This window comes from Paraburkholderia tuberum STM678 (assembly GCF_902833905.1).
Lineage (GTDB): Bacteria > Pseudomonadota > Gammaproteobacteria > Burkholderiales > Burkholderiaceae > Paraburkholderia > Paraburkholderia tuberum.
Genome location: NZ_CADFGP010000015.1, coordinates 65,728 through 167,111, shown reverse-complemented (window position 1 = coordinate 167,111; position 101,384 = coordinate 65,728). Strand labels below are relative to the sequence as shown.

Here is a 101,384-nt window from a genome sequence, read left to right as displayed (position 1 = left end):
CATTCCGCATCAAGCGCCCACACTTATCGACTGTTAGTTTTTAAAGATCGGTCCGCCAAACCCGCCGCGCCTGAACCACCACTACCCGGCACCGCTTCGTTTGCGTCGCTGCGTCTGCAGCAGAGAAGCGGAATTATGGAGAACTTCCACCGGATCGTCAACAGGTTTTTATCACTCGCCTAACCTGCCCACGCCGCCGAAGCCCACGCCATCAAAGGCTTCCCGCTTCTCCGCACCCCGGCGTCCGGAGCACGAAAGACCGGAATTCTAGTCGCCGCAGCCCGAACTTGCAAGCGAAATCCTGGGGTTTTCCTTAGGGGATCTTTCCCATACGGCCCGGATCGTCTATCGATGGGGTTTTCACTTCGGGCGCCAGCGTCTGGGCGGCGGATGCGCCGATCGTCCAATCATGCAGCACGGTATAAGCGACCGCCAGCAACGTCGGGCCGATGAAAACACCAAGAAAACCAAACGCAAACGCGCCGCCGAGGATGCCGAGCATCACCAGAATCAACGGCATGTCACTGTTTTTGCCAATCAGGATCGGCTTGATGACGTTGTCGGCCATGCCGACTACCAGCAGGCCCCATATGACCACAAAAATCGCCCATCCAGTCGACCCGCCCTGATACAGCCAGATCGCTGCCGGCAACCAGACAATGACCGGACCGCCCGGCACCACCGACAGAAAAAACGTCACGAGCCCGAGCAACGCCGGCGCCGGTACGCCCGCCATCCAGAAACCGAATCCCGCGAGAACCGCCTGTACGAGGGCCGTACCAAGAATCCCGTAGACCACCCCCTTCACCGTGCTGCCCGCCAGCGCCAGCAGATACTCGGCGCGCTCACCGGCTACTCGACGCATGCCGGCGTTCAGCCAGGCGGCCGCCCCCTCGCCACCGGTATAAAAGAAAAACGCGAGCACGATGCTCAACGCCAGCAGCCCCAGCCCATGCGTCACCGCAAGCGCCGCCGCCAGAATCCACTTCCCAGCCGGCGCGGCGAGCGTGTGCAATTGCGCGATCAACTCGGAATTGCTGCTGGTCAAGCGCTCCCAAAAGGCCTCGATGCTCGAACCAACCAGCGGGATCCGCTGCACCCACGGCGGCAGATCGGGCAACCCCGACTCGAAAAGTCTTTGCACCAGCGCAACGATGTCGTGAACATGCGCGCCGAACGCGAAACCCGCATAGACGAACGGCCCGAGCACCACGACCAGAATAATCAGCACGATCAAGGTCGCGGCCAGCTTGCGCCGCCCGCCGACCACGCCAGTGAGTCGCCGGTAGAGTCCCCAGGAACTGTAGCTGAGGATGGCGCCCCACAGCAGCGCGGTCGTAAATGGCGCCAGCACCAGCAACGACCCACCCACGAGCACAATCAATGCGAATACCGCGGCAAGTCGCTCGATCAGTTGGTCAGATTTCACGATGAATCTCCTATTGCGCCAGACCGTGGCAATGACATGACACACGCCCGTCAGGCGCCCGCTGAACGCCGTCAGTATAGAAGCGAGTTGGGCGTCCGGGGTGTCTTATACCATCCCGCCAGGGTGTTGCGAGTCGCTTGCGACTGTGCCGGTGGCGACCGCATTTTTTGAGATGAAAGCGCCCAAATTGCCCGGAGATTGCTGGCCAATCCATATAGCTGCCTGGAAAAGACTAGAATATAAGGTTCCGTGCCCCCAATTTTTCTGGATTTATGCGCTCGCGAATCACCAAACGTCTCCCTCCCGACGCCGACAAGCTCGTCGGTCTCTCGCTCGCGCTTTTCGCCTCGGGCAGCCGTACCGAAGATCGCTTCTGGGAAGCGAAGCTCGACGCGCTGCTGGCCAAAGTCGTGCGCAACGCCAACCAGACTACGCTAGACGCCGCGCTCGACCATCTGCAGCAAAACCATCCGGATGCCTACGGCGCGCTGGCCGACATGGCGGAAACGCACAGCGAATCGTTCGTGATCGAATATGAAGGCGTGTCTTATGAAGCGCTGCTGATCGCCGCGCCTGTGCTCGCCTGGACCCGCTACGTGATTCCGTCCGGCCCGCTCAAGTCCGACGCCGCCGACGCCCTGCGCGCACACCTGCAAGCGCACGTGCTCGCCGCCAACACGCGCGTGGCAATGGCTCCGTTCCTGTTCAGCATCGACCAGTTGCCGCGCCATCACGTCGAAACGTGGCGCATCGCCCAGCAACTTGCGCAAGCCGCGGTCGGCGGCGGCAACTCGAAGCTCAATTTCGGCGAACTGCCGGAGACCTCGCCGATTCTGGCGGACCCGCGCTTTCTGCTCGCCGTAGTCGCCGCTCCCGTCGGCGACGCGACGTTCCGCTGGCAGGAAGAAGAGCACGGCGCTCGCATCGAGCGCGGCCAATGTCTCGAACAATGGGCCACCCAAGGCGGCGCGAATCTGTCGGTCGTGCTGCCGGGCTGCGAATTCGAATGTCTGCTGCCGGATGCGTACTACTCGGCGTGCCGCGACGCCGATGAAAGTGTGCGTCCGCACACCGTGCGTACCGCCGTGCGTTATCTTTTCGACACTATTGGCGCGGCGCCGCAGGATCTGCGCGCGGTGGTCGCCGGCTTCGGCGAACGGCGCATCGACGAGTACCGCGTCGGCTTCACGCGCAAGGGCAGCAACGACGTGATCTACGGTGTCGTGTGGCCACTCTACGGCCGCGAAAACGGCGAGGCGGGCATCGACGAGGAGCCGGAGGAAATCACCGGCTCGGACGAACCGCTCGACGAAATCGTCGCGCTGCTCAAGGAAACCGGCATCACGGATGTGCGCCGCCACGCGGGCCGCTTCGAGCCGGAATATTGCGACGACTGCGGCGTGCCACTGTATGCGGACCCGCTCGGCGAAATCGTCCACGCGGAAATGCCCGAAGACGCCGAGCCCGCGCAACCCCATTTCCATTGATTTCGAAGTCGACATCCCTGCCTTATCGCAAAAAAGCCCCGTATACACGGGGCTTTTTTGTTGATTGTCCGCATTTCTTATGCCTTTTGGACAGCCGTCAAAACGAAGGGAATTTGTCATCATAGGCACGGTGACGCATCGCCGTGATCGAGTCAGCTCCACGAGTCCCACAGATGCGTCGCGCCATTTCGCCCGATACATCTGGAGACATGCATGCGCTTCGCGATTCTCAATTCAAACGCAGAACGACGTGATGGACTCAAGGCCTTGCTGCGGCAGATCGACCGGCTGGCACGCTTCACAGAAGCCGATGAATGGCGTCTGCTCGAACGTCCGTTCAAGCGTTATCGGCCTGATCTCGTCGTGATCGACTGGGAGGACTGGATGTCGGTTGCGCAGGTGCGCGCGTTGCTCAGCCACTTTCCGGACCTGCGCATCAGCGTGCTCACCGACGGGACTTTGCCCGCGCTCGTGCGCGCGCTGATGGACGAAGGTGTGCTCGGCGTTGTTCCACGCGACACCGATCCCTGCCTGATCGTGCGCGCATTGGAAATGGTGCTGCTCGGCGGTCACTACGTGCCGCCCGGCGCGCTGGCGATCGATCCGCCGCTGCCGACCGACACCGCGATCCGTACGTTCGACGAAGAAAGTCCGCCGCCCCGCCGCAACAAACTCTCGGGCGGGCTGTCACCGCGGCAGGAGCAGATCATGCGCTGCGTGCACATGGGCAGCACCAACAAGATGATCGCGCGCACGCTCGGCATTAGCGAAGGTACGGTCAAGATCCACCTGACGAGCATATTCCAGCAACTTGGTGCGCCCAATCGCGCCGCCGCGGTCGCGCTTTACAACGGATGGCTCACGAATCATTTGCAAGTGCTGCGCAACAACGGCGAGCACAGCGCGCGGCCGGTCATCCGCGGGCAGCCTGGCCCAGTTCCGCTCCGGCGCCGCACACGTGCGCGCTTCCAGTATCCGTTGCCGGGCAGCGACACCAGCAGCGCGCTACCGATGGCCGCGGAGCCCGCCACGTCGTACGGTGAGGCCCCACCCGGCCGGCCCGCGCGGAAGTCGGTCGGGCCGGGTTCCGCATGACGCGGGGTGCGGGGCACGCCGCGCGCATGGGTTGGAACGTCCGCATGCGCGCAGCGTCGAGGGTGGGCTGGCATGGAATCCGCTCACACCTTTTGTCGTCCAACGAGTAATATGAGACACATGGGTTTCCTCTACACACCGCTTCCGTTTTGGGTCGCTGTCGGTGGCTGGATTGCCACTGCGATGGTGATCGCGCTCGCGCTGTGGAAAAAACCTTTCAAAAGACTTCAGGACGGCACGCTCCAGCATGTCTGGCTCGCGATAATCGTCGCGGTGTCGGTGCTGTGGTCGAGCAACGCCTGGCTCGACGACGGCACCGTGATGCACCTGCTCGGCGCCACGCTCGTCGTCACGCTGTTCGACTGGGGGCTCGCCCTGATCGCGATGGCGGTGGTCGCGGGTCTGGCCGCCGTCGTCTTCGATGCGCCGTGGCAGGGCATCGCGCTGACGTTCCTCGTGTACGGAGCCCTGCCCGTCGCCATCTCGACCTTGCTCCAGCGCATCTGCACCGCGTGGCTACCGCGCAATCTTTTCATGTTCATCTTCGGCCAGGGCTTCGTTTCGCCCGCCATTGCCGTGTCGTTGACGGCTGCGGCAGCGCTCGGCATCCATATCGCGGTGTCCGGCGGTTCGATGACCGTGGTGCCGATCGGCTACGCGCTCAGCGTGCTGCTGCTCGCCACCGGCGAAGCATGGTTCACTGGCATGGCGACCGCGCTGATCGCGGTCTACCGTCCCGCGTGGGTGACCACCTACGACGTGCGGCGCTATCGTCTGGGCGGCCCGCGCACCTGAGAATGCGCGCTTTGACGTCGCGTGCGGCGCATCTGTGATAATCAGCGCCTCGTCACTGGAGACTTTCCGGGCGTCCCCGCCAGGACAAGGCAGAATATTTGCAGCAACATTGAACTCAACCCTTACGCAGGGCATCTTATTTGCCTCATCTCCCATTTGCGTCTAAAGAACTAGATGGATCGCACCAATGTACCGAGCCGGTTGCTGCGGGTGATCGGCCGGTTGGCAGCCTGCGCAGCGAGTCTCTCGCTCATCTGCGCGGCTCCCGCACTCGCTGATCAGCTCGAACAGCACAACGACCTCGTCAAAAGATTTATCACCGAAATGCACGCGGATCCGCTCGTCGCGGACTGCGCCGCGCATGGCGACTTCGTCGCGAGCACGTCGACCGCTTTCGACCACGTCGAATTCCCGTCCAGTTCGTTCGACAGTGCGCACTCGTCGGTCACGCCATGGAACGACTCGTTCGACGAAGGCAAGCAGCGCGTCAAGGTGGACAGCATCGTCACCGTCGAGGGCGTCGGCGTGCGCCAGGACAACTCGGGCGAGCCGGCCGATCTGAAATTCCGCTGCGGCTACGTCGGCTCGCAAATGCTCGCGTTCAGCTGGAACGATCCGGTACCGCCAAACCGCGCGCCTAGCGCGGGATCGGGCAAGCACAAAGGCGGCAAAGGCAAGCACGCGGTCGGCGGCAAGACGTCGAAGAAGTCGTCGAAGACAGGCTCGGGCCAATCGTCGCGCACGACGTCGAGCAAATCGGCAAACAAGAGCTCGAAGAAGAAGAGCCAATGACATCTGGCGCTGATCGAGCCGCGCCACCGTCCGATCAGTCGCCCCAATAAAAAACGAGGCACGCACTTTTGCCGTGCGCGCCTCGTTTTTTGTGTCCATCCGTCCGCTTCTTCAGGCGAACGTCTCCACGTGTCGCAGGATCGCTTGCAACATTGCGGCGCCAAGCGATGCGCTGCGCTCGCCGTTCCAGCCGACCCGCTCGTCGGGCAGATTTGCGTTGTCCTTGAACGGCATTTCCAACGTCAACGACAGACAGCCGAATTCGTTGCCGATGTACTTCGACGCGAGCTTCAACGCATCCTCGCGATACTTGCTCGCCGCATAGCCATACTTGTCCTGAAAATCCGGACTCGCGTGCTTGAACGCCTCGATGAACGCCGTCTGCTCGCGGCCCTGCCGCTCGGTGAAGCCCGGCAACATTTCGGAGCCCGCGACGAACACATACGGCAATGCCTCGTCGCCATGAATATCGAAGAACAGGTCGCAGCCTATCGCATGAATCGCGTCGCGCACCACCAGTACCTCGGGACTGCGCGCGGCATCCGGCTCCATCCATTCGCGATTCAGGTTCGCGCCGGCCGCGTTGGTGCGCAGATTGCCGCGCACGCTGCCGTCCGGATTCATGTTCGGCACGATGTGAAACACCGCATGATCGTAGAGCTTGCGCGCGACCGGGTCGCCCGCCCAATCGCCCCAACCGGCGAGGCGCTTCACGAACCCCTCGATGAACCATTCGGCCATCGTCTCGCCCGGATGCTGCCGGGCAATCAGCCAGATGTTCTTTTTGGGCGCGGCGTTGGCGGCATCGTTGGCGGGCGGCGTGCCGAGCGTGAGCAGCGAAATCGGCCGGCCTTCGACCGTCTTGCCGAGTTCGGTCAGCGACGCGTGCGGCATCTGCTGCACGGCGCCGAGAAACTCGGCATGACGCTCCTCGCTGTACGGTTCGAAGTACGCGTAGTAGATGCTGTCGAAATCGGGCGTATGGTCGATCGTCAGCACGCGGCCGTCGTACGACGTCGGCACGCGAAACCAGTTCACGCGGTCGTAGCTCGCGACCGCCCGATAGTCGCGCCAGCCCTCCGCGAACGCGCACGCGGCGGCGTTCTCGAAGGTCATCACGCAGCGCTCGCCCGCCGCGCCCGACAGGCGGAAATAGAACCACTGCGCGAACTCGGCGTGGCTGTCGGGCCGTACGCGCAGGCGAATATTGCCGGCGTCCTCGCAGGACAACACATCAACTGCGCCTGCGTCGAAATTGCTCGTAATCGATAACGTCATCGGAGTCTTCCCTGCCTGAATTCACGCTGCCTTTTTAGCGCAGCGGCACGCTTATTCCGCAACGCGGCGGCGAAATACGAAAGTGGAGTCGTTCGAGGCTTCGGCACTGAACGCGTAGCCTTCGGTCTCGAAGTCCTTCAACTGCTCGGGACGATCGAGGCGATTTTCCACCGCGAAGCGCGCCATCAAGCCGCGCGCGCGTTTTGCATGGAAGCTGATGATCTTGTAGCGGCCGCCCTTCCAGTCTTCGAACACCGGCGTGACGACCGGCGCGTCGAGCAGCTTCGGCTTGACCGACTTGAAGTATTCGCCCGATGCGCAATTGACCAGCACGCGCGAGGTGGCCGCATTCTTCTTCAACTGCGCGTTCAACGCGTGCGTGATCCGCTCGCCCCAGAACGCGTACAGATCCTTGCCGCGCGGATTGACGAAGCGCGTGCCCATTTCGAGCCGGTACGGCTGCAGCAGATCGAGCGGACGCAGCAGGCCGTAGAGGCCCGACAGCACCCGCACGTGATTCTGCGCATAGTCGAGATCGGCCGACGACAACGTCTTCGCATCGAAACCTTCGTACACGTCGCCGTTGAAAGCGAGCACCGCCTGCTTGGCGTTGTGCATGCCGAATTGCGGCGACCAGTCCGCGTAACGCTGAAAATTGAGGTGCGCGAGCTGATCGGAAATGCTCATCAGCGAAGCGATCTGTTGCGGCGACAAACGGCGCAGGCCGCTGATCAGTTCGGCGGCGTCATCGACGAAATCGGGGATCGTGTGCTTTTTGACGTGCGGCGGGGTGTCGTAGTCGAGCGATTTCGCCGGCGACAGAACGATTATCATAGAGGCTTGCAGGCACGCCGTGCCTGGCGGTCAAAGACGAAAGCCCGATTGTAACGAATGCCCGGTTCCCTCGCCTCAAGCGGCGCGTTGCGCGTCGTACTCGATTCCAATGTCTGGATCGACATACTCGTATTCGACGACCCTCACACGCGGCCGATCGCCGCCGCGCTCGAAAGCGGCGCGCTCGCCGCGCTGATCGACGCGCGCTGCCTCGCCGAGCTCGCCTACGTGCTCGACTATCCGCAGTTCGCGCACCGCAGTGTCGACAAAGCCGCTGCGCTCGCGGTCGTCGCGCGGCTGGCGCAACTGGTCAAGCCGTGTGAGCCGACCGAGTCCGCCGCCGACGCGCGGCCGCTGCCCCAATGCAAGGATCGCGACGATCAGAAGTTTCTCGAGCTTGCGCATGCGGCGCAGGCCGACTGGCTCGTGTCGAAAGACCGTGCGGTGCTGAAGCTCGCGAAACGCGTCGCGCGCGACTTCGGCTTCAGGATCGCGCAACCGGCACCGTTCGTCGCGGCAATCGGCATCGCGCAGAATGCTGGGGGCGAGCCCGTCAACGCGTGAATCCGACCGTCCGTGCGGCGCGTTGAGCCGAGCGCATGTTGAAGGTTCATCGTCAGGCGGCTTCTGACGATCAACGTGACACCCGCGGCGCGCACAGCGTGTCGCGATTCCCTACAATCAGGCTTCGCCCTTCGCAACGACAGTTCGAGAACCGGCCCACCTTATCGCCCTGCTACCCACGACGCCATGAACGCACCGCACGACACGCCCACGAGCCCCACGTTTCCGTCTCGCCTGCCGAACGTCGGCACGACAATTTTCACCGTGATGAGCGCGCTCGCCGCGGAAAAAGGCGCGGTGAATCTGGGTCAGGGCTTTCCCGACTTCGCCTGCGATCCGCGCATCGTCGACGCGGTCGCGAACGCGATGCGCAACGGTCACAACCAGTATCCGCCGATGGCCGGTGTGCTGCCGCTGCGTCAGGCGATTTCGGACAAGATCGCGAATCTGTACGGCCGCCACTACGACGCCAATAGCGAAATCACCGTGACCGCGGGCGCCACACAGGCGTTGCTGACCGCGATTCTTTGCACTGTCCATCCCGGCGACGAAGTGATCGTGATCGAACCGACCTACGACAGCTATCTGCCGTCGATCGAACTCGCGGGCGGCAAGCCGGTCTTCGTCACGCTCGACGCACCCGACTACGCGATCCCGTTCGACAAGCTCGCCGCCGCGATCACGCCGAAGACGCGGCTCATCATGATCAATACGCCGCACAATCCGACCGGCACCGTGTGGCGCGAACAGGACATGCGCAAGCTCGAGGAGATCGTGCGCGGCACCAACCTGCTGATCCTGTCCGACGAGGTGTACGAGCACATGGTCTACGACGGCGCGCCGCATGAAAGCGTCGCGCGTTATCCGCAACTCGCGCAGCGCAGCTTCGTCGTGTCGAGCTTCGGCAAGACCTACCACGTAACGGGCTGGAAAGTCGGCTATGTGGCCGCGCCCGCCGCGCTGACCGCCGAGTTCCGCAAGGTGCACCAGTTCAACGTGTTCACCGTCAACACACCGATGCAGATCGGCCTCGCCGATTACATGAAAGACCCGGCGCCGTACGTGGAGCTACCGGCGTTCTATCAGCGCAAGCGCGATTTCTTCCACGCGGGCCTCGCGAATTCGCGCTTCAGGCTGCTACCGTGCACGGGCACGTATTTTCAGTGCGTCGACTATTCGGCGATCAGCGACCTGCCCGAAGCCGAATTCGCGCAATGGCTGACCGGCGAAATCGGCGTCGCGGCGATTCCGGTCTCGGCGTTCTATCACGAGGCGCACGAGTCGGGCGTGGTGCGCTTCTGCTTCGCCAAGCAGGAAGGCACGCTCGCTACCGCGCTCGAACGGCTCGCGCGGCTCTAGGATGCCTTGCGCGATGCCACGAACGAACCCACGTTACTTGCCATCGCGCTGCGCGGCACGGGTGTGCGCTTCGCACCCATGCGCGCTTCATGGCACTGCGCTCATTCCCTCAGGACGCACGCGATGCCGCGACACAGGCCTTGCGATCCTCCGTCACGCGCTGCGCAGCCGGCCGCGGGTTGATCGTCTTCACGTAGCGCTTCCAGTCGATCCCCGCTTCGAGCAGAAGATCGCGGCCGTAAATGGTCTGTGTCGCCATACCGACGAGCGGCAGGCTCACGTAGCCGGCGGTATCCGCCACGCTGAATTGCTCGCCGCACAGATACGGCGAGAACTTCGCGATCCGTTTGAAACCGGCGATGTGATGCGTGAGCAGCTTCTCGACGCGCCCTTTCGTCGCGTCGCTGACCGTGCCGCCGAAAAACGCTTCCTTGTACAGATTGCGCACTGTCAGCTCGAGATGTACATCGACGAAAAAGATCATTTCGCGTTCCTTGGCGGCCTGCCACGGATCGGCGCAGAAGATCCGCTTGTCGGGAAAACGCGCAGCCAGATATTCGACGATGCACTGCGACTCGCAGAGGTCGCCGTGCTCGGTCTGCAGATATGGCACCTTGCCGAGCGGCGAATGCTCGAGCAGCGCTTCTTCCTGACTCGGCTTCACGAACTGCTCCTCGAACTCGATGCCATGTTCGAGCAGCACGAACTTGACCTTGTTGTAGTAGTTGGACAGCGCAAAACCGCACAGTTTGATCATGGGGTGTCTCCTTGTGTCATGGTGTGTGAGACCGTGCGTCGAGGTTGAAGTAGCGGCTTTCCATCGAATCATCCAAGAAATTGCACGATCGTGCTATTCTAAAATAACCGTGGAGTCGGGCATCACAATGAACTCTCGCAATTTCAGCATCGAGACCATCGGCATCGTCGGCACCGGCGCGATGGGCCGCGGTATCGCGCAAATCGCGGCGCTCGCTGGCCTGCGCGTGCGGCTCTACGACACCCACGCGGCCGCCGTCGGCGCCGCGCGCGACTATCTCGCGGAGACTTTCGCCAAATTGACGGCCAAAGGCAAGCTGGAGCAGTCGCGCTCGCTCGCCGCGCTCGCCAACGTGAGCGGCGTGCAGGCGATCAGCGAACTGGTCGGCTGCGATCTCGTCGTCGAGGCGATCGTCGAAAAGCTCGAGGTGAAGCAGGCGCTGTTTCGCGAGCTCGAAACCGTGGTCAGCGGCCGCTGCATCCTCGCGTCGAATACGTCGTCGCTGTCGATCACCGCGATTGCCGCGGGCTGCACCGATCCGTCGCGCGTGGTCGGCTATCACTTCTTCAATCCGGTGCCACTGATGAAGGTCGTCGAAGTGATCGACGGCCTGCGCAGCGACCCCGAAGCCGGCGACGCGCTGATGGATCTCGCCCGCCGCATGGGCCACACGCCGGTGCGCGCGAAGGACATGCCGGGCTTCATCGTCAATCACGCGGGCCGCGGCATGAATACCGAGGGCTTGCGCGTGGCGGGCGAAGGCGTCGCGAGCTTTGCGGACATCGACCGCATCATGCGCGAGCAGGCCGGCTTTCGCCTCGGGCCGTTCGAGCTGCTGGACCTGACCGCGCTCGACGTGTCGCATCCGGTGATGGAGTCGATCTATCACCAGTTCTACGAAGAACCGCGTTACACGCCGTCGCCGATCACGGGCACGCGGCTATCGGGCGGACTGCTCGGCCGCAAGAGCGGCGAAGGTTTCTATCGCTACGTGGACGACAAGCAGCAGGTTGCCGCCGAAGCGCCCGCTCCGACCACGCTGCCGCAAAGCGTGTGGGTCAGCCAACGCTACCGCGACGCGTATGAGGCCGTCGTGCAACTGGTCGGCAAAGCGGGCGTAAAGCTCGACGAAGGCGCGACGCCCGCCGCCGGTTCGCTGATCGTCGTCACGCCGTTCGGCCACGACGCGACCACGGCCGCGGTCGACGAAGCGCTCGACGCGAGCCGCGTCGTCGCCGTCGATGCCCTGTTCCCGCTCGTCGGCGCGCAACGCCGCACGCTGATGACCACGCCGGCCACGACACGCGCCGCGCGCGATAGCGCGCATGCGCTGTTCGCCGCCGACGGCATCCCCGTCACCGTGATCCGCGATTCGACCGGCTTCGTCGCGCAGCGGGTGGTCGCGACGATCGTCAACATCGGCTGCGACATCGCGCAGAAGCAGATCGCGACGCCGGAGGACATCGACCTCGCCGTCATGCTCGGCCTCGGCTACCCGCGCGGACCGCTCGCGCTCGGCGACGCGCTCGGCGCCACCACCATTCTCACGATCCTGCGCAACATGCACAGCGTGCTCGGCGAACCGCGCTATCGTCCGTCGCCGTGGCTCGCAAGACGCGCGCAACTCGGCCTTGCGCTCACCCAGCGCGACGCCACCGACATCCCAACGGAGACCCAATCATGAGCGCCGCCCTGCTCGCTTCACGCCCGGCCAGCAGCGAATCCACGCTGGTCCTCACGCTGTCGAACCCCGGTGCGCGCAACGCGCTGCATCCGGACATGTACGCCGCGGGCATCGAGGCATTCGATACCGTCGAGCGCGATCCGTCGATTCGCGCCGTCGTGATCACCGGCGCCGATAACTTCTTTTGCGCGGGCGGCAACCTGAACCGCCTGCTCGAAAATCGCGCGAAAGATCCCTCCGTGCAAGCCGATAGCATCGACATGCTCGCTCAATGGATTTCGGCACTGCGGCTATCGTCGAAGCCGGTCATTGCCGCGGTGGAAGGCGCGGCGGCAGGCGCGGGATTTTCGCTCGCGCTCGCCTGCGATCTGATCGTCGCCGCGGACAACGCCAAATTCGCGATGTCCTACGCGCGCGTCGGTCTGACGCCCGACGGCGGCGGCTCGTGGTTTCTCGCCGAGGCGCTGCCGCGCCAGCTGGCCACCGAGGTACTGATCGAAGCCAAGCCGATCGGCGCCGCGCGTCTGCACGAACTCGGCGTCGTCAACCGGCTCACCAAAGCCGGCACCGCGCTCGATAACGCGCTCGCCTGGGCCGACGAGCTCGGCGCGATTTCGCCCAATTCGGTCGCGCGCATCAAGGGGCTGATCGCCGCGGCCGGTACGCAGCCGCTCGCTGATCATCTGGTCGCCGAGCGCGATAACTTCGTCGCGTCGCTGCATCATCGCGACGGTCTCGAAGGCATCACCGCGTTCCTCGAAAAACGCGCACCGATCTACAAATGAACGACGAGAGAGCCGCCCGACATGCCCGACTACCAACTGCCGAAACGGCGCCGCATCTTCCTGATGCGTCACGGCGACGTCACCTACTTCGACGACTCCGGCCGCGCGATCGATCCTGAAACCGTGCCGCTGAACGCGAACGGCCGCGAGCAGGCGAGCGCGGCGGGCCGCGTGTTCGCCGAACAGCAGGTGCGCTTTGACCGCGTGATCGTCAGCGGCTTGCCGCGCACGATAGAAACCGCGCGGTGCGTGCTTGCCGAAACGGGTCAGCAGATCGAGCCCGACATCGAGCCCGCGTGGCGAGAAATTCGCGGCGGACGGCTCGGCGGCATTCCGCCGAGCGATATCGAGGCGGCGTTTCTCGGCGTGTTCGACGGCATCGTGCCGGAGAGCATGCGCTTTCTCGACGGCGAAACGATCGGCGAGCTGTTCGATCGCGTTCTGCCGGCCGTCACGGCGCTGCGCGAAGACACGTCGTGGGACACCGCGTTGCTGGTGCTGCACGGCGGCGTCAATCGCGCGATCCTGTCGCACGCGCTGACGGCCGGCGGCCGCACGTTCTTCGGTCATCTGGCGCAGGCGACCGGCTGCATCAATGCGCTCGACGTCGGCGCCGCGCCGCGCGACTGGGTGCTGCGCATGCTCAACTATTCACCGCCGTCGCCGTTGCATCGCGACGTTCGCAACACCACGATGGAAATGCTCTACGCACAATTCATCCGATACCAGCGTAGCTGACACCGAACTGGAGGAGACACATGGCGCAAGCCACGCAGACCGGCGAACCCGCACGCAGACAGGACTACTCGGCTTTCGAGGGCACCCGCCCGGTCAACGAGCGGCAACGCTTCGACAACGACGCGCTCGCCGCGTGGCTGGCCGGACATGTCGACGGATTCGAGGGGCCGCTCACGCTCGAGCAATTCGCGGGCGGACAATCCAATCCCACGTTCAAGCTGATCACGCCGTCGCGCGCGTACGTGATGCGCGCGAAGCCCGGACCCGCGGCGAAGCTGCTGCCGTCCGCCCATGCGATCGAACGCGAATATCGCGTGATGCACGCGCTCGCCGACACCGACGTGCCGGTCGCGCACATGCTCGCGCTGTGCGAGGACGAAAGCGTGATCGGTCGCGCGTTCTACGTGATGGAGTTCGTGGAAGGTCGCGTGCTGTGGGATCAATCGCTGCCCGGCATGACGCCCACCGAGCGCGCGGCGATCTACGACGAAATGAATCGCGTGATCGCGGCGTTGCACAGTGTCGACGCCGCCGCCGCCGGCCTCGCCGACTACGGTAAGCCGGGCAATTACTTCGCGCGCCAGATCGGCCGCTGGAGCAAGCAGTATCTGGCGTCCGAGACCGAGCCGATCGACGCGATGCACCGGCTGATCGAATGGCTGCCGCAGCATATGCCGGCCGAAACGAACGAGCGCGTGTCGGTCGTGCATGGCGACTACCGGCTCGACAATCTGATTTTCGATCGCAACGAGCCGCGCGTGCTCGCGGTGCTCGACTGGGAACTGTCGACGCTCGGCGATCCGCTCGCCGACTTTGCTTACCACTGCATGGCGTGGCATGTCGACCCGACGCAGTTCCGCGGCATCGCGGGACTCGATTGGGCCGCGCTCGGCATTCCCGATGAAGCGCGGTACGTCGAGCGCTATTGCCAACGCACCGGTTTCGAGATTCGTGGCGACTGGAATTTCTATCTGGCCTACAACATGTTCCGCATCGCAGCGATTCTGCAAGGGATCATGAAGCGCGTCGTCGACGGTACCGCATCGAACCCGCAGGCGCTCGACGCCGGCCGGCGCGCGAAGCCGATGGCCGAACTCGCCTGGCACTATGCGCAGAAGGTTCTCTAGACACAAGGGCGCGCCCTGCTCCCCATCATTCGCAGTCCGTTACCCGCGAGGTCCAAGATGAATTTCGATTACACCCCGAAGGTCCAGGCGTTGCGCGAAAAGCTGCTCGCTTTTTTTGACGAGCACATTTACCCGAACGAACAGGCGTTCTATGCGGAGATCGCGCGCAACCGCCAGAACGGCAACGCATGGGTGCCGACCGAACTGGTCGAGCAACTCAAGCAGAAGGCGCGCGAGGCCGGTCTGTGGAATCTGTTCCTGCCGCAATCGGAGCGCGGCGCGGGCCTGACGAATCTCGAATACGCGCCGCTGTGCGAGATCATGGGCCGCGTGCCGTGGGCGCCGGAAGTGTTCAACTGCAACGCGCCGGACACCGGCAACATGGAGACGATCGAGCGCTACGGCAGCGAAGAGAACAAGCGCGAGTGGCTCGAACCGCTGCTGCAAGGGCAGATCCGTTCGGCGTTTCTGATGACGGAGCCGGAGGTCGCGTCGTCGGATGCGACGAACATCCAGACCAGCATCGTGCGCGAGGGCGACCATTACGTGATCAACGGTCACAAGTGGTGGTCGTCGGGCGCGGGCGATCCGCGCTGCAAGGTCTATATCGTGATGGGCAAGACCGATCCCGACGCGCCGCGCCATCAGCAGCAGTCGATGATCCTCGTGCCCGCCGACGCCACCGGCATCACCGTGCATCGCCCGCTCACGGTGTTCGGTTACGACGACGCGCCGCACGGCCACATGGAGATCACACTCGACAACGTGCGCGTGCCCGCTACCAGCATGCTGCTCGGCGAAGGCCGCGGCTTCGAGATCGCGCAAGGCCGTCTCGGCCCGGGACGCATCCACCACTGCATGCGCCTGATCGGTCTCGCCGAACGCGCGCTCGAATTGATGGCGAAGCGCTCGCTGCAGCGTGTCGCGTTCGGCAAGCCGGTGGCGTCGCAAGGGGTCACGCAGGAGCGTCTTGCCGAGGCGCGCTGCATGATCGAGCAGGCGCGTCTGCTCACGCTGAAGACCGCGTACATGATGGATACCGTCGGCAACAAGGGCGCGCGCGGCGAGATCGCGATGATCAAGGTGGTCGCGCCGAACATGGCGTGTCAGGTGATCGACTGGGCGATTCAGGCGCATGGCGGCGGCGGCGTCAGCGACGATTTTCCGCTCGCGTATGCCTATGCGTCGGCGCGCACGCTGCGTTTCGCCGACGGCCCCGACGAAGTGCATCGCAACGCGATCGCCAAGCTCGAACTTGCGCGCCATATGGATGCGGGCGCGGCCGCTCGCGTTGAGATGCCGGTCACACGCGTTTGAGTGCTTCGGCTCGGTGTGAGCGTGGGGACTGAGCCCGCGGCAAGCAGCGTCGCGCGATCTATGCTCTAATTTTCGGCAACGGCGGCGCCCTCTTTGCGGCGCCGCTTCGACGAACAAAGGAGCCAGGATGATCGACGTCTATAGCTGGGCGACCCCGAACGGTCACAAGATTCATATCATGCTCGAGGAAACGGGCCTACCCTACAACGTGCATGCCGTGAACATCGGTGCCGGCGACCAGTTCAAGCCGGAATTTCTCGCCATCAGTCCCAACAACAAGATTCCCGCGATCGTCGATTCCGAAGGTCCGAAAGGCGCCGACGGCCGGCCCTTCGCGCTATTCGAATCGGGCGCGATCCTGATTTATCTGGCCGAGAAAACCGGCAAGTTTCTACCGAGCGATCCGGCCGCGCGCTACGCGGCACTGCAATGGCTGATGTTCCAGATGGGCGGCCTCGGTCCGATGCTGGGGCAAACGCATCACTTCCGCGTGTATGCACCCGAGCAGATCGAATACGCGGTCAATCGCTACACCAATGAGGCGCGACGTCTGTACGGCGTGATGGACACGCAACTCGGCAAGACGCGTTACCTGGCCGGCAACGACTATACGATCGCGGACATCGCTGCGTTTCCGTGGACCCGTTCGTGGAAAAATCAGGGCATCGAGCTCGATACCTTGCCGAACGTGAAGCGCTGGCATGAAGAGATCGCTGCGCGGCCGGCGGTGGTGCGCGGCGTCGACGTGCTGGCGTCGGCGCGCGCGCCGCTGATGGACGACAAGGCGAAAGAGATCCTGTTTGGCGCGACGCAGTACGCGAAACACTAGTTTCGGCCGTCTCGCTGACGCGGCTCGACACAAACCGAAAGCGCGAGCGGCATGCCTGCCGGCTCGCGCTTTTTCATTTCGTCTGCGAAGGGAAAACGCTAGAAATAATGCCGCGTGATGAACTCCGCGACGCACACCGGTCGTTCGCTGCCCTGACGCTCCAGCGTCACGTTCCACGCGAGTTGCACGCCGCTGTTGTCGACGTCGGTCACCGACTCGACGGCAAACTTCCCGCGCAGCGACGACCCCACGAGTACCGGCGACACGAAACGCACGCGGTTCAAGCCATAGTTGACACCCATGCGCTGCTCGATCTTCACCGTTTTGCCGAGCAAAGCCGGAATCAGCGACAGCGTCAAAAACCCATGCGCGACCGGGCCGCCAAACGGCGATTCGCGTTTGGCCCGCTCGGGATCGATGTGAATCCACTGATGATCGCCGGTTGCCTCGGCGAAACGGTCGACCCTCTCCTGATCGACGCTCAGCCACTCGCTGACGAGCGGCTCGGCGCCGATGAGCGCGCGCAAAGCACCCGCATTGTCGAAAGCGACTGGCGTCGCCGCGCTCGCCGTCATGCCGCCGCTCCCGGATTGCGCAGGCCGAACATGCCGTTCGAGCGCACGGTGATCACCGTTTCGCCGTGCTGATTGATGCCCTCCCAGCGTGTCGACACGATGCCGCGATCCGGCTTGCTCTGCGACACGCGCTTGTCGACGATGACGTTCATCATCGTGATCGTGTCGCCGACTCGTACCGGCTTGAGCCAGCGGATCTCGTCGATCCCGGGCGAACCCATCGATGTCGAATCCGCCAGTACCTTGCGCACGAGCATGCCCATCATTACCGAGCAGGTGTGCCAACCACTCGCGACGAGGCCGCGGAACGGCGATTCGGCCGCGGCGGCTTCGTCGAGATGAAACGGTTGCGGATCGAACTTCTGCGCGAACTCGACAATCTCCTCGCGCGTGAACATGTGCTTGCCGATTTCGCGGCTCGAGCCCACTTCCATGTCTTCGAAACTGATTTTCATCGTGCACCTCCTTTGTCCGGTGGAACGGCCCGATCAGTCTTCGGCGACCGCAAATCCGGGCAGCGTGGCAAACCGCGCGAGATGATGATCGACGTCGCCAAGCGTGGTCTCGATGATCGCGAGGCGCTTGAACAGATGCGCGGCCGCCACTTCGTTCGTGACACCCATGCCGCCGTGCAACTGCACCGCCTGTTGACCAACGAAACGCGCGGCCTGGCCGACCCGAACTTTTGCCGCGGAGATCGCTCGACGGCGCTCGTTCGCGTCTTCACTCGCGTAGCGCATCGCAGCCAGATACGTGATCGAGCGCGCCTGCTCCGCGTGGATCAGCATCTCGACCATGCGATGCTGCAACGCCTGGAAACGCGCGATCGGCTGGCCGAACTGCTGGCGCGTTTTGGTGTACTCGACGGTGGCGTGATTGAGCGCGTCGAGCGCGCCGAGCGCTTCCGCGCACAGCAGCAGCGTGCCGTAGTCGGCGATCTGCTCGAGGGTTGCCGCCCCCGCGTGTTCGCCGGCGAGCCGGCGCGCGGGCGTGCCATTGAATTCGAGCGTCGCCGCGCGTTGACCGTCGATCGTGCGGTACTCGGTGAGCGTGACGCCGGCCGCGTCGCGCGCGACGACAAAGAGTGCGATTTCGCCATCGAGGCGCGCCGGCACGATCCAGTGGTCCGCCTGCGCGCCGTGCAGCACGACCGATTTGGTGCCGCTCAGCGTGTGCTGCGCACCCTGCCCGCTCGCGGTCGTCGCGACTTCGAACAGATCGTAGCGCGCATGCGGCTCGTGAAACGCCACGGCCAGCCTCGCTTCGCCCTGGGCCGCCCGTTCGAGCAGCGCGGCATCTTCGCCGTCGCCGGTGCCGGTGCCGGCAAGGCGCAGCGCTTCGATGCCGACCGCGGTCGCCCAAAACGGCTCGACGACGAGCGCGCGACCGAGTTCCTGCATGACCACGAGCATGTCGATCGGACCACCGTTGAAGCCGCCCTGCGTTTCGGGCACCGGCAACGCGGTCAGCCCCAGTTCGGTGAACGCGGCCCAGTGCACAGCCGATACGCCCGCCTCCGAGCGCACGATCTGCTGGCGCGCTTCGAAGCCGTAGCTCCTGTCGAGATAGCGGCGCAGCGCATCGGCAAATTGCTGTTGTTCGTCGTTGAAAGTGAAGTCCATGCGCCGCTCCTCAAAGTCCGAGAATCATCTGCGCGATGATGTTCTTTTGAATTTCGTTCGAGCCGCCGTAAATCGACGTCTTGCGGAAGTTGAAGTAGTACGCGGCAAGCGGCGCGGCATCGTCGTCGCCGGCAAGACTGTGCTCGCGTTCGCCTTCGAGGAACGGCACGTCGAACGGCGCGGCCAGCGGGCCGATTGCTTCGAACATCAGCTCGGTGAGCCCCTGTTGCACTTCCGTGCCCTTGATCTTCAGCATCGACGCTTCCGGGCCCGGGCCGCGACCGCCCGCCTCGTTGGCTACCACCCGTTGCACGGTGACTTCCAGCGCCATCAACTCAATTTCGAGACTCGCTACCTTCGCCGCAAACACCGGATCGTGCAGCAGCGGCTTGCCGTTCTTTTTCTGATTCAGCGCGACACGCTTCAGAAACGCCAGCTCACGCTTCGACGCTCCGACTCGCGCAATGCCGGTACGCTCGTGGCCGAGCAGATATTTCGCATACGTCCAGCCGCGATTTTCTTCGCCGACGAGATTGTCGACCGGCACTTTGACGTCCTCGAAGAACACCTCGTTGACTTCGTGATCTTCGTCGAGCGTGATGATGGGCCGCACCGTGATGCCCGGGGTTTTCATATCGATCAGCAGGAACGAGATGCCCTCCTGCTTTTTGGCGCCGCTGTCGGTGCGCACGAGGCAGAACATCATGTCGGCGTGCTGGCCGAGCGTGGTCCAGGTCTTCTGGCCGTTGACCACGTAATGATCACCGACGCGCTCCGCGCGGGTGCGCAGCGACGCAAGGTCGGAACCCGATCCCGGTTCCGAGTAGCCCTGACACCACCAGTCCGTGCCGTCGAGAATACGCGGCAGATAGTGGCGCTTCTGCGCCTCGTTACCGTACTTCATCAGCACCGGCGCAACCATCGACACACCGAAAGGCAGCACGGAAGGTGCGCCGATACGCGCGCACTCTTCTTCCCAGATATGTCGTTGCGTCGCGTCCCAGCCGGGGCCGCCGTATTCGCGCGGCCACGCGACTGCCGACCAGCCTCGCGTGCCGAGCAGCCTGTGCCAGCTTGCGAAGTCTTCGCGGGAAAGCCGTTTGTGATTGAGAACCTTGTCGCTCAGCTCGCGAGGCAGATTCGCTTCGAGCCAGGCGCGGATGTCGGCGCGGAACGCGTCTTCAGCGGGGGAATAGTCCAGATTCATGCGTAGTGTCTCCTGGCCGCCACCGCCCGGCCGCCTGGAGCCACCGCGCTATTGCAATGGTTCCTTCAGCGCAGCTGGGACCGGCAGCGGCATCACTTCGATGCCTTCCTCGACCAAGGCACGCGCATCCTCCGGTGTCGTGACACCGCGAATACTGCGCACAGGCGCTTCGTTGTAGTGAATGCGTCGTGCTTCCTCGGCGAAGCGGTCGCCCACGTTCTCCGTCTTCTCCAGTACCTCGCGCAGCGCGCGCATCATGTGCGCCTGCATTTGCTCCACGCCCGCCGGCACCTTGGAGTCGGTCGCGCCCGACAGATTCAGACGCGGTGCCGAAGGCAAACGGCTCACCTCGTTCGCACCGCAGATCGGACATTCGACGAGCTTGCGGGACTGCTGCGACTCGAAGTCATCGGTCGAAGCGAACCAGCCTTCGAACCGATGGCCATGCGGACACTGTAAATCGAGGACCTTCATATGGAATCAGGGCTTGCGTGCCAGTTTAGCGCAAAATGTAAATTTGTGAACGATCGTTCGCAAAACTTTAGAGCCGGCGTGCAACCGCCAGCGGCCGCAAGGGAATATGACGCGGGTGGGCGATTTTAACGCTTTACGGCAGGTGCTGCCGAAGGCGGCCCGGCTAGTAAGCGGTGCCACATCTGCTCCGCTCTACGGCCCGCTTGCGGCGCACTGCTACGCCACGAGATTGCTCAGTTGACGGCTCACACGCGGTTCAATCTGACGGGCCTCCTTCGTCAGATTGATCTGCTTCGCGAGTTTTGCGACATCCGCCACACCAACCTCAATCTCGTACCCGCCGCGCGCGGTCAGCCATTCGAGCACGTCCGCCAGATGCCAGACCGATGCACTGCCTTCGTGGATCGGTGACGGGAAGTCGATTGCGTTGTTCAGCATCAGCTTGCGCATGTTTTGCCGCGACACGCCGGCCACCTCGGCCACGTCGGTCAGCCCTACGAAGTCAGGTCCCGCCTCGATCAGCTGCGCGGACGGCACCGCACCTTTCACGTCCTTGAGCGCGCTGGTGACAGCCGCGAGCGCGCTCGCGCCTTCACGGGTGAAAAGCAGCCCGAGGCGGCCGGGTTGCCCGACGCCAATCGTGGCGTCGTCGCACCCCGCTTCGCCCAACCGCTCGACGATTGCGTCTGCATCGCATTCTTCCGCGGCGAGGCGATATTTCAACGTGAACACATATTCCATACGTTACTCCTGTCTTCGTTGAGCCCAGGTTGTTGCGATTCCTGCTTGATACCTGCTTGATACCTGCGTGATACCTACGAACCCACTAGCGCCGTGCCGTGCAGTTGCCGACGATGCGCCGCAAGTGCCTGGCGTGATTGCCGGCATTCTTCGGCGTACTCCAGACGCTCGATATACAGAACTCCCCGCAACGACATTCGGCGTCTCTGTACGGGCAATGGATTTTTCCCCACGCATGACCTCTTCCGCCGTCCTGAACGCGCCAGCCGTGCTGCTCCGCGTATGCCAACGCGGCCTCGATCTCTTTCTTCATGTGCCTTGCTCGAACCATCGAGACCTCCAATTTAGTCGCTCCAGCACAGGTTGTCAATTGACAACCTGTGCTGGAGCAGAAATGAGATCACTGCGATCTTTAACTTCAGTCATCCAAAACAGAATCGACGACGAATTCGGTGATCGAGAGGTTCATATTAGCCGGCCGCCGGCGCCACGACGAGCCAGCCAGATGGCATAGGAGACGGCTTATTTTTCGAGCCAGAAAGAAACCGCGAAGCCAATGAAAAGCCCCTGCCGGTCATCGACCAACAGGGGCTCCGTTCACCTGCAACGCGGATCAGCTACCGGGCAGACGCGAACTTATACCGTTTCGGGCGCCTCGGTCGGCCACGTACCCGACAGCACTTTCTCGAGCCAGAAGGTACCGATGATCGTCTTCACATCGGTGATCTTGCCCGTGCGCACCCACTCGGATACCTGCTCCACGGTCGCGGTGAAAAGTTCGAGAAACTCGCCTTCATCGAGGTTGCGCTCACCCGCGGTCAAGCCCCGCGCGAGATAGATATCAATGAATTCGGTCGAGTAAGAAATGATCGGGTGAATCCGAGTCAGGTACACGTACTCGCGCGCGGTATAGCCGGTTTCCTCGCGCAGTTCCCGGACCGCGCAGGCCAGCGCGCCCTCGTTCGGGTCGAGCTTGCCGGCCGGATATTCGACCATCACCTTGCCCATCGGATAGCGATACTGACTTTCGAGCAGCACGCGAGCGTCGTCGAACAAGGGGATCACCATGACGGCGCCCGGATGCTGAACGTATTCGCGCGTTGCCTGTTTGCCGTCGGGCAGTCGGACCGTATCGTACTTGACCGTCATGAACGGACCTTGATGGACCGTCTTGCTGTCGATACAAGTCTCGGTTAGCGCGGCGTCGTGATTGGGAAGCTCAGCCATGTGCGGACCTCAGAACAGTCAGGCGCGCGCGACGGCGAAACGCCGTCAGCGGCGTTTGACGAGATATTGGAAGGTAAAGCCGGGGAAAGCGAACACGACGAACAGCGCGAACGTGATCGCGTAGAACTGCCAGCCCTGCTCGAAGCGATTTCCCGCGCGCGCTTCGAGCAAAAAGCCCAGCGCGCCGACCACGAAATACAGCACGATCAATTCGGCAATCCGGAGCCAGGCGCTTTTCTTCGCCGCTTTCAACGGCACCGCGGCGAAGAGGCGCTGATTCAGGAACGGCAGGTTGGCGCCGACCAGCGCCAACAGCACGATAAACCAGCCCGCAGCGGACATCAGAGCAGCAGCGTGTGCTGGATCGCCTGCAAGCAGGCGCGCAACAGCGGATCCGGCACGATACCGAGCACCAGCACGGCGACGCCGTTCAACGCGAGCAACGCGCGCGTGCTCGTGTCCGCCAGGATCGGCGACTTGTCTTGCGGCTCGTCGAAGTACATCAGCTTGACGATACGCAGGTAGTAGAACGCGCCGAACAGCGACGTGATCACGGCGAGCACGGTGAGCCAGGTCAGGCCGGCGTTCATCGTCGCTTGCAGCACGGCGAGCTTCGCATAGAAGCCGACTGCCGGCGGAATACCCGCGAGCGAGAACATCATGATCATCATCACGAACGCAAATACCGCGCTGCGCTGATTGAGGCCCTTGAAGTCCTCCAGCGTGTCCGCTTCGAAGTCGCGGCGCGCGAGCAGCATGATGACGCCGAAGGTGCCGAGCGTCGTGATCAGGTAGACGATGCTGTAGAACATCGCCGAGCCGTACGCGTTCGCGGCGCCCGTGGTCTTCTGGTCGACCACGCCGGCGAGCAGGCCGAGCAGCACGAAGCCCATGTTCGAGATCGCCGAATACGCGAGCATCCGCTTGACGTTGCGCTGCACGATCCCGGTGATGTTGCCGACGATCAACGACAGCGCCGCCAGAATCACCAGCATCTGCTGCCATTCGACCGCCAGCGGCAGCAGGCCCATCACGAGGAAACGCAGACCCCACGCGAACGCCGCGACCTTCGGGCCGCCGCCGACGATGAGCGTCATCGCCGTCGGTGCGCCCTGGTACACGTCAGGCACCCACATATGGAACGGCACCGCACCCATCTTGAACGCCACGCCCGCCACGATGAAGATGACGCCGAACAGCAGCACGGTCGGATCGTAGTGGCTCGTGCTGATCGCCTTGAACACTTCGTTCAGGTCGAGCGAGCCGGTCGCGCCATACAGCATCGAAACACCGTATAGCAGGAAGCCGGAAGCCAGCGCGCCGAGCACGTAGTACTTCATCGCCGCTTCGTTCGACGACGCCACTTCGCGACGCAGCGCGATCACCGCGTACAGCGATAGCGACATCAGTTCCAGACCGAGATACAGCGTCAGGAAGTTATTGCCCGAGATCATCACGATCTGGCCGAGCAGCGAGAACATGCCGAGCAGGAAGAAGTCGCCGCGGAACAGGCTACGGTCTTCGAGGTAGCGACGCGAATAAACGATCGTCACCGCATAGCCGAGCGACACCACTGCCTTCATCACATTGGCGAACGGATCGACCACGTACATGTGATCGAAGAAGTAATGCACTTGCGGATCGAACGCATTGATCGCGAACCAGATCCCGGCGACGAGCGTCGAGAAGAACGCGATGAAATACGTGGTACGGCGACCCTCCTGGCCGACGAACGTGTCGTTGAGCCACGCGATGACAATGGCGGACATCACCAGTGCGTCGGGCAACAGAGCAGTCATAGGGGCGTTTTGCATGGTCTTAAATTCCTCCGCTCGTCGTTACTGAGGCAACGGCAGCTTCGATTGGGCAACGTGGGAGAGGAGGTTTTCCACGGATACGTGCATCACATCGGTAAAGGGCTTCGGGTACAGGCCCATGAACAGCGTCAGTGCGGCGAGCACAGCCAGCATGAAAAATTCGCGACGGTCGATGTCGAGCAGGTTCTTCACATGGTCGTTCGCGACCGCGCCGAAGTACACGCGCTTGTACATCCACAGCGTGTAGGCCGCGCCGAGAATCAGCGTGACTGCCGCGCCACTCGCGATCCAGAAGTTGTACTGGACGGAAGCCAGAATCACCATGAATTCGCCGACGAAACCGGAAGTGCCCGGCAAGCCGCAATTCGCCATCGCGAACAGCATCACGAACGCCGCGAACTTCGGCATCACGTTGACGACGCCGCCGTAATCGGCGATCTGACGCGAGTGCATGCGGTCGTACAGTACGCCGATACACAGGAACATCGCGCCCGACACGAAACCGTGCGAGATCATCTGCACGATCGCGCCTTCCGCGCCGAGCTGATTGAAGATAAAGAAGCCGAGCGTGACAAAGCCCATGTGCGCGATCGACGAATACGCGACCAGTTTCTTCATGTCGGCCTGCACCATCGCGACGAGACCGATGTAGATCACCGCGATCAGCGACAGCGTGATGACGACCGGTGCGAGGAAATGGCTCGCATCAGGCGTGATCGGCAGCGAGAAGCGCAGGAAACCGTACGCACCGAGCTTCAGCATGATCGCGGCCAGCACGACCGAGCCGCCGGTCGGCGCTTCCACGTGCGCGTCCGGCAACCACGTGTGCACCGGCCACATCGGCACCTTCACCGCGAAGGCCAGGAAAAACGCGATAAACAGTAGCACCTGCGGCGTCATCGCTATCTGCGCGTGCTGCCACGTGGCGATGTCGAACGAGCCGGTCTGGTTGTACAGATAGATCAGCGCAACCAGCATCAGCAGCGAGCCCGCCAGCGTGTACAGGAAGAACTTGAATGCCGCGTACACGCGGTTCGCCCCGCCCCACACGCCGATGATGATGTACATCGGGATCAGTGTCGCTTCGAAGAACACGTAGAACAACAGGCCGTCGGCCGCGCTGAACACGCCGACCATGATGCCCGACAGGATCAGGAAGGCCGCGAGGTACTGGCCGACGTTCTTCGTGATCACTTCCCACGCCGCGATCACGACGATCACCGTGATCAACGCGGTCAACGCAACGAACCACATCGAAATGCCGTCCACGCCGAGGTGATACGTGATGTGGAAGCGCTCGATCCAGTTCGCCTGCTCGACGAACTGCAACTCGGCGGTGCTCGAATCGAAGCTGGTGATCAGTGGCAGCGTGACGAGGAAGCTCAGAACCGAGCCGATCAGCGAAATCCAGCGCGCGGGGGCGGGGTTCTCGTCGTTGCCGATCGCGAGGACCAGCAGACCGAAGAAGATCGGCAACCAGATCGCGATGCTCAGAATCGGATAAGCGTGCATGGGTGTCCCTCGCCTTTATTTGCCGCCGAGCGTTACGAACAGGGTCAGGAGCCCCAGCATGCCGATGATCATGGCGAACGCGTAGTGGTAGATGTAGCCGGATTGGAGGAAGCGGATCACGCTCGCGAACCAGCCGATAAAGCGTGCGCTGCCGTTGACGATGCCGTCAATCACGACCACGTCGCCTTCCTTCCACAGACCCCGGCCAATGGCCACCGCGCCTCGCGCAAACACGACTTCGTTGATCTTGTCCATGTAGTACTTGTTATCGAGCAACGTGTAGATCGGGCCGAATGCGCGCTTGACGACAGCGGGCAGATCCGGACGGACCAGATACAGGAACCATGCGACCACCACGCCTGCGAGCGCGAGCCAAACAGGCAGGCCCGACACCGAGTGCAGACCCATCGACGCCCAGCCGTGGAATTCTTCGGTCATCTCATGCAGCGCCGGATGGTTCTCGCCGATGTAGATCACCTTGTCGAACGCGACGCCGTGCTGGAAGAAGTCGCCGAACAGCATCGGACCGACGCCGATCGCGCCGATCACGATCGACGGAATCGCCAGCAGCACGAGCGGCACCCACACGACCCACGGCGTTTCGTGCGGCTCGTGAGCGTGGTCGTCGTGACCATGACCATGGTCGTCGTGGCCGTGCGCGTCATGCCCATGCGACTCGGCCTCCGCGCCCATCGGCGATTCCGGGTGCTTCGGATTGCGGAAGCGCTCCTCACCGTGGAACACCATGAAATACATACGGAACGAATACAACGCGGTCACGAACACGCTTGCGACCACCGCGAAGTATGCGAAACCCGAGCCCGGCAGATGCGACAGTTTCACCGCGTCGATGATCGAGTCTTTCGAGTAGAAGCCCGAAAAGAACGGCGTGCCGATCAGCGCGAGCGAACCGATCAGCGACGTGATCCACGTAATCGGCATGTACTTGCGCAGGCCGCCCATGTTGCGCATGTCCTGATCGTGATGCATGCCGATGATCACCGAACCCGCGCCGAGGAACAGCAGCGCCTTGAAGAACGCGTGCGTCATCAGGTGAAACACGGCGACCGAATATGCCGACGCGCCGAGCGCGACCGTCATGTAACCGAGCTGCGACAGCGTGGAATAAGCGATCACACGCTTGATGTCGTTCTGGACGATCCCGAGGAAACCCATGAACAGCGCGGTAATCGCACCGATAACCATGACGAACGACAGCGCCGTATCCGACAGTTCGAAGAGCGGCGACATGCGCGTGACCATGAAGATACCGGCCGTCACCATGGTCGCCGCGTGAATCAGCGCGGAGATCGGCGTCGGGCCTTCCATCGAGTCCGGCAGCCACACGTGCAGCGGGAACTGAGCCGACTTACCCATCGCGCCGATGAACAGGCAGATGCAAGCCACCGTCAGCAGGCCCCAGTCGGTACCCGGGAAGTTCAGCGCCGCGAGTTCGGTACGCTTCGCGAAGACTTCGCCGTAGTTCATCGAGCCGGCGAACGCGAACAGCAAACCGATGCCGAGCAGGAAACCGAAGTCGCCGACGCGATTCACGATGAACGCCTTCATGTTCGCGTAGATCGCACTCTCACGCTTGAAGTAGAAGCCGATCAGCAGGTACGACATGAGACCCACCGCTTCCCAGCCGAAGAACAGCTGCAGGAAGTTGTTGCTCATCACGAGCATCAGCATCGAGAACGTGAACAGCGAGATGTACGAGAAGAAGCGCTGGTAGCCGTCGTCGTCGGCCATGTAGCCGATCGTGTAGATATGCACCATCAGCGACACGAAGTTCACCACGCAGATCATCATCGCGGTCAGCGAGTCGACCAGGAAACCGACTTCGAGCTGGGTCTTGCCGATTGACATCCATTGATAAATGGTCGCGTTGAAGCTCGCGCCGTCCATCACCTGGAAAAAGACCATGACCGACAGGATGAACGAAATCGCGACGCCGAGGATCGTGACCGAATGCGCACCCGCCCGCCCTATCGCCTTGCCGAACAGCCCCGCAATCAGGGAACCAGCGAGCGGTGCCAGCGGAATTGCCAACAGCAGGTTTTCATTGAGTATCGTGGACATAACCGCTTTTCCTGAAATTAACCTTTGAGCTGATCGAGATCCTCGACATTGATCGTGTCGAGACTACGGAACAGGGTCACCAGAATTGCGAGACCGATCGCCGCTTCGGCTGCCGCAACCGTCAGCACGAAGAAGACGAAAATCTGGCCATGCACGTCGCCCAGGTAGTGCGAGAACGCGATGAAATTGGTGTTCACCGAGAGCAGCATCAGTTCGATCGCCATCAGGATGATGATGACGTTGCGGCGGTTCAGGAAAATGCCGACGATGCTGATCGCAAACAGGATCGCGCCGAGGACAAGGTAATGGGCAAGGGTCAACATGATTTCTATCTCCTGTCCGCTCAGCTGTTCTTGGCCGGCGCCGAGTCGGCTGCTGCTGCAGCTGCCGCGGCAGCCGCTTGTTCCGCAGCGAGGGTCGCCGCGGTTTTCTCTGACGGCATCTTCACAACGCGCACGCGGTCCTGCACGCGCACCTTGACCTGTGCGCTGACGTTCTGACGCTTGCTGTCCTTCTTGTGGCTCGTGGTCAGCGCGATCGCCGCGATGATGGCAACTAGCAGGATCAGGCCGGCAATTTCGAACGCGAAGATGTAGTCGGTATAGATGACCTTGCCGATCAGGCGCGTGTTCGACCAGTCGCCCATGCCAGCGGCGGCCGCGGCCGTGTCGTGCAGCGCCGTGGTGGTCGCGCCGTAGCCGTGCCACAGGATCAGCGCGGTTTCGATCACGATGATCGCGCCCACCGCCGAGGCCATCGGCACGAAGCGTTTGAAGTCCTTGCGCAGCACGTCGAGATTGACGTCCAGCATCATCACGACGAACAGGAACAGCACCATCACCGCGCCGACGTAGACCAGCACCAGCAGGATCGCGAGGAACTCGGCCTCCAGCAGCATCCAGATCGCCGCTGCGTTGAAGAACGCCAGCACGAGAAACAGTGCGGACGACACCGGGTTGCGCGAGGTGATCACCTTCAGCCCTGAAACCACCAGGAGCAGCGCGAAGATGTAGAACAGTACGGTCGTGAATTCCATGATTACCGGTTCATCGTTAGGCCATCGTCAGGCATTGTTCTTTGGCACCCGTGGCTGGCAAAAGCGGACGAAACCGCCAGAACCGCCACACAGGTGCGCCGTGCCGCGGCGTTCAGGCCGCGGCGGTCGGCCCGACAGCAGGCCGTGTTACTGCTTTTACTGCCGCATTTGCTGCAAGCGGGAAAACGCTTCAACGATACGGTGCGTCGGCTGCCTTGTTGGCGGCGATTTCTGCTTCGTAACGATCGCCAACGGCCAGCAGCATTTCCTTCGTGAAGTAAAGGTCGCCGCGCTTCTCGCCGTGATACTCGAGAATGTGCGTCTCGACGATCGAATCGACCGGGCAGCTTTCTTCGCAGAAACCGCAGAAGATGCACTTGGTCAGGTCGATGTCGTAGCGCGTCGTGCGGCGCGTGTTGTCCGCGCGCGTTTCCGATTCGATTGTGATCGCGAGCGCCGGGCACACTGCTTCGCACAGCTTGCACGCGATGCAGCGCTCTTCGCCGTTTTCATAGCGGCGCAGCGCATGCAGACCGCGGAAACGCGGCGAGATCGGGGTCTTCTCTTCCGGGAACTGCACGGTGATCTTGCGCTGGAACGCGTAGCGTCCGGTCAGCGCGAGGCCTTTCAGCAGTTCCGTGAGGAAGAAAGTCTTGAAGAAGTTTTGGATTGCGGTCATAGGTTCGTCCGCCCTTTATTTCCAGATGTTCAACGGCGACATGATCCAGAAGCCGACCACCACGAGCCACACCACGCAGACCGGAATGAAAACCTTCCAGCCGAGACGCATGATCTGGTCATAGCGGTAGCGCGGGAACGTGGCACGCGCCCAGATGAACACCGACAACAGGAAGAAAACCTTGGCGACGAGCCAGACGATGCCCGGGATGAACGACAGGAACCCGAACGGGGCGCTCCAGCCGCCGAGGAACAGTGTTGCAGCCAATGCCGAGATCACGATCATGTTGATGTACTCGGCGAGGAAGAACAGCGCGAACGCCATACCCGAGTAATCGATCATGTGGCCCGCGACGATTTCCGATTCGCCCTCCACCACGTCGAACGGGTGGCGGTTCGTTTCGGCGATGCCCGAGATGAAGTACACGACGAACATCGGCAGCAGCGGCAGCCAGTTCCAGGACAGGAAGTTCAGGCCGTGCGAGGCGAAGAAGCCCTGCTCCTGCGAGCCGACGATGCCCGACAGGTTCAGCGTGCCGGCCGTCATCAGCACGACCACCAGCGCGAAGCCCATCGAGATTTCGTACGAGACCATCTGCGCGGCGGCGCGCATCGCGCCGAGGAACGCGTACTTCGAGTTCGACGCCCAGCCGGCCAGAATCACGCCATACACGCCGATCGACGAGATCGCCATCGCGTATAGCAGACCCGCGTTGATGTCACCGAGCACCGCGCCCGCCTGGAAAGGAATCACCGCCCAGACCGCGAAGGCCGGCACCACCACCATGATCGGCGCGATCATGTAGATCCAGCGGCTTGCCTGAGCGGGCTGGATCACTTCCTTCAGCAACAGTTTCAGCACGTCGGCGATCGGCTGCAAGAGCCCGGCGGGACCGACGCGGTTCGGACCGAGACGCACATGCATCCAGCCGATCAGCTTGCGCTCCCACAGGATCAGGTAAGCGACGCACAGCAGGATCGCGACGGCCACCACCAGGATGCGCACGAGCGCCCACACCGTGGGCCATGCCACACCGAGAAGTTGGGCGCCGCCCGAGTTGATCGTATCGAACAAGCTCATTTACGCCTTCTCCACCACCAGTTCACCGAACAGGCTGCCCAGCGCTGCACCAGCAGGCGTAGCCGCCGATACGCGGACGACTGTCTCCGCAAGATTCGCATCGCGCACGGCCGGCAACTGCACCGCTTGCTCGCCCTGACGAACGCGCACCGCGTCGCCCTCTTTCAAACCCAGTTTGTCGAACAGCGCAGCCGGCAGGCCGACCGAATTCGCCGTACGGGCCGCCGCGGTCAGATGCAGCGACTCCGCGCGACGCACGAGCGCATCGGCATGATAGATCGGCACGTTCGCGAGACGCTCGAACTTGCCTTCCGCCGCCTTCGCGGCCTGGCCGCGCGTCACCGCGACGCTGGTGCGGTTCGATAGACGCGACTTCAGCTCGCCGTCGCCGAGCGCGGCCGCGCGCACTTCTTCGACCGTGTCGTATTCGAAGCCCGACGCACCGAGCAGGCTGCCCAGCACGCGCAACACCTTCCAGGCCGGACGCGTGTCGCCGAGCGGACGCACGACGCCGTTGAACGCCTGCACCGTGCCTTCGGCATTGACGAACGTACCGCCCGATTCGGTGAACGGCGCGATCGGCAGCAGCACGTCGGCATAGTCGGCGCCGGTCTGGAACGGCGACATCACGACGACCATTTCGGCCTGCTTCAGCGCCGCAAGCGCCCGCGCCGGATTGGCCGTGTCGAATTCCGGCTCGAGATTCAACAGCAGATAGCCCTTGCGCGGCTGCTCGAACACTTCGCGCGCGTTCAGACCGCCTTCGCCCGGCAGCGCGTTCACGAGGTGCGCGCCGACCGTATTGGCCGCTTCGGTCAGGAAACCGAGCGTTGCACCGGTTGCCTCGGCAATCCATTGCGCCGCGGCGTGGATCGCCGCGAAGTCCGGATGACGGACCGCTTCGTTACCGAGCAGCACGACGCGGCGCTCGCCGGTAGTCAGCGATTTCGCTATCTGCTTGTGCGCGTCCGTCGGCTGCGTGCCCGCGAATGCTTCCGGCAGCGCGACGCCCTTCGCTTCGCCCACCGCGCCGGCGATGCCTGCCAACACCTCGAGCCATGCCGACGGCGCCGCGACCACGCGTTGCGCCTGAGGGATCATCGCGTCGTCGTTGGTGGCCTGGAGCAGCGTAAGTGCCGAACCGCCTCGTGCGACCTGGCGCAAACGCGCGGCGAACAGCGGATGGTCACGGCGCAGATCCGAACCGATCACGAGCGCCGCATCGACGTTCGACAGATCGGCGATCGTGCCGCCGAGCCACGGCGCGCCGGTAACGGGCGCCGAGAAATCAGACTGACGCAGACGGAAGTCGACGTTCGGCGTGCCGACCGCTTGCGCGATCTGCTTCAACAGGAACAGTTCTTCGACGGTGCTGTGCGCGCTCGACAGTGCGGCAAGCGCGTTCGCGCCGTGGTCACTCTTGATGCCCTTCAGACCCTTGACCACGTATTCGAGCGCGGTCTGCCAGTCGGTTTCGACCCACTGGCCGCCTTGCTTGAGCATCGGTTTGGTCAGACGCTCGGGGCTGTTCAGGCCTTCGTACGAGAAGCGGTCCTTGTCCGAGATCCAGCACTCGTTGATCGCTTCGTTTTCGAACGGCAGAACGCGCATCACGCGATTGTTCTTCACCTGCACGATGAGGTTCGCACCGACGGAATCGTGCGGGCTCACCGACTTGCGGCGTGACAGCTCCCACGTACGGGCGCTGTAGCGGAACGGCTTGCTCGTGAGCGCGCCGACCGGGCACAGGTCGATCATGTTGCCCGACAGCTCGGAGTCGACCGTCTTGCCGACGAACGATGTGATTTCCGCATGCTCGCCGCGGCCCAGCATGCCCAGTTCCATCACCCCGGCGATTTCCTGGCCGAAGCGAACGCAACGCGTGCAGTGAATGCAGCGCGACATCTCTTCCATCGAGATCAGCGGACCCACGTTCTTGTGGAACACCACGCGCTTTTCTTCGCTATAGCGTGACGACGACTTGCCGTAACCAACGGCCAGATCCTGCAACTGGCATTCGCCACCCTGATCGCAGATCGGGCAGTCGAGCGGATGGTTGATCAGCAGGAATTCCATCACGGCTTGCTGGCCCTTCACCGCCTTGTCCGACCTGGTGCGCACGATCATGCCGGCCGACACCGGGGTCGCGCACGCGGGCACGGCCTTCGGCATCTTCTCGACATCGACCAGACACATCCGGCAGTTGGCCGCAATCGACAGCTTCTTGTGATAGCAGAAGTGAGGAATGTAGGTGTCGACCTTATGCGCAGCCTGGATCACCATGCTGCCTTCAGGCACCTCGACTTTCTTGCCGTCTATTTCCAGTTCAACCATGATGGTCAATCTTCCTTAACCTGTTACCGCTCAATCGTTCGCGTGTTCATCGCCCGCTTCGGGCGATGAATCCTGCGGTTGAGGTGTTCGTCTGGTAGTTATCCGTCAGCCAAACCTGTCGGCCCGACTCAGGCAGCCACGGTTTCGGGCGCCGCCGCCATGCCGGCATGGCCGCCGACGAGGCAATGCTTGTGGGCGACGTGATATTCGAATTCGTCCCAGTAGTGCTTGAGCATGCCCCGAACCGGCATCGCGGCCGCGTCGCCGAGCGCGCAGATCGTGCGGCCCATGATGTTTTCCGCGACGGAGTTCAGCAGATCCAGATCTTCCTGGCGGCCGAGACCATGCTCGATACGATGAACGACGCGATACAGCCAGCCCGTGCCTTCACGGCAAGGCGTGCATTGACCGCACGACTCTTCGTAATAGAAGTACGACAGGCGCAGCAGCGAGCGCACCATGCAGCGCGTCTCGTCCATCACGATCACTGCGCCCGAGCCGAGCATCGAGCCGGCCTTCGCGATCGAGTCGTAATCCATGTCGGTCTGCATCATCATCTCGCCCGGAATCACCGGCGCCGACGAACCGCCAGGAATCACAGCCTTGATCTTCTTGCCGCCGCGCATGCCGCCGGCGAGTTCCATCAGCGTCGCGAACGGCGTGCCGAGCGGAATTTCGTAATTGCCCGGACGCTCGACGTCGCCCGACACCGAGAAAATCTTCGTGCCGCCGTTGTTCGGCTTGCCGATTTCAAGGTAATTCTGCGGGCCGATGGCGAGCAGGAACGGCACCGCCGCGAACGTTTCGGTGTTGTTGATCGTGGTCGGCTTGCCGTACACGCCAAAGCTCGCCGGGAACGGCGGCTTGAAGCGCGGCTGCCCCTTCTTGCCCTCGATCGATTCGAGCAGCGCGGTTTCTTCGCCACAGATGTACGCGCCGTAACCGTGATGCGCATGCAGCTCAAACGAAAAGCCAGAGCCCATGATGTTGTCGCCGAGGAACCCGGCGCGACGAGCTTCTTCCAACGCTTCTTCGAAGCGCTTATAGACTTCCCAGATTTCGCCGTGAATATAGTTGTAGCCGACCGTGATGCCCATCGCGTACGCGCCGATCGCCATACCTTCGATCAGCGAATGCGGATTGAAGCGCAGAATGTCGCGGTCCTTGAACGTACCCGGCTCGCCCTCGTCCGAATTACAGACGAGGTACTTCTGGCCCGGGAACTGACGCGGCATGAAGCTCCATTTCAGACCGGTCGGGAAGCCCGCGCCGCCGCGGCCGCGCAGACCCGACGCCTTGACGTCGGCGATCACCTGCTCGGGCGCGATCTTTTCTTCCAGGATGCGGCGCAGCTGGGCGTAACCGCCGCGCGCCACATAGTCTTCGAGATGCCAGTTGTCGCCGTTCAGGCCGGCGAGAATCAGCGGTTTGATGTGACGATCGTGTAAAGACGTCATTTCGAAAGTTCCTCGAGCAGCTGGTCGATCTTCTCGCGGCTCATGAAGCTGCACATGCGATGGTTGTTCACCAGCATCACCGGCGCGTCGCCGCACGAACCCATGCACTCACCTTCTTTCAGGGAGAATTTGCCATCGGGCGTGGTTTCGCCGAAGTCGATGCCGAGCTTCTGCTTCAGGTATTCAGCGGCGCTTTCGGAACCGCCGTCCGGGCCGAGCTGGCACGGCAGGTTCGTACAGAGCGTGATCTTGAACTTGCCGACCGGCGAGGTCTCATACATCGTGTAGAAGGTCGCTACCTCCTGCACGGCGATTGCCGGCATGCCGAGATAATCCGCGACGAACTGCATGAGTTCGGGCGACAGCCAACCATGCTCCGTTTGAGCAATGGCCAACGCCGACATCACGGCGGACTGTTTCTGATCCGCGGGGTACTTTGCGACCGCACGATCGATTTCTTTCAGGCCTTCAGCTGAGATCATTTTCAGACACGACTCTTTCAATTCCTACCGAACGAAAACCTGTCGCTCACGTCATACTGCGACAGACCCGGCGTTCCTTTGCTTGACCCGCGTGGCGGTGCGACGACCGCAGACGCGCGTCGATGAATACGTCCTAGCGATCCACTTCGCCGAACACGATGTCCTGCGTGCCGATGATCGTTACTGCGTCGGCGATCATGTGGCCGCGCGCCATTTCGTCGAGCGCGGACAGGTGCGCATAGCCCGGGGCGCGGATCTTCAAACGATACGGCTTGTTGGCGCCGTCCGAGATCAGATAGATGCCGAACTCGCCCTTCGGATGTTCGACTGCGGCATACGCCTCGCCTTCGGGCACATGGAAGCCTTCGGTGAAAAGCTTGAAGTGGTGGATCAGATCTTCCATGTTCGACTTCATGCCGACGCGCGACGGCGGCGCAACCTTGTGATTGTCCGTCATTACCGGGCCCGGATTTTTGCGCAGCCACTCAATGCACTGTTTCGCGATACGCGTGGACTGGCGCATTTCTTCGACGCGCACCAGATAGCGGTCATAGCAGTCGCCATTCACGCCGACCGGAATGTCGAAGTCGAGCTTGTCATAAACCTCATACGGCTGCTTCTTGCGCAGATCCCACTCGATGCCCGAGCCACGCAGCATCGCGCCGGTCATGCCGAGCTGCAGCGCGCGCTCCGGGCTGACCACGCCGATACCAACCAGACGCTGCTTCCAGATCCGGTTGTCGGTGAGCAGCGTTTCGTATTCGTCGACACACTTCGGGAAGCGCGTAAAGAAGTCGTCGATGAAGTCGAGCAGCGAACCCTGACGGTTTTCGTTCATCTTCGACAACGCCTTCGCATTGCGAATCTTCGACGCCTTGTATTGCGGCATTGCGTCAGGCAGATCGCGATAGACGCCGCCCGGGCGATAGTAGGCCGCGTGCATGCGCGCGCCCGACACCGCCTCGTACACGTCCATCAGGTCTTCGCGCTCGCGGAACGCATACAGGAACACCGCCATCGCACCGACGTCGAGCGCGTGCGAGCCAATCCACATCAGGTGATTCAACACGCGCGTGACTTCGTCGAACAGCACACGAATGTATTGCGCGCGCAGCGGCACGTCGATGCCGAGCAGCTTTTCAATGGCGAGCACGTAGCCGTGCTCGTTGGCCATCATCGACACGTAGTCGAGACGGTCCATGTACGGCACCGACTGGATGAACGTCTTGCTTTCGGCGAGCTTTTCAGTCGCGCGATGCAGCAGACCGATGTGCGGATCGGCGCGTTGGATCACTTCGCCGTCGAGTTCGAGCACGAGACGCAACACACCGTGCGCTGCCGGGTGCTGCGGACCAAAGTTGAGCGTGTAGTTCTTGATCTCTGCCATGACGTTCTCTTAGTGTTTCAGACCGCCATAGCGATCCTCGCGGATCACGCGCGGCGTGATTTCCCGCGGCTCGATCGTCACCGGCTGATAAACGACGCGCTTCTCTTCCGGGTCGTAACGCATCTCGACGTAGCCGGAGACCGGGAAATCCTTGCGGAACGGATGACCGATGAAACCGTAGTCGGTCAGAATGCGGCGCAGGTCCGGGTGACCTTCGAAGACGATGCCGTACAGGTCAAACGCTTCGCGCTCGTACCAGTTGACCGAATTCCAGATATCGACGACGGACGGCAGGATCGGCATGTCGTCGTCCGGCGCGAATACGCGCAGCCGCAGACGCCAGTTGTTTTGTACCGACAGCAGATGCAGCACTGCCGCAAAACGTGGGCCGTCGTAAGCGCCTTCGGCATAGGTCTGATAATCGACGCCGCACAGGTCGACACACTGCTCGAAACCGAGCGAGCGATCGTCGCGCAGACGCTTTGCCACGTTGAGGTAGTCGCCGGCCTTGACGACGATCGTCAATTCACCGACCGACTCGGTCACGCTCAACAGGAGGCCGCCAAAGGCCGCCTCGAGGTTCGCTTTCAGGGTCTCGAGTTTGCTTGCCATATTGTGGGGAGGCGTTGGCCTTATTGACGGGCGATGGTGTTAGTGCGGCGAATCTTGGCTTGCAGCTGGATCACGCCGTATACCAGCGCTTCCGCCGTGGGCGGACAACCCGGCACGTACACGTCGACCGGGACGATCCGGTCGCAGCCGCGCACCACCGAGTACGAGTAGTGGTAATAGCCACCGCCGTTCGCGCATGAGCCCATCGAGATCACCCACCGCGGCTCCGCCATCTGGTCGTAAACCTTGCGCAGAGCGGGCGCCATCTTGTTGCACAGCGTGCCGGCGACGATCATCACGTCCGACTGACGCGGACTCGGACGAAACACCACGCCGAAACGGTCGAGATCATAACGGGCAGCGCCCGCATGCATCATCTCGACCGCGCAGCACGCAAGACCGAACGTCATCGGCCACAGCGAGCCGGTGCGCGTCCAGTTGATCAGTTTGTCCGCCGTAGTGGTGACAAACCCTTCCTTCAAGACCCCTTCGATACTCATTTGCTTTCCACTCCAGACGGGGCGGCAAGCCTGGCCACCCACGCAAACCGGCGATTAATCCATCATTCCCAGTCGAGGCCGCCCTTCTTCCAGATGTAGGCAAAGCCAAGCAGGAACTCGAGCAGGAAAATCATCATTGCCGTGAACCCAGCCCAGCCGATGTCACGCAACGCCACGCCCCACGGGAACAGGAATGCGGTCTCAAGGTCGAAAATGATGAAGAGAATGGCGACGAGGTAGTAGCGCACGTCGAATTTCATGCGCGCATCTTCGAATGCTTCGAAGCCGCACTCGTACGGTGCGTTTTTCTCGGTGTCGGGCTTGTTGGGACCGAGGAGCTTGCCAATACTGACCAGTGCTACGCCTAAACCGGTGCCCACAATAAGGAACAGCAAAACGGGGAAATAGGCTGCGAGGTTCAAGGCAATCCTCAATCGGTTGGTTCTGAGTGCCGTCAGGAGCATAGCACCCCTGACGCGAAATCACTTCCTCAACGCGCATGACGTAAGCCGTACAGCGATACGCCAGAAGTGAAAATGCCAGCCGAAGCGAAGCAAACGGCTGGCATTTAGATAACATTTGGTGCCGACGGCGAGACTCGAACTCGCACAGCTTTCGCCACTACCCCCTCAAGATAGCGTGTCTACCAATTTCACCACGTCGGCACTATATGCAATCCGGGAAAACAACTTGCAAAACCCGCGAATCGCTTCAAGACTTCAATTGTAACTTGCTTAAGCAGATTGTTCAACGCACAAGACCACGTCCGCCGAAAATTTATTTCGGCACGCCCGTCGCCGGAACCGACGCAGGCGAAGCCGGTGCTGCCGCCACCGGGGCCGAGCCCGCAGCCGGCGAAGCCGCGACCGGCGCAGTAGCTGCCGCGCCCAGCACGCCTGCCGACGGCTTCACGTGATACGCACCAAGGTAAGTGAGTGCCAGTGTCGTGGCAAAGAACAGCGCTGCGAGCACTGCCGTGGTACGCGACAGGAAGTTCGCCGAACCCGTCGCACCGAACAGGCTACCCGACGCGCCGCTGCCGAAAGCCGCGCCCATATCGGCACCTTTGCCGTGCTGCAGCAACACAAGTCCGATGACCCCGAACGCCGACAACAACTGAACGACGATAATCAATGTTTTCAAATACAGCATCACACTCACCTGAGTCTTTATTTAACCGCGCCGCACACTGTGTGTTGCGCGAAATGGAGTCATCCTCGCCGAGACGCCCAGCTTAACCAGCCACGCTGGTCGCAGCGGCCGCCTTGCAGATCGCCAGGAAATCCTGATCTTTCAACGACGCGCCGCCGATCAGGCCGCCGTCGATATCGAGCTGACGGAACAGTTCTTCCGCGTTGTCCGGCTTAACGCTGCCGCCGTATAGCAACGGCACGTCCGCCGCACCCTTGGCCGCGAGACGTGCGCGCAGGAACCCATGCACGGCCTGCGCCTGTGCCGCCGATGCGCTCTTGCCGGTGCCAATTGCCCACACCGGCTCATACGCGACGACGAGGCGAGCCGCTTCCTGAGCCGACAGCTTCGCGAGCACCTCGTCGAGCTGACCGCCGACGACCTGCTCGGTGCAACCCGCTTCGCGTTCTTCGAGCGTTTCGCCGACGCACACGATCGGCGTCAAACCCGCCTCGAGCACACGCTGCGCTTTCACCGCGACCAGTTCGGCGCTTTCGCGGTGATACGCGCGGCGCTCCGAGTGCCCGACGATCGCAAACGTGGCGCCGAAGTCCGTCACCATCGGCGCAGCCACTTCGCCGGTATAGGCGCCATGCGTGAACGCGGACACGTCCTGCACGCCCCACACGACCGGGCTGCCTTCGAGCAGCGACTGAGTCTGCCCGAGATAGAGGCTCGGCACGCACACACCGACGCGCACGTCGGCCGGCAATTCACTGGCGCCCTGTGCCACTGCCTGCAGCAACGCGGCGTTGGCGGCGAGCCGCCCATGCATCTTCCAGTTACCGACTACCAGTTTGGCTCGTTGTTGATTCGACATCGTCTAGTATTGTCCTGTCTTGCCAGTCCGGCCTGCTGCCGGCGGACTTCGCTCGCGCCTCGCTGCAGTTTGTTCCTGCGCTCGCGGCCCGCCCGTCGGATTGATCCGGCGCGCGCAAAACGCGCAATTTTACTGCGTGGGGTGGATCGGGTCAAACCGATGACGTCAAGCCTCCTGACCCCACGTCAACACGATCTTGCCGACGTGCGTGCCGCTTTCCATCAGCGCATGCGCGTCGGCAGCCTGGGCGGCCGGAAACACGCGATGCACGACCGGCTTGATGCGCCCAGCTTCGAGATGCGGCCACACGCGCTCCTTCAGTTGCGCGGCGATCTGCGCCTTGAACTCGATCGGCCGTGGTCGCAGTGTGGAACCGGTAACCGTCAGACGGCGACGCAACACTTCGTTCAGGTTCAGCTCCGCCTTCGCGCCGCCGAGCAGCGCAATTAGTACGATACGGCCACCGTCGGCGAGAGCCGACAATTCGCGCGGCACGTAGCTGCCTGCCACCATGTCGAGGATCACGTCGACGCCACGATCGTTGGTCAGCGACTTGATGACTTCGACGAAATCTTCAGTCCTGTAGTTGATCGCGCGTTCGGCGCCGAGCGCTTCGCACGCGCGACACTTTTCGTCCGAACCCGCGGTCGCGAACACACGGAAGCCGAGCGCGTGCGCAATCTGGATCGCCGTCACGCCGATGCCGCTCGAACCACCCTGCACGAGCAGCGTTTCATTCGCACCGCCCTCGCCCTGGCCGAGCTGCGCGCGATTGAAGACGTTGCTCCACACCGTGAAAAAAGTCTCGGGCAGCGAAGCCGCTTCGATATCCGACAACCCCGTCGGCACCGGCAGGCATTGCAGCAGCGGCGCGGCCGCAAATTCCGCGTAGCCGCCGCCCGCGAGCAGCGCGCACACGCGATCGCCAATCTTCAGACCAAACGGGTTGCTCTTCGCGTCGATCGTGCCGCCGACGATCTCGCCCGCCACCTCCAGCCCCGGCAGATCCGACGCTCCCGGCGGCGGCGCATAGCCGCCCTTGCGCTGAAACACGTCCGGACGATTGATGCCGGATGCCGCCACCTTGATCAGCACCTCGCCAGCCTTGAGCTGCGGCGTCGGACGCTCCGCCAGCTTGAGGACTTCCGGCGCACCGAATTCAGTGATTTCGATCGCTTTCATCTGCGTCAACTCCAAGATTGGATTGCGTTACCTACCCGTTGCTGCCGTCTGCCGTAGCGCCGCGCTGCGATTCGAATGCGCAACGCAATCCATCCTGCATGAAAAACGGCCGGCGCGCATGACACGGCCGGCCGTTTGTCCGCTACCGCCTTACTGCGGCGTCGGCTCGCCTTGCGGCGCGTCGTTCAGCAATGCCTTCGCCGACAGACGCACACGACCCTTCTCGTCCGTCTGGATGACCTTGACCTTCACTTGCTGGCCATCCTTCAGATAGTCGTTGATGTCCTTGATGCGCTCGTTCGCGATCTCGGAGATATGCAGCAGACCATCCTTACCCGGCAGGATGTTCACGATCGCGCCGAAGTCGAGCAGCTTGAGCACGGTGCCTTCGTACACCTGGCCCACTTCGACTTCCATCGTGATCGCTTCGATACGACGCTTCGCTTCGGCCATGCCTTCGCTGTTCGTGCTCGCGATCGTGACGACGCCGTCATCCGAAATGTCGATCGTCGTGCCGGTTTCTTCGGTGAGCGCGCGGATCACCGAGCCGCCCTTGCCGATCACGTCGCGAATCTTTTCCGGGTTGATCTTGATCGTGATCATGCGCGGTGCGAACTCCGACAGTTGGGTGTTCGCGCCGGCCACGGCCGAGGTCATCTTGCCGAGGATGTGCATGCGGCCTTCCTTCGCCTGCGCGAGCGCGACCTGCATGATTTCCTTCGTGATGCCCTGAATCTTGATGTCCATCTGCAGCGCGGTCACGCCTTGTTCCGTACCCGCGACCTTGAAGTCCATGTCGCCGAGGTGATCTTCGTCACCGAGAATGTCGGTCAGCACCGCAAAGCGATTACCTTCGAGGATCAGGCCCATCGCGATACCGGCGACGTGCGCCTTCATCGGCACGCCGGCGTCCATCAGCGCGAGGCAGCCGCCGCACACCGAAGCCATCGACGACGATCCGTTCGACTCGGTGATTTCCGACACGACGCGGATCGAGTAGCCGAACTCGTCGGCGCTCGGCAGGCACGCGACGAGCGCGCGCTTGGCGAGACGGCCGTGACCGATTTCACGGCGCTTCGGCGAACCGACGCGGCCCGTTTCGCCCGTCGCGAACGGAGGCATGTTGTAGTGGAGCATGAAGCGTTCGCGGTACTCGCCTTCGAGCGCGTCGATGTTTTGCTCGTCGCCCTTCGTGCCGAGCGTCGCGACCACCATCGCCTGCGTCTCGCCGCGCGTGAACAGCGCCGAGCCGTGGGTACGCGGCAGCACGCCGGTGCGGATTTCGATCGGGCGCACGGTGCGCGTGTCGCGGCCGTCGATACGCGGCTCGCCGTTCAGGATCTGCGTACGGACGATCTTCGCTTCGATGTCGAACAGCACGTTGCCGACCGACGCCTTGTCGGCCGCCACGGTGCCCGCTGCCGCCGCTTCTTCCTCGAGCTTCGCCGAGGTCGCCGCGTAGACTTCCTTCAGCTTGGTCGAGCGAGCCTGCTTGTCGCGGATCTGGTAAGCGGCGAGCAGATCGGCCTGCGCGAGTTCGGTCACGCGTGCGATCAGCGCTTCGTTCTTTGCGGCGGGCTGCCAGTCCCACTCGGGCTTGCCGCCTTCGCGGACGAGTTCGTGGATCGCGTCGATCGCGGTCTGCATCTGCTCGTGACCGAACACGACGGCGCCGAGCATCACTTCTTCGCTCAATTGCTGCGCTTCCGATTCGACCATCAGCACCGCGCGTTCCGTGCCGGCGACGACGAGGTCGAGTGCCGATTCCTTCATCTGCGGACGCGTCGGGTTCAGCACGTATTCGTTGTTGATGTAGGCCACGCGCGCCGCGCCGACCGGGCCGTTGAACGGCAGACCGGACACCGCGAGCGCCGCCGAGGCGCCGATCAGCGCAGGGATGTCGGCGGGGATTTCCGGATTCAGCGACAGCACGTGAATCACGACCTGCACTTCGTTGTAGAAGCCTTCCGGGAAGAGCGGACGCAGCGGACGGTCGATCAGGCGCGAGATCAGCGTCTCGCCTTCCGACGGACGGCCTTCGCGACGGAAGAAGCCACCCGGGATCTTGCCGGCGGCGTAAGTCTTTTCGATGTAATCGACGGTGAGGGGGAAGAAGTCCTGGCCCGGCTTCGCGGTCTTCGCGCCGACCACGGTGGCGAGCACCACGGTATCTTCGACGTCGACGATCACCGCGCCGCCCGCCTGGCGAGCGATTTCACCGGTTTCGAGGCGAACGTTGTGCTGCCCCCACTTAAACTCTTTGACGATCTTATTGAACATAGTCATTGCTTTTCCTCATCGTAATGCCGCGCGGACCGGAGCGGCGCGGCAACGCCAGGCCGGCGCCGCATGGGAAGAGTCGTGCTATGCCATTCCAGAGAGTCACGTGCTGCGACTGCGCGCGAACCGCTGGAATGACACAAAACTCCGCCCTGAAGCCCGGCCTTGTTTCCTGTTACTTCTTCTACTGCTGTTCTGCTACTGCTACTGCGCTTGCCCATAGACGCCGCGCGAACCGGCATACGCCGCGGATCACAGGCGGTGCGCGTTACACGCAGCGCGCCGCGCAAAAACAAAATGCCTGTATCAGCGAAACTGACACAGGCATCTTGCTGAACGACTGGCCGATTACTTACGCAGACCCAGCTTCTCGATCAGGCTGCGGTAACGATCCGCGTCCTTACCCTTCAGGTAGTCGAGCAACTTGCGACGGCGGCTCACCATGCGCAGCAGACCGCGGCGGCTGTGGTGATCCTTCGTGTGCTCCTTGAAGTGGGAGGTCAGTTCGTTGATACGGGTCGTGAGCAGCGCGACCTGAACTTCGGGGGAGCCGGTGTCGTTGGCTGCGCGTGCGAATTGCGCGACGACTTCGGACTTCTTGCTTGCTTCAACTGCGGACATGTCAATTTCCTTGATAACTGGACAGGCGGTCACGGAAGAAAGGCCGTGCCGTGGGATACCCGTTTCACAATTTACTGAGTCCCGTTCGTGGCTGAATTAACTGAATCAGAACCCAGCCCAACAACGGGACGCGTATTGTAGCACAGCCGATTCCGGCCGCGAACCCCGGGCCAGCAAGGCGGATTGAGTGTCGCTCGCGGGCGCTCAGGGGCGCCGCATCCGGCAGACCGTCGGCAATAGGGTGCGTTCGGCTGGTATCGCCAGCACCGTGCGAAAGCCATAGCCCGACCCTTCGTTATCGAAATGCACGCCGGGTGTGCCTGCTTTGTCCATCTGCATCACGTAGAGGGGCTGGATCAGCTGATGGTCATCGGCGCGCATCCACGATGCGTGAATACCGTTGTCGAAGCGGATGCCCTCGAGCGCTTTCGCGACCGCCGTCGGAGCGGCGCTGCCGGCGCGGCTCATCACGGCGGCGAGCGTTTCGATCATCAGTGGCATGCGCAGCACCGGATAGTCGTCCTGGGCGGCCGGAAAGCGCGCGCGGAACGCCGCGTACCACGCGTCGGAGGCCGCGCCACCGACATTCGGATGCCACTCGGCCACCGCGATCACGTGACCCACGCCCGCGTCGCCAAGCGCGGCCGGCGCGCCGAGGCTGTTGCCGTAGAACGTGTAGAACTTCGTGTCGAGGCCCTGCTCGCGCGCCGCCTTCACGAGCAGCGTCAGGTCGTTGCCCCAGTTGCCGGTGATCACGGCGTCCGCGCCGCTCGCGCGGATCTTCGCGATGTACGGCGCGAAATCCTTCACGCGGCCGATCGGGTGAAATTCGTCGCCGACCACCGCGATGTCGGGACGCTTCGCCGCGAGCGTCGAACGCGCGAGGCTGCTCACGTCGTGTCCGAAGCTGTAATCCTGGTTCAGCAGGTACACCTTTTTTACCGCCTTGTCGCGCTCGATCACCTCGGCGAGCGCGGCCATCCGCATGCCGGCGTGCGCGTCGAAGCGGAAGTGCCAGAAGCTGCAGTCCGCGTTGGTGAGCGCGGGGTCGTCGGCGGAGTAGTTGAGGAACAGTTCGCGGTTGTCCGGCTCGCGGCTGTTCTGCTTCTCGATCGCGCCGATCAGCGCCGCGGCGACCGCCGAGCTATTGCCCTGCAGGATGTAGCCGATATGGCGATCCGCGGCCGCGCGCAATTGCGTCAGCGCTTCCTCCGTGCTGCCCTTGCTGTCGAGCACGACGAGTTCGAACGGATGCGCGCCGTCCGCGAGTTCCACGCCGCCGTGCGCGTTGACCTGCTCGACACCGAAACGCAGATTGCGCTCGACTGCCGCGCCCGCGTTCGCGAACGGGCCGGACATGCCTTCGATCAGCGCGAGCTGGATTGGCGTGCCGGTGAGTTTGCCGGCCGGCAGGCTGGCGAACTTGCTTGCGTGATTACCGGCCGGGCTTGCCGCCAGCGTGGCCGCGCGGCTCCCCGGCTTGCCGGTGGGCGGAACGGTCTCCTGCGCGGACGCCTGACTCGCGCCCGTCGAGGCCGGATTCGCCGCCTCAGCCACGCCAACTCCCGCCACCGCCATCGAAATCGCCGTCAGCGCAACCACCGCCGCCCCTCGCCACATCGCCGTCATGGTCGTCCCGCCTGAATCTTCGAAGCGCGGATCATAGGATGACGCGCACGGAATAGGCAAGCCGGCGCATCCGTTACCGTTTGATGGCGACGCACGTGCAAGCAACGCCGTTCTTTCGCCACAGCGCGTGTCAAAATGGTGCGTTTCGATGATAAGAACCGCTATTCAAACGCCATCGGAGGAATACATGCCGAACCGCCACCACCCCACGGCCGCTGCTATCACAGCCCCGGCCGGCGCCAGTCTGCGCCGCGCCGCGCTCGTTTGCCTGAGCGTGCTCGCGCTCGCCGGCTGCGCCCAGCCGTGGCAGCAGTATCAACCGGGAGCGGACGCATCGACGGTCATCGCGCGTCTCGGTCCGCCGCGCGAAACCTATGATCTGCCCGACGGCGGCAAGCGTCTGATGTGGCCGACCCAACCGATGGGCGAAACCACCACCGCCGCCGACATCAACGCAGCCGGCAAGATCATCAACATGCGCCAGGTGCTGCAGCCCAACGAGTTCTACCGCGCCGAGATCGGCAAATGGACACGCGGCGACGTGCTAGTGAACTTCGGCCGCCCGGTCGAAACGTCGTACTTCCCGCTGATGAGGCGCGAAGTCTGGACCTATCGCTATCTCGAAGACAACGTCTGGTACATGATGTACAACTTCTACTTCGATGACCAGGGCATCTTGCGCCTCACGCAGAAGACCCCCGACCCGCTGCACGACCCCGACCGCCGCAACCTGTTCTGAGCACTGAGCACCCTCTTCGGAAGAAGCACCAAATCTCAAAAAAGCCGCCTTCGATAGGCGGCTTTTTTATTGTTTAAGCATAAAACAGAATTTTATCCTGTTTACGTCCACAATTTTGCGAAAGAAAGGTTATTGTAAACGCCGTTCGGGCACCGGCTCGCAATCACGTGCAGACGCGGTTTCGGTCCGGTGCCAGGTCAATTGCCTCTCATACGGAGTTGCTACGATGAACCGACCCAAACACCTGCTGGTCGCCAACGTCGCGTGGGCCCATGAAACCGCGACGCGTAGTCCGGCATTTTTTCGCGACCTGATGCGCGGACAGAATCCACACATCCTTTGGATCGGCTGCGCGGACAGCCGCGTGCCCGCCGAAACGATCACGCATTGCGAGCCCGGCGATCTGTTCGTCCATCGCAACATCGCCAACCTGTTTCATCCCGGCGACGATAACGTCGCGAGCGTCCTTGAATACGCGGTGCGGGTGCTCAAGGTCGGCCATGTGATCGTCTGCGGCCACTATGGCTGCGGCGGCGTGCGCGCCGCGCTGCTGCCGCCGGACCCCGCGCTGCCCCACGTGAACCGCCGTATCGCGCCGCTCTGCGCACTCGCCAAAACGCATCACTCGGAGCTGGACGGCGCGGCGACCGAGCCGGATCGCGTCAATCGCCTCGCCGAGCTGAACGTGCTCGAACAGGTGCGGCAGCTACGGGCGAGCCCGATCGTGCACGAGGCTGAGCCGGCGCCGCTCGTGCACGGCTGGATCTTTGCTCTCGACGACGGGCGCATCAAGGTTCTCACCTCCGGCTATACCGCCGACGACGCGATGACCTGCACGACCGCGGCGCACAGCGCGGCCTAGCGAAGCGCGTCGCCCGTCCCATTCGAACCGCGGACGGAGCCGACAGCGGAATCGTCATCGGGCCATACCTGTTCGTCGCCCATCGTCCCACCTCTCGCTCTTCGACACCATGGATAATCAAACCTCTTTCTCCGCGCTCCAGAGCGACGTGCTCGCCGGAACGGCCGTTTTTCTGGTGGCCCTGCCGCTTTGCCTCGGCATTGCTCACGCATCGGGCGTCGACCCGTTTGCCGGACTGGTGTCCGGCATCATTGGCGGGCTCGTGGTTGCCGCGCTGAGCGGCTCGCGTCTGAGCGTGAGCGGCCCGGCCGCGGGCCTCGTCGTGATCGTCGTCGACGGCATCGCACGGCTTGGCGGCTTTTCCGCTTTCCTGCTGGCCGTACTGCTGTCGGGCGTCATCCAGTTCGGCTTCGGCATGCTCAAGGCCGGCCGGTTCGCCGCCTACGTGCCGTCGCCGGTGATCAAGGGGATGCTCGCGGCCATCGGCGTGCTGTTGATCCTCAAGCAGTTTCCCGTTGCGCTGGGGCTGTCCGGCACCGCCGACTCCGGCCAGTCGGCGGCGGCGGTCGCAACGCCGCTCGGCCCAATCTCACTGACCGCCGTGCTGATCACACTGCTGTCGCTCGCGATCCTCGCCGGCTGGGAAACGCGCGCGCTGCGCCGCTTCGCTGTCGTGCGCATCATGCCCGCGCCGCTCGCGGTGGTGCTGCTCGGCATCGGCGCGACGCTCGCCCTCAATCTCGTCGCGCCATCGTTGGCACCGCCCGCCGAAGGGCGGGTCGCGTTGCCGTCGCTGGAATCGTTCGCGGCACTGCAGGCCGTGCTCGCGTCGGCCGACTTCGGCCCACGGTTCGCCCAGCTCGTCAATCCCGACATATGGCGCGTTGCGATCACGATCGCCATCCTCGCAAGTCTCGAAACGCTACTGAGCCTCGAAGCGGTCGAACAGATCGATCCGGAGCGCCGCCGCGCGCCTCCCGATCGCGAGCTGAAGGCGCAGGGCGTGGGCAATCTGATCGCGGGTGCGATCGGCGGCCTGCCGATCACCGCGGTGATCGTGCGCAGCTCCGCGAACGTCCATGCCGGCGCAAAAAGCCGACTCTCGGCGATCGTTCACGGCGTGTTGCTTCTCGTCAGCGTGTTCGCGCTCACGAGCGTGATCAACCTGATCCCGCTCGCCTGCCTTGCCGCGATCCTGATCTTCACCGGGTTCAAACTCGCCAAGCCGTCGTTGTTCGCCGGGCTCGCGCGGCAGGGATTCGCGCCGTTCGCACCATTTATCGTCACGGTCGTCGGTGTGCTCGTCACCGATCTGCTGATCGGTATCGTGCTCGGCATCCTGTGCAGCATGCTGTTCGCGCTGTACGCAAACCTGCGCGGCCCGATCGTGCTCGCGCAGCATGGCGATCACTACCTGCTGTCGTTTCGCAAGGACGTATCGTTTCTCGGTAAGGTGCCGCTCAAGCACTATCTGCAGCAGATTCCGGATGGCGCCACCGTCATCGTCGATGCGACACGCGCCGATTTCGTCGACCACGACGTGCGCGAACTGCTGGACGCGTTCGTCGCCGATGCGCCTCGCCGTGGGATTACCGTCGACGTCAGATTTCAAGTCCGCGAGCAGGCCCGCGCAACGCGCGGCTGGTCGCTGCGGCGCACGACGGCGGACTAGTTTCGTCATATCGCGCCACCGCAGCTGCGCGATGACGGCAGAAAAAAGCCCCGTGTGCCGAGCACCACGGGGCTTCTCCTCCGATCCACACAAGCGATCGCGCGCTACCGGCGCGCCATGCTCGCGTTACTCCGAGCGCTGCGGATTCACCTTGTCCGCATTCGAATACAGCTTGTTGAGCGCCGAAAAATATGCCTTCGCGGATGCCGCGACGATATCCGGATCAGTGCCCGTGCCGTTGACGATGCGCCCGCTCTTCGACAACCGCACGGTCACTTCGCCCTGCGCCTGCGTGCCGGTCGTGATCGCGTTGACCGAGTACAGCAGCAGTTCGGAGCCGCTGCCCACTTCCGTTTCGATCGCGTTGAGGGTGGCGTCGACCGGTCCGTTGCCGCGCGCTTCGCCGGTGATCTCGTTACCCTCTACCGAGAACACGACCTTCGCGTGCGGCTGCTCGCCGGTTTCGGAATGCTGCGACATCGACAGAAACTTGTAGTGCTCCTTCTCGTGCGCTTCCGCCGATTCCTCGTTGACGATGGCGATGATGTCTTCGTCGAAGATCTCCGCCTTGCGATCGGCGAGTTCCTTGAAGCGCGCGAACGCGGTGTTCAGTTCGGCTTCGCTGTCGAGCGCGATGCCAAGCTCCTGCAGACGCTGTTTGAACGCATTGCGGCCCGACAGCTTGCCGAGCACGATCTTGTTCGCGGCCCAACCCACGTCTTCCGCGCGCATGATTTCGTAAGTATCGCGCGCCTTCAGCACGCCATCCTGATGGATGCCCGACGCGTGCGCGAAAGCGTTCGCGCCGACCACGGCCTTGTTCGGCTGCACGACGAAGCCAGTGATCTGCGACACGAGCTTCGAGGCCGGCACGATCTGAGTCGTGTCGAGGCCGACGTCGAGTCCGAAGTAATCCTTGCGGGTCTTCACCGCCATGACGATTTCTTCGAGCGACGTATTGCCCGCGCGCTCGCCGAGCCCGTTGATCGTGCATTCGACCTGGCGCGCGCCGCCAATCTGCACGCCGGCGAGCGAATTCGCGACCGCCATGCCGAGGTCATTGTGGCAATGCACGGAGAACACCGCCTTGTGCGAGTTGGGAATGCGCTCGCGCAGCGTCTTCACGAGTTGGCCATAGAGTTCCGGCACGCCGTAGCCGACGGTGTCCGCGATGTTGATCGTGGTCGCGCCTTCGGCGATCACCGCTTCCAGCACACGGCACAGGAAGTCCAAATCCGAGCGGCTGCCGTCTTCCGGCGAGAATTCGACGTCGTCGGTGAACTTGCGCGCGAAACGCACCGCAAGCCTGGCCTGCTCGAATACCTGCTCGGGCGTCATCCGCAGCTTCTTCTCCATGTGCAGTGGCGACGTTGCGATGAACGTGTGGATGCGGAAATGATCGGCCGGCTTCAGTGCGTCGGCGGCCTTCTGTATGTCCTTGTCGTTCGCGCGCGCAAGCGAGCAGATCGTGCTGTCCTTCACGAGGCCGGCGATCGTATGGATCGCGTCGAAGTCGCCGTTCGAGCTGGCCGCGAAGCCCGCTTCGATCACGTCGACTTTCATCCGTTCGAGTTGCCTGGCGATGCGGATCTTCTCTTCCTTCGTCATCGACGCGCCGGGCGATTGCTCGCCGTCACGCAGCGTGGTGTCGAAAATGATCAGTTTGTCGGACATGTCGGGCCTCCTCGGGAGTCGTTCAGATGTGGGACTTGGTTTTGGAATGGGACGATGAGCGCCGCCGCTGGCAAGGTAGGGCGATCACGATGATCGCGGCCGGTGCGGATGGGACGCAAAACCGCATAAGGGCGTGAACGAAGCATGATGGCGCGGCGCAGCGAACGGCCTCGCCGACCCGGCAAAACCGGCCACGCCCACGCACTGATCCGACGACTATAGCGGCATTCCAGCCACCGCGCAATGCGCGCCGGGGCGGCCTGCGGCGCTGTCCGAAGCGACCGCGTAACGGCACCAACCAACGAAAAACGGCAGCCTGCAGGCTGCCGTTTTTCGTACGTCGCTGCGATGCAGCGCAGTTCAAATCCTCAACGGTCGTGCGACATCGAACGCGCCGGATTGGCCCGGCCGCGCACCGCCTGATACGCCCAGAACACGTAGCCGGACAGACCGTACAGCACGAACAGACCGAACAGCATCAACGGCGGATCGGACGACACGAGCACGAAGGCGACCACCACCAGCAGGATCACGCCGAACGGCACGCGATGCCGTACGTCGAGCGCCTTGCCGCTATAGAACGGCGCGTTCGACACCATCGTCACGCCCGCGTAGATGGTCAGCACGAAGGCGACCCACGGCAGCCAGACGAGCTTCAGCGGCACGCGGTTGTCGGTGGCGAGCCACACGAAACCGGCGATCAGTGCCGCCGCGGCCGGGCTCGGCATGCCCTGGAAAAAACGCTTGTCGACCACGCCGATATTCGTGTTGAAACGCGCGAGCCGTAGCGCCGCGCCGGAACAATAGACGAACGCCGCGAGCCAGCCCCACCGGCCGAGGTCCTTCAGGATCCACTCGTACATCACGAGCGCGGGCGCAACACCGAACGACACCATGTCCGACAGGCTGTCGAACTGCTCGCCGAACGCGCTTTGCGTATGCGTCATGCGCGCGACGCGACCGTCCATGCCATCGAGCACCATCGCGACGAAGATCGCGATCGCCGCGATCTCGAAGCGCACGTTCATCGCCTGCACGACGGCGAAGAAGCCGCAGAACAGCGCGGCCGTGGTGAATGCGTTCGGCAGCAGGTAGATGCCGCGTTTTCTGAGGAACTGCTGACGCTGCGCGCGCCGGCTGTCGGCGACCGGCGACTCCGTGACCACCGGCGGCTTGTTGCGACGAAACGGCCGCGGCAGCGGTCCACTGCTGCGGGGTCGACGCGGTTTGAATGCGGCCATTCGGACAACCTCCTGTATGCCGCTTTACAGCTCGGCGAGGATCGTGGACGACGCCGACACCTTCTCGCCGATCGACACGCGCGGACGGCTGCCCACCGGCAAATACACGTCGACGCGCGAACCGAAGCGGATGAATCCGTAACGCTGGCCGCGGGTCAGCGGCTCGCCTGCACGGACGTAGCAAAGAATCCGCCGCGCGATCAGCCCGGCAATCTGCACCGACGTGACCGTCTGGCCGCCGGCCATTTCGATCACGACCGCGTTGCGCTCGTTTTCGAGCGAGGCTTTATCGACCGCCGCGTTCAGATAGGCGCCAGGAAAGTATTCGACTTTCGAGATCGCACCGTCGACGGGCGAGCGCTGCGAGTGCACGTTGAATACGTTCATGAACACGCTGATCTTCAGCGCTTCGCGATTCGCATAAGGATCATGCGCGGTTTCTACCGCGACGATACGACCGTCGGCAGGACACAGCACCGCGTTGGCCTGCGTCGGAATCGGACGCGCCGGGTCGCGGAAGAACTGCACGATAAAGATCAGGATCAGCCAGAAGAGCCACGCAAAGCCGAACCCCGCGAAGGCGTGAACCAGTAATGCAACGACGGCCGCGATGGCGATGAACGGCCAGCCTTCTCGCGCGATGATCGGATGAGGGTAATTCATGGATGGCTTCTGTGTTTTTGTAAAACCGTAGGATAGCAAAAGCCGCCCAGGGTTCAGCACCCTTGGACGGCTTTTTGACTGGTCCGGCCGCCGCACCGAAGCGCCGCGCCGAACCTCGTTACGTCGAGACGCTTAGTTCTTCGACTGGTCGACGAGCTTGTTCTTCGCGATCCACGGCATCATCGCGCGCAGCTTCGAGCCAACCTGCTCGATCTGGTGCTCGGCCGTCAGACGGCGACGCGATTGCAGCGTCGGTGCGCCAGCCTTGTTCTCGATGATGAAGCTCTTCGCGTATTCGCCGGTCTGGATGTCGGTCAGCACGGCCTTCATCGCCTTCTTCGTTTCAGCGGTCACGATGCGCGGACCCGTCACGTACTCGCCGTACTCGGCGTTGTTCGAGATCGAGTAGTTCATGTTCGCGATGCCGCCTTCGTAGATCAGGTCGACGATCAGCTTCAGTTCGTGCAGGCACTCGAAGTACGCCATTTCCGGCGCGTAACCCGCTTCGACCAGCGTTTCGAAGCCGGCCTTGATCAGGTCGACGGTACCGCCGCACAGCACGGCCTGCTCGCCGAACAGGTCGGTTTCGGTTTCTTCGCGGAAGTTCGTTTCGATGATGCCGGCCCGGCCGCCGCCGTTAGCCGCTGCGTACGACAGCGCGATGTCGCGCGCCGCGCCCGACTTGTCCTGCGCAACCGCGATCAGGTGCGGCACGCCGCCACCTTGGGAGTAGGTGCCGCGAACCGTGTGGCCCGGCGCCTTCGGCGCGATCATGATGACGTCGAGGTCGGCACGCGGGATCACCTGGCCGTAGTGAACGTTGAAGCCGTGCGCGAACGCGAGCGCTGCGCCCTGCTTGATGTTCGCGTGGACTTCCTTCGCGTACACGTCGGCGATCTGCTCGTCCGGCAGCAGCATCATGACGACGTCCGCGCCCTTCACCGCTTCCGCGACTTCCTTGACTTGCAGGCCGGCGTTTTCAGCCTTGCTCCACGATGCGCCGCCCTTGCGCAGACCGACCGTGATGTTCACCCCGCTTTCCTTCAGGTTCAGCGCGTGCGCATGGCCTTGCGAGCCATAGCCGATGATGGTGACCTGCTTGCCCTTGATGAGGGAGAGATCGGCGTCCTTGTCGTAGAAAACTTTCATGTCGGTTCCTTGGCTAGATTCGATGATTCAGAGAAATTCGGGTACTGCGAATGTTGTTATTGCCAGCCGGGCGATACCGCGTTGCCCGGCCTTGCGAAACGCGACCTCAGACCTTCAGAATGCGCTCGCCGCGACCGATGCCCGAGCTGCCCGTGCGGACCGTCTCGAGAATCGCCGTGGAATCGAGCCCCTCGATGAAGGCGTCGAGCTTGTCGCTCGCCCCCGTCAATTCGATCGTGTAGGTCTTTTCGGTGACGTCGATGATGCGGCCGCGGAAAATGTCCGCCATCCGCTTCATCTCCTCACGTTCCTTGCCGACCGCCCTCACCTTGATCAGCATCAGCTCGCGTTCGATGTGGGCGCCCTCGGTAAGGTCGACCACTTTCACCACCTCGATCAGGCGGTTCAGATGCTTCGTGATCTGTTCGATCACGTCGTCCGAGCCAACGGAGACGATGGTCATGCGCGACAGCGAACGGTCTTCGGTCGGAGCCACCGTCAAGGTTTCAATGTTGTAGCCGCGTGCGGAGAACAGACCCACCACGCGCGACAGCGCGCCTGGTTCGTTTTCCAGCAGGACGGAAATGATGTGTCTCATGTTTCGCTTCTTCCAGATGATGTGTCGATGTCTGCGAGCGGAGCGGCGCCGCTTCGTCTGCCCTCGCCTTTTTTGAAGGCGCGCATCACGAAGCCGGCGCTGGAGTTATCCAGACGCCCCGTCGTTTAAAGATCTTCCGAACCCATGAGCATCTCGGTGATGCCCTTGCCGGCCTGAACCATCGGCCAGACGTTTTCGGTCGGATCGGTCTGGAAGTCGAGAAACACCGTGCGATCCTTCAGGCGCAGCGCTTCCTTCAGCGCCGGTTCCACATCGGCCGTGCGCTCGATGCGCATGCCCACGTGTCCGTACGCTTCGGCGAGCTTCACGAAGTCCGGCAGCGCATCCATGTACGAATGCGAATAGCGTTTGCTGTATTCGATCTGCTGCCACTGGCGCACCATGCCCAGATAGCGGTTATTCAGCGAAATAATCTTGATCGGCAGGTCGTACTGCTTGCAGGTCGACAGCTCCTGGATGCACATCTGGATCGAGCCTTCGCCCGTGATGCACAGCACGTCGTCGTCCGGATGGGCCATCTTCACGCCCATCGCGGCCGGTAAGCCGAAGCCCATCGTGCCGAGGCCACCGGAATTGATCCAGCGACGCGGCTTGTTGAACTTGTAGAACTGCGCGGCCCACATCTGGTGCTGGCCCACGTCGGAGCACACGAACGCGTTGCCGTCGGTCAGCTCCCACGCCTTTTCGACCACGTACTGCGGCTTGATGATGTCGCTCTTGCGGTCGAACTTCAGGCAATCTTTCGCGCGCCAGCCTTCGATGTCCTTCCACCAGTCGGCGAGCGCCGCGGCGTCGGGGCCATGCTCGGCCGTCTGCAACTGCTCGATCAGTTCCTTCAGCACTTCCTTCACGTCGCCGACGATCGGAATGTCGACCTTGACGCGCTTGGAAATGGAAGAGGGATCGATGTCGATATGGATGATCTTGCGCGGCCGCGACGCGAAGTGGCTCGGATCGCCGATCACGCGGTCGTCGAAGCGCGCGCCGATCGCGATCAGCACGTCGCAGTGCTGCATCGCCATATTGGCTTCGTACGTGCCGTGCATGCCGAGCATGCCGAGGAATTTCTTGTCGCTCGAGCGGTAGCCGCCCAGACCCATTAGCGTATTGGTGACCGGATAGCCGAGCAGATCGGCGAACTGGTTCAATTCACGCGACGCATCCGCGAGCACGATGCCGCCGCCGGTGTAGATATACGGACGCTTCGCCGACAGCAGCAGCGACACCGCCTTGCGGATCTGACCGGAGTGGCCCTTCGTGACCGGGTTGTATGAGCGCAGCGAAACGCTCTTGATCGGCTCGTATTGGCACGGCGTCTTCGACACGTCCTTCGGAATGTCGATCAGCACTGGGCCGGGACGGCCGGTACGGGCGATGTAGAAAGCTTTCTTGACGGTGGCGGCGAGATCGCGCACGTCCTTCACGAGGAAGTTGTGCTTCACGCAGGGACGCGTGATGCCGACCGTGTCGCATTCCTGGAATGCATCCTGACCGATCGCGGCAGTCGGCACCTGGCCGCTGATCACGACCAACGGGATCGAATCCATATAGGCGGTCGCGATGCCGGTCACCGCGTTGGTGACGCCGGGGCCGGAGGTCACGAGACACACGCCGACCTTGCCGGTGGAGCGCGCGTAGGCGTCCGCGGCATGCACGGCGGCCTGCTCGTGGCGCACGAGCACATGCTGGAACTTGTCCTGCTTGTACAGCTCGTCGTAAATGTAGAGTACCGAGCCGCCGGGATAGCCCCAGATGAACTCGACGTCTTCGTCGGCCAGTGCCTTCATGAGCACGGTGGCGCCGATAGAGTCTGCTTCGTGTGGGGGGGTCGTATCCGACGTGGAGAATTCCGCGCTGGGCATATTCATTGATTCACCTTTCGAATTTTCGGCAAAAAATTGATCGGGTGCTCTCTGCCGGGCTCGTGGCTCGGGTTCAAGCGGCGCGTCCAGTTGACAGGCGGGCTTCTTGGGCCACACCTCAATTGAGACAACTCACTTATGTTGCGAACCAGCGACGATAGCTTCTGACGCGCTCGCGGTCAAGAAAATATTGCCATTTGCTCGCGCGTAGGAGAGCGCGATCGGACGGAATGTCGACCGTCATGCAAATGCAAGCTTGAGCAGGTTTCACCCTATCGGAGCAAAAGTTTGTTAGCATCCGCGAGTTTTACGACATTTTTCGACCGATTACGCGCACGCTTGCTGCGCCGACCCCAACCGGATGGCATCAGACAAGGAACTCGCCGATTTTCTGGCGGGCGTCGAAAGGCGCGCATTCAAGCAGACGGTCTACGCCGTGCGGGACGACGATGCGTCCCTCGACATCGTGCAAGACGCGATGATCAAGCTCGCCGAGAAATACGGCGACCGTCCGGCGGCCGAGCTACCGCTGCTGTTTCAGCGTATTCTGCAGAATGCGACGCACGACTATTTCCGCCGTGCCAAAGTACGCAACACCTGGGTTAGTCTATTCTCGTCGCTCGGCAATGCCGACGACGACGAGTTCGATCCGCTGGAAACTTTCGAGGCCGAGGCGGGTTCGGCTGGCGCCGAGAGCAACGAACAGAAGCTCGAACGAGAGCAGGTCCTGCAGTCGATCGACAACGAGATCCAGAAATTACCGGCGCGTCAACGGGAGGCGTTTCTCATGCGTTATTGGGAGGATATGGATGTCGCCGAGACTGCCGCCGCAATGGGCTGCTCCGAAGGCAGCGTGAAAACGCACTGCTCCCGGGCCACTCACACGCTGGCGCAAGCGCTCAAGGCGAAAGGAATCACGCTATGAGCTCCCTTGAAAACACAGAACTCGAGTTTGCGCGTCAACTGCGCCGCGCGCTTGACGAAAACACCGCCAGCCTCCCTCCCGCCACCGTCGAGCGGCTCGCTGCCGCACGTCGTGCCGCGTTGGTGCGCAAAAAGCCCGAAGCCGTCAGCGCGCCGGTGTTCGTGCCTGCGTTCGCCGGCATGCCGGCCGGGATAGCGGGGCTACCGCAGGGAGGCTTCGAGCCGCGCCGCCGCTGGCCGCTGCGCCGCTTCGCGCTCGCGTGGCCGCTGGCCGCGCTGGTCGTGAGCCTGATCGGCATCGCCTACTGGGAAGATCACCAGCGCACCGCCGAACTTGCCGATATCGATGCCGCCATGCTAAGCGACGACCTGCCGCTCAATGCCTATCTCGACCACGGCTTCAACGCGTATCTTTCACGCGCCCACTGAGCGGGAGATTCCTCGGGTGAGTTACAAGCGCGGCCTGGCCGTTGTTTTCGGATGCACGATCGCGGCCCTGGTGTCGTTTGTCGCGACCTATCCGCGCTTTCACCCGAGCCCATCGTCGGCGGGCAATCCGTCGCCCGGCGTCAACGTCGCCGCGCCCGCGCCCGCCCCCGCACTTTCCGTCGAATTGCCCAGCCTGCCGGGCAGCAATAGCCCCCTCGCGTGGTCACGCCTGAGCGCCGCCGACCACGCCGCGCTGGCCCCATTCGCATCGCAATGGGATTCGTTTAGCGACGAACGCAAGCGAAAGTGGATCAAGATTGCGTCGCGATACGCAAAGATGTCGCCGGATGCGCAAAAGCGTCTGCAAGAGCGCATGAGTGAATGGGTGCGCATGACGCCCGATCAGCGCCGCGTCGCGCGCGAAAACTACCAGGTTTCGAAGGAGTTGCCGCGCGAAGCGCGCCAGAAGGCGTGGAAAGCGTACCAACAACTGCCCGAAGAAACGAAGGAGCGGCTCGCCGCGAGCGAACACAAGCGTCGCCCCAGCGTCGTCAGCGCGCCGCCATCGGCTCGCAACGAGATCAAGGGCATCGACCGGTTCGTGAATGCGCGCGAGCACGGCGCCAGTGCTGCCGCGGCGGCGAGCGCCGCACCGGCTGCCTCCGCGCCGGCCGCGGCCTCGCTGCCGGCAACGCCTGCGATTCCGGCGGCGGGCAGCTTCGTACCGGCGACGCCGGTGCCCGTGTCGCCTGCCGAAGCGCCGGCAATCTTCCACGGCTCCTGATTCCGACCCCGAACCCATTACGTGTCCCAGCCGCTCGCCACCCCCACCCTGCCTGCCGCCGCACCCGGCGGCAGGGCGCCCACCGTCCGGCGACGGCTCGCCGCATTGCTCTACGAAGCGGTCATTCTGTTCGGCGTCGTGTTTGTCGCCGGCTATCTGTTCAGCACGCTGACGCAGCAGCGTAACGGGCTCGCGCATCACAACCTGCTCGCCGGCTGGATCGGCCTCGTGGTTGGCGTGTACTTCGTCTGGTTCTGGACGCACGGCGGCCAGACGCTGCCGATGAAAACCTGGCGATTACGGGTTGTTGGCGCTGATGGCGCGCCGGTTTCGGTTGGGCGGGCGATTGCGCGGTATGTGTTCGCCTGGTTGTGGTTTTTGCCGCCGCTGGCGTTGCATCCACTTCTTGGGTTGCGGGTGCCGCAGACGCTTGTTATTGCGGGCGTCTGGTTCGTGGTGTGGGCCGCGAGTGGGCGTTTTGATCCGCAGCGGCAGTTTTTGCATGATCGGTTCGCGGGGACGCGGGTGGTAGCGGTTGGGCGCTAGCGCGCGTGGGGATGGGCCGAATGCGTTGCTCTCCTTGGGCGGGGGAGGCCTTTTTTGCCTTTGTTCGTGCGGTGTTGGCCTTTCCTTGCTGACTTATCGGTCTATTAGCGTTGCCCCTGTGCGGGGCGGCACCTACTTTCTTTGCTGCTGCAAAGAAAGTAGGCAAAGAAGACAGCTAAATCCGCCAACTCTTAAGCGGGTCCCCTGGCTTGGAAGGGGTAGTGGTGCATCTGGAATCCGTGCTCCCGCACATTCCGCGCTAGTGACAAGGCAGTCATTCTTCCGGCGGCGCTACGCGCGCCGAATCCCCGCTCAAAAACCACTGGTCGTTTCGGCGCGTCGCCGAGGCGCAGCCGAGGGTCCCCGCTGAGCGGGCAAAACCATTGGTTTCCCTGGCAGACCCGTCCGCGACGCACGCAGTGCGGAGCGGGAGGGATGATGGCTTTGTCACGAACGGGGGAATGTGCGGGGGCCCGGATTCCAGATGCACCACTACCCCCTCCAAGCAAGGGGACCCGCTTAAAAGTTTGCGGTTTGAGCTGTCTTCTTTGCCTACTTTCTTTGCAGCAGCAAAGAAAGTAGGTGCCGCCCCGCACAGGGGCAACGCTAATAGACCGATAAGACAACAAGGAAAGGCCAACAAAGCCAGAACAACGAAAAAACAGGCCCCGCCAAGGCCCCTCCGTAATAAGAACTTCTCATGACTGTCACGCCGCAGTCACGCGCACCCGGCCCAATACGGGCACCGCCACTCGACGCGTGAGCCATGGACCCCAATACGTCCGCGACTTCCCTGTTTCGTCAAACCGGACCGAGCGTCGACCCCGTCGCGTTCCGGCCCGCCCCGGGTTCTACTCAACACGGCCTGCCGCTGCCCGCGACGCCATCACTCGATGCCCGCGCCGATCATCCCGATGACGGACACGACGATCCGCATCGCTATCGCACGATCTGGCTCTCGGATATCCATCTCGGCTCGAGCGGCTGCCAGGCGGGATATCTGCTCGACTTCCTGCGCCACAACGAATCGGAGTACCTGTACCTCGTCGGCGACATCATCGACGGCTGGCAGTTGAAGAAAGGCTGGTACTGGCCGCAGGCGCACAACGACGTCGTGCAGAAAGTGCTGCGCAAAGCGCGCAAAGGCACTCAGGTCATCTACGTGCCCGGCAATCACGACGAAGCCGCGCGCCAGTTCTGCGACCTCGCGTTCGGCGACATCCACGTACGCGGCGAAGCGTTCCACACGACGCTCGCCGGCAAGCGGCTGTGGATCGTGCACGGCGATCTGTTCGACGGCGTGATCCAGCACGCGAAATGGCTCGCCTATCTCGGCGACACGCTGTACACGATGATCCTCGTGCTGAACCGCTGGTTCAACCGCATTCGCAGCAAGCTCGGATTTCCGTACTGGTCGCTGTCGCAATACCTGAAGCATCAGGTCAAGAACGCGGTCAACTTCATCTCGTCGTTCGAACGCGTAATGACCGACGAAGCGCGTCGCCGCGGCTGCGACGGCGTCGTCTGCGGCCACATCCACAAGGCCGAGATGCGCGAGATCGATGGCGTGCTCTATTGCAACGATGGCGATTGGGTCGAGAGCCTGTCGGCGCTCGTCGAGACTTATGAAGGCGAGCTCAAGGTGATCTTCTGGACTGCGCTTCGCGCGCCCCAGGCGGGCACGCAAAAAGCCCGCGCCACTGCCTGAGCACTTCCACTCTCCACTTCCACAGGGCCCGCAGCGATGAACAACGCGATGAAGATCATGATCGTCACCGACGCATGGGAGCCGCAGGTCAACGGTGTCGTACGCACGCTGAAGAACACCCGGCGCGAACTCACCGCGCTCGGCCATCAGGTCGATCTGCTGACTCCGCTCGAATTCCGCACCATCCCGTGCCCGACTTACCCGGAGATACGCCTGTCGTTGCTGCCGCGCCGCCGGCTGCGCGAGCGCATCGGCCGTTTCGCGCCCGACGCGTTGCACATCGCGACCGAAGGTCCGCTGGGCATGGCCGCGCGCGCGTATGCGCTCGACCACAAGCTGCCGTTCACGACCGCGTATCACACGCGCTTTCCCGAGTACGTGCAGGCGCGCTTTCGCATCCCGCTCGCGGCGACCTACAGGTTTCTGCACTGGTTCCACAAGCCGTCGCTCGCGGTAATGGCGCCGACCCCCGTCGTCAAGCAGGACCTCGAGAAGTTCGGCTTCACGAACGTCGTGCTGTGGACGCGCGGCGTCGATCTCGAAATCTTCCGTCCGATTGACTCGAAGGTGCTCAACACCGCGCGGCCGATCTTCCTGTACGTGGGACGCGTGGCGGTCGAGAAGAACGTCGAGGCATTCTTGCAGCTCGACCTGCCCGGCTCGAAGTGGGTCGCGGGCGAAGGTCCGGCGCTCGCCGAACTGAAGTCGCGCTATCCGCAGGTCAACTATCTGGGCGTGCTGTCGCAGGCCGAACTCGCGAAGGTCTACGCGGCCGCCGACGTCTTCGTGTTTCCGAGCCGCACCGACACGTTCGGACTCGTGCTGCTCGAAGCGCTCGCATGCGGCACGCCGGTGGCCGCTTATCCGGTCACCGGCCCGATCGACGTGCTCGGCGACGGCGGCGCCGGTGCAATGCACGAGGATCTGCGCGAAGCGTGTCTGGAGGCACTGAAGATCGATCGGTCGCATGCGCGCGCATGGGCCGAGCGCTTCTCGTGGGCAGCGGCGTCCGCACAATTCGCCGCGCATCTGAAGCCGCTGCGCGACACAGCGTATCGTGAGGAAAGCGCCGCTGCGTGATGCGGCGCGCGGAGCCATCCATGCGAAGCAGTCGATCCAGCGCCGAAGGCGCGTCGAACGGCGCACTGCGCGCCGTCGAGTCTACCCGCGACACCACCAGCATCGAACCGTTCGACGACGTACGCGAGCCGGGTATGACCGGGCATGCGGATACCGTGCATCGGGTGAACGGCGCGAGGACCATGACCGGCGGCGCCAGCGTCGCGGGTGGCGTGCAACCTGACGCCACCCAGGACACGACTCGCGACTCAAGCCACGACGCCCCCAACGAACCGCTCAGCCCCGACGACCCGCTCGCCCCGCTGCCCTTCAACCCCTACAAAGGCAACCGCGGCCTCACGCGCGCATGGCACGCGATGAAAAACTCGCTGGCCGGTTTTCGCGTTGCGATTCGCGAGGAAAGCGCGTTTCGTCAGGAACTCACGTTGGCCGCGATCCTGATTCCGTGCGGCCTCGTGGTGCCCGTCGATCCCGTGTCGCGCGTGTTGCTGCTCGGCTCGGTACTGCTCGTGCTGATCGTCGAGCTGCTCAATTCGAGCGTCGAAGCGGCAATCGACCGGATCTCGCTCGAACGTCACGAGTTGTCGCGCCGCGCGAAGGATCTCGGCAGTGCGGCCGTGATGGTCGCGCTCGGCATGTGTGTGATGACGTGGGGAGTCATCGTCGGGCCGCTGGTCGTCGGCTGGGTTCGCGCGTGGCTTTGAGGTTCGATGCGGGTTGAAGCGCACGCTTGGCCACGCCCCACAGGATGAAAATCCGCGCGGGCGGTTGGGGATTAGAACGCTCGGTTTATAATCGTTTGACGGTCTCACAGGAAAGCGCTCGCGCAAACGGATCCGCGCCTCGCCTCATCCTGCCCTTTCGGGGGGCCCGCCGCGTGTCGGCGGGTTCGGGAGAGCTCAATATACCAACCGCATCCGGGTGGAACACGCAGCAGCGGCACGCCGCCACGCGCCCAGCCCGGCATAACCAGGGCCGGACGACATGGAAGCCAAACCTCCCCGCCGCACGCGCGAACGGATTCTCGAACTGTCGTTGAAGCTGTTCAACGAAATCGGCGAGCCGAACGTCACGACGACGACGATCGCCGAGGAAATGGAAATCAGCCCAGGCAACCTGTACTACCACTTCCGCAACAAAGACGACATCATCAACAGCATCTTCAGCCAGTTCGAGCAGGAGATCGAGAAGCGTCTGCGTTTCCCCGACGACCATCGCGCGACCATCGACGAGATGTGGTCGTATCTGCAGTACATGGTCGATTTCACGTGGCGCTACCGCTTCCTGTACCGCGACCTGAACGACCTGCTCGCGCGCAACCGCACGCTCGAGACGCACTTCAAGCAGATCATCAGCCATAAGGTGCGCTTCGCGAGCCAGTTCTGCGAACAGCTCGTCGCCGACGGCGAAATGGTCGCGACACCGCAGGAAATGCAGGTGATCGCCACCAACGTCGGCGTGATCGGCACGTACTGGCTGTCATATCAGTTCGTGATGAATCCGCGCAAATACAACGAGCAGGAAGCGATCCGCGAAGAGCTGCATCAGGTCAGCGTGCAGATCGTCTCGCTGATGGCGCCCTACCTGCGCGGCCGTTCGCGGCAGCTGTTCGACGATCTCGTATCGGGCAGGCTGCCCAAGCGCGAGTTCTACGACTACCTGCCGCCGCGTGAAGGCGCCGCGCCTCGCAACGAATCGAAGGACAGTTGAGCATGAAGTCGGTGTGTGTCTATTGCGGCTCCTCGATGGGAGCCAAACCGTTGTATGCGCAGGCGGCGCGCGCGTTCGGCCGTGCGCTGGTCGAGGCCGATCTCGCGCTCGTCTATGGCGGCGGCAAGGTGGGGCTGATGGGCGTGATCGCCGATACCGTGATGGCCGAAGGCGGCCGCGCTATCGGCGTGATTCCCGAGCTGCTCGTCAGCAAGGAAGTGGGGCATAACGGCCTGACCGAACTGCACGTGGTGCCCGACATGCATCATCGCAAGAAGATGATGGCCGAGCTGTCCGATGCGTTCGTCGCGATGCCCGGCGGCGCGGGCACGCTCGAGGAGCTGTTCGAGGTCTTCACGTGGGCGCAGCTCGGCTACCACGGCAAACCGGTTGCACTCCTGAACACCGACGGCTTCTACGCGCCGCTGATCGACCTGCTTCAGCACACGGTCGACGAAGGCTTCATGCGCAAGACCTATCTCGACATGCTGCAGATCGACGCCGATCCGCTCGCGTTGATCGACAAGCTGCAACGCTACGCGCCGCCCGCGCGCGACAAATGGGCGGCGGTCCAAAGCGACGCGATCTGAATCCCGGGTCCGCCGAACCCGAGCGAAGCGCGCCGCGCACGCACCACCCGAACGACGAGGTTGCGATGACGAAAGCTGTTCTGATCACCGGCGGCAGCCGCGGCATTGGCCGTGCCACCGCGCGTCTGCTTGGCGCGCGCGGCTGGTGCGTCGGCGTGAACTACGTGCATGACCTCGCCGCCGCGCAGCAGACGGTCGCAGAGGTCGAACACGCGGGCGGCCGCGCGGTGCCGATCGCCGGCGATGTCGCGAACGAAGCCGACGTGACCGGCATGTTCGATACGCTGCAGCAATCCTTCGGCCGCATCGATGCGCTCGTCAACAACGCGGGCATCGTCGCGCCGTCGAGCCAGCTCGCCGATATGGACTTTGCGCGTCTGAAACGCATGTTCGACGTCAACGTGCTCGGCGCCTATCTGTGCGCACGGGAAGCGGCACGGCGCATGTCGACCCAGCGCGGCGGCGCGGGCGGCGCGATCGTCAATGTTTCGTCGGCGGCGGCGCGGCTCGGTTCGCCGAACGAATACGTCGACTATGCGGGGTCGAAAGGCGCAATCGACACGATGACGCTCGGCCTCGCGAAAGAACTCGGCCCGCAGGGCGTGCGCGTGAACGCGGTGCGTCCGGGCCTGATCGACACCGAGATCCATGCGAGCGGCGGCAAGCCCGAGCGCGCCGCGCAACTGGGCGCGACCACGCCGCTCGGCCGCCCCGGCCGCGCCGACGAAGTCGCCGAGGCCATCGTGTGGCTGCTCAGCGACGCGTCGTCGTACGTGACGGGCGCGCTGTTCGACGTCGCCGGCGGCCGCTGAGCGAACGCCGCACGCAACGCGGCGCAAGCCTTAAACACCTGGCGCGGCCCACTACGGCGCGCCTTTCCAGCCCGCTCCCCCTCTCCTCTTTCCCCACGAACCCTGGTCGATTTCTCATGAAACCGGCACAGCCGCGCATCGAATGCGCGCGCGTTCGTTCGTGTGTAATCTTCAGTAATAATGCGGCGCTACAATCGACCAGATCGTATGCATCTGCAGGCGACGTAAGCAAAGCATAAGTACGAGGCCAACGCCGCCGCGTACGCTGACCAGAGACTTCCATGCAACACAAGCAGTCCACGCGCTGGCGCGCGCACAGTGCCAACGCGACGGCCCCGACCTCGGCCGCTCCAGCAGGTGGCGCGCACGAGGCTTCGCTTTCCGCCAGCACCGCGCACCCGTTTGCCGGCGCGCAGAGCCAGCCGGCGGCCGGGGACCCCGCGGCTTCGGCCGCAGCGGTATACAGCGCCGACACCGCCCATCCATCGGGCTCCGCCGTTTCTGCCGACCGCGCAACGCGCGGCCTGCAGCGTTGGCGCGCGCTCGCGGCGATCCGCCCGCTGCTGTGGCTGGTCGCGCTGGCGATCCTGTGCGCGTGGCTGGCCCCCGGCATTCTCGGCCACGAACCGTGGAAGCAGGACGAAACCTACACATTCGGCATCGTCCAGCACATGCTCGATACCGGCGACCTCGTCGTGCCGACCAATGCCGGCCAGCCCTTCGTCGAAAAGCCGCCGATCTACGATTGGGTCGCCACGGGCCTCGCGTGGATGTTCGGCCGCTATCTGCCGCTGCACGATGCGGCACGGCTCGCGAGCGCGCTGTTCGCGGGCCTGACGGTGTATTACACCGCGCGCGTCGCGCGTCGCGCGGTCGCTGCGTCGAGCTGGTTCGACCTGCGCGTGATCGGCACGCTCGCGCTGTTCGGCGGCACGCTCGTCGTCGTCAAGCACGTGCACGACATGATGACCGACGTCGCGCTGATGGCCGGCGCCGCGCTCGGCTTTTGCGGACTGTTCGAACTCGTACTCGTGCATCTGTGTGACGACCCGCGCGCCGCGTCGTATTTACCGATGCACTCGCAAGCCACCCGGCAGATCAAACCGCTCGATGCCCGCGAGCGGCGTCACGCGATCATCAGCGGCGCGACGATGTTCGGCGCGGGCGTCGGCGTGTCGCTGCTCGCCAAGGGGCTGTTCGTACCGCTCGTGTTCGGCGCCACCACCTGCGCGGCGCTGCTGCTCTATCCCGCATGCCGCAGCCGCGGCTTCGCCGGCGCGCTCGGCCTCGCCGCGCTCGTCTGCGCGCCGTTCACGCTGATCTGGCCGATCTGCTTCTACCTGCGCTCAGAGGCACTCTTCAAGGTGTGGCTGTGGGATAACAACGTCGGGCGTTTCTTCGGTTTTTCGGTCGCCGAACTCGGCTCCGAAAACGAGAGCCACCTGTTCGTGCTGCGCACCGTGCTGAGCGTCGGCTTTCCGGTCGTACCGCTCGCGCTGGCCGCGCTCGCCGGTGGCGCATGGCGGCGCTGGCGCGATCCGCGCGTCGCGTTGCCGGTGCTGTTCGCGGGTATCGGTTTCGCGGTGCTGCAAAGCTCGGCGACGGTTCGCGAGCTATACATCCTGCCGTTCATCGCGCCGCTCGCGCTGGTCGCGATGCAGGGCGTCGAACGTTTGCCGGCGCACCTGCATACCGGCTGGGATATGACTAGCCGAGTGCTGTTCGGCAGCGCGGCCGCGCTCGTGTGGATCGTCTGGTCGATCATGACGACCCCCGCGAACACGCATGCGTCGCTGCATCTGCTCGGCCGCTGGCTGCCGCTCGACTGGGTGCTGCCGATTTCGCCCGCGCTGATCGTCGGCGCGCTGCTGCTGACGATCGGCTGGCTGTGGCTGCTGCCGTCGTTCAAGTACGCGGGCAAATGGCGCGGCGCGCTCAGCTGGTGCGCGGGCGCGATGCTCGTCTGGGGGCTCGTCAGCACGCTGTTGCTGCCGTGGCTCGACTACGCGAAAAGCTACCGCTCGGTGTTCCGGGACCTCGGCGCGAAGATGGATATCGAATGGAACGACGGCGACTGCATGGCAAGCTCCGGACTCGGCGAATCCGAAGCGCCGATGCTCTTCTACTACACGGGCATCGTGCATCAGCCGAGCGAAGATCCGCGCACGACCGCCTGCACCTGGCTGATCGAGGAAAGCCGCCGCGACAACGCGCGGCCGCCGGCCGGCGAATGGCGGCTATTCTGGTCCGGTGCGCGACCGGGCGATTCGGATGAGCTGTTGCGCGTCTTCGTGCGCACGCCGATGGCGGGCAAGCTGCACGGCGACGAGTAGAGCCGCGCAACGCGTCGCGCCGGCCGAGTGTCTCGCGCGCGCGTCCGCGTCGATTCAGAACGACGAACCGGGCTCGCGCAGGAACGCGATCTCCTCGTCGCTCGATTCACGTCCGAGCAACCCGTTGCGATGTGGAAAGCGGCCAAATCGTTCAATCGCTTTCGCGTGGCGCAGCGCGTACTGATAGTAGCCGTCACCGCCCGGCTCCGCCGCAAGCTGTTTGAACAGACGCAGCGACTCCTGCTGGCTCGCGAGCGTTTCATCGTGCTCGAACGGCAGATACGCGAACGCGCGATGCTGCACGTCCGGCAACAGCCGATCGGCGCCGCTCGCGATGATCCGTTGCGCGGTTTGCAGCGCCTTGCCGTCGGTCGAGAAGGCGCGCGGCGTATTGCGATGGCAGTTGCGGGAAAACTGGTCCAGCACGATGACGAGCGCCAACGCACCCAACGGCGTGCTCTGCCATGCGTCGAGCTCACCCGCGTTCGCCGCATCGATCAGGTTACCGAAACGTTCGCGCAGCATCGTATCGACGGCGTCATCGCGCTTGAACCAGAACTTGCGCTCCGTGCCGCGCTCCGGCGTGCCCGGCGCGCCGAACCAGCAGTCGAGAACCTCGCGCGCCCGCGGCGCAAGCGCCGCATAGTCGGCTTCGACCGAGTACGGTGCCGAGGTGGCGTGCGGCGGCGTGTCAGCCATTGCGGTTGCGCATCCAGTCGGCGGTTTCGAAGAACGAGCCGAGCAGGCGCTCGCGCAGCGGTTCCGGCAAGCCGACATCCTCCATCGCCCATGCCATGCACCTCAACCACTGGTCACGCTCGCTCGACGCGATCGCGAACGGCAGATGCCGCGCGCGCAGACGGGGATGGCCAAAGCGGCCGATGTAATGATCGGGACCGCCGAGCCAGCCGCACAAAAACCAGAACAGCTTGTCGCGCGAACCCTCGAGCGACGCCGGATGCAGCGCGCGAATCCCGGCGAAATCCGCCTCGAGATCCATCAGGTCGTAAAACCGGTCGACCAGGTCGCGCACCCGCGACTCGCCGCCCACCAGTTCGAAGGCCGTCGGCTTGTCCGAGGACACTTCGTCGTTCAAATCGCTCATACCCTGCTCAACAGCAAAAAGACATCACCAGGAAAACTCACGCGTCGCGCAGCGACTGCAGCGCCGGCCGCGCCAACACATGCCGCAAACTCAGCCACCCGCCGACACCGGCACACGCGATGCCGGCCGCAATGCCCGCCGGCAGCAGCCACGGATCGAAGTCCAGATAAAACTCGAACACGTGCGTGGCCAGCATCGAGCCGACGATCTGCGCGCCGAGCGCCGCCATCAGGCCGGCAAGCGCGCCGACCGCGACGAATTCGGACACCTGCACCGACCGCACCTGACGATGCGATGCGCCCAGCGCACGCAGCAGCGCGGATTCTCGCATACGCTCGTCGCGCGTGCCGGCGAGCGCCGCGTATAGCACCAGCACGCCGGCCGCGAGCGTGAACGCAAACAGGAATTGCACCGCGCCGATCACCTGCTGCAACACGCGCTGCACCTGCGCGAGGATCGGGCCGGTATCGATCGCGGTCAGATTGGGATACGCGGCGATCAGGCCATCGATCGTCGACTGTTTGTCCACCGGCAGATGGAAGCTCGTGATGAACGTCGCCGGAAAATCCTGTAACGAAGCCGGCGGCATCAGCACGAAGAAGTTGACCTTGAAAGAACCCCAGTCGAGCTTGCGCACGCTCGTCACCGGCGCCTCGACAGTCAGCCCCGTCACGTCGAAGCGCAGCACGTCGCCGGGCTTCACGTTGATCAGCTTCGCGAGACCCTGCTCGATCGAGATCTGCGGCTTCGTCGTCTCGCCGAACCAGGTTCCCGCGGCGATCCGGTTGTCGTCGGGCAGTTGCGTCGTGTAGGACAGGTTGAACTCGCGGTCGACCAGTCGCCGCGCATCCTCGCCCTTGAACGAATCCGGATCGACCGCCTTACCGTTGATCGCGACGAGCCGCCCGCGCACCATTGGCGACAGCGCCGCGCCGGCGATGCCGTGCGCGTCCAGATACTGCGTGACCGCGTCGCGCTGATCGGGCTGGATGTCGATGATGAACTCGTTGGGCGCATCGGGCGGGGTCGATTTGCGCCAGCCCTGCACGAGGTCGTTGCGCGTCATCGCGATCAGCAGCAGGCACATCAGGCCGATGCCGAGCGCGGTGATCTGCAGCGTGCTGGTACTGCTGCGCCGCTCGAGCGACGCCAGCGCATAGCGCCAGCCGATGCCCGCATTGACGCGCTCGCTGCGCACCACGCGCGCCGCGCCCCACAACGCGAGCCGCGCGATGCCGGCGAACACCAGCAGCCCGCCCGCGAATCCACCCGCGACGATGCCCCCGAGCTTCAATTCCCCCGCGGCGAGTATCAGCAGCCCCGCGAACAGCACGATGCCGACCGCGTAGGCGGCCCACGCAGTGCGTCCCTCCTCGCCCCATTCACGCCGCAGCACGCGCACCGGCGGCACGCGCGTGAGCGGCAACAGCGGCGGCAGCGCGAAGCCGAGCAGCAGCACGAGGCCGGCCGCGATGCCTTCGAGCGCGGGCCACAGCGTCGGCTGCGGCAGCACCACGTCGATCAGGCCGCCGAGCCACGTCAGCAGCGCGAGATGCCCGAGATAACCGAGCGCCACGCCGAGCACGCCGCCGAGTACGCCCAGCCCGACGAATTCGAGCGTGAACAGCGCACGCAGCGCGGCCTGGCTCACGCCGAGACAGCGCATCGCCGCGCAGCCGTCGAGATGCCGGCGCATATAGCGGTGCGCGGCCATCGCGATCGCGACGGCCGCAAGCAGCGCGGTCAACAGCGACACGAGCGTCAGGAAATGGCCCGCGCGATCGAGCGTCTGACGCACCTGCGGCTGGCCGTCCTGCAGCGACTCGAGTGCGACGCCGCGCATCTTGCCGCCGTCGACGCGCTCATGCGCAAACTGCGCGAAGCGCGCGACCGCCTCGTCTGAACCGGCGACCAGCAGCCGGTACGTGACGCGGCTGCCATAGGTGATCAGGCCCGTCGACGGTACGTCAGCGGCATTCAGCATCAGGCGCGGCGAAAAGTTGACGAACGAGAAGCCGCGATCGAGCTCGCGCGTGATCAGCGCGCCGACCGTGAAGTTGCGATTGCCGAGCTTCACCGCATCGCCGATCTTCAGCTTCAGCGCGTCGAGCAACTGCCGGTCGACCCACACGGTGCCCGGCGCCGGAATCGACGTCGCCGCATGATCGGCCGCACCCGGCGCCGCCGCGATGCGCAGCGCGCCGCGCAACGGATAGCCGGGCGACACCGCCTTGACGGCGGCGAGCCGCGTCGCCGGCTGCGCGCCGGTCGAATTGATCATGCTGGGAAAGATCGCCGTGGTGGCGGTGCGCAGGCCCAAGGCGTGCGCCTCGGCGGCGAATTGCGGATCGACCGGATGATCGGCGCGCACGATGAAGTCGGCGGCGATCATGCGCCGCGCATCGCGCTCGAGCCCCTGATGCAGCCGATCGCCCAGAAACCCGACGCTCGACAACGCCGCGACCGCCAGCACGAGCGCGAGCAGCAACATCGTCAGTTCGCCCGCGCGCCAGTCGCGCGCCGTCATCCGCATGGCCTGGCGCAACAGATCGATGCCGCCAAGCCGCCGCGCCGGTCTCGTGTCGGCGCGCGTTCTTGAACCCGCCTTGGATCCTGGTAGTGCTTCGCTCAATCGTGCCTGCTCCTCGCAAATCGCGACACCATGTGCGTGGCCATGCCGCGAAAACCGCCCTGCACGCCACGCCACAATCGCGGCAATGCCCACGCCGCGAGCAGCAGGAAGCCTACCATCAAGACCAGAAACACGAGCGGCACGAACAGCGCAAGCAGTACGCCGCCGACCACGAGGCCGTCCTCGGCGGTCGACGTGACGACGTTCGACACCGGCTCCGGCGACAGGTTGATCAGCGCGCGCGTGCCCGCCTTCGCGAGATGCGCGGTGCCGGCGAGCGTGCCGCCCGCGAGCGCGGCAACGCTCAGCAGCGTCGGATCGGCGTGGCCGAGCGCGCCGGCGGCCAGCACGGCGCCGGCCGGAATGCGGATGAAGGTGTGGATCGCATCCCACAGCGAATCGAACGCGGGGATCTTGTCGGCGAGGAATTCGGCCAGCGTCAGCACGGCCGCCGCACCGATCACCCATGGCGATGACAGCGCGGACAATGTGTTCGGCAAGTGAATCAGGCCAAGACGTTCGAACACGCCGGCCAGGAGGACCGTCAGATAGAGGCGCAGACCGCTGCCCCATGAAAGGCCCGCTGCAAGTGAAAGTGATTCAAGCATGGCCGCCTCCGCGCGCTCAGTGCGTGCCAGGCGCCGCGGCGGGAACGAGCGGGCGTTCCGCGCCGAAGCCATCAGGCTCGCCAGGCTGGCCGCGCCAGCCTGGCCGCGGGCAATCTCAAGGTCGTTTCTGTCTCATTATAGCTACGATAATTCGCAGAACGTAGAGCCGCGAAGCCTTCGCTGTGGCTTGCAGGCAATGGCGGCCGCGCCCCGAGCGGACGTGGCCGCCCGGTCAGTGCCCCGACGACAGCTTCAGCCCGACGAGGCCGATCACGATCAGCGACGCACTGGCGACGCGCGCGACCGTCAACGCCTCGCCCATCATCACGACGCCGAAGATGAACGCGCCGACCGCGCCGATCCCTGTCCAAACAGCATAGGCTGTGCCGAGCGGCAACTGGCGCATCGCGAGCGCGAGCAGCACGAAGCTGCCGAGCGCGGTCACGACCGTGAAGACGGACGGCCACAAGCGGGTGAAACCTTCGGAAGTTTTGAGACCGGCCGCCCACGCGACTTCGAGCAGACCGGCAATCAGGAGAAGAAACCAGGACATCGACACAGCTCCATGAAAAATGGGGCCGTCCCCGATGATTGATGCAGGCGCAAGGTCGTCCTTACGTCGGGAGATTATAACGAAGCGGCATCGCGGACGAACTCACACCGCACCCACCAGCCGGTACCCGACGCCCGTCTCCGTGACGATATGCTCCGGCTGCGCCGGATCGCGCTCGAGCTTGCCGCGCAGATGCGCCATGTAGATGCGCAGATAGTGGTGACTCTCGACGTGTGACGGCCCCCACACCTCGCGCAGCAACTGCCGGTGCGTGAGCACGCGGCCCGCATGGCGCACGAGCGTCGCGAGCAGCCGGTATTCGATGGGCGTCAGATGGACCGCGGCGCCGTCGCGCGTAACCTGGCGCAGCGCGAGGTCGACGGTGACCGCACCGAAGCGCACCTGCGGCGATTCGTTCGCGCCGCCGTGATTGCGCCGCCGCAGATGCGCGCGGATCCGCGCAAGCAACTCGGACACGCCGAACGGCTTGGTCAGGTAATCGTCGGCGCCGGCGTCGAGCGCGGCGACCTTTTCGCTTTCCTGGGTACGCGCCGACAGCACGATCACCGGCAGCTCGCTCCAGCCGCGCAGCTCGCGGATCACGTCGAGGCCGTCGGTGTCGGGCAGGCCCAGATCGACGATCACGAGATCGGGCTTGCGCGTCGCCGCTTCGACGAGCCCCTGCTTGCCGGTCTCGGCGTCGTACACGGCGATGCCCTCGCCTTCGAGCGCCGTGCGCACGAAGCGGCGAATCTGCTTCTCGTCTTCGATCAGAACGACGGTGATGCTCAGGTCACTCATGGGCGGGGCGGGTTAGCGGGTTGAGGTCGGCGGCGGAGTCGGTGTCGGTGGCTGCGCCTTCGTCTTCGAGCGTATCAAAAGTCTCGGGTGCGTCGGGCGGCGTCTTGACCGGCAGCGTGAACCAGAAGCGCGCGCCCTCGACGTGGCCATCCGTGGCCAGCCGGTTGAGCGCGCCGATTGTACCGCCGTGCGCCTCGACGATCGCGCGGCAGATCGCGAGCCCAAGGCCGATGCCTGGTTTCGCCGACTCCTTCTCGCCGCGCGTGAACTTCTCGAACACGCGCGCTTCCATGCCGGCGGGCAGGCCGGGGCCGTTGTCGTCGATCGTGATGCGCACGAACGGCGTGCCGTCCGCGTCGATCTGCTGCGCGCCGATCGCGAGCGGCGTGCCGGACGCCGTGTATTTGGCCGCGTTCTCGAACAAGTTCGAGAACAGGCGCTCCATCAACACCGCGTCGAGATGCAGCAGCGGCAGATCGGCGGGCAGCGTAACCCGCACCGGATGATCCGCGAGCACACGCTTGCACGCGCGCAGCGCGGCGCCGACGGTCTCCTCGAGCAGCGTCCATTGCTGGTTCAGTTGCAGGCTGCCGGCCTGCAAGCGCGCCATGTCGAGCAGATTCGTGACGATGCCGGTCATGCGCAGCGCTTCTTCGTGGATTGCGTCGACGAGTTCGTCGTCACGCCGCGCGGCGGATTGCGCGTCGGTCCGCAAAGAAGCATTCACCTCGCCTTCTGTCCGCCCCTGCCCCGCCTGCCGCCCCTGCGCGAGCATCGACGAAAACCCGACGATCGTCGTCAGCGGCGTGCGCAGATCGTGCGAAATCGCCGACAGCAGCGAATTGCGCAGCCGCTCCGACTCCATGTTGACGAGCGCATCGCGCGCGATATCGACGTAGTGCACCCGTTCGAGCGCGAGCGCGATCTGCGCGGCGAACGCATCGAGCATGCGGCGCTGTTCGGGCACGGTCAGCTCGCGCTCGTCACGCACGACCACCGCGAGCACGCCGCGCGTGCGCATCGGCGCCTTCAGCGGCAGATACAGCGCCGCGGCGGCCGGCAGCGTATCGGTGCCGTGGCCGGCCGGCTTCTGCTGATCGTAGACCCACTGGCCGACGTCGAGATCGAGCGCGTCGCCTTCGAGCGTGATCGCCGCGTCGGGGTCCTCGATCTTCTGTTTGATCTGGTCGGCGCTGTCGGGCAGCAGGATCGCCACACGCGCGCCGAACACCTCGCTCACGTGCCGGGTGCCGATGCCGACGATCTGCTCGGTCGCGAGCGCCGCGGCGAGCTCGCGCGCCATCTCGTACATCGCGCCGGTGCGCTGCTCGCGGCGTCGCGCGACGCTCGCCTCGTGGCGCAGGCTCGAAGTTAGATGGCTGATCACGAGCGAGGTCAGCAGCATGCCGAAGAACGTCAGCAGGTATTGCGTGTCGGAGACCGACAGCGACATGCGCGGCGGTACGAAGAAGAAATCGAACGCGGCGACGCTCGCGAACGACAGCACGACACCGGGCCCGCGCCCGAGCTTCACCGCGGTGAAGATCACGCCGAGCAGATACAGCATCACGAGGTTGGTCAGATCGATGCGGACGATCAACCGGCTCGACAGCAACGTGATCGCCGCGCCGATCGCGAGCGCGAACGCGTACGCGCGCGGCGGCGAGCGACGCTCGCGGGCCGCGCTCAACGCCTCGCGCCACGCGTTCGCGGTCGTGTTCAACAGCCGCCGCTGCTCGCCGCCGTCGCGCTCCGACGACACGCGAATCAGCGTGAGATCGAGATCGCCGCTCTTCTCGGCGATGCGCTCGCCCAGCGGCCGGCGCAGCCAGCGGCTCGCGCCCGTGCGCGACGATGCGCCCGCCACCAGCTTCGATACGTTGCGCGCCTGCGCGTAACCGATCAACGCGTCGAGCGCATCGCTGGCGGCGAGCGTCGCGGTTTCCGCGCCGAGCTCGGCGGCGAGCTTCAGCGCGTTCAACGTGCGTTCGCGGCGCGCGTCGGGCAGGCGCTGCAACGCGGGCGTTTCGACATAGACCGCGAGCCAGTCGGCCCTCAGGCTCGCGGCGAGGCGCGCCGCCGAGCGCACCAGCGCCGGCGCTTCGGGACCGGGACCGACACACACCAGCAGCCGCTCGCGCGCCTGCCAGATACGCTGGATCGAACGATCGGCGCGGTACTCGCGCATCTGCGCGTCGACCCGATCGGCGGTGCGGCGCAGCGCGAGTTCGCGCAGCGCGATCAGGTTGCCCTTGCGAAAGAAGTTGCGCACCGCGCGCTCGGCCTGCTGCGCCATGTAGACCTTGCCGTCGCGCATGCGGTCGAGCAGTTCCTCGGCCGGCAGATCGACGAGCGTGACTTCGTCGGCATGATCGAACACGCGATCGGGCACGGTCTCCCACACCCGGATGCCGGTGATCTGGCCGACCACGTCGTTCAGGCTCTCCAGATGCTGCACGTTGACGGTCGTATAAACGTCGATGCCCGCGTCGAGCAGTTCGTAGACGTCCTGCCAGCGTTTCAGATGACGCGCGCCCTGCAGGTTCGAATGCGCGAGTTCGTCGACGAGGATCAGTTGCGGCTTGCGCGCAAGCGCGGCGTCGAGATCGAACTCGCCGAGCTTGCGGCCGCGATACTCGATCTGCGCGAGCGGCAGCACGTCGAGCCCCGCGAGCAACGCGGCGGTTTCGCTGCGCCCGTGCGTTTCGGCGATGCCGACCAGCACGTCGACCCCTTCTTGCTGGCGGCGGCTCGCGGCCTGCAGCATCGCATAGGTCTTGCCGACGCCGGCCGACGCGCCGAAGAAAACCTTCAGCCGGCCGCGCTGGCGTTTTTCTTCGTCGCGCTGCAGCTTGTCGAGCAGTTGGTCAGGATCGGGGCGGTTCATGCTCAGTGGTTTTGATAGTCGTACGAGCGGCGGTGTCTGCATGGTGGCACGGCCCGCGCCGGCCCGCAAATGGCGGCGCGGCGCCACGCGAAACGCCGCTGTTTCAGCGATGAACCGCAATTGCGGCTGGTGCGTCGTCGATGCGTTCAGTGTCAGCCGCGCTTCATTTCATCGAGCGCGAGATTGAGCTTCAGCACATTCACGCGCGGCTCGCCGAGCACGCCGAACTGGCGCCCCGTCGTGTAGCGCTCGACGAGCGCCTGCACGTCGTTCGGCGCGAGGTGACGGGCCTGCGCGACCCGCTCGAGCTGATACGCGGCCGCGGCCGGACTGATCTCCGGATCGAGCCCGCTGCCCGACGACGTGACCAGATCGACCGGCACCGGCTTCGACATGTCGGTGCCCGCCGCCTTCAGCGCCGCGAGACGGCCCTTGATCTCGTCGAGCAGCGCGGGGTTGTTCGGCCCGAGGTTCGAGCCGCCCGAGCTTTGCGGGTTGTACGGCATCGGGCTCGTCGCCGACAGCCGGCCCCAGAAGTACTGGGGCGCGTCAAACTGCTGGCCGATCAGCTGTGAGCCGACCACCTTGCCGTTCTGCTCGATGAGGCTGCCGTTGGCCTGTTCGTGAAACGCCGCCTGGCCGAACGCGGTCATCACGGCGGGATAGGCGAGTCCTGTGATCGCGGTCAGCACCGCGAAGATCACGATCAGCGGACGGAACAGATTTTTCATGATGGGTCTCTTTCCCTTTTCATCACATGGTCACTGCGCTCAAACCCAGCCGAACGCGGCGAGCACCATATCGATCAGCTTGATGCCGATGAACGGCACGATGATCCCGCCAAGGCCATAGATCAGCAGATTGCGGCGCAGCAGGATCGCAGCACCGAGAGCGCGATATCGCACGCCCTTCAGCGCCAGCGGAATCAGCAGCACGATGATCAGCGCGTTGAAGATCACCGCCGACATGATTGCCGAGGTCGGCGTTGCGAGATGCATCACGTTCAGCGCGTTCAACGCCGGATACGTCGACGCGAACGCGGCCGGGATGATCGCGAAGTACTTGGCGAGGTCGTTGGCGATCGAGAACGTGGTCAACGACCCGCGCGTCATCAGCATCTGCTTGCCGATCTCGACGATCTCGATCAGCTTGGTCGGATTCGAATCGAGGTCGACCATATTGCCGGCCTCTTTTGCCGCCTGCGTGCCGGTGTTCATCGCGACCGCGACGTCGGCCTGCGCGAGCGCGGGCGCGTCGTTGGTGCCGTCGCCGGTCATCGCGACCAGACGCCCTTCGGCCTGATGCGCGCGAATCGTCGCGAGCTTCGTTTCGGGTGTCGCCTCGGCAAGGAAGTCGTCGACGCCCGCTTCAGCCGCGATCGCGGCGGCGGTCAGGCGGTTGTCGCCCGTCACCATCACGGTCTTGATGCCCATCTTGCGCAGCTCGGCGAAGCGCTCCTTGATGCCGCCCTTCACGACGTCCTTCAACTCGATCACGCCGAGCACGCGCGCGCCCTGCTCGCCTTTCTCGGCGACCACCAGCGGTGTGCTGCCGCGTCGCGCGACATCGGCGACCGCGTTGCTGACTTCATTCGGGAAACGGCCGCCGTTCGCTTCGACATAGTGCTTGACCGCATCGGCCGCGCCCTTGCGGATTTCACGGCCATGAGTCCCGTACGGAGTCCCTTGCGCAGACAGATCGACGCCGCTCATGCGGGTCTGCGCGGTGAACGCGAGAAACACCGCATGCAGCGAGGCCATATCGCGCTGACGGATATTGAAGCGCTGCTTCGCGAGCACGACGATGCTGCGGCCTTCCGGCGTTTCGTCGGCGAGCGACGACAGCTGCGCGGCATCGGCAAGCGCCTCTTCGGTCAGACCTGGCGCGGGCAGAAACTGCGACGCCTGGCGGTTGCCGAGCGTGATCGTGCCGGTCTTGTCGAGCAGCAGCACGTCGACGTCGCCGGCCGCTTCGACGGCACGGCCCGAGGTCGCGATCACGTTCGCCTGCATCATGCGGCTCATCCCGGCCACGCCGATCGCCGACAACAGGCCGCCGATCGTCGTCGGGATCAGACACACGAGCAGCGCGGCGAGCGCGGTGATCGTCACCACGTGGCCCGCTTTCGCGGCTTCGACGGAGAACATCGAGAACGGCAGCAGCGTCGCGGTGGCGAGCAGCATCACGATGGTCAGCGCGACGAGCAGGATGGTGAGCGCGATTTCGTTCGGCGTCTTCTGACGCTTCGCGCCTTCGACCATCGCGATCATGCGGTCGAGGAACGCCTCGCCCGGGTTGGCCGTGACGCGCACGACGATCCAGTCCGACAGCACCCGCGTGCCGCCCGTCACCGACGAAAAGTCGCCGCCCGACTCGCGGATCACCGGCGCCGATTCACCGGTGATCGCCGATTCGTCGACCGAAGCGACGCCCTCGATTACTTCGCCGTCGGCCGGGATCACGTCGCCGGTCTCGACCAGCACGACGTCGCCACGGCGCAGATCGGTCGCGGTCGTGATGCGGATTGGCGACTTCGGATGCGGCTCGTTGAGCTTCTTCGCCATCACGTCTCTCTTCGCGCTGCGCAGCGACGCGGCCTGCGCTTTCGAGCGGCCTTCGGCGAGCGCCTCCGCGAAGTTCGCGAACAGCACCGTGAACCACAGCCATAGCGTGACCGCGAGGATGAAGCCCGCGGGCGCCTCGGCCTGACCGCCGAGCGCGGCGATCCACAGAATGGTCGTCAGAATGCTGCCGACGTACACGCAGAACATCACCGGGTTGCGAAACTGCGTGCGCGGCGTGAGCTTTTTAAAGGAGTCCACGATCGCCGGGCGCAGCAGCGCCGGGTCGAACATGGACCGGGTAGCATTATGTTCAGTCATTGAATCCTCGAATGTCCGTGGGCGCTTGCAGGCTTGCGGCGTGCAAGCGCCTGTTCGGTCGTTGGCTCGCGGCCTGGGTCACTGCCGTGGGTCACTGCACGCCGATCATCATCAGATGCTCGACGCCGGGACCGAGCGCGAGCGCCGGGACGTAGGTCAGCGCGCCGACCAGCAGCACCGTGCCGAGCAGCAGCACGACGAACAGCGGTCCGTGCGTCGGCAGCGTGCCGCCGGTGACGGCGATGCGCTTCTTCGCGGCGAGCGAACCGGCGATCGCGAGCACCGGCACGATCGTGCCGAAGCGGCCGAACCACATCGCGATCGCGGTGAGCCAGTTGTAGAACGGCGTATTCACCGTGAGACCCGCGAACGCGCTACCGTTGTTGTTCGCCGCCGAGCTGAACGCATAGAGGATCTCGGAGAAGCCGTGTGCGCCGGGGTTTGCGATGCCGGCCTTGCCCGCCTCGCTGAGCACCGCGATCGAGGTGCCCACCAGCACGAGCAGCGGCGTGAGCAGCACGACGATCGACACCATCTTCATCTCGTAGGCCTCGATCTTCTTGCCGACATATTCAGGAGTACGCCCGATCATCAGTCCCGCGACGAACACCGCGAGCAGCGCGAACACGAGCATCCCGTACATGCCGGAACCGACACCGCCGAAGATCACTTCGCCGAGTTGGATCAGCAGCATCGGATACAGGCCGCCGAGCGGCGTCAACGAATCGTGCATGTTGTCGACCGCGCCGCACGAAGCCGCCGTCGTCGCGACCGTGAAGATGCCCGACTGCGCAATGCCGAAGCGCGTTTCCTTGCCCTCTGCATTGCCGCCCGCCTGCAGCGCGTTCGCCGACTGGTCGACGTTGAGCGACGTGAACGCGGGATTGCCGCCCTGCTCGGCGCTGATCTCGCCGAACACGCAAACGCCGAACGCGATCGTCATCGCCGCGAGCACCGCGACGCCCTGCCGCCGGTCGCCGATCACGCGGCCGAACACGAGCGCGAGCGCCGCCGGGATGATCAGGATCGAGATGATCTGCACGAAGTTCGAGAACGGCGTCGGGTTTTCGTACGGATGCGCGGAGTTGCCGTTGAAGAAGCCGCCGCCGTTGGTGCCGAGCATCTTGATCGCTTCTTGCGACGCGACCGGGCCCATCGCGATGGTCTGCGTCTTCACGGGCGTGTCGAGCATCACCGGATCGCCCTTCGCGTCCTTCACCGGATTGCCTTGCGCGTCGAGCTTCGGCGCGGCGTAGGTGGTGGTCTGCAGCGTCGGCACCTCCTGATATGCCTTGAAGTTCTGGATCACGCCCTGACTCATCAGCAGTGCGGCGATGATCGCCGCCATCGGCAGCAGGACGTACATCGTCACGCGCGTGATGTCGACCCAGAAGTTGCCGATCGTCTGCGCGGTATGACGCGCGAAGCCGCGCATCAACGCGAACACGACGACGATGCCGGTCGCCGCCGACAGGAAGTTCTGCACGGTCATGCCGAGCATCTGCGTCAGATAGCCGACGGTCTGCTCGGGCGTGTAGTCCTGCCAGTTGGTGTTGGTCACGAAGCTGACCGCGGTGTTGAACGCGCTGTCGACCGACATCGCGCCGAACTGCTGCGGATTGCCTGGCAGCCACCCTTGCACGCGCAAGAGCACGTACAGGAACGCCGCGCCGAGCACGTTGAACGCGAGCGTGGCGACCGCGTAGTGCCTCCAGCCCATTTCCGCCGCTGGATCGACGCCCGCGATACGGTAAAGCAGCCGTTCGAGCGGCGCGCCGAAGCGCACCACGCGCGAACTGCCGTCCATCACGGCGCCGAGATAGCTCGCCATCGGCACCGCCGCGGCCAGTAGCACGACGATAAAAAGACTCGCTTGCAGGACATCGTTCGTGTTCATTCAATGTCCTCCGCGCGCAGCAGCGCATACACGAGATAGACGAACAGCAGCGCGGTGGACGCGCCGGCCAGCCACAGCATCCAGGTCATCAGCGCGCTCCTTGTCCGCGGCGCAACTGCATCAGCTTCTCGCAGCCGCCAATCAGCCCAAAGGTCAGCACGGCAAACAGCGCCAGGCCCCCGACATACAGCACATCCATTCTCGTTCTCCATTCACGGACTTTGGATGGATAGAACGGTATGCCGATCGGCCTAAAGGGCTGGTCAAAGATCGCGGGGAACGCGTAAAAATCGCGTAAACGGACAAGGCCGTTTCATCTCGCGATGAAACGGCCCTGATGGATGACGTGCAGCGCAGCCCGAGGCCGCGCTGCCACTTCATTACGGCAGCAGGATCGTCGACCCCGTCGTGCGGCGCCCTTCGAGGTCCGCATGTGCCTGCCCGACGTCCGGCAGCGCATAGCGCTGATTGATGCTGGTCTTGACCTTGCCCGAGCTCAGCACGTCGAACAGCTCGGCCGACATCGCCTCGTAGTCGCTGCGTTTCGCCATATAGGTGAAGAGCGTCGGTCGCGTAAAGAACAGCGAGCCGCGTCCCGCGAATTCCGACGAATCGATCGGCGGCAGCGGCCCCGACGCGTTGCCGAAGCTCACGAACAGGCCGAGCGGCGCGAGACAGTCGAGCGATTTTTCGAAGGTGTCCTTGCCGATCGAATCGTAGACGACCGGCACGCCCGCGCCGTGGGTGATCTCGCGTACCCGCTTCGTGAAGTTCTCGCGCGTATAGACGATCGCGTGATCGCAGCCGTGCGCTTTCGCGATCTTGGCTTTCTCGTCGGAACCGACCGTGCCGATCACCGTCGCGCCGAGCGCCTTCGCCCACTGGCACACGAGCAGGCCGACGCCGCCCGCTGCGGCCTGAATGAGGATCGTGTCACCGGCCTTCACGCGATACGTGCGGCGCAGCAGATATTGCGCAGTCAAGCCTTGCAGCATCACCGACGCGGCCTGCTCGTCGCTGATCGCATCGGGCAGCTTGACGACCAGCGCGGCCTGCAGCACGCGCTCCTGCGCATACGCGCCGGGCGGCCGCGCGACATACCCGACGCGATCGCCGACCTTCAGACCGGTCACGCCCGAGCCCACCGCGCTGACCTCGCCGGCCGCTTCCATGCCGAGCCCGCCCGGCAGCGGCAGCGGATACAGACCGGTGCGGAAATACACGTCGATGTAATTGAGGCCGACCGCCGTCTGGCGAATGCGGATCTCGCCCGCGCCGGGCTCGCCCACCTCGACGTCGACCCATTTCATGACTTCGGGGCCGCCGGTTTTGTCGAAACGGATTGCCTTGACCATCACGTCTCCTTCATCTGTATGGATGTGGATGCGGCGACGCGCGCGCTCACGCCTCGCCGGACAGGCGCAGCGTCAGCACGTCGAGCACCATGCGGGCGGTTGAAATGTTCGTCGCGCACGGAATGTTGTGCACGTCGCACGCGCGCACTAGCGCGTTGATGTCCGGCTCGTGCGGCTGCGGCGTCATCGGGTCGCGCAGGAAAATCACCATGTCGACGCGCCCTTCGGCGAGTTGCGCGCCGATCTGCAGGTCGCCGCCGTGCGGGCCCGACAGCATGCGCTCGACCGTCAGGCCGTGCGCGTCGCTGATGCGTCCGCCGGTCGTGCCGGTTGCGACGATCTCGCAGCGCGCGAGCGTGTCGACGTATTCGCCGGCCAGTTTGACGATGTCGTCCTTCTTGTGATCGTGCGCGATCAGCGCAATGCGGGTGCTCATGACGTAAGACTCCTCAAACCGTTGTGACTATCGTTGTTGTGATGTGACGGGTGTCGTTCGCGCGCGGCGGCTCGGTACGTGCCTGCTCAGTACGTACCAGCTCAGTACGTACCGGGATAGGCGCCGCCGTCGATCAACCAGTTCTGCCCGGTGATGTAACCCGCGTGCGTGCTGCACAGGAACGCGCAGGCGCGGCCGAATTCTTCGCGATTACCGAAGCGGCCGGCGGGGATCGTCTTCATGCGCTGCTTGCGCGCTTCGTCGATCGAAATGTTGTGCGTCTTCGCCTGCGCCTCGAACGTGACCGCGATACGGTCGGTGTCGAACAGGCCCGGCAGCAGGTTGTTGATCGTCACGCCGGTCGGCGCGACCTTGCGCGCGAGCCCCGCGACGAAACCGGTCAGGCCGGAGCGCGCGCCGTTCGACAGACCGAGGACGTCGATCGGCGCCTTCACCGCCGAGCTCGTGATGTTGACGATGCGCCCGAAGCCGCGCGCGCTCATCGTGTCGATGGTCTGACGGATCAGCTCGATCGGCGTCAGCATGTTGGCTTCGAGCGCGCGGATCCAGTCCTCGTGCGTGAAGTTGCGGAAATCGCCCGGCGGCGGTCCGCCCGCGTTGTTGACGAGAATGTCCGGCTGCGGGCAGGCCGCGAGCGCGGCCGCGCGCCCTTCAGGCGTGGTGATGTCGCATGCGACGGTCTTCACCTCGACGCCGCTCTGCTTGCGGATCGCCTCGGCGGTCGCTTCGAGCGTTTCGGCGGTGCGCGCGACGATCGTCAGGTCGACGCCCTCGGCGGCGAGCGCTTCCGCGCAGCCGCGTCCCAGACCTTTGCTCGCCGCGCAAACCAGCGCGCGGCGTCCTGCGATTCCCATGTCCATGTGTATGCCCTCCTGGCGAAGTTTCCCCAGATTCTAGAAGAATCGGTGCCGGACTGTGCCGCGTCGCTACAATCTCAGGTATCGCCGGGCGGTACTCTTTCGGTAAACTTGCGCGGTGGCGCGCTTTTCCACCGTTCGTCCGACCTTCGAGCGCGGACTGAGCCAACGGATGAGCGCGCCGAACCGATCCACCTTGCCGCCGCGCGCGAGCCCGCCATGACCCAGGACAGCCGTTTCCCCAATCTCTTCATCCTCGATCACCCGCTGATCCAGCACAAGCTGTCGCACATGCGCGACCGGGACACGTCGACGCGCACGTTCCGCGAACTGCTGCGCGAAATCACGCTGCTGATGGGCTACGAAATCACCCGCAACCTGCCAATGACCACGCGCCGCATCACCACGCCGCTCGTCGAGATCGACGCGCCGGTGATCGCCGGCAAGAAGCTCGCGATCGTGCCGGTGCTGCGCGCGGGCGTCGGCATGTCGGACGGCCTGCTCGAGCTGGTGCCGTCGGCGCGCGTCGGCCATATCGGCGTGTATCGCGCGGAGGATCATCGGCCGGTCGAATACCTGGTGCGGCTGCCGGACCTCGAAGACCGCGTGTTCATCCTCTGCGATCCGATGGTCGCGACCGGCTACTCGGCCGTGCACGCGGTCGATGTGCTCAAGCGCCGCAACGTGGCCGCCGAGAACATCATGTTCCTCGCGCTCGTCGCCGCGCCCGAGGGCGTGCAGGTGTTCCAGGACGCGCACCCGGACGTCAAGCTGTTCATCGCGTCGCTCGATTCGCATCTGAACGAGCATGCGTACATCGTGCCGGGCCTGGGCGACGCGGGCGACCGGTTGTTCGGTACGAAGAACTGACGCGCCGGGGGCCAGCGGGGGTGGCATGGCGATGCCGCCGCCCCGGAACCGGCCCCGCTTTCGCCCGCATCCGGCCCTCCCGGCGACACATCCGCACCGCCTCCATTCATTTTCGCGTCGATTTCATTGCATTTGCGGCCGGTTTCGCGGCGCGGCCCCCTCTGCCGCACCCTCGCGGCATGATAAAATTCGAACCCGCTCGACGGAGCGGCTCGACCCGCACGATCACTCGCACCACCGCCTGCAATTTCGACTGGCGCCCCGCGCTTTCGCATCAGGTCATGCGGCGCCTGGCCGCGCAAGCTGCCCCGCTCCACCGCGCTCCACCGCGCTGCGGCCCTGCGGCTCCGCCTGGCCGGCCGATCATGCACGAACCGGCACGAACGCCCACCGGCGGGCAAGCGCGGAACGACGCGCGGGAACGGCCAGGCTGAGATCGTCGGCACAGGTGGCCGCCTCGACGGGCCAACACGAGCGACAAGCACGAGCGGCCGGCAGCCTTTCACCTGACGGATTGACATCGAGGCGCAACACGCGAGGCGCCCGACATCGCAACGACAATTGCACTATGCGTGCGCCCCGCTGGCGCGCGCGACGGAGAAAAGTATGGCGGGTCATTCGAAATGGGCCAACATCAAGCATAAGAAAGCAGCGGCCGATGCCAAGCGCGGCAAGGTCTGGACGCGGCTCATCAAGGAAATCCAGGTTGCGGCCCGTCTGGGCGGCGGCGAAATCGACTCGAACCCGCGTCTGCGGCTCGCGGTCGACAAGGCGTACGACGCCAACATGCCGAAAGACAACATCAACCGCGCGATCCAGCGCGGTGTCGGCGGCGCGGACGGCGCGAACTACGAGGAAATCCGCTACGAAGGCTATGGCATCGGCGGCGCGGCGGTGATCGTCGACACCATGACCGACAACCGCACCCGCACGGTCGCGGAAGTGCGTCACGCGTTCTCGAAGAACGGCGGCAACATGGGCACCGACGGCTCGGTGTCGTTCATGTTCGATCACGTCGGCCAGTTCCTGTTCGCTCCCGGCACCGCCGAAGACGCGCTGATGGAAGCCGCGCTCGAAGCGGGCGCCGACGACGTCGTGACGAACGAGGACGGCAGTATCGAAGTGCTGTGCCCGCCGAACGATTTTTCGAAAGTGAAGGCTGCACTCGAAACGGCGGGCTTCAAGGCCGAACTGGCCGAAGTCACGATGAAGCCGCAGACCGAAGTCGAATTCACCGGCGACGATGCCGTGAAAATGCAGAAGCTGCTCGACGCGCTCGAAAATCTGGACGACGTGCAGGAAGTCTATACAAACGCGTCGATCGCCGGCGAGTGATGGCGCGCCGGGCTCTGGCATCGTTTGCCCTTGCTGTTGATGGTTTATTGCACGGCTGAGCACACCGCTCGGCCGTTTATGGTTTTCAAGTCTCGGGGATTCACATGAAGTTACTCGTCGTCGGTTCCGGCGGTCGCGAACATGCGCTGGCATGGAAGCTCGCGCAATCGCCGCGGGTCCAGCTCGTCTACGTCGCGCCGGGCAACGGCGGCACCGCTCAGGATGAGCGTCTGCTCAACCTCGACATCACCGAGCCGGCCGCGCTCGCTGATTTCGTCGAAAAAGAACAGATCGCGTTCACGCTGGTCGGGCCGGAAGCGCCGCTCGCGGCAGGCATCGTCAACCTGTTCCGCTCGCGCGGTCTGAAGATCTTCGGGCCGACCAAAGAGGCCGCCCAGCTCGAAAGCTCGAAAGATTTCGCCAAAGCGTTCATGAAGCGCCACGGCATCCCGACGGCCGAGTACGAAACCTTCGCCGACGTCGCCGCCGCGCACGCGTATCTGGACGCCAAGGGCGCGCCGATCGTGATCAAGGCCGACGGCCTCGCCGCCGGCAAGGGCGTGGTGGTCGCGCAAACGCTGCAAGAAGCGCACGCCGCGGTCGACATGATGCTGTCGGACAACAAGCTCGGCGACGCCGGCGCGCGCGTCGTGATCGAGGAGTTCCTCGCCGGCGAGGAAGCGAGCTTCATCGTGATGGTGGACGGCAAGCACGTGCTCGCGCTCGCGTCGAGCCAGGATCACAAGCGTCTGCTCGACGGCGACCAGGGCCCGAACACGGGCGGCATGGGCGCCTACTCGCCCGCGCCGATCGTCACGCCGCAGCTGCATGCGCGCGTGATGCGCGAAATCATCCTGCCGACCGTGCGCGGCATGGAGAAGGAAGGTATCCGCTACACCGGCTTCCTGTACGCGGGCCTGATGATCGACGCGCAAGGCAACCCGAAGACGCTCGAATTCAACTGCCGGATGGGCGACCCCGAAACGCAGCCGATCATGGCGCGTCTGAAAGGCGACTATTCGAAGGTGGTGGAACACGCGATCGCCGGCACGCTCGACACCGTCGAGCTCGAATGGGACCGCCGCACCGCGCTCGGTGTCGTGCTCGCCGCGCACAACTACCCGGACACGCCGAGGAAGGGCGACCGCATCAACGGCATTCCCGCCGAAGCCGCGGATTCAGTCACGTTCCACGCCGGCACCACGCTGACGGACGGCAAGCTGACCACCTCGGGCGGGCGCGTGCTGTGCGTCGTCGGTCTCGCGGATTCGGTGCGCACCGCGCAGGCGGCCGCGTACCACACGATCAACCAGATCGCGTTCGACGGCATGCAGTACCGCCGCGACATCGGCTATCGCGCGCTCAACCGCAAGCACGACGGCAAGTAAGCTTCGCTAGCGCTGGACGCCGTGCGGGCACGTTACACGACGCGCGCTACACTGAATCTGTCCCGCTCGTCGCGGCAGACGGGCCCGGAGCCCGCGAATCGACTGAAGCGGCAAGCCGCCTCTGATGTTCGCCTCCGGCAACCAGGCAATCCGAACCAGCGGTCCAGGTTCGCAGACACCCGGCGCCAACGCGGCCATCGCTTTCTTTCGAAGAACCCGCGGCACGACGAGCGTGCCGCCCCAGCACCTGCATTCATGAGCAATTCGAGCTACGACGCACAAGCCGTGCGCAGCTGGCTGCAAGGCCTGCAATCGCATATCGCGGACACGCTCGGCGCCTTCGACGGCTCCGCGTTCGCTACCGACGCGTGGCAGCGCGCGCCCGGCGAGAAGCTGCGCGGCGGCGGCGTCACGCGGATTCTCGAAGGCGGCCAGTTCTTCGAGCGCGCCGGCATCGGCTTCTCGGACGTCGCGGGCGACGCGCTGCCGGGCTCGGCAAGCGCTGCGCGGCCGCAACTGGCCGGGCGCGGCTTCGAGGCGATGGGCGTGTCGCTCGTGCTGCATCCGCACAATCCGCACTGCCCGACCGTGCACATGAACGTGCGCCTGCTCGTCGCGACCAGGGAAGGCGAAGAACCGGTGTTCTGGTTCGGCGGCGGCATGGACCTGACGCCCTACTACGGCTACGAAGAGGACGCGCGGCAGTTCCATCAGGTGTGTCGCGACGCGCTCGCGCCGTACGGCGCGGACCTGTACCCGCGCTTCAAGCGCTGGTGCGACGAGTACTTCTTCCTGAAGCACCGCAACGAGCCGCGCGGCATTGGCGGGATTTTCTTCGACGATTTCTCGGCGCCGGGCTTCGAGCAGTCGTTCGCGATGCTCAAAAGCGTCGGCGAAGGCTTTCTCGATGCGTACCTGCCGATCATCGAGCGGCGCCGCGACACGCCGTACGGCGAAGCCGAGCGCGCGTTCCAGGCTTACCGGCGCGGCCGCTACGTCGAGTTCAATCTGGTCTTCGACCGTGGCACACTGTTTGGGCTGCAGAGCGGCGGACGCACCGAATCGATCTTGATGTCGATGCCGCCTGTGGCGAACTGGCGCTACGACTGGCAGCCCGAGCGGGGCACGCCGGAAGCGCGTTTGTACAGCGATTTCCTCGTGCCGCGCGAGTGGGTGTGACGCGCCACCTGTCTCGCTTACGGTCACGACAAAGGACCCTCACCTGAAGCCAAACGCTCACCCTGTCGCCCTGCCTCGCCGGATCGGTCTGCTGGGCGGCACTTTCGACCCGATCCACGACGGCCACCTCGCGCTCGCGCGGCGGTTCGCCGACGTGCTGCGGCTGACCGAACTGGTGCTGCTGCCGGCCGGCCAGCCGTGGCAGAAAGCCGACGTGTCGCCCGCCGAACATCGGCTCGCGATGACGCGCGCGGCGGCCGCGTCGCTCGCGATCCCCGGCGTGACGGTACGCGTCGCGACCGACGAAATCGAGCACGATGGCGCGACCTACACGGTCGAGACGCTGCAATGCTGGCGCGAGCGCGAAGGCGACGACGCATCGATCACCCTGCTGATCGGCGCGGATCAACTGGTGCATCTCGACACATGGCGCGACTGGCGGCGCCTGTTCGAGCTCGCGCATATCGGCGCGGCCACGCGGCCCGGCTTCGACCTCGCGTCGGTCGCCCCCGCGGTCGCCAGGGAAATCGCCGCGCGCCGTGCGCGCGCCGACGTGCTGCAGGCCACACCCTGCGGCCATCTGCTGATCGACACGACGCTCGCGTTCAACGTATCGGCCACCGACATTCGCGCGCATCTGCGCGAGCAGGTCAACCAGCGGCTCGCCCACGCGGGTGCGGGCGGCACAAGCCAGGATCGGGCCGCGAGTCACGTCCCCGCCGCGGTGTGGGACTATATTCTTCAACATCATCTGTACCACCGGTAACTCCATGGATATTCGCAAACTGCAACGCGTAATCGTTGACTCTCTCGAAGACGTCAAGGCGCAAGACATCAAAGTGTTCAACACCAGCCACCTGACCTCGCTGTTCGATCGCGTGATCGTCGCGAGCGGCACGTCGAACCGGCAAACCAAGGCGCTCGCGTCGAGCGTGCGCGAAGGCGTGAAGGAAGCCGGCGGCGAGATCATCAGCACCGAGGGCGAGGATATCGGCGAATGGGTGCTGGTCGATTGCGGCGACGCGATCGTGCACATCCTGCAGCCGGCGCTGCGCCAGTACTACAACCTCGAGGAAATCTGGGGCGACAAGCCGGTGCGCATCAAGCTGTCGACGCCGAATCCGTTCGGCGGCGCGCGCGCAAGCGAGCCCGGCGACGAGGAAGACGAGGAAGCGCCGGCCGCGAAGCCCGCGCGCAAGACCACGGCGCGCCGCAAGTAAGCGGGCCGTGTCGGGCACAGCGCTACTGTCCTCGCGATGAAACTGCATATCCTCGCCGTCGGCCACAAGATGCCGGACTGGATCGCGACCGGCTTCGACGAATACGCGAAACGCATGCCGCCGGAGTTGCGCATCGAACTGCGCGAGATCAAACCGGAGCAGCGCTCATCGGGCCGTTCGGCCGAAAGCGTGATGGCCGCCGAACGGCAGAAGATCGAAGCCGCGTTGCCGAAGAACGCACGCATCGTCGCGCTCGACGAACGCGGCAAGGACTGGACCACGATGCAGTTCGCGGGCGCGTTGCCGGGCTGGCAGCAAGACGGCCGCGACGTGGCCTTTCTGATCGGCGGCGCGGACGGGCTCGATCCCGAGCTGAAGGCACGCGCCGATATGATGCTGCGCGTGTCGAGCCTCACGCTGCCGCACGCGATGGTGCGCGTGCTGCTGGCCGAACAGCTTTATCGGGCGTGGACCATCACGCAAAATCATCCGTATCATCGCGCGTAGGTGCTGGAGCCTCGCGCGGCGACGCCTGGCAACGATTCGTTGCTGCTGACGCGTCGCGGGTGCTCTGCTCCATACGCTTGAGCGCATTGTCGCCGCTTCATGCGATGATGCGCCCGACGCGCCGTGCATCGATGCCGCTAGTGGATGCAGCGCATCGATCGGATCACCGGGTCAACCTCGCCCGCTCACTCTTCCACGCCCACCCGCGTTCACCACCCCGCGCCATCCGTTTCCCGCTTCATCGAGACCCGTTCATGCCCACACCCTCCGCTTCGCTGCATCCGTTCGTCTACCTCGCCTCGCAAAGTCCGCGCCGCCAGGAGCTGCTGCAACAGCTCGGCGTGCGTTTCGAATTGCTGCTGCCGCGCCCCGATGAAGACGCCGAAGCGCTCGAAGCCGAACGGCCCGGCGAACACGCGCGCGACTACGTGCAGCGCGTGTGCATCGCGAAGGCGCAGGCGGCCCGCGCGCGGCTCCTCGACGGCGGTCACGAGGTGCAGCCGATACTCGTCGCCGACACCACCGTCACGATCGACGACGCGATTCTCGGCAAGCCCATCGATGCCGGCGATGCGGTCGCCATGCTCACACGTCTCGCGGGCCGCTCGCACGAAGTGCTGACCGCGCTCGCCGTGATCGATGCCAACGGCGCGCTGCTGCCCGCGGCGTTGTCGGTCTCGAAGGTGCGTTTTGCTGCAGTGCACGCAGACGCGTTGCGTCGCTACGCGGCGAGCGGTGAGCCGCTCGGCAAGGCGGGGGCGTATGGCGTGCAGGGACGCGCGGCGGAGTTTATCGAGCATATAGACGGGTCCTATTCGGGTATTATGGGTTTGCCGCTTTTTGAAACCGCTGCCCTCCTGCGTGCAGCGCGCATCGACTTCTAGAACAACACCATGAATGAAGAAATCCTGATCAATGTCACGCCGCAGGAAACGCGCGTCGCGCTCGTTCAACAGGGCGCCGTCCAGGAACTTCATGTCGAACGAACGCTGTCGCGCGGCCGCGTCGGCAATGTCTATCTCGGCAAGGTCGTGCGCGTGCTGCCCGGCATGCAATCGGCGTTCATCGACATCGGCCTCGAACGCGCCGCGTTTCTTCATGTCGCCGACATCTGGCATCCGCGCATCGCCGGCGAAGCGCAACATCAAACACCGCATCAGCCGATCGAAAAGATCGTCTTCGAAGGTCAGACGCTGATGGTGCAGGTCGTCAAGGACCCGATCGGCACCAAGGGCGCGCGGCTGTCCACGCAAGTGAGCATCGCCGGGCGCACGCTCGTGTATCTGCCGCAGGAGCCGCACATCGGCATCTCGCAGAAAATCGAAAGCGAAGCCGAGCGCGAGGCCGTGCGTGCGCGTCTGACCGCCGTGCTGCCCGCCGACGAGAAAGGCGGCTACATCGTGCGCACGATCGCCGAGGATGCGACGAGCGAAGAGCTCGCAGCCGACGTCGCGTATCTGCGCAAGACGTGGGCGACGATTCTGTCGCAGGCCCAGCGCATGCCGCCCACCAGCCTGCTCTACCAGGATCTGAATCTCGCGCAGCGCGTGCTGCGCGATTTCGTCAACGATGACACATCGCGCATCCAGGTCGATTCGCGCGAGACGCATCAGATGCTCGCCGATTTCGCGGCCGAGTTCACGCCGGCTGTATCGTCGAAGCTGCACCACTACACCGGCGAGCGGCCGCTGTTTGATCTGTACAACATCGAGGCCGAGATTCAGCGCGCGCTATCGCGTCGCGTGGATCTGAAGTCGGGCGGCTACCTCGTGATCGACCAGACCGAGGCGATGACGACGATCGATGTGAACACCGGCGGCTACGTCGGCGCGCGCAACTTCGACGACACAATCTTCAAGACCAACCTCGAAGCCGCGCATACCATCGCGCGGCAACTGCGGCTAAGGAATCTTGGCGGCGTGATCATCATCGATTTCATCGATATGGAAAACGTCGAGCATCGCGACCAGGTGCTAGGCGAATTGAAGAAGGCGTTGTCGCGCGATCGCACGCGGGTGACCGTCAATGGCTTCTCGCAACTCGGGCTCGTCGAGATGACGCGCAAGCGTACGCGTGAGTCGCTCGCGCATGTGCTGTGCGAGCCTTGCCCGATTTGCCAGGGCAAGGGGCAAGTGAAGACTGCGCGCACGGTGTGCTATGACGTGTTGCGGGAGATTTTGCGCGAGTCGCGGCAGTTCAATCCGCGCGAGTTTCGCGTGGTCGCTTCGCAGCAGGTGATCGATCTGTTTCTCGAGGAAGAGTCGCAGCATCTGGCAATGCTGATCGATTTCATCGGCAAGCCGGTGTCGTTGCAGGTGGAGTCGAATTTGAGTCAGGAGCAGTACGACATTGTTCTGATGTGATCGCCAGAAGCCTTGTCCAGTAAGGATTTGTGGCTAAAAAATTGCCGATTTTTCGCGCTAGCTACCCATCTAGCTACCAATTTTTGGTGCACTGGCGATGAACGAGGATCAACGGACCGTTCCCGTGACAGTCAAAATTCGAACTCAGAAAAGAAAAGGCCCACGCGGATCGCTCCGGCGAGCCCTTCCTGTATAGATGACGCGCTATCGACACTCGCCCAGCGATGCCCAGCCCTCGGCCAGAATCGCACCGATAGCGATCAATGAGAAAAGCGTGGCCGCGAGGACATACACACTCCATGTGGCCACGGGCCGCCGGCTGGGTCTGCGCTCGTTGGTGGTCATGCCGCGTGAGGCTTCGGCCGCGCAGCGACGCATCGTTGATCGATGTTGGCGCGCACGACCGGGTTACCTAGCAACTGGTGAGCATCAAGCACGCCATAACGGGCCCGAAGCGCTTTTTCGATCTCTTGCCACCCAGCATACTTGCCGCTGTCGGCAAGGCTGTACGCTGCTCGCCGTACGGCCTCGCGTCGCCCCGCCCCCAGCACATCCCGGCTCGTCATGGTTTGCCTCTGACGTAAGGGTGTCGCTTACATCATAGGTCGCACGACTAGACATGTTTGCGCATTGTCAACTGTGCTTCCTTCACTGCGGCGGTATGCAGAATGACGGTGAGCAGCGTGAAGCCGGTAGCCGGGTTCGTCGCCATTCGGACAAGCTCACTGGGCAAGCACCCGAGTCTTCTGTTCAACAAACTCCGCCTCGGTCAGAGCACCGCGCTCCCTTAGGACGGCCAGCCGTTCTAGCTTCGAAACAATATCGTCTGTCTGTACTGCCGCGGTCTCTGACGGCGTAGCGACAGGGGCAGGTCTTCGGTATACGTTCAATGCATCGCGTACTTTGTTGGTGAAGCCCGCCACTGTCTGCTTCCGGACATTCCTAATCACGCGCTCACTGGCCGCGTCCTCGATGCGGATGGTTCCGAAAACCAGTCCTGTGCTACCAGACACTGCGTTTATCTTGTCCAGGTTGATAGAGACTTGCTTCAGTCCGAACAGAAGGCCCTTATCAAGGAAAATCACGCGATGGTCAGTCAAGGCAATCAACCATGTGCTGTTGTCCATCACCCCTGATGCAAAAGCTAAAACCTGCTCGCCGTCCATGAGAATTTCGGGGAGGTGATTCAACTCTTTTTTCGTGAAGAACTGGTCATCGCCAATTTCGCGGGCGATGCGGTTGTACTCAGCTTTCAGCTCCTGCTTGCTGGCATTCTTAAAATCAAACATCGTGGGGCCTTCTCCTGTTTATCGGTACTCGTCAATCTCGATGGTGCCGCCCATCGCTTCCATCATCGCCCGAATGTCGTCGGGCACGTCGGGCACGCGGTCCCCGGTCTCGTTCATCCAGTAGCACCAGATCGACATAGCTACCCCGTCCCGGCAAACGAGATCGCGAAGACCGTGACGAGGCAAGGCGAGCGTCTTTATCAGGTACCGGAGATGCGGTTCCAACTGATTGCTTTGCACAGCGCGCTCGCTTTCAACTGCCCAGGAGCCACGTTTCGCCGGATGGTCGCTGAGCTTGCCAGATGGATAAAGGTACGGCTCTCCCTTCGTTCTGCTCCGACTCGGCGTCACGCCGAAATAGTCGGTCCAAAAGTCCGGCGATACGGCGTCCCCATTAATGTAGAACGTCGCATGAGCAAGCGGCCAGGTACTTGAGGAATCAGGGTGCATAGTTGTGGATGTTGTCATCGAGCAGTTGTCCGTTGAATTCGACGCTTCCGTCGTCGTGGAAGATCACGTTATCCGATGGGCGCAATCCATTCTCTGGCTTGAGGAGGTGCAGCATTTTGCTGAAAGTGTTCTGGTCGTAACCAAGCATCTTCGCGGCAAACTTCGGACTATTCGTTGAGGCCGCCAGATCTTCCACGTCACCGCTTACCGCATCCGGCGTGTCGTCGAACGGCTGCGCATTGCCGAGCGGTGTAGATGTGTCGCTGGTCGTTTCCGCGCCTGCGACCTCAGCCTCGTCGTCTGTGCTGTCGCTGTCACCAAGCGCGGCTCCGGCCACCGACTCGACCACGCCGAGCAGGTCGAAGCCACCGCCGCTACTGCTGCTGGACATTGCGGCGCGCGCGGCCATCCGTCTGACCTCGATGGTGGCGGGATCGTACGGGCCTGACAGGACCGGCTCGCCGTTGAATGAGGTGATGCCGGGCGGGAACAGATTGGGTGAGCGGCTCCAGTAGGTTCCACCTCCACCCCCTGATGACGGCCAGCGCAGCGGTGCAGGGGTGGGGCTGTACACACGCCCCAGCGCGGAACGCCGGTCACGGTGGACCACTGGGACGAGCCGCCCATCTTTCACCGCCTGCCTGAGAACGCGCTCGATACTCGCGTTGTCGGTCGGCAGGTTCCAGTGCGCGAGACCCAGCGCATCCCTGACATAGGTCTGGATTTCGCGTAGAGCCTGACCGCCCGTGATCGTTCGCAGATCCAGGCGTGGCCGGAAATACCTGTCGAAATCCCGCCGGTCCTGTTCAAGCTGCCTGCGCGCGTCTTCTTCTTCGTCCCGCCTGTCGTCCCTCATGAACGACGACCCGCCTCGCGAGCGGCTGCTATCTCGATCCCAAAACAGGCTGCTGCGCCGTTCTCGCTCCATGCTGTGATACTGGCTGGCGGCATGCAGCGTGCACTGCCAGCTGCACTCCAGCGGAATTTCTAGCGAGTTCCAGGGCATACGATGGTCTCTATCCGTGTGACGGCGTAAACCTAGCAGATGATTGCCGCGCTAGGTTTTTGGGATATGGCCGTCATGCCATGGGTGGGTCGTCAGCGCAGCGATGCGCGTTATCTGGTTCGCCATATCAAGGAATCGCGCTGCCCAGCCGGGAACCGGCGTACTGCCCTTTATCCTGACTGTCGACGTAAATCGCGCATAGACCTCGCAGGGAATGACACCGTAAAGTAGTTGCTTGCCGTCGAAGTTCTTGGAGAATCGAGCGGATGAAGAAAACTTCTCGCAGCGAAGCGGAGGTATTTGTTGATCTGGCTGCTCTCACGCGCGCGCCAGGCTACGTTCACGCAATCGCACAAATCTGCTATCGCGATAACCTGGTGACCTATGCGAACGAGATGAAAGCCTCGGATCTGGAAAGACTTTTCAGCCGGCAGCGTCTCATTCGCACCGAAATCACCACGATCCTTGGGCTGCTCGTGCGGGTGCCAATCGAGTTTTCGCAACCTGCTGCGAGCGTCTTGCAGGGATACGTCGATCGTACCGACCGCCTCATGGAGGAACTGCACGAGGCCGTGGGATTTCCGATTTGGGAAGCAATGATCGATGTCGGCAAGGCCGGACAGCGAGACGTCGACATCTGGCGTGGTGAAGCTCTGCGAGAACCCATTTTTTACGGTGGCGAGTCGGCCTACAGTTTCCAGTATCGGGAACTGGTCTCGGAGAAATACAGCGCCGACAATCCTTGGCTAGTCGAAATCAAGGGGTTCTCCGTCATTCAAGCGCAGACGATCGCCCGTACGATGTGTGCGCTACTTGATGAAAAGGTGACCCAGGCCTTCAACGCGATGAAGAAATCAGGGGTCTCGCCGTTGAGCTGGCTCTCAGCCTTCGAGCAGTCGCCGGACGAGATCGCGCTCCGATCCGGCCTGCCTATTGAGCAAGTACGAGCGTTTCTCGACGCGTTTACATTACGCGGCAACAACACCCAGTTCCAGTCGCTGGGGGATTTCAACGCGCTGAACGCGACGCCGCTACTGGCTGCGGGCGGCGACAGGGTGCTTCTGTTTCAGCACTACAGCATCTACGAGTCCCTGTATGAGTCTCCGTTCTATTGGATGATGGCCGACAAGGCCTATCAGGCAACCGCCGCGCAACACCGAGGCGCATTTACGGAGGCGTTCGCCGCTCGGCGCCTGGCGAGCGTGTTCGGAATAGAACGCGTACACAGCAATGTGCATCTGGCCCAAAGCAAAGGGACGACCATCGGCGAAATCGACGTGCTCGTGGCTTTCGGCGATCGGCTGATCATTGTTCAAGCAAAATCGAAGAGGCTGACCTTGGAGGCACGCCGCGGCAACGACGGCCAATTGCTTAAGGACTTCGCTGCCGCTATCCAAGACTCATACGATCAGGCGCGGCTGTGTGCGCAGGCGATCCTCGCCGGCGACTGCAGATTGCTGGACGCCAAGGGAGCGGAGCTTTTGCCGCCGCTCTCGCCGACGGAAATCCTCATCTTCAATGTGGTTGCGGATCACTATCCCGCACTGGCTTTCCAGACCAGGCAGTTCCTGAAGTACCAGACTTCCGACAAGGTCCGCGCGCCCTTTGTGATGGACGTGTTCCTGCTCGACACGCTGACCGAGATGCTCAATACGCCGCTTCGGCTACTGAGCTACGCAAAACTGCGAGTCGAGAATATTGAACGGCTGAGCATGAGTCACGAGCACACGGCGCTCGGCTTTCACCTCAAGAGGAACCTCTGGATCGAGTCAGAAGTCGACGTGATCCAGTTGGAGGACGATATCGCCGTCGACCTCGACCTGGCGATGACTGTGCGGCGCGATAACGTGTCGGGCGCGCGCACGCCAGAAGGCATCCTCACCCGTCTTGCGGATACGCTGTTCGAGCATCTTCTCTTTCAAATCGAGAAGCAGCCCGACCCGGCCACGATGGAACTGGGCTTTCTGCTGCTGACATTAGGCGAGGACACCTGCCAAACCATCCATCACGGGCTAGAGTTCATTACGCGCCGGACTCGAACAGACGGAAGGACCCATGACTTCACGATCGCGGGTGATTACGGTGGAATTACCTTCCATTGCAACCCTGTGCCGTCCAAAGACGCAATGACAAAGCTCGGGGCCTATTGTGAATGTCGCAAGTACGCGCAGAGGGCACAGAGATGGTTTGGAGTCTCCTTGGATGCCAAGGCCAACCTACAGTTTGGGGTTGTCTTGGAATCGAACTGGCAGCAGTCCGACGAAATGGATCTGACCACTGCTGACATGCGGCAACCAATGCCCGCCGCCAAATTTGCCGAACAAGTACGCGGATCCCCGCGCGTCAAGATCGGACGCAATGATCCGTGTCCATGCGGCAGCGGCACAAAATTCAAAAAGTGTTGTCTTGGGAAGCCGGCTACTGCATGGGCTCCGTAGTCCAAGAATGTAGAGAAAAGGTGCGAAAATGCAATGCTAACAAACACCTTTCAATTGGCTCGGGGCCCTACCCAGAAGCGGCTTGCGGGCGGCAGGAAGGCGCAAATCAGGCTTTATGGTGGGGCTTTCTCTCGACCGGTCCTCTGCCGAACGGCGCGCAAAGTGCAGGCGTAAAAAAAGCGCAGTCAAACTTCCGGGGTAATTCTGGCACCAGAATCGATCGTTTTCGAGTTCATGAAATCGCTGCAAGCCTTACCCACAAAGCCTTTCGAAGGGTCATGAGAAAAACTCATGAAGGCGATTGTGACTGTGACTGGCCTCTTTTGGAACCGAAAATTACTTAAAGACCGAGCGTCGCAGCATTCCCCGCGGTTGGTCGATGCTCCAGGAGTACCTTTTTGTTTTTCGGGCCTGCCGTGGGCGTACAGGCCGCGTGGCGGGCTGCAAGAGGCACGGTGAGGGCTTGTGCCTCTCGCGCCCTCGTCGTCTGTACGCGGGTTCGGTTGGTCAAACATCTACAGTACCGACCGCTTACCCGCGCGCAGCGCGGGCCTTGGTGTACCGGGCAATGACTCGCCCTCCAAGCCCACACCATTTCTCATCAAGTGGCTGCGTGGCCGCGTCCGTCAACAGGTCACTCTTCCTGCTTGCCATGTTGTCTCCAAAGCGCAGCGGCATGCGTCCGGAAGGACTGTGCGCCGGCTTGCTGGTCAGCAGCCGGCGCGGTTGATTCGGGGGCCGTCTCACTTGCTTGTATTGGGTCGCCGCTGGCCTCGTCACCGTCGAGCGTTCCATCTGGGCTGCTGTCGGTAGCACTCGCGCCGTATTGCGTCCAGAGTGCGGCCGCCCGTTCTCCGAAGGCTTGCGCACTCGCGCCGGCCTGACCGACGACACCAGCGGAAATGCCAGCGCCGCCGCGTTGGCCATTGCCTTTGGGAAACGTCGCCAGGAGACTCCCCGCCGTTTCCTGCGCCATGCCGGGGTAAGGGCGAGCATCACAGCCGATTTGTGCCGGCCTTGCGCCGCTGGGTGATTGAGAATGGCGCCAATGCGTTCGCGCTCGAGCCGCGCGCCTGCGTCGTGGCCCGCATCCCAGTTTACCAACTGCTCGGGGACACCGACGCCTAATACCGCAAAAAGCGATCTGTTGTAGAAGTGCGTTACAGGCACGCTTCCTCCGTGATGTGCGGGCATCCTTTACGCGTCATGATAACTGCAGGCCACCGACACATGGTACGCCAGACCACTGTATATAAATACAGCATTACTCCGACGATGACACGCGCGGTAGCGGCGCCTTCGGGCGTCTCGCCGTCAAAGAGCCTTCTTCCACTTCGGCTCAGTTCTTCTGCGCTCCTGTGGCTTCCCATTCACCTGCTCCCACGTGATCATCGGATGGTCATCGATCTTGCGCGGCGGCTTGAACCCAAGCTCGCGCTCGATCCATCGAATCTGCGCAGCCCCTTGCTTCAAACCTCCAGTCAGTAAAATCAGTTCATCGTTCGTCCGAATCGTCATAGCGAAGGGATGTCGATAAAGGCTTATCGGGCCATGGAATGGCGAGTTCACTGTCTTGAAATTCTGGGTGCCGCGCTGGCGGGTAAACGCTAGTCGCCGAGGGGTCTTTTTCATCCTACATTAGCTGCGCAGTGCAAAACTAATCACAGCATGAGGTATCTATGGCCACGGGAAAGAAAGACGCGTCACTCGCGAGCAAACAGCTGTCCAACAAGAAGAGCACGCCAGCCCAAAAGTCGGTTGCCGGATCCGATCTGGCACAAGCGAAGAAGCCGGCAACAGCAAAGCCGAAGAAGAAATAATCCGCAAGCCTTGAGATGGCCGACCCGCCCAGTGGCGGGTTTTTTGTTTTGGCGCCTCCCTTAGAGCGCAGTCTTCCATTTCGGCGATGCACATGGAAACCTTATGAGCAAGAACCACAACCGTCGTCAGCGCAAGAAACTGCACATCGGAGAATTCCAAGAGATGGGCTTCTCCGCCACTGCACGCTTTATCCCGGATACCCCGGCCGCTCAGCGCGAGGCGATCCTCGATGCGTTCATCGCGTTCATTGAAGAAAATGGAATGCTGGCGGCCGTCTCGACGAGCACTGATTTCGACGCCTTTATCATTTCGGACGCGCCACGTGGATCGACGACCGAAGACCAACGATCCGCGGTGCATTCCTGGCTGTCTACGCAAAACTGCGTGACCGATTCGGTGGTGGGCGAGATGGTCGACGCGTGGCATGCATCGCCATAACAACGGCGCCAAGGCGGCCGACCAAAAGGTTACGCGGAGTCCCCGTTGGGGGTGACCTCTTCGGGGTGGTGGCTCGGGTTGGACTCATTCACCCCAGCTACTTTTCCTTCCGCTTAAACTCCTCAAGCTTTTCAAGAAATTTTCGCAGGTCGGATGGCTTACTCTCGGGGCTCGAAATGCAGATCCGCGCATGCACGGACGCGTTCGACTTTACGTCAGGCAGTGGGGTAGGCCTTACCAAGCAAGCATCGAGGTACGCATAGAGCGAGTCACGGTCATACACATGTGTCTTGTGACCCAGCTTGTAGCGCTTTATGATCTCGCCGCCCCGGTTAATGCGGCTGATTGCGTACCGCGGCACACTGAGGATCTCAGCCGCCTCGGTCGCGCTAACCCGCTTTCCATTTGCGATGTCTGTCACGATCAGACTCCGGTTGTTCGATGGGCCCAGATTACCCTCCACGTTTGACAACGCGGTTGCCGACCTCGCGTTTCGCCCATGATAGGATCGGCTCACAACCGACCCGGAGGAGGCCGTCATGGCATTCCAAGAGACGAAAGGCAACAAAACCGTCGAAGCCTGCGTGCAGGCAGCTCCCGGCGGCATGTTCAAGGGCTATGTCCGAATAACCGTAAAGCGCGGAACTCAAATCCTCCGTCACGTTGTCGGTCGAGATGCGGGCCGTCCGGTCAAAACCGAGGCTGAAGCCATGGGACTGGCAGAGGAGGCGGCCAAGCGGGAACTGGCTCGGTAGCTATCGTCTAGCGAACACCGTGGCCCAGACAGAAAATAAGTTGCATTGCCACGGCCGAATCACGGGGCACATGCTTCTAAATACCTTGCTCTTTCTGATGCTTCTTGGCCTGAAGCACCCAGGCTGCGGCACGAAGTCGATTGGTACGGCCTCGACGTGATCGAACATTGACGGTTGAGATTCTGCAACGCTCTCCGCGCGACGCAGCCTCGTCTCGAGCGTGCTGGCCGGGATCGCCAAGTATCTCGCGATCGTCTGCCGATCATGGTCGAAGTGATTCAACGTCCGGAGATAGGCGACCGCCTCGGTAAATCGCTCGGCAAGACAACGCTCTTGTGCCGCGAGCTCCTCGGCACGTTCTATTGCGATCTCGGGCTCATAGACATCCGGCGCGGCCAGACTAGCGCCGACGGAATTTGGCAGAAAATCGCCGTCGTCACCCGACTGCTCGTGATCGAGCTGCACGGCGAACCGCATCTTCCGGTTCGCGAACTTGCCAAATGCTTTTCGCAGTTTTGACAGCACGGCAGTCTGTAGGCGCTCGTCCTCCGGCTCGATGGCCTCTCCAATCTCGCTGCGAACATCCTGCGCAGCGATCCAAGCTTCAGTCTTCAAATCGTCGACTGACTGCTCCCCTCGGGTGTCATATGCAAGGCGCCTAAGTTGATCGAGCATCGGTGAAATCAGGCGTGCGAAGAAATTCTCGTGTTGGTCCTTTTCCATCCGAAGATGCTAAAACAAATCGCTATATCGAAAAACAGCCCTAAACGGGCTAGCAACCGGATAGCATCACCTTAAAGTTGACTTATGCAAACTAGATGGTAGTCAAACGCCGAAACGGATCACCGGCCAGTGCAGCCGCGTAGCCCTCGGCGCGAGCGTTGTAGTTTTCGGTGTACTGAAGTTGACCCGCAAAAACGGACATCTATCCTTTGGAGAAGGAGGTGCCGATTATGGCCAAGCATCGTACCCCGTACCCGGCGGAATTTCGGGCGCAAATGGTCGGGCTGGTGAAGGCCGGACGCAGGCCGGAGGAACTGGAAAAGGAGTTCGAGCCGACTGCACAGACCATCTACAACTGGGTGGCGCAGGCTGATCGCGACACAGGTGTGCGGCATGACGGTCTGACCACAGCCGAACGCCAGGAGCTCACACGGTTGCGTCGCGAAGTCCGGCAACTGAAGATGGAGCGCGACATACTCTCTCACGCGGCAGCCTGGTTCGCGAGGGAGACGGGATCCATTCCACCGAAGGGCGGTACGGATTCATGAAAGCGAACCGGGCCCGCTGGCCCATTGCGATGATGGCGCGGCTGCTCGGCGTCTCGACGAGCGGCTATTACACGTGGCTGGTGCGGGAGCCCGCGATGCGCACGCGTAGCGATGCGCAACTGCTCGCGCATATCCGCACGCTCCATGCAAGCTCGCGCGGCACGTATGGGGCACCGCGTATTCATGCGCAACTCGCGCGCGAAGGC

Annotated in this window: 101 protein-coding genes, 1 tRNA gene and 1 pseudogene; 42 read left to right on the top strand and 61 right to left on the bottom strand. The window is 63.5% G+C overall.

The window, feature by feature from the left end; all coding sequences use genetic code 11:
- Positions 1 to 183: hypothetical protein (locus HWY30_RS41065; RefSeq protein ID WP_208524315.1), on the top strand; the 183-nt coding region annotated here is incomplete at its 5' end.
- Between the two features lie 130 nt (positions 184 to 313).
- On the opposite strand, the gene HWY30_RS15850 is transcribed toward HWY30_RS41065, so the two are convergent.
- Positions 314 to 1,429 (bottom strand): AI-2E family transporter, encoded by a 1,116-nt coding sequence (locus HWY30_RS15850; RefSeq protein ID WP_090803817.1) that lies wholly within the window; start codon positions 1,427 to 1,429, stop codon positions 314 to 316.
- Positions 1,430 to 1,701: 272 nt separating this feature from the next.
- Between HWY30_RS15850 and HWY30_RS15845 the strand changes: the two genes are divergently transcribed.
- The 4 genes from HWY30_RS15845 (at position 1,702) to HWY30_RS15830 (ending at position 5,598) form a co-directional block, all read left to right on the top strand.
- Positions 1,702 to 2,916: a DUF2863 family protein gene (locus HWY30_RS15845; protein WP_090803816.1), complete on the top strand. Its 1,215-nt coding sequence runs from the start codon at positions 1,702 to 1,704 to the stop codon at positions 2,914 to 2,916.
- A 213-nt stretch (positions 2,917 to 3,129) separates the two neighbouring features.
- Positions 3,130 to 4,011 (top strand): response regulator transcription factor, encoded by an 882-nt coding sequence (locus tag HWY30_RS15840; RefSeq protein ID WP_090803814.1) that lies wholly within the window; start codon positions 3,130 to 3,132, stop codon positions 4,009 to 4,011.
- A gap of 120 nt (positions 4,012 to 4,131) precedes the next feature.
- Positions 4,132 to 4,806 carry an energy-coupling factor ABC transporter permease gene (locus HWY30_RS15835; protein ID WP_090803813.1) on the top strand — a complete coding sequence of 225 codons (675 nt, stop codon included), beginning with the start codon at positions 4,132 to 4,134 and terminating at the stop codon, positions 4,804 to 4,806.
- A gap of 174 nt (positions 4,807 to 4,980) precedes the next feature.
- On the top strand, positions 4,981 to 5,598 hold the full coding sequence (locus HWY30_RS15830; RefSeq protein WP_090803811.1) for a BspC domain-containing protein: 618 nt from the start codon (positions 4,981 to 4,983) through the stop codon (positions 5,596 to 5,598).
- Positions 5,599 to 5,709: 111 nt separating this feature from the next.
- On the opposite strand, the gene HWY30_RS15825 is transcribed toward HWY30_RS15830, so the two are convergent.
- Positions 5,710 to 6,876 (bottom strand): M14 family metallopeptidase, encoded by a 1,167-nt coding sequence (locus HWY30_RS15825; RefSeq protein WP_090803809.1) that lies wholly within the window; start codon positions 6,874 to 6,876, stop codon positions 5,710 to 5,712.
- 51 nt (positions 6,877 to 6,927) lie between these two features.
- Positions 6,928 to 7,710 carry a peroxide stress protein YaaA gene (gene yaaA, locus HWY30_RS15820; protein WP_090803807.1) on the bottom strand — a complete coding sequence of 261 codons (783 nt, stop codon included), beginning with the start codon at positions 7,708 to 7,710 and terminating at the stop codon, positions 6,928 to 6,930.
- A 57-nt stretch (positions 7,711 to 7,767) separates the two neighbouring features.
- On the opposite strand from yaaA, the gene HWY30_RS15815 reads away from it, so the two are divergent.
- Both HWY30_RS15815 and HWY30_RS15810 read left to right on the top strand, forming a co-directional pair.
- The gene (locus HWY30_RS15815; protein WP_090803806.1) at positions 7,768 to 8,274 is read left to right on the top strand and encodes a putative toxin-antitoxin system toxin component, PIN family; all 507 of its coding nucleotides are present in this window, start codon (positions 7,768 to 7,770) and stop codon (positions 8,272 to 8,274) included.
- A gap of 186 nt (positions 8,275 to 8,460) precedes the next feature.
- Positions 8,461 to 9,633 carry a pyridoxal phosphate-dependent aminotransferase gene (locus HWY30_RS15810; RefSeq protein ID WP_090803804.1) on the top strand — a complete coding sequence of 391 codons (1,173 nt, stop codon included), beginning with the start codon at positions 8,461 to 8,463 and terminating at the stop codon, positions 9,631 to 9,633.
- Positions 9,634 to 9,742: 109 nt separating this feature from the next.
- Here the strand turns inward: HWY30_RS15810 and HWY30_RS15805 are convergent, their stop codons facing one another.
- Positions 9,743 to 10,390 (bottom strand): glutathione S-transferase family protein, encoded by a 648-nt coding sequence (locus HWY30_RS15805; RefSeq protein ID WP_090803802.1) that lies wholly within the window; start codon positions 10,388 to 10,390, stop codon positions 9,743 to 9,745.
- Between the two features lie 127 nt (positions 10,391 to 10,517).
- On the opposite strand from HWY30_RS15805, the gene HWY30_RS15800 reads away from it, so the two are divergent.
- The 6 genes from HWY30_RS15800 (at position 10,518) to HWY30_RS15775 (ending at position 16,870) form a co-directional block, all read left to right on the top strand.
- The gene (locus HWY30_RS15800; RefSeq protein ID WP_090803800.1) at positions 10,518 to 12,074 is read left to right on the top strand and encodes a 3-hydroxyacyl-CoA dehydrogenase; all 1,557 of its coding nucleotides are present in this window, start codon (positions 10,518 to 10,520) and stop codon (positions 12,072 to 12,074) included.
- Positions 12,071 to 12,859: an oxepin-CoA hydrolase, alternative type gene (locus HWY30_RS15795; RefSeq protein WP_090803799.1), complete on the top strand. Its 789-nt coding sequence runs from the start codon at positions 12,071 to 12,073 to the stop codon at positions 12,857 to 12,859. Before HWY30_RS15800 ends, HWY30_RS15795 begins: the two co-directional genes overlap by 4 nt.
- Before the next feature lie 21 nt (positions 12,860 to 12,880).
- Positions 12,881 to 13,597, top strand: coding sequence for a histidine phosphatase family protein (locus tag HWY30_RS15790; RefSeq protein WP_090803797.1), 717 nt, complete (start codon positions 12,881 to 12,883; stop codon positions 13,595 to 13,597).
- 20 nt (positions 13,598 to 13,617) lie between these two features.
- On the top strand, positions 13,618 to 14,724 hold the full coding sequence (locus tag HWY30_RS15785) for a phosphotransferase (protein WP_090803795.1): 1,107 nt from the start codon (positions 13,618 to 13,620) through the stop codon (positions 14,722 to 14,724).
- Positions 14,725 to 14,781: 57 nt separating this feature from the next.
- On the top strand, positions 14,782 to 16,041 hold the full coding sequence (locus HWY30_RS15780) for an acyl-CoA dehydrogenase family protein (RefSeq protein WP_090803794.1): 1,260 nt from the start codon (positions 14,782 to 14,784) through the stop codon (positions 16,039 to 16,041).
- A 127-nt stretch (positions 16,042 to 16,168) separates the two neighbouring features.
- Entirely contained in the window at positions 16,169 to 16,870 is a 702-nt protein-coding gene (locus HWY30_RS15775; protein WP_018420032.1) for a glutathione binding-like protein, read from the top strand.
- Between the two features lie 98 nt (positions 16,871 to 16,968).
- Here the strand turns inward: HWY30_RS15775 and HWY30_RS15770 are convergent, their stop codons facing one another.
- The 30 genes from HWY30_RS15770 to HWY30_RS15630 form a co-directional block, all read right to left on the bottom strand.
- On the bottom strand, positions 16,969 to 17,445 hold the full coding sequence (locus HWY30_RS15770) for a MaoC family dehydratase (protein WP_090803792.1): 477 nt from the start codon (positions 17,443 to 17,445) through the stop codon (positions 16,969 to 16,971).
- Positions 17,442 to 17,900: a MaoC family dehydratase gene (locus tag HWY30_RS15765; protein ID WP_090803790.1), complete on the bottom strand. Its 459-nt coding sequence runs from the start codon at positions 17,898 to 17,900 to the stop codon at positions 17,442 to 17,444. The genes HWY30_RS15770 and HWY30_RS15765 overlap by 4 nt, the downstream gene beginning before the upstream one ends.
- A gap of 33 nt (positions 17,901 to 17,933) precedes the next feature.
- On the bottom strand, positions 17,934 to 19,067 hold the full coding sequence (locus HWY30_RS15760; protein ID WP_090803788.1) for an acyl-CoA dehydrogenase family protein: 1,134 nt from the start codon (positions 19,065 to 19,067) through the stop codon (positions 17,934 to 17,936).
- A 10-nt stretch (positions 19,068 to 19,077) separates the two neighbouring features.
- Positions 19,078 to 20,274 carry an acyl-CoA dehydrogenase family protein gene (locus HWY30_RS15755; RefSeq protein ID WP_090803787.1) on the bottom strand — a complete coding sequence of 399 codons (1,197 nt, stop codon included), beginning with the start codon at positions 20,272 to 20,274 and terminating at the stop codon, positions 19,078 to 19,080.
- Positions 20,275 to 20,322: 48 nt separating this feature from the next.
- Entirely contained in the window at positions 20,323 to 20,748 is a 426-nt protein-coding gene (locus HWY30_RS15750; protein WP_090803785.1) for a DUF1178 family protein, read from the bottom strand.
- Between the two features lie 216 nt (positions 20,749 to 20,964).
- On the bottom strand, positions 20,965 to 21,489 hold the full coding sequence (locus HWY30_RS15745) for a helix-turn-helix transcriptional regulator (protein ID WP_090803783.1): 525 nt from the start codon (positions 21,487 to 21,489) through the stop codon (positions 20,965 to 20,967).
- Between the two features lie 85 nt (positions 21,490 to 21,574).
- A complete protein-coding gene (locus tag HWY30_RS41660; protein WP_090805657.1) occupies positions 21,575 to 21,820 on the bottom strand; it encodes a hypothetical protein in 246 nt (81 codons plus the stop codon).
- A gap of 305 nt (positions 21,821 to 22,125) precedes the next feature.
- The gene (locus tag HWY30_RS15740) at positions 22,126 to 22,716 is read right to left on the bottom strand and encodes an NUDIX domain-containing protein (protein WP_090803782.1); all 591 of its coding nucleotides are present in this window, start codon (positions 22,714 to 22,716) and stop codon (positions 22,126 to 22,128) included.
- A 45-nt stretch (positions 22,717 to 22,761) separates the two neighbouring features.
- Complete coding sequence (locus HWY30_RS15735) at positions 22,762 to 23,058, bottom strand: DUF2818 family protein (RefSeq protein ID WP_018420024.1); 297 nt, start codon at positions 23,056 to 23,058, stop codon at positions 22,762 to 22,764.
- Positions 23,058 to 24,530 carry an NADH-quinone oxidoreductase subunit NuoN gene (gene nuoN / locus HWY30_RS15730; RefSeq protein WP_090803780.1) on the bottom strand — a complete coding sequence of 491 codons (1,473 nt, stop codon included), beginning with the start codon at positions 24,528 to 24,530 and terminating at the stop codon, positions 23,058 to 23,060. Before nuoN ends, HWY30_RS15735 begins: the two co-directional genes overlap by 1 nt.
- A 24-nt stretch (positions 24,531 to 24,554) precedes the next feature.
- The gene (locus tag HWY30_RS15725) at positions 24,555 to 26,045 is read right to left on the bottom strand and encodes an NADH-quinone oxidoreductase subunit M (protein ID WP_090803779.1); all 1,491 of its coding nucleotides are present in this window, start codon (positions 26,043 to 26,045) and stop codon (positions 24,555 to 24,557) included.
- Between the two features lie 15 nt (positions 26,046 to 26,060).
- Entirely contained in the window at positions 26,061 to 28,127 is a 2,067-nt protein-coding gene (gene nuoL / locus HWY30_RS15720; protein ID WP_090803777.1) for an NADH-quinone oxidoreductase subunit L, read from the bottom strand.
- 17 nt (positions 28,128 to 28,144) lie between these two features.
- Positions 28,145 to 28,450 (bottom strand): NADH-quinone oxidoreductase subunit NuoK, encoded by a 306-nt coding sequence (nuoK, locus tag HWY30_RS15715; RefSeq protein ID WP_090803776.1) that lies wholly within the window; start codon positions 28,448 to 28,450, stop codon positions 28,145 to 28,147.
- A gap of 20 nt (positions 28,451 to 28,470) precedes the next feature.
- The gene (locus HWY30_RS15710; protein ID WP_090803774.1) at positions 28,471 to 29,163 is read right to left on the bottom strand and encodes an NADH-quinone oxidoreductase subunit J; all 693 of its coding nucleotides are present in this window, start codon (positions 29,161 to 29,163) and stop codon (positions 28,471 to 28,473) included.
- A 190-nt stretch (positions 29,164 to 29,353) separates the two neighbouring features.
- Entirely contained in the window at positions 29,354 to 29,842 is a 489-nt protein-coding gene (gene nuoI / locus HWY30_RS15705) for an NADH-quinone oxidoreductase subunit NuoI (RefSeq protein ID WP_090803773.1), read from the bottom strand.
- Positions 29,843 to 29,857: 15 nt separating this feature from the next.
- Positions 29,858 to 30,922, bottom strand: coding sequence for an NADH-quinone oxidoreductase subunit NuoH (gene nuoH, locus HWY30_RS15700; RefSeq protein ID WP_090803771.1), 1,065 nt, complete (start codon positions 30,920 to 30,922; stop codon positions 29,858 to 29,860).
- The gene (gene nuoG, locus HWY30_RS15695) at positions 30,923 to 33,256 is read right to left on the bottom strand and encodes an NADH-quinone oxidoreductase subunit NuoG (protein WP_090803770.1); all 2,334 of its coding nucleotides are present in this window, start codon (positions 33,254 to 33,256) and stop codon (positions 30,923 to 30,925) included.
- Between the two features lie 128 nt (positions 33,257 to 33,384).
- Positions 33,385 to 34,713: an NADH-quinone oxidoreductase subunit NuoF gene (gene nuoF / locus HWY30_RS15690; RefSeq protein ID WP_090803768.1), complete on the bottom strand. Its 1,329-nt coding sequence runs from the start codon at positions 34,711 to 34,713 to the stop codon at positions 33,385 to 33,387.
- Positions 34,710 to 35,195 carry an NADH-quinone oxidoreductase subunit NuoE gene (gene nuoE, locus HWY30_RS15685; protein WP_090803767.1) on the bottom strand — a complete coding sequence of 162 codons (486 nt, stop codon included), beginning with the start codon at positions 35,193 to 35,195 and terminating at the stop codon, positions 34,710 to 34,712. The genes nuoF and nuoE overlap by 4 nt, the downstream gene beginning before the upstream one ends.
- Positions 35,196 to 35,328: 133 nt before the next feature.
- Positions 35,329 to 36,582 (bottom strand): NADH-quinone oxidoreductase subunit D, encoded by a 1,254-nt coding sequence (locus tag HWY30_RS15680; RefSeq protein WP_090803765.1) that lies wholly within the window; start codon positions 36,580 to 36,582, stop codon positions 35,329 to 35,331.
- A 9-nt stretch (positions 36,583 to 36,591) separates the two neighbouring features.
- Entirely contained in the window at positions 36,592 to 37,194 is a 603-nt protein-coding gene (locus tag HWY30_RS15675) for an NADH-quinone oxidoreductase subunit C (RefSeq protein WP_090803764.1), read from the bottom strand.
- Positions 37,195 to 37,214: 20 nt separating this feature from the next.
- The gene (locus tag HWY30_RS15670; RefSeq protein ID WP_006052903.1) at positions 37,215 to 37,694 is read right to left on the bottom strand and encodes a NuoB/complex I 20 kDa subunit family protein; all 480 of its coding nucleotides are present in this window, start codon (positions 37,692 to 37,694) and stop codon (positions 37,215 to 37,217) included.
- Positions 37,695 to 37,756: 62 nt separating this feature from the next.
- Entirely contained in the window at positions 37,757 to 38,116 is a 360-nt protein-coding gene (locus tag HWY30_RS15665; RefSeq protein WP_018420012.1) for an NADH-quinone oxidoreductase subunit A, read from the bottom strand.
- A gap of 158 nt (positions 38,117 to 38,274) precedes the next feature.
- A tRNA-Leu gene (locus tag HWY30_RS15660) sits at positions 38,275 to 38,359 on the bottom strand.
- A gap of 112 nt (positions 38,360 to 38,471) precedes the next feature.
- Positions 38,472 to 38,846, bottom strand: coding sequence for a preprotein translocase subunit SecG (gene secG / locus HWY30_RS15655; RefSeq protein ID WP_090803763.1), 375 nt, complete (start codon positions 38,844 to 38,846; stop codon positions 38,472 to 38,474).
- 82 nt (positions 38,847 to 38,928) lie between these two features.
- Positions 38,929 to 39,705 (bottom strand): triose-phosphate isomerase, encoded by a 777-nt coding sequence (gene tpiA, locus HWY30_RS15650; protein ID WP_090803761.1) that lies wholly within the window; start codon positions 39,703 to 39,705, stop codon positions 38,929 to 38,931.
- 165 nt (positions 39,706 to 39,870) lie between these two features.
- A complete protein-coding gene (locus tag HWY30_RS15645) occupies positions 39,871 to 40,887 on the bottom strand; it encodes an NAD(P)H-quinone oxidoreductase (protein ID WP_090803759.1) in 1,017 nt (338 codons plus the stop codon).
- Between the two features lie 150 nt (positions 40,888 to 41,037).
- Positions 41,038 to 43,173 carry a polyribonucleotide nucleotidyltransferase gene (gene pnp / locus HWY30_RS15640; protein ID WP_176078899.1) on the bottom strand — a complete coding sequence of 712 codons (2,136 nt, stop codon included), beginning with the start codon at positions 43,171 to 43,173 and terminating at the stop codon, positions 41,038 to 41,040.
- 342 nt (positions 43,174 to 43,515) lie between these two features.
- Positions 43,516 to 43,788: a 30S ribosomal protein S15 gene (rpsO, locus tag HWY30_RS15635; RefSeq protein ID WP_008920609.1), complete on the bottom strand. Its 273-nt coding sequence runs from the start codon at positions 43,786 to 43,788 to the stop codon at positions 43,516 to 43,518.
- Positions 43,789 to 43,992: 204 nt separating this feature from the next.
- Positions 43,993 to 45,417, bottom strand: coding sequence for a branched-chain amino acid ABC transporter substrate-binding protein (locus HWY30_RS15630; RefSeq protein WP_176078898.1), 1,425 nt, complete (start codon positions 45,415 to 45,417; stop codon positions 43,993 to 43,995).
- Between the two features lie 187 nt (positions 45,418 to 45,604).
- Here HWY30_RS15630 and HWY30_RS15625 point away from each other — a divergent pair, with 187 nt between their 5' ends.
- From HWY30_RS15625 to HWY30_RS15615, 3 genes are all read left to right on the top strand, one after another.
- On the top strand, positions 45,605 to 46,156 hold the full coding sequence (locus tag HWY30_RS15625) for a hypothetical protein (protein ID WP_090803756.1): 552 nt from the start codon (positions 45,605 to 45,607) through the stop codon (positions 46,154 to 46,156).
- Between the two features lie 226 nt (positions 46,157 to 46,382).
- Positions 46,383 to 47,018: a carbonic anhydrase gene (locus HWY30_RS15620; RefSeq protein ID WP_090803754.1), complete on the top strand. Its 636-nt coding sequence runs from the start codon at positions 46,383 to 46,385 to the stop codon at positions 47,016 to 47,018.
- 109 nt (positions 47,019 to 47,127) lie between these two features.
- Entirely contained in the window at positions 47,128 to 48,690 is a 1,563-nt protein-coding gene (locus tag HWY30_RS15615; RefSeq protein ID WP_090803753.1) for a SulP family inorganic anion transporter, read from the top strand.
- Between the two features lie 126 nt (positions 48,691 to 48,816).
- Here the strand turns inward: HWY30_RS15615 and HWY30_RS15610 are convergent, their stop codons facing one another.
- From HWY30_RS15610 to HWY30_RS15585, 6 genes are all read right to left on the bottom strand, one after another.
- The gene (locus tag HWY30_RS15610; RefSeq protein WP_090803751.1) at positions 48,817 to 50,364 is read right to left on the bottom strand and encodes a 2-isopropylmalate synthase; all 1,548 of its coding nucleotides are present in this window, start codon (positions 50,362 to 50,364) and stop codon (positions 48,817 to 48,819) included.
- Between the two features lie 368 nt (positions 50,365 to 50,732).
- A complete protein-coding gene (gene pssA, locus HWY30_RS15605) occupies positions 50,733 to 51,605 on the bottom strand; it encodes a CDP-diacylglycerol--serine O-phosphatidyltransferase (protein ID WP_018420002.1) in 873 nt (290 codons plus the stop codon).
- A gap of 24 nt (positions 51,606 to 51,629) precedes the next feature.
- Positions 51,630 to 52,268, bottom strand: a complete 639-nt coding sequence (locus HWY30_RS15600; RefSeq protein WP_018420001.1) for a phosphatidylserine decarboxylase — start codon at positions 52,266 to 52,268, stop codon at positions 51,630 to 51,632.
- A gap of 132 nt (positions 52,269 to 52,400) precedes the next feature.
- The gene (gene ilvC / locus HWY30_RS15595) at positions 52,401 to 53,417 is read right to left on the bottom strand and encodes a ketol-acid reductoisomerase (RefSeq protein WP_008920617.1); all 1,017 of its coding nucleotides are present in this window, start codon (positions 53,415 to 53,417) and stop codon (positions 52,401 to 52,403) included.
- Between the two features lie 106 nt (positions 53,418 to 53,523).
- Positions 53,524 to 54,015, bottom strand: a complete 492-nt coding sequence (ilvN, locus tag HWY30_RS15590; RefSeq protein WP_018420000.1) for an acetolactate synthase small subunit — start codon at positions 54,013 to 54,015, stop codon at positions 53,524 to 53,526.
- Positions 54,016 to 54,140: 125 nt separating this feature from the next.
- Positions 54,141 to 55,904 carry an acetolactate synthase 3 catalytic subunit gene (locus HWY30_RS15585; protein WP_090803750.1) on the bottom strand — a complete coding sequence of 588 codons (1,764 nt, stop codon included), beginning with the start codon at positions 55,902 to 55,904 and terminating at the stop codon, positions 54,141 to 54,143.
- 355 nt (positions 55,905 to 56,259) lie between these two features.
- On the opposite strand from HWY30_RS15585, the gene HWY30_RS15580 reads away from it, so the two are divergent.
- The 11 genes from HWY30_RS15580 to HWY30_RS15530 all read left to right on the top strand — a co-directional run bounded on the left by HWY30_RS15580 (position 56,260) and on the right by HWY30_RS15530 (position 66,814).
- On the top strand, positions 56,260 to 56,823 hold the full coding sequence (locus HWY30_RS15580; protein WP_090803748.1) for an RNA polymerase sigma factor: 564 nt from the start codon (positions 56,260 to 56,262) through the stop codon (positions 56,821 to 56,823).
- A complete protein-coding gene (locus HWY30_RS15575) occupies positions 56,820 to 57,251 on the top strand; it encodes a DUF3619 family protein (protein ID WP_090803747.1) in 432 nt (143 codons plus the stop codon). The genes HWY30_RS15580 and HWY30_RS15575 overlap by 4 nt, the downstream gene beginning before the upstream one ends.
- 16 nt (positions 57,252 to 57,267) lie before the next feature.
- On the top strand, positions 57,268 to 58,035 hold the full coding sequence (locus HWY30_RS15570; protein WP_090803745.1) for a DUF3106 domain-containing protein: 768 nt from the start codon (positions 57,268 to 57,270) through the stop codon (positions 58,033 to 58,035).
- Positions 58,036 to 58,056: 21 nt separating this feature from the next.
- Positions 58,057 to 58,581, top strand: a complete 525-nt coding sequence (locus tag HWY30_RS15565; RefSeq protein ID WP_090803744.1) for an RDD family protein — start codon at positions 58,057 to 58,059, stop codon at positions 58,579 to 58,581.
- Positions 58,582 to 59,347: 766 nt separating this feature from the next.
- A complete protein-coding gene (locus tag HWY30_RS15560) occupies positions 59,348 to 60,289 on the top strand; it encodes a UDP-2,3-diacylglucosamine diphosphatase (protein ID WP_090803742.1) in 942 nt (313 codons plus the stop codon).
- A gap of 48 nt (positions 60,290 to 60,337) precedes the next feature.
- A complete protein-coding gene (locus HWY30_RS15555; protein WP_090805654.1) occupies positions 60,338 to 61,369 on the top strand; it encodes a glycosyltransferase family 4 protein in 1,032 nt (343 codons plus the stop codon).
- A gap of 20 nt (positions 61,370 to 61,389) precedes the next feature.
- Entirely contained in the window at positions 61,390 to 62,073 is a 684-nt protein-coding gene (locus HWY30_RS15550) for a diacylglycerol kinase (RefSeq protein WP_090805653.1), read from the top strand.
- Between the two features lie 280 nt (positions 62,074 to 62,353).
- The gene (locus tag HWY30_RS15545) at positions 62,354 to 63,079 is read left to right on the top strand and encodes a TetR/AcrR family transcriptional regulator (protein ID WP_090803741.1); all 726 of its coding nucleotides are present in this window, start codon (positions 62,354 to 62,356) and stop codon (positions 63,077 to 63,079) included.
- 2 nt (positions 63,080 to 63,081) lie between these two features.
- Positions 63,082 to 63,669, top strand: a complete 588-nt coding sequence (locus HWY30_RS15540) for an LOG family protein (RefSeq protein ID WP_090803740.1) — start codon at positions 63,082 to 63,084, stop codon at positions 63,667 to 63,669.
- 65 nt (positions 63,670 to 63,734) lie between these two features.
- Entirely contained in the window at positions 63,735 to 64,481 is a 747-nt protein-coding gene (locus HWY30_RS15535; RefSeq protein ID WP_090805651.1) for an SDR family oxidoreductase, read from the top strand.
- Between the two features lie 281 nt (positions 64,482 to 64,762).
- A complete protein-coding gene (locus HWY30_RS15530) occupies positions 64,763 to 66,814 on the top strand; it encodes an ArnT family glycosyltransferase (protein ID WP_090803739.1) in 2,052 nt (683 codons plus the stop codon).
- A 54-nt stretch (positions 66,815 to 66,868) separates the two neighbouring features.
- On the opposite strand, the gene HWY30_RS15525 is transcribed toward HWY30_RS15530, so the two are convergent.
- The 15 genes from HWY30_RS15525 to HWY30_RS15455 all read right to left on the bottom strand — a co-directional run bounded on the left by HWY30_RS15525 (position 66,869) and on the right by HWY30_RS15455 (position 82,851).
- Positions 66,869 to 67,513: a DUF924 family protein gene (locus tag HWY30_RS15525; protein WP_090803737.1), complete on the bottom strand. Its 645-nt coding sequence runs from the start codon at positions 67,511 to 67,513 to the stop codon at positions 66,869 to 66,871.
- Positions 67,506 to 67,919 carry a group II truncated hemoglobin gene (locus HWY30_RS15520; protein ID WP_090803736.1) on the bottom strand — a complete coding sequence of 138 codons (414 nt, stop codon included), beginning with the start codon at positions 67,917 to 67,919 and terminating at the stop codon, positions 67,506 to 67,508. Before HWY30_RS15520 ends, HWY30_RS15525 begins: the two co-directional genes overlap by 8 nt.
- A gap of 37 nt (positions 67,920 to 67,956) precedes the next feature.
- Positions 67,957 to 70,446 carry an ABC transporter permease gene (locus tag HWY30_RS15515; protein WP_090803734.1) on the bottom strand — a complete coding sequence of 830 codons (2,490 nt, stop codon included), beginning with the start codon at positions 70,444 to 70,446 and terminating at the stop codon, positions 67,957 to 67,959.
- Between the two features lie 101 nt (positions 70,447 to 70,547).
- Positions 70,548 to 71,159: a DUF4126 domain-containing protein gene (locus tag HWY30_RS15510; protein ID WP_090805650.1), complete on the bottom strand. Its 612-nt coding sequence runs from the start codon at positions 71,157 to 71,159 to the stop codon at positions 70,548 to 70,550.
- A 232-nt stretch (positions 71,160 to 71,391) separates the two neighbouring features.
- A complete protein-coding gene (gene sugE / locus HWY30_RS15505; protein ID WP_090805648.1) occupies positions 71,392 to 71,712 on the bottom strand; it encodes a quaternary ammonium compound efflux SMR transporter SugE in 321 nt (106 codons plus the stop codon).
- A 102-nt stretch (positions 71,713 to 71,814) separates the two neighbouring features.
- Entirely contained in the window at positions 71,815 to 72,513 is a 699-nt protein-coding gene (gene kdpE / locus HWY30_RS15500) for a two-component system response regulator KdpE (protein ID WP_090803733.1), read from the bottom strand.
- Entirely contained in the window at positions 72,506 to 75,400 is a 2,895-nt protein-coding gene (locus tag HWY30_RS15495; RefSeq protein WP_090803731.1) for a DUF4118 domain-containing protein, read from the bottom strand. The genes kdpE and HWY30_RS15495 overlap by 8 nt, the downstream gene beginning before the upstream one ends.
- Before the next feature lie 152 nt (positions 75,401 to 75,552).
- Positions 75,553 to 76,131 (bottom strand): potassium-transporting ATPase subunit KdpC, encoded by a 579-nt coding sequence (kdpC, locus tag HWY30_RS15490; protein ID WP_090803729.1) that lies wholly within the window; start codon positions 76,129 to 76,131, stop codon positions 75,553 to 75,555.
- A 39-nt stretch (positions 76,132 to 76,170) separates the two neighbouring features.
- A complete protein-coding gene (gene kdpB / locus HWY30_RS15485; RefSeq protein ID WP_090803728.1) occupies positions 76,171 to 78,282 on the bottom strand; it encodes a potassium-transporting ATPase subunit KdpB in 2,112 nt (703 codons plus the stop codon).
- 91 nt (positions 78,283 to 78,373) lie between these two features.
- Positions 78,374 to 80,179: a potassium-transporting ATPase subunit KdpA gene (gene kdpA, locus HWY30_RS15480; protein ID WP_090803726.1), complete on the bottom strand. Its 1,806-nt coding sequence runs from the start codon at positions 80,177 to 80,179 to the stop codon at positions 78,374 to 78,376.
- Complete coding sequence (gene kdpF, locus HWY30_RS15475) at positions 80,176 to 80,268, bottom strand: K(+)-transporting ATPase subunit F (RefSeq protein WP_013088901.1); 93 nt, start codon at positions 80,266 to 80,268, stop codon at positions 80,176 to 80,178. The genes kdpA and kdpF overlap by 4 nt, the downstream gene beginning before the upstream one ends.
- Positions 80,268 to 80,378: a hypothetical protein gene (locus tag HWY30_RS15470; protein WP_018431541.1), complete on the bottom strand. Its 111-nt coding sequence runs from the start codon at positions 80,376 to 80,378 to the stop codon at positions 80,268 to 80,270. The genes kdpF and HWY30_RS15470 overlap by 1 nt, the downstream gene beginning before the upstream one ends.
- A gap of 181 nt (positions 80,379 to 80,559) precedes the next feature.
- A complete protein-coding gene (locus HWY30_RS15465; protein WP_090803725.1) occupies positions 80,560 to 81,534 on the bottom strand; it encodes a quinone oxidoreductase family protein in 975 nt (324 codons plus the stop codon).
- Positions 81,535 to 81,580: 46 nt separating this feature from the next.
- Positions 81,581 to 81,970, bottom strand: a complete 390-nt coding sequence (locus HWY30_RS15460; protein WP_013088898.1) for a methylglyoxal synthase — start codon at positions 81,968 to 81,970, stop codon at positions 81,581 to 81,583.
- Between the two features lie 101 nt (positions 81,971 to 82,071).
- Positions 82,072 to 82,851 carry an SDR family oxidoreductase gene (locus HWY30_RS15455; RefSeq protein ID WP_090803723.1) on the bottom strand — a complete coding sequence of 260 codons (780 nt, stop codon included), beginning with the start codon at positions 82,849 to 82,851 and terminating at the stop codon, positions 82,072 to 82,074.
- A 216-nt stretch (positions 82,852 to 83,067) separates the two neighbouring features.
- On the opposite strand from HWY30_RS15455, the gene upp reads away from it, so the two are divergent.
- The 9 genes from upp (at position 83,068) to rng (ending at position 91,710) form a co-directional block, all read left to right on the top strand.
- Positions 83,068 to 83,718 (top strand): uracil phosphoribosyltransferase, encoded by a 651-nt coding sequence (gene upp / locus HWY30_RS15450; protein ID WP_026225693.1) that lies wholly within the window; start codon positions 83,068 to 83,070, stop codon positions 83,716 to 83,718.
- Positions 83,719 to 84,324: 606 nt separating this feature from the next.
- Positions 84,325 to 85,053, top strand: coding sequence for a YebC/PmpR family DNA-binding transcriptional regulator (locus HWY30_RS15445; RefSeq protein ID WP_018419973.1), 729 nt, complete (start codon positions 84,325 to 84,327; stop codon positions 85,051 to 85,053).
- Positions 85,054 to 85,157: 104 nt separating this feature from the next.
- Complete coding sequence (gene purD, locus HWY30_RS15440) at positions 85,158 to 86,441, top strand: phosphoribosylamine--glycine ligase (RefSeq protein WP_090803721.1); 1,284 nt, start codon at positions 85,158 to 85,160, stop codon at positions 86,439 to 86,441.
- A gap of 255 nt (positions 86,442 to 86,696) precedes the next feature.
- The gene (gene hemF / locus HWY30_RS15435; protein WP_090803720.1) at positions 86,697 to 87,620 is read left to right on the top strand and encodes an oxygen-dependent coproporphyrinogen oxidase; all 924 of its coding nucleotides are present in this window, start codon (positions 86,697 to 86,699) and stop codon (positions 87,618 to 87,620) included.
- Positions 87,621 to 87,663: 43 nt separating this feature from the next.
- On the top strand, positions 87,664 to 88,386 hold the full coding sequence (locus HWY30_RS15430) for a nicotinate-nucleotide adenylyltransferase (protein ID WP_244144919.1): 723 nt from the start codon (positions 87,664 to 87,666) through the stop codon (positions 88,384 to 88,386).
- A 4-nt stretch (positions 88,387 to 88,390) separates the two neighbouring features.
- On the top strand, positions 88,391 to 88,840 hold the full coding sequence (rsfS, locus tag HWY30_RS15425; protein ID WP_090803717.1) for a ribosome silencing factor: 450 nt from the start codon (positions 88,391 to 88,393) through the stop codon (positions 88,838 to 88,840).
- Positions 88,841 to 88,876: 36 nt separating this feature from the next.
- The gene (gene rlmH, locus HWY30_RS15420; RefSeq protein WP_090803715.1) at positions 88,877 to 89,347 is read left to right on the top strand and encodes a 23S rRNA (pseudouridine(1915)-N(3))-methyltransferase RlmH; all 471 of its coding nucleotides are present in this window, start codon (positions 88,877 to 88,879) and stop codon (positions 89,345 to 89,347) included.
- Between the two features lie 254 nt (positions 89,348 to 89,601).
- Positions 89,602 to 90,231 (top strand): Maf family protein, encoded by a 630-nt coding sequence (locus HWY30_RS15415; protein ID WP_090803714.1) that lies wholly within the window; start codon positions 89,602 to 89,604, stop codon positions 90,229 to 90,231.
- Positions 90,232 to 90,240: 9 nt separating this feature from the next.
- Complete coding sequence (gene rng / locus HWY30_RS15410; protein ID WP_090803712.1) at positions 90,241 to 91,710, top strand: ribonuclease G; 1,470 nt, start codon at positions 90,241 to 90,243, stop codon at positions 91,708 to 91,710.
- A gap of 722 nt (positions 91,711 to 92,432) precedes the next feature.
- Here rng and HWY30_RS15405 read toward each other — a convergent pair.
- The 3 genes from HWY30_RS15405 to HWY30_RS15395 are packed head-to-tail and all read right to left on the bottom strand — an operon-like array spanning position 92,433 to position 94,455.
- Positions 92,433 to 92,999: a PH domain-containing protein gene (locus HWY30_RS15405; RefSeq protein ID WP_090803709.1), complete on the bottom strand. Its 567-nt coding sequence runs from the start codon at positions 92,997 to 92,999 to the stop codon at positions 92,433 to 92,435.
- A gap of 18 nt (positions 93,000 to 93,017) precedes the next feature.
- Positions 93,018 to 93,449: a DUF4279 domain-containing protein gene (locus tag HWY30_RS15400; RefSeq protein ID WP_090803707.1), complete on the bottom strand. Its 432-nt coding sequence runs from the start codon at positions 93,447 to 93,449 to the stop codon at positions 93,018 to 93,020.
- Positions 93,439 to 94,455 carry a hypothetical protein gene (locus tag HWY30_RS15395; protein ID WP_090803705.1) on the bottom strand — a complete coding sequence of 339 codons (1,017 nt, stop codon included), beginning with the start codon at positions 94,453 to 94,455 and terminating at the stop codon, positions 93,439 to 93,441. The genes HWY30_RS15400 and HWY30_RS15395 overlap by 11 nt, the downstream gene beginning before the upstream one ends.
- A gap of 266 nt (positions 94,456 to 94,721) precedes the next feature.
- Here HWY30_RS15395 and HWY30_RS41655 point away from each other — a divergent pair, with 266 nt between their 5' ends.
- Positions 94,722 to 96,893 carry a nuclease-related domain-containing protein gene (locus HWY30_RS41655; protein ID WP_090803704.1) on the top strand — a complete coding sequence of 724 codons (2,172 nt, stop codon included), beginning with the start codon at positions 94,722 to 94,724 and terminating at the stop codon, positions 96,891 to 96,893.
- A gap of 1,314 nt (positions 96,894 to 98,207) precedes the next feature.
- Here the strand turns inward: HWY30_RS41655 and HWY30_RS15385 are convergent.
- Entirely contained in the window at positions 98,208 to 98,525 is a 318-nt protein-coding gene (locus HWY30_RS15385) for a hypothetical protein (protein WP_143037144.1), read from the bottom strand.
- A 47-nt stretch (positions 98,526 to 98,572) separates the two neighbouring features.
- Here HWY30_RS15385 and HWY30_RS15380 point away from each other — a divergent pair, with 47 nt between their 5' ends.
- Entirely contained in the window at positions 98,573 to 98,713 is a 141-nt protein-coding gene (locus tag HWY30_RS15380; RefSeq protein WP_167368630.1) for a hypothetical protein, read from the top strand.
- Between the two features lie 103 nt (positions 98,714 to 98,816).
- A complete protein-coding gene (locus HWY30_RS15375; protein ID WP_090803699.1) occupies positions 98,817 to 99,152 on the top strand; it encodes a YggL 50S ribosome-binding family protein in 336 nt (111 codons plus the stop codon).
- A 97-nt stretch (positions 99,153 to 99,249) separates the two neighbouring features.
- Here HWY30_RS15375 and HWY30_RS15370 read toward each other — a convergent pair whose 3' ends face one another.
- Entirely contained in the window at positions 99,250 to 99,573 is a 324-nt protein-coding gene (locus tag HWY30_RS15370) for a hypothetical protein (RefSeq protein ID WP_143037143.1), read from the bottom strand.
- Positions 99,574 to 99,691: 118 nt separating this feature from the next.
- Here HWY30_RS15370 and HWY30_RS15365 point away from each other — a divergent pair, with 118 nt between their 5' ends.
- Entirely contained in the window at positions 99,692 to 99,907 is a 216-nt protein-coding gene (locus HWY30_RS15365; protein ID WP_090803696.1) for a hypothetical protein, read from the top strand.
- On the opposite strand, the gene HWY30_RS15360 is transcribed toward HWY30_RS15365, so the two are convergent.
- Positions 99,908 to 100,630 (bottom strand): hypothetical protein, encoded by a 723-nt coding sequence (locus HWY30_RS15360; protein WP_090803694.1) that lies wholly within the window; start codon positions 100,628 to 100,630, stop codon positions 99,908 to 99,910.
- 230 nt (positions 100,631 to 100,860) lie between these two features.
- On the opposite strand from HWY30_RS15360, the gene HWY30_RS42990 reads away from it, so the two are divergent.
- Together HWY30_RS42990 and HWY30_RS42985 are read left to right on the top strand one after the other, a co-directional pair.
- Complete coding sequence (locus tag HWY30_RS42990; RefSeq protein WP_425199382.1) at positions 100,861 to 101,178, top strand: transposase; 318 nt, start codon at positions 100,861 to 100,863, stop codon at positions 101,176 to 101,178.
- Positions 101,179 to 101,219: 41 nt separating this feature from the next.
- Positions 101,220 to 101,384: pseudogene (locus tag HWY30_RS42985) on the top strand (IS3 family transposase); the annotation flags it as partial.

What these genes read in the sequence shown, in the direction of transcription:
- HWY30_RS15610 (WP_090803751.1), bottom strand. Translation starts at nt 50,364, where the DNA reads ATGTCCGACAAACTGATCATTTTCGACACCACGCTGCGTGACGGCGAG.
- HWY30_RS15525 (WP_090803737.1), bottom strand. Translation starts at nt 67,513, where the DNA reads ATGGCTGACACGCCGCCGCACGCCACCTCGGCACCGTACTCGGTCGAA.
- HWY30_RS15630 (WP_176078898.1), bottom strand. Translation starts at nt 45,417, where the DNA reads ATGACGGCGATGTGGCGAGGGGCGGCGGTGGTTGCGCTGACGGCGATT.
- HWY30_RS15400 (WP_090803707.1), bottom strand. Translation starts at nt 93,449, where the DNA reads ATGCACCCTGATTCCTCAAGTACCTGGCCGCTTGCTCATGCGACGTTC.
- HWY30_RS15375 (WP_090803699.1), top strand. Translation starts at nt 98,817, where the DNA reads ATGAGCAAGAACCACAACCGTCGTCAGCGCAAGAAACTGCACATCGGA.
- kdpE (WP_090803733.1), bottom strand. Translation starts at nt 72,513, where the DNA reads ATGAGTGACCTGAGCATCACCGTCGTTCTGATCGAAGACGAGAAGCAG.
- HWY30_RS15775 (WP_018420032.1), top strand. Translation starts at nt 16,169, where the DNA reads ATGATCGACGTCTATAGCTGGGCGACCCCGAACGGTCACAAGATTCAT.
- HWY30_RS15615 (WP_090803753.1), top strand. Translation starts at nt 47,128, where the DNA reads ATGGATAATCAAACCTCTTTCTCCGCGCTCCAGAGCGACGTGCTCGCC.
- HWY30_RS15415 (WP_090803714.1), top strand. Translation starts at nt 89,602, where the DNA reads ATGCCCACACCCTCCGCTTCGCTGCATCCGTTCGTCTACCTCGCCTCG.
- ilvN (WP_018420000.1), bottom strand. Translation starts at nt 54,015, where the DNA reads ATGAGACACATCATTTCCGTCCTGCTGGAAAACGAACCAGGCGCGCTG.
- HWY30_RS15760 (WP_090803788.1), bottom strand. Translation starts at nt 19,067, where the DNA reads ATGGACTTCACTTTCAACGACGAACAACAGCAATTTGCCGATGCGCTG.
- nuoH (WP_090803771.1), bottom strand. Translation starts at nt 30,922, where the DNA reads ATGAGCTTGTTCGATACGATCAACTCGGGCGGCGCCCAACTTCTCGGT.
- HWY30_RS15795 (WP_090803799.1), top strand. Translation starts at nt 12,071, where the DNA reads ATGAGCGCCGCCCTGCTCGCTTCACGCCCGGCCAGCAGCGAATCCACG.
- HWY30_RS15810 (WP_090803804.1), top strand. Translation starts at nt 8,461, where the DNA reads ATGAACGCACCGCACGACACGCCCACGAGCCCCACGTTTCCGTCTCGC.
- HWY30_RS15445 (WP_018419973.1), top strand. Translation starts at nt 84,325, where the DNA reads ATGGCGGGTCATTCGAAATGGGCCAACATCAAGCATAAGAAAGCAGCG.
- HWY30_RS15750 (WP_090803785.1), bottom strand. Translation starts at nt 20,748, where the DNA reads ATGAAGGTCCTCGATTTACAGTGTCCGCATGGCCATCGGTTCGAAGGC.
- kdpB (WP_090803728.1), bottom strand. Translation starts at nt 78,282, where the DNA reads ATGACTGAACATAATGCTACCCGGTCCATGTTCGACCCGGCGCTGCTG.
- hemF (WP_090803720.1), top strand. Translation starts at nt 86,697, where the DNA reads ATGAGCAATTCGAGCTACGACGCACAAGCCGTGCGCAGCTGGCTGCAA.
- sugE (WP_090805648.1), bottom strand. Translation starts at nt 71,712, where the DNA reads ATGTCCTGGTTTCTTCTCCTGATTGCCGGTCTGCTCGAAGTCGCGTGG.
- HWY30_RS15515 (WP_090803734.1), bottom strand. Translation starts at nt 70,446, where the DNA reads ATGACGGCGCGCGACTGGCGCGCGGGCGAACTGACGATGTTGCTGCTC.
- HWY30_RS15620 (WP_090803754.1), top strand. Translation starts at nt 46,383, where the DNA reads ATGAACCGACCCAAACACCTGCTGGTCGCCAACGTCGCGTGGGCCCAT.
- nuoF (WP_090803768.1), bottom strand. Translation starts at nt 34,713, where the DNA reads ATGACGTCTTTACACGATCGTCACATCAAACCGCTGATTCTCGCCGGC.
- HWY30_RS15585 (WP_090803750.1), bottom strand. Translation starts at nt 55,904, where the DNA reads ATGAATATGCCCAGCGCGGAATTCTCCACGTCGGATACGACCCCCCCA.
- yaaA (WP_090803807.1), bottom strand. Translation starts at nt 7,710, where the DNA reads ATGATAATCGTTCTGTCGCCGGCGAAATCGCTCGACTACGACACCCCG.
- ilvC (WP_008920617.1), bottom strand. Translation starts at nt 53,417, where the DNA reads ATGAAAGTTTTCTACGACAAGGACGCCGATCTCTCCCTCATCAAGGGC.
- HWY30_RS15555 (WP_090805654.1), top strand. Translation starts at nt 60,338, where the DNA reads ATGAAGATCATGATCGTCACCGACGCATGGGAGCCGCAGGTCAACGGT.
- HWY30_RS15830 (WP_090803811.1), top strand. Translation starts at nt 4,981, where the DNA reads ATGGATCGCACCAATGTACCGAGCCGGTTGCTGCGGGTGATCGGCCGG.
- rng (WP_090803712.1), top strand. Translation starts at nt 90,241, where the DNA reads ATGAATGAAGAAATCCTGATCAATGTCACGCCGCAGGAAACGCGCGTC.
- HWY30_RS15735 (WP_018420024.1), bottom strand. Translation starts at nt 23,058, where the DNA reads ATGTCCGCTGCGGGCTGGTTTATCGTGCTGTTGGCGCTGGTCGGCGCC.
- HWY30_RS41655 (WP_090803704.1), top strand. Translation starts at nt 94,722, where the DNA reads ATGAAGAAAACTTCTCGCAGCGAAGCGGAGGTATTTGTTGATCTGGCT.
- upp (WP_026225693.1), top strand. Translation starts at nt 83,068, where the DNA reads ATGACCCAGGACAGCCGTTTCCCCAATCTCTTCATCCTCGATCACCCG.
- HWY30_RS15710 (WP_090803774.1), bottom strand. Translation starts at nt 29,163, where the DNA reads ATGGAATTCACGACCGTACTGTTCTACATCTTCGCGCTGCTCCTGGTG.
- HWY30_RS15825 (WP_090803809.1), bottom strand. Translation starts at nt 6,876, where the DNA reads ATGACGTTATCGATTACGAGCAATTTCGACGCAGGCGCAGTTGATGTG.
- HWY30_RS15765 (WP_090803790.1), bottom strand. Translation starts at nt 17,900, where the DNA reads ATGAAAATCAGTTTCGAAGACATGGAAGTGGGCTCGAGCCGCGAAATC.
- HWY30_RS15545 (WP_090803741.1), top strand. Translation starts at nt 62,354, where the DNA reads ATGGAAGCCAAACCTCCCCGCCGCACGCGCGAACGGATTCTCGAACTG.
- pnp (WP_176078899.1), bottom strand. Translation starts at nt 43,173, where the DNA reads ATGACTATGTTCAATAAGATCGTCAAAGAGTTTAAGTGGGGGCAGCAC.
- HWY30_RS15600 (WP_018420001.1), bottom strand. Translation starts at nt 52,268, where the DNA reads ATGAATTACCCTCATCCGATCATCGCGCGAGAAGGCTGGCCGTTCATC.
- HWY30_RS15785 (WP_090803795.1), top strand. Translation starts at nt 13,618, where the DNA reads ATGGCGCAAGCCACGCAGACCGGCGAACCCGCACGCAGACAGGACTAC.
- HWY30_RS15745 (WP_090803783.1), bottom strand. Translation starts at nt 21,489, where the DNA reads ATGGAATATGTGTTCACGTTGAAATATCGCCTCGCCGCGGAAGAATGC.
- rsfS (WP_090803717.1), top strand. Translation starts at nt 88,391, where the DNA reads ATGGATATTCGCAAACTGCAACGCGTAATCGTTGACTCTCTCGAAGAC.
- HWY30_RS15670 (WP_006052903.1), bottom strand. Translation starts at nt 37,694, where the DNA reads ATGAGTATCGAAGGGGTCTTGAAGGAAGGGTTTGTCACCACTACGGCG.
- HWY30_RS15550 (WP_090805653.1), top strand. Translation starts at nt 61,390, where the DNA reads ATGCGAAGCAGTCGATCCAGCGCCGAAGGCGCGTCGAACGGCGCACTG.
- nuoI (WP_090803773.1), bottom strand. Translation starts at nt 29,842, where the DNA reads ATGACCGCAATCCAAAACTTCTTCAAGACTTTCTTCCTCACGGAACTG.
- kdpF (WP_013088901.1), bottom strand. Translation starts at nt 80,268, where the DNA reads ATGACCTGGATGCTGTGGCTGGCCGGCGCGTCCACCGCGCTGCTGTTC.
- HWY30_RS15845 (WP_090803816.1), top strand. Translation starts at nt 1,702, where the DNA reads ATGCGCTCGCGAATCACCAAACGTCTCCCTCCCGACGCCGACAAGCTC.
- HWY30_RS15770 (WP_090803792.1), bottom strand. Translation starts at nt 17,445, where the DNA reads ATGACGGCGAGCGCGGCGACGCCAGTCGCTTTCGACAATGCGGGTGCT.
- HWY30_RS42990 (WP_425199382.1), top strand. Translation starts at nt 100,861, where the DNA reads ATGGCCAAGCATCGTACCCCGTACCCGGCGGAATTTCGGGCGCAAATG.
- HWY30_RS15840 (WP_090803814.1), top strand. Translation starts at nt 3,130, where the DNA reads ATGCGCTTCGCGATTCTCAATTCAAACGCAGAACGACGTGATGGACTC.
- HWY30_RS15385 (WP_143037144.1), bottom strand. Translation starts at nt 98,525, where the DNA reads ATGAAAAAGACCCCTCGGCGACTAGCGTTTACCCGCCAGCGCGGCACC.
- HWY30_RS15835 (WP_090803813.1), top strand. Translation starts at nt 4,132, where the DNA reads ATGGGTTTCCTCTACACACCGCTTCCGTTTTGGGTCGCTGTCGGTGGC.
- HWY30_RS15575 (WP_090803747.1), top strand. Translation starts at nt 56,820, where the DNA reads ATGAGCTCCCTTGAAAACACAGAACTCGAGTTTGCGCGTCAACTGCGC.
- HWY30_RS15510 (WP_090805650.1), bottom strand. Translation starts at nt 71,159, where the DNA reads ATGCTTGAATCACTTTCACTTGCAGCGGGCCTTTCATGGGGCAGCGGT.
- pssA (WP_018420002.1), bottom strand. Translation starts at nt 51,605, where the DNA reads ATGGCCGCATTCAAACCGCGTCGACCCCGCAGCAGTGGACCGCTGCCG.
- purD (WP_090803721.1), top strand. Translation starts at nt 85,158, where the DNA reads ATGAAGTTACTCGTCGTCGGTTCCGGCGGTCGCGAACATGCGCTGGCA.
- HWY30_RS15790 (WP_090803797.1), top strand. Translation starts at nt 12,881, where the DNA reads ATGCCCGACTACCAACTGCCGAAACGGCGCCGCATCTTCCTGATGCGT.
- HWY30_RS15470 (WP_018431541.1), bottom strand. Translation starts at nt 80,378, where the DNA reads ATGGATGTGCTGTATGTCGGGGGCCTGGCGCTGTTTGCCGTGCTGACC.
- rpsO (WP_008920609.1), bottom strand. Translation starts at nt 43,788, where the DNA reads ATGTCCGCAGTTGAAGCAAGCAAGAAGTCCGAAGTCGTCGCGCAATTC.
- HWY30_RS15560 (WP_090803742.1), top strand. Translation starts at nt 59,348, where the DNA reads ATGGACCCCAATACGTCCGCGACTTCCCTGTTTCGTCAAACCGGACCG.
- HWY30_RS15675 (WP_090803764.1), bottom strand. Translation starts at nt 37,194, where the DNA reads ATGGCAAGCAAACTCGAGACCCTGAAAGCGAACCTCGAGGCGGCCTTT.
- HWY30_RS15380 (WP_167368630.1), top strand. Translation starts at nt 98,573, where the DNA reads ATGGCCACGGGAAAGAAAGACGCGTCACTCGCGAGCAAACAGCTGTCC.
- HWY30_RS15535 (WP_090805651.1), top strand. Translation starts at nt 63,735, where the DNA reads ATGACGAAAGCTGTTCTGATCACCGGCGGCAGCCGCGGCATTGGCCGT.
- HWY30_RS15580 (WP_090803748.1), top strand. Translation starts at nt 56,260, where the DNA reads ATGGCATCAGACAAGGAACTCGCCGATTTTCTGGCGGGCGTCGAAAGG.
- secG (WP_090803763.1), bottom strand. Translation starts at nt 38,846, where the DNA reads ATGCTGTATTTGAAAACATTGATTATCGTCGTTCAGTTGTTGTCGGCG.
- HWY30_RS15680 (WP_090803765.1), bottom strand. Translation starts at nt 36,582, where the DNA reads ATGGCAGAGATCAAGAACTACACGCTCAACTTTGGTCCGCAGCACCCG.
- nuoG (WP_090803770.1), bottom strand. Translation starts at nt 33,256, where the DNA reads ATGGTTGAACTGGAAATAGACGGCAAGAAAGTCGAGGTGCCTGAAGGC.
- HWY30_RS15460 (WP_013088898.1), bottom strand. Translation starts at nt 81,970, where the DNA reads ATGAGCACCCGCATTGCGCTGATCGCGCACGATCACAAGAAGGACGAC.
- HWY30_RS15740 (WP_090803782.1), bottom strand. Translation starts at nt 22,716, where the DNA reads ATGGCTGAGCTTCCCAATCACGACGCCGCGCTAACCGAGACTTGTATC.
- HWY30_RS15455 (WP_090803723.1), bottom strand. Translation starts at nt 82,851, where the DNA reads ATGGACATGGGAATCGCAGGACGCCGCGCGCTGGTTTGCGCGGCGAGC.
- HWY30_RS15520 (WP_090803736.1), bottom strand. Translation starts at nt 67,919, where the DNA reads ATGAGCGATTTGAACGACGAAGTGTCCTCGGACAAGCCGACGGCCTTC.
- HWY30_RS15800 (WP_090803800.1), top strand. Translation starts at nt 10,518, where the DNA reads ATGAACTCTCGCAATTTCAGCATCGAGACCATCGGCATCGTCGGCACC.
- HWY30_RS15365 (WP_090803696.1), top strand. Translation starts at nt 99,692, where the DNA reads ATGGCATTCCAAGAGACGAAAGGCAACAAAACCGTCGAAGCCTGCGTG.
- HWY30_RS15755 (WP_090803787.1), bottom strand. Translation starts at nt 20,274, where the DNA reads ATGAATCTGGACTATTCCCCCGCTGAAGACGCGTTCCGCGCCGACATC.
- HWY30_RS15495 (WP_090803731.1), bottom strand. Translation starts at nt 75,400, where the DNA reads ATGAACCGCCCCGATCCTGACCAACTGCTCGACAAGCTGCAGCGCGAC.
- HWY30_RS15405 (WP_090803709.1), bottom strand. Translation starts at nt 92,999, where the DNA reads ATGTTTGATTTTAAGAATGCCAGCAAGCAGGAGCTGAAAGCTGAGTAC.
- HWY30_RS41660 (WP_090805657.1), bottom strand. Translation starts at nt 21,820, where the DNA reads ATGGTTCGAGCAAGGCACATGAAGAAAGAGATCGAGGCCGCGTTGGCA.
- HWY30_RS15360 (WP_090803694.1), bottom strand. Translation starts at nt 100,630, where the DNA reads ATGGAAAAGGACCAACACGAGAATTTCTTCGCACGCCTGATTTCACCG.
- HWY30_RS15625 (WP_090803756.1), top strand. Translation starts at nt 45,605, where the DNA reads ATGCCGAACCGCCACCACCCCACGGCCGCTGCTATCACAGCCCCGGCC.
- HWY30_RS15540 (WP_090803740.1), top strand. Translation starts at nt 63,082, where the DNA reads ATGAAGTCGGTGTGTGTCTATTGCGGCTCCTCGATGGGAGCCAAACCG.
- nuoL (WP_090803777.1), bottom strand. Translation starts at nt 28,127, where the DNA reads ATGTCCACGATACTCAATGAAAACCTGCTGTTGGCAATTCCGCTGGCA.
- rlmH (WP_090803715.1), top strand. Translation starts at nt 88,877, where the DNA reads ATGAAACTGCATATCCTCGCCGTCGGCCACAAGATGCCGGACTGGATC.
- HWY30_RS15805 (WP_090803802.1), bottom strand. Translation starts at nt 10,390, where the DNA reads ATGATCAAACTGTGCGGTTTTGCGCTGTCCAACTACTACAACAAGGTC.
- nuoK (WP_090803776.1), bottom strand. Translation starts at nt 28,450, where the DNA reads ATGTTGACCCTTGCCCATTACCTTGTCCTCGGCGCGATCCTGTTTGCG.
- HWY30_RS15530 (WP_090803739.1), top strand. Translation starts at nt 64,763, where the DNA reads ATGCAACACAAGCAGTCCACGCGCTGGCGCGCGCACAGTGCCAACGCG.
- HWY30_RS15725 (WP_090803779.1), bottom strand. Translation starts at nt 26,045, where the DNA reads ATGCACGCTTATCCGATTCTGAGCATCGCGATCTGGTTGCCGATCTTC.
- kdpC (WP_090803729.1), bottom strand. Translation starts at nt 76,131, where the DNA reads ATGAAAAATCTGTTCCGTCCGCTGATCGTGATCTTCGCGGTGCTGACC.
- tpiA (WP_090803761.1), bottom strand. Translation starts at nt 39,705, where the DNA reads ATGTCGAATCAACAACGAGCCAAACTGGTAGTCGGTAACTGGAAGATG.
- kdpA (WP_090803726.1), bottom strand. Translation starts at nt 80,179, where the DNA reads ATGAACACGAACGATGTCCTGCAAGCGAGTCTTTTTATCGTCGTGCTA.
- HWY30_RS15465 (WP_090803725.1), bottom strand. Translation starts at nt 81,534, where the DNA reads ATGGTCAAGGCAATCCGTTTCGACAAAACCGGCGGCCCCGAAGTCATG.
- HWY30_RS15780 (WP_090803794.1), top strand. Translation starts at nt 14,782, where the DNA reads ATGAATTTCGATTACACCCCGAAGGTCCAGGCGTTGCGCGAAAAGCTG.
- HWY30_RS15645 (WP_090803759.1), bottom strand. Translation starts at nt 40,887, where the DNA reads ATGAAAGCGATCGAAATCACTGAATTCGGTGCGCCGGAAGTCCTCAAG.
- nuoN (WP_090803780.1), bottom strand. Translation starts at nt 24,530, where the DNA reads ATGCAAAACGCCCCTATGACTGCTCTGTTGCCCGACGCACTGGTGATG.
- nuoE (WP_090803767.1), bottom strand. Translation starts at nt 35,195, where the DNA reads ATGATCTCAGCTGAAGGCCTGAAAGAAATCGATCGTGCGGTCGCAAAG.
- HWY30_RS15395 (WP_090803705.1), bottom strand. Translation starts at nt 94,455, where the DNA reads ATGCCCTGGAACTCGCTAGAAATTCCGCTGGAGTGCAGCTGGCAGTGC.
- HWY30_RS15815 (WP_090803806.1), top strand. Translation starts at nt 7,768, where the DNA reads ATGCCCGGTTCCCTCGCCTCAAGCGGCGCGTTGCGCGTCGTACTCGAT.